Source organism: Nitrospirota bacterium, from assembly GCA_016214855.1.
Taxonomy (GTDB): Bacteria; Nitrospirota; Thermodesulfovibrionia; order Thermodesulfovibrionales; family UBA6898; genus UBA6898.
Genome location: JACRMT010000003.1, coordinates 1 through 115,343, shown reverse-complemented (window position 1 = coordinate 115,343; position 115,343 = coordinate 1). Strand labels below are relative to the sequence as shown.

Below are 115,343 nucleotides of genomic sequence, written 5' to 3'. Positions count from 1 at the left end.
TGTTAAGAACTGTTGTGTTCTTCTTCTGTACACCAAAAGCCTCATGGTAGAAATTGCCCGTTATCAGGTGACCGATGTTGACCGCATAGGTAAGGTTCTTTGCGACCTGATACGTAACAGTTGCATCAAGCTCTGTTCCGATGTTCTTTGAAACGTTGCTTGCTACCTTGTTAGCTCTGAGGAAATATACGTCAAATTTTGTGCCGATTTCCTTGGTTGCCTTGTAGTCAAGACCAAGATCGTACACGGTTGTGTTGGCAATACCCGTGCCTGCACCATTGTTGATGCCGGAAAGAGTCTGACCATTAGCTGCTGTTGCTGCTCTGTAGTCATACACAAAAGTGTAATGCTGGATTCCGCCAACAAGTGTCTGGAAAGCCTCATTCTTCGTGGTATCTGTCTTGTTGCCGCTGCCATAAGCAAACATACCCCTGAGGTTCAGAGCGTTCATTGAGTAGTTACCGCCGAGCATAACGCCAAGGCCACTGAACTTAGACTTTGAAGCTCCGGAAAAAACACTGCCGAACTGGAAGTCAACTTCAGCCTTGTAACCGAAGTTTCCTGCTTTGCCGTTGGCATGAAGGCCAAGGTTCTGGAACTTAAGGTCAGCATCTGACTCGTTGATGTACGTGTAGTTCAGGCCGATAGTGTGGGTAGGAGCAAGTTTGTAGGTCATAAGGCCTACATAAGCATCAAGGTCATTTGTGTTCTGGTTGTTGCCCGTTGTGCTGCCTGCAACACCTGCTTCTGATGCCTTGATGGTGAGAAGACCGATATGGAGTTCCTTTGAAGGGTCCATAAAGAATACTACTGCATCATCACCGTACTGGGTGTTGTCAAAGAATACGCCCTCAGAGAGCTTCAGAGGCATATGACCGATCTTGAGGCCTGAGTTAAAGCCGAAAAGACCTGATCCCGTGTACAGGATCCATGCCTCGGAAAAAGTTGTAACGCCGTTAGGCTTCTGGTTGAGCCTGCCCAATGAATAGATATCAGTGGTGCTGCCATCTGAGCCGCCTGTTTCCAACAGCAACTTGCCCATAACATTCGGGGATACCACTGCATCAACGCTAAGCCTGACCCTCTGGTCCCAGTTAGCTTTTGAATTGGAATCCTGAGGGTTCTTTCCAACAGCTGCGCCGAAATTAGCGCCAAGGTTGTCATAATACCAGCCCCTGATCCTGATCTCTCCGCCAAGAGTGAGCTGTGTGCTGCCCTTTGCTACGATTGCCTGGGTCTCTGCGGGGATCTCAGCATGAATTGCAAACGCTGATGCCGCAAAGCTCAGTACGAACAGTACTGCTGCGATTACTGCAAATGTTTTCTTCACTTCCTACCTCCTTAAGGTAGTTCAGTATTATATCCCGCGAAGCGGGATTTGCTGCGCAAAATCTTACATCACAATAAAATTCAGGCCCCTCAAGTCACCTCCTTTTCAGAAGATTCTGCTTTCTTTCTCTTTATTTACAGAAAGCAGTCATGATGAACTATATTTCATTTTCAATATTGCTTTAGATTAAAGCATTACTCGCTATCATAGGTCAAGTAATAATGCCCTGCAATATAAATTCTTTACGGTTATACATGCAATATATATACCATTCATAATCCTTTGAAAATAAAAAGAATTAGTCATTTCTCGGATCGCTAAAGTGTGTCCATTCTGCAACTACCCGTTGCATTGATGGTATCATACATCGCTAAAAACAGAAATACGGTAGCAACAATGACAATGGCCTGGCCGAGCAGCACAGCGACTTCAGAGTGGCATGGCAGATAAGAATAAAATGATGAATTAATACAAAATAACTGATGCAAAATAGGTGCTTGACAAATAACCGCAACCGCATAATAATTAGTGTCAAAGGAGGGGTATTTATGAAAATCAGGTCTTTCTTCTCAGTGTTGATTTTTTTTATCGTCTCAGGGATATCGTATGCGGATGATTCCGTATACCAAAAACATATTGCTTTAGGAATATCAGCACTTGAAGTAAACAATTACAGGGATTCTGCTGATGAATTCAAGGCCGCGCTGATAGAACATCCGGATGACCATACGGCAACACTCTATCTTGGCATAGCCCAGAGTCGTTCGGGAAACAAGGAAGCGGGACCTTCTCTCAAAAAAGCTCTTTCTCTGAACCCGAAGAACCCCCGCACGAATCTGGAGCTCGGTATCTTCTATTTTAATCAGTCGGCCTTCAGCGAGGCCAAAGAGCATTTTAATGCCACAAAAAAACTTGCGCCTCAAACGGAACTCTCTGATATGGCGGAGAAATATCTGAGGGCCATGGATCAGGGAGGAAGCGGAAAGCCCTGGTCACTGCTTATTTCATTAGGTGGCCAATACGATACCAATGTCGCAATTATACCGGATGACCGCCCCATGCCCCTTGGCGTATCGGACAAGTCCGATTGGAGAGCCGTCGTGTATCTCAAGGGAAAATACACTTTTATCAGCAATAAGAATCTGGAAGGCTCTGCCGGATACAGTCTGTATCAGAGCCTTCACAGCAACCTGTCGGACTTTAATGTGTCCCAGCATCTGTTTGACCTGAAGGGTTCCTATACGGTTACCCCTTCTCTTAAACTCACCGGGACATACACATTCGAATATGTCTATCTGGGTGGCGATGGATATGACTACGCTCATTCTATTTCCCCCTCACTCACGCTGTCGGAAGGAAATGGTTTTTCGACGGTCCTGGAATATCGTTACCAATATAGTCATTTCATGAATACTGAGCTTTTTACCACAAATTCTTTCAGAACCGGATCTAATAATCTGGCAAAAATAACGCAGATAATACCTTTAAGAACTTCAGTAGCTGCAAAAGTCGGGTATGCGCATGACGAAAATGCAGCAAATAAGGAATACTGGGACTATAGCGGAGACAAATTCTTTGCAGGGCTGACCTTCTCCCTGCCCCACCGGATGTTTCTGGATCTCTCCGGAGAATACTACAGCAGAGACTTTGAGGGAATCAGCCCGGCATCCAATTCGGGACGGAAGGATACGAGTCGTACGGTGTCGGCAGCTCTGACAAAGGCATATTCCAATACCTTAAGTATAACCCTGGCCCAGCTTTATACGAGAAATAAATCAAATATAGAAGATTTCGATTATAAACGCGGCATAACAAGTCTCTTTCTGAATGTGAGGTTTTAGATGAAAACAATCAGATTTACATCAATTCTATTAAGTTTCCTTCTTGTGATTGGGGCCACAGGCATTGCTTTCGCAAAGGAGGATACCGGCGGGGTAGTTGCGGTTAAGAACAAAGCAGTTATTAAGAGGGATGGAAGGGAATTCGCGTCTAAGGTTAAAGACGAAATACTGCTGAAAGACACGGTTTCAACTTCAGAATCGTCAAAAATCAAGATACTCTTTTCCGATGAAAGCGTCCTGACGCTCGGCGAAAAATCGACTGTAATCGTTCGGGATTACCTCTACAACAAGGACAAGCGCGGGCAGTCGATATATAACCTTATCGATGGCAAGATGAGGGCAGTCGTCGGAAAAACAAACTTTGAGGTCCATTCGCCAACAGCGGTCGCAGCAGCCCGCGGGACAATAATACTCTTTGAGACGGGCGTTACCCCTGATGGGAAAAAATACACAATTATCATCTGCATTGAGAACGCGGTAGACGTATCGAGTTCGAACCCCAACATTACAGGTTCAGTAACCCTTACTGCAGGTATGATGATTACCATCATTGAGGGAGAGCCTCTCCCTTCTGCTGTTGCAGCACCTCAAGACATAATAGACAGATTAATGCGGGCGACAGATATAAGCGACAACGAAATACGTTTGGAAGGGCCGATTGGTGTACAGGTTGGCGTTGATGGAATAAAAATAATAGAACCTCCGTTCAATCAGGAGAGTCTGGAGCCAAGAAGCGGGACGCCGCCACCGCCACCGCCGCCACCGCCACCGCCGCCACCGCCACCGCCGCCACCGCCACCGCCGCCACCGCCACCGCCGCCACCGCCGCCACCGCCACCGCCGCCAGTGGTTGAACCGGAACCGCAGGGACCTACACCTTCGCCATATCCAGTAGATTCTTGTCCTGATGGATGCGGGATCAACGGGGGCGGGTATAATTTAGATGGCAAAAAGAGGTAGCAGAAACGTATAATTTATAGAATGTTGTATCCATAAAATATCCTCAGAAGAGTGATTGCCTGTTTAAGGGCAATCACTCTTTTTTATTTTGATCCTGTATAATTCCAACAATGAAGAAGACCAGGCTGCTGTCTCTCATCGCTATTGTTTCAACAACAATTTTTATCGCTCTCCAATGGTTGGACCCCGCTGTAATCCACGAAAAAATTGAAAGCAAAACCTATGATCTTAGACTCATAATGCGAAACCATTTCAAGACGCAATCCGCGTTAACAGATATCGTTATTGTTGCAATTGACGACAAGAGCATAAAAGAGATTGGGAGATGGCCCTGGGGAAGAGATGTTCAGGCCGGGCTGGTCAGTAAAATATCAAGAGGCGGCCCAAAGGTCATCGGCATTGATATTATGTATACCGAACCGGACAACAAAGAGGCTGACGGCAAGCTTGCGCAGGCTTTCGAAAAGGCCGGCAATATTGTCCTTGCAACACCCTTCTTTGTTCCCCCTGGCAAAAGATTCAATCTGACTATAGGGGAGACGCCGGATTTCCTCTGGGATACCGCCTTTATGCAGGTCAATAGTCCCAGATGGATAAAATGGAAGCCACTCTCAATACAGGCTGAAAGCGTTAACCCGCCTATTGAGGTGTTAGCCAAATCGGCAACACTCGGCAATGTCTTCACCCAGCCTGATAGGGATGGTGTTATCAGGTGGGAGCCTATGTATTTGCTCTATGGAGATGACTGCTATCCACAGTTCGGCCTGCAGATCGCAAGGATCGCACGTGGTATACAAATGAAAGATATGGTCCTTTATCCTGCAGCTGCGGTAAAACTCGGCGATACGACGATTAAAACCAATATCAATGGCAGGGTGCTTATTAATTACGTCGGCGAAGCCAATAGCTTCCATTACAAATCCGCATCAGATGTCATGAATGACAGAATCCCGTCGGGCTTCTTCAAAGATAAGATCGTTCTTATCGGAACGTCGGCTCTGGCAACCTATGATCAGAAGGTCACGCCGTTGTCTGCTGATCTGCCTGGAGTCGAGAAGAACGCAACAATTGTGCAAAACATACTCCTGAATAATTTTCTTACGCCGAGTCCCAAGATCATAGAGGTCTTTGCCATAATTTTTTCGGGTATCCTTCTTGGTCTGCTGGTCCCCCGTCTTCGTGCGCTGAAAGGCTCTGTACTTGCCGCAGGCCTTATCATTTTCTACCTCTTCCTGAGTTATTTTCTGCTCCTGTATCACGGTCTCTGGATAAACCTTCTTTACCCGGTCACGAATATGTTCGGCATATTCACTCTTCAAACAGTAGTCATGTTCGTATTTGAGGAGAAGAAGGCAAAGGAGATAAGAAGAATGTTCTCCAGTTATGTATCTCCGAAAATTGTCGAAATCCTTATCAATGATCCTGAAAAGGCCGGCATCGGAGGCATGCGGAGGGAAACGACAGTCCTTTTTTCTGATATAAGGGGGTTTACTTCCATATCAGAGAAATATTCACCTGAAGAAGTTGTAGCCATACTCAATGAATATCTTGGAGAAATGACAGAAATTGTCTTTAAATGGGACGGGACCCTCGATAAATTTATCGGGGATGCTATATTGGCCTTCTGGGGCGCTCCGCTTATTCAGGAAAACCATGCAGAACTTGCGGTTAAATGCGCACTGAATATGTCAGCGAGGCTTGACGAGCTTCAAAAAAAATGGAAAGCCGAAGGGAAGCCGAGACTGGATATAGGGATCGGCATTAATACCGGAGAAGTGACCGTAGGGAATATCGGGGCAATAGGCAAAAAGATGGATTATACTGTGATAGGAGACCACGTAAACCTCGGCTCAAGAGTTGAGTCTTTGACCAAGAAATACAATGCCAGAATTTTAATAACAGAATATACCTTAGGCAAAATCAGAAGCTCCTTTGAAGGCGGGGCAATTGGCCATGCATCTGTCTTAGGTAAAGAGAGAGTTATCGTGAAGGGAAAGGAAAAACCTGTCGGGATTTATGAATTGATAACTGCCGACCACAATACCGAGTCTAAAATCGTCGAATGCGAAGACAGGATAGTTGAGCTGAAAGAAAAATAGAGGGAACCAATCGTCACAGCAGATATGTAACGTTAGTGACATCCTGAAGCATGGACGCTAACCCTTCAACAGTATGCCCTTCAGTCTTTCTGCATAGACCCTGCCGGCTTTATCGTCGGTGACGAACTCGATCTCCTGAGGCCTGCTGATGCCAAGACCGATCTCAACCGCCCGCGCTATCTGCTCCTGCTCAAAGATCTTTTTGCCCATGACCGCATCATTGCTGCCGAGATCCTTTAAAACCGCCAGACCTACTGCATCGATTGCTATCCTGTCCGTACCGGCAATGATCAGATCCGCCCTTTTCCGCTTCCCCTCTGCCGGGCCGCCGTCAACAAAAGCCTCGATCGCATCCATCACAATGAGCGATGGATTGTATGCCTGATTGATCTCCGCGATCATCTTGCGCATGGATCTGAATGAAGTATGGAGTTCTGACATGTTCCTCTTGTGCGTCACTCCTACAGACAGTTTCAGTGACATCGTAAATACGCCGCCATATCCGTGCGTTTTGAGGCAGCAGGTGGATACAACACATTCCGAATCAATAACAGGCTTTGCCACATCAAAGCCGTCGTTCCAGTGGCTCTTCACAGGCTTTACTTTCATCCACTGGCTGTCAGGCAGTTCCTCGAAGTTGATGATCCTGACATTCTCTTTTTCACAAATGCCATAGATGCCCTTTTCCTTTAACACCTTTGCTGTCGAGCCAGGCCCGCACCGCTCGCCAAGCGTTATAGCTTTTGCTCCCATGACCTTAAGATGTTTTATCAGGTTCAGAAGGGTATCATTATGCGTTGAACCGGGAAAGGCATCAGCACTGTTAAAATTCGGCTTGAGCAGGACCTCTTTGCCTTTTATCGGATTGATCTCAAGAAGGTCGATAGACCGCTTCACGCCGGCTGCCCTGTCCGTGGTCTTTACGAGCGAAACCTTTGCATTGGGATGAGTCATGGTTTGAGCCGCGTCCTTCTTAAGACCTGTCTGCTGTTTCTCATCGGTCACCAGAGAAAGCATCATGCCTGAAGCGCCAACCATAAACTCCCTTCTGTTTATCATAATGCGTCTCCTTATGTTTCATCCTATCATGGCCAAGTATAATAAGGAAGAGGCTTTCCCGGTTGGAGGTAACACTTTAATTACCGGTGGTAGCCCCTCCTTACCAGGGGTTGGGGAGGTTTTGGCAGATATTCCAATACCCCACCTTACCCTCCCCTTGACTTTCTAAACCCGTAACTGAAGAGATATGGTTGGTGTATAATCAGATACGACCATGCAAAAGATCTCTTCTGAAAAACCGGCGCTCAGCCTCTCACAGCTCAATGGCCTGATAAAATCCGCAATTCTTGATACGCTGCCTGACCAGTATTGGGTGGTCGCGGAAATCGCTGACCTTAAGCTGAACCAGAAGGGCCACTGTTATCTTGATCTTGTTGAAAAAGAGGGCAATGCTGCCATAGCCCAGATCAAGGCGAATATCTGGGCGTATGAATACCGTGCCATCAGCAACAGGTTCCAGAAGGCAACCAATGAGCCGCTGAAACAGGGCATGAAGGTCCTTTTCCTTGCCTCAATATTGTTCCATGAGGTCTATGGCCTGAGCCTGAACATCAAGGATATTGACCCTACGTATACCATGGGCGAGATGGCACGAAAGAAGAAAGAGGTGATCGACCGCCTCAGAAAAGAAGGTCTCATTGACCGGAACAAGGCCCTTGACCTGCCGCTTGTGCCCCAGAGGATAGCAGTTATTTCATCACCTACTGCTGCCGGTTATCAGGACTTTTTCAACCATCTCGACAATAACCCTTACGCATACTGCTTTGTCCATACCCTCTTCCCGGCCCTGATGCAGGGACAGGAGGCAGAAGGCTCGATCATTAAGGCATTGACCGCGATCCGGCAGCAGAAGAGCGCTTTTGACCTCGCGGTGATCATCCGGGGCGGAGGATCGGTCATTGACCTCAACTGCTTTGACGGTTATCCCCTTGCAGCCGAGGTAGCGGGCTTTCCTCTTCCTGTTATTACCGGCATAGGCCATGAAAAAGACGATACGGTTGTTGATATCGCAGCGCATACAAAGATGAAAACACCGACCGCTGTGGCTGAATTTCTGATATCAGGCATGCGGAGCTTCGAGGAAAATGTCCTCGGACTCGAAAACAGGATCGTATCCTCTGCTGAGCAGCTGCTGAGAGATGAAAAGCAGAGGCTGACTTCGTTTGCGCAGAGAATTTCCCTGGTTCCGATCCGGCTGACCACGGTCCACAGGAACAGGCTGCTTATCCTGCAGCGCGACATGAAAGGCGCCCTGCAGCAACGGATGCAAAATGAACAGAACAGGCTCAGCAGTGCAGAGCAGGCCATACGTCATCTTGATCCAGCGCATGTTCTCAGACGGGGATATAGCATAACCACGCTCAGGGGAAAGATCCTCAGGGATGCCGCACTGCTGAAGAACGGCATGTCCATAGAAACACAATTGCAGAACGGGACGGTCACAAGCATGGTGCAGTCCGGAAAGGAGGTAAAGAAGAGTGCCAAAGAGCAAAGAACTGACTTACTCCCAGGCTTTGAAGGAGCTTGAGAAGATCGTCAAGGAAATAGAGTCAGAAGAGGTGGACATTGATATCCTCGCTGAAAAGATAAAACGTGCATCGCAGATCCTTACGTTCTGTAAGGGCAAGCTCAGGACAGCAGAAGATGAGGTGAAAAAAGTTCTCGCCGAAATGGATGGTGAGGCAGAGACCGGCACAGCAGACAAAGAAGAGGAAGTTTTTTAATAAGCACCTGGATTGAGCTGTAAACATTGCGGGTGCATTTAACGAAATAAATGCGGTCACCGGGGCAACCAGTTTTGGGAAAAAACCAAACCAGCGTTATTCACCGACACCTTATATGATACCTATACAAAATCTATGGAGCCCATACAAACCCCTGACGGGCCTTTACGTTCACACAACGCCCTCACATCAGTTTGAAATCAACCCTGCTGTCCCTGATCTTTTCTTTTTTCTCAGGCTGGAGCGTGTTCGGCTCGATCAAAAAGCTGCTTCAGGAGGACTGATTTGATGATCGGCGGCAGGATCAGAAAGCCGATGATCGAGAAAACAACCAGAAAGGCCGCAAACCCTTTCATGGTCTTCTTCAGGTCCACCTTCGAGGCTATTGCACTGATCACTTCCCCGAAGGCCATCATGTGAATCTCCCTACTTCAGTTCAGACGTGCAGTGGCCGCATCTGACCGCTTTAATCGGGATCACCGAAAGACAGAAGGGGCATTCCTTGGTTGTCGGCGCAGCAGGCGGCTCCTCAGACTGCCTCTTCAGCCGATTAATATTCTTTACAAGCAGAAAGACCGCAAAAGAGACGATAAGAAAGCTGATGATCGTGTTGATAAAGAGGCCATAGTTCATGGTTACTGCCCCGGCGGTCTTGGCGTCGGCCATGGAAGCATAGGGAGAAGGAATTTTCCCTTCCTTAAGCACCAGGAAAAAACTCGAAAAATCGACATTTCCCAGAAGCATGCCTATCGGCGGCATGAGGATATCATTCACCAGAGAGGTCACGATCGTTCCAAATGCAGCGCCAATAATAATACCGACTGCCATATCCACCGTATTCCCTTTTACCGCAAATTCCTTGAATTCATTCAACATGCCCGGAACCCTCCTTTTTGTGATATCTTAGCAAAAACAAAACGTTATTTTACATTCAGCTCGATAGTGCGCAGTTTCTGTCTTGCCAAAGCGTGGTCCGGAGCCAGTTCCAGAACTTTCTCATACCCTGTCTTTGCCTCAGCAAAATCGCCCCTGAACATGCTCAGGTCGCTCTTTGCCATATAATATTGAAAATTATACGGTCTTGCCTTGATAAGCAGATCACATGCTTCAAAAAGCATATCAACAAAACGATCTTTCTGGATCGCATGTTCCGCGATCACCTTTTGGTTTTCAGGTGAATTTCTTACAAATACAATGGCTTTTTGCGAGAAAAAGACAGGCAGCCACTCACGGTCCTTCACCAGTTCAAATAAGAGAGGGTATGTCTCACCATATTCGACGAACAGGGGCATAATTATATAGTTAACTCCATAGCTGTTCAGGATGGATTTCCAGTAAGGCGCTCCGGCATAATCGATGGCAACCGCAGCACCTACACTGCGTTCAACTGCATGCGTCCCGGGATACAAAAATCTTCCGTCAATAAAGACCTTTCTTTCCGGTCCCAACCGCCACATCAGATAGCCGCCCCAATCGGAAAAGTTAAACATATTCCCTTTCATGTCATTCTGGAAGATAAAGTCAGCTGCCCTGACCGGCATGCTATAGTTTGATATCCAGTTCCCCCTGGTAATTCTGAAGACATTCAGCCGTTCATTCCAGGCAAAATATGCTGCTGCAAACACCGTCAGGCAGATGAGAAAGAACCTGGTGTATTTCAAAAGCCTTTTCCGGGAAAAGGCGTTTCCGATAAAGGGCAGGGCGGCAATCATAAATAAGGGGATATACCGTATCGCATTAAAGGAGAAATAACCCGCTGACGCAAGAATTGCCATCTGAGTAATATCAGACCTTCTTCGCGTTATAATGACCCCGATCAGACAAAGGAGACAAAAAAGCCAGTACAGCAGGACATCTCTTCCGCCCATCGAAAATCTCTCAATCGATGAGGCAAATTCAAGGTTATTGGCAACGATATCGGCAAAATCCCTGTCTGCATACAAAAGCTGGTTAAGTGCATGATAGGTATTTGGATTCATGAGCGAAAAGACTATGCCACAGGCCCCGGCTGTAACCGCTTTTCTGAAGACTTCGGGGCGCAAAGGCCGCAAAGAGGGGTGCAGGTATTTTATCGATTCCATGAGCACAAACAATACGATAATGAGCTGCCCCAGCACATAGCCCCCATGCATATTTGCCCATACAGCCATCAATAGTGACAGCATAATAACCATCCGCTTCCCGCTGTATTGTGCTTGTTCCCTTCTTATATGCTCCAATAGGTATAACAACACTGAAAAGAAAAGGAACGAAAAGAAGTGAGGTCTTTCAACAGGATACGTCAGGAAACTGATCAGGAATAACATGAGGAGACAGAGATGAACTATCAGGTCCCCCTCTCTTCTCTTTGACATAACATAGGCAAGTATGCCGACAACAATAAACCGCCCAACGACTATCCCGTGGATTCCGCCCGACAGGTAAGCGAAATATACTATGAGCTGACTCAGCCAGTATGAGGTAAGGATGAAGTCCGCCCTCTCACTATACGTTTGCGGTGTTGTATATGAGAAGGGGTCCTCAGTGGGAAGGGTCTGATTCTGCCATATCCATTCGCCGGTCTTTAAGTGCCAGAAAAAATCGTTATCAACCACCGGCCTCAAAAGATAGAGTGAGGAGACAACAATAATCAAAATCACTAAGGTCGCCCGAGCAGCCTTCCATCTTCCGCTATCTGCCATATAATGATCCAGAAAACCAATGTTGCCCGGTATAACGCATGACTACGACACCTCTCTGTCCACCTATCTGTTCATTTCGGGCAAAAACATTGGCAGCAAAAGGCTGACTGCTCAGAACTCCGACTTCAGCGCGCGGTTCATAAGACTGAGCACAGCGGTTTCAGGGTCCTTCCCCCGATAAAGCACCTCATAGACCTGTTCTATGATCGGCATTTCGATACCTTGTTGCTGAGCAAGCTCGAATGCAGACTGTGAGGTTGCAACACCTTCAGCAACACTCTTGGTGGAAGACAGGATGTCTTTGAGCGTCATGCCCTGGCCAAGACTGACGCCTACCGTATAGTTTCTCGAGAGGGGACCTGTGCAGGTAAGCACAAGATCGCCGAGGCCGCTCAGGCCTGAAAAAGTCGTGGGATCAGCTCCCATTGCCTTGCCAAGCCGAGACATCTCCACAAGGCCACGCGTTATGAGAGCTGCCCGCGCGCTGTGGCCGAGGCCGAGGCCGTCACTGATCCCTGATGCTATGGCCACAACATTCTTTAATGCTCCGCCAAGCTCAACGCCGATCACATCAGTATGTGTGTAGACGCGGAAATAGCCGGAGTTGAAGATCTCCTGAAGCAGCAGTCCGGTTTCGATATCTGCTGCAGCGAGGGTAACAGCGGTGGGGAGTTTCCTGATCACCTCTTTCGCAAAGCTCGGGCCCGAAAGTGCCGTAACCTCTCTGCCGGTGACCTCATGCAGGATATCAGACACGGTAAGAAGCGTACCCTGCTCTATGCCCTTGGATGCGCTGATCATGACCACATCGCTGCTCAGATAGTTAACCGCTTCCTTGAAAACAGATCGGGTAAACTGTGTTGGCACTACATTCAGCACATAACGTGACTTTTTGACAGCCTCTTCAATGCTGCTCGTTGCCCTCAGACCAGCCGGCAGGGGCACATCAGGGAGATATGTGCTGTTTCTGCTTTTTTCATTGATCTCATCCGCAACGTCCTTCTCACGCGCCCAGAGAGAAACGTCATAATCCTTCTCCACAAGCAGACTTGCGAGCGTTGTTCCCCAGCTTCCTGCGCCTATGACCGTAATATAACTCATATTCTATGGCACCATGATACACGAAAAGGACGCAATATTGCACGATAGCGAAACAATGAACCTCGTTTTCAGCATACCCTCATTTTTTTCCCTTTTCTATCTTTGCCCATGTATCTTTCAGCGTGACAGTCCTGTTAAATACCAGTTTGTCCGCTGCCGAATCCCGATCAACGCAGAAATAACCCATTCGCTCGAACTGAAACCTGCTTCCGGCGCCCGCGTTGACAAGTCCCGGCTCAACATAGCATGGATCAAGCACTTCAACGGATCGCGGATTGATCTCGGCAATGAAATCACCGCTCTCCGCCCCTGGCTCAGCTGCTGTAAAGAGCGTATCATAAAGCCTGACCTCTGCCTTGACTGCCTGCTCTGCCGATACCCAGTGCAGGGTTGCCTTCACTTTCCGGTTGTCAGGCGCATCTCCGCCGCGTGTTGCCGGGTCATAGGTGCAGTGCAGTTCGATCACTTCGCCGGTCTTTTCGTCCTTTATAGCCTTTTCACAGGTGATAAAATAGGCATACCGCAGCCTCACTTCCCTGCCCGGAGCAAGACGGAAGAACTGCTTTGGAGGGTCCTCACGAAAATCCTCCTTTTCAATATAAAGCACACGGGAGAAAGGAACTTTCCGTGTTCCTGCATCCGGGTCCTCAGGGTTATTGATGGCATCAAGCTCTTCTTCCTGCCCCTCAGGATAGTTCGTAAGAACGACCCTAAGAGGGCGCAGCACTGCCATAACGCGGGGAGCACGTCTATTCAGGTCTTCGCGTATGCAGAACTCGAGAAGCCCAAGATCCACCATACTGTCCCTTTTCGCAACGCCGATTCGCTCACAGAAGTTTCTGATCGACTCCGGCGTATAGCCTCTTCTCCTGATGCCGGAGATGGTCGGCATGCGCGGATCATCCCAGCCCTTCACATGGCCATCCTTGACAAGCTGAATAAGCTTTCTCTTGCTCAGCACGGTATAGCTGAGATTGAGACGTGCAAACTCTATCTGCTGAGGCAGGGGCCGTTTCAAAAGTCCGCCCTCGGCCAGCCGCTCAAGGAGCCAGTCGTAAAAAGGCCGCTGATCCTCAAATTCAAGAGTACAGATCGAGTGCGTTATATGCTCAAGCGCATCTTCGATGGGGTGCGCATAGGTGTACATGGGGTAGATGCACCACGTATTGCCGGTCCGATGATGTTCAGCGCGCTTGATGCGGTAGATCGCAGGGTCGCGCATGTTGATGTTTGGCGAGGCCATATCGATCTTTGCGCGGAGGACCATAGCGCCGTCAGGGTGTTTGCCGTCGCGCATTTCGCGGAACAGACAAAGATTCTCATCAGCAGTGCGCTCGCGGAACGGGGAATTTTTACCCGGCGCAGTCAGCGTCCCCCTGCTCTCGCGCATCGCATCAGCAGACTGGCTGTCCACATAGGCATGATCTGCGGAGATAAGGTATTCTGCCGCTTTATACATGAAGTCAAAGTAGTCGCTGGCATAAAACGGCTCAGGGCCAAAATCAAAACCAAGCCATGTGACCGAATCAATAATCGAATTCACATACTCCTGCTCTTCTTTTTCGGGATTGGTGTCGTCAAAGCGAAGGTTGCATATGCCGCTGAACTCCTGCGCAATGCCGAAGTTAAGGCATATGGATTTAGCATGGCCCATATGCAGGTAACCGTTCGGCTCCGGCGGGAAACGCGTATGGACCCGCTTTTCAAACTTTCCGGTCTTCTGATCCTCCGTGATAATATCGCGGATAAAATCAGATGGTCTTGGGGTTTCGTCAGTCATCTATTATGTCCCTTCGTATGCAACTACTCAGCTAACATTCTACCCTATTCCTTCAGATTGTTGCACCGTGAAATAGTATCAGCGTATTATAAAGAAATGAGATTGTTCAGATTCAGGTCGTTCGCGTTTTCACACATTACCCTGACGGGTTCATCCCTCTTCCTCCCACGGAGGAATCTGCTAAAACCCTTCCTTGCCTTTCTGCTCCTGTTTTCCCTGCTCTGCGGCATCGGGTATGCCAAGGACCCTCAGCAGCCAGCCCAGCATGAGGCCAACAAGGCCAGGCTTCTTGCATACCTTATTCGCAATAATCTTGAAACAAAGCACTTCACGCATAAAAAAATTGATGACAAGGTCTCGGAGGCGGCTTTCGGCCTTTATCTGAAACAGCTTGATTATCAGAAAAGAATCCTGCTGATGGCGGATGTCAACAGCCTGAGGAACTTTTCAAAGCTCATGGACAACGAAATGAACTCGGGAAACCTTGAGCTTCCGGTCAGAGGGTCGGCAATCCTCTCAGCCAGGGCTTCGTCTGTTCACAAGATGGTAAAGGATATCCTTTCAGAGGATTTCGATTTCTCGGCAAAAGAGTCCCTTGAGACCGATTTCGAGAAGATCGAATACTGCAAAGACGATCAGGAATTGCGGGAACGATGGAGAAAGATACTGAAATACGAGATGCTGCACCAGTATCTGAACCAGACCGAAGAGACTGCATTCGCTGCAGCAGAGGCGCAAAAGCTCAAGGACAGGGAGACAGACAAGAAATCATCTGAGGATAAAGACCCCAGAAGAACTGCACGCGACAAGGTCCTGAAGGCCTATGACCTGTTTTTTTCGCGAATAAGCCGCGAAAAAGAAGACGAACACTATGAACGTTTTTTCAATGCTGTCGCTCACACCTTCGATCCGCATACAGACTATATGCCGCCCACGAACAAAGAGGATTTTGATATCAGCATGCGCGGTTCACTCGAAGGAATAGGCGCAACGCTCAAGGAAGAAGAAGGCCAGATAAAAGTGGTGGCAGTAATGGCCGGCAGCCCTGCTTCAAGACAGGGCCAGCTTCAGGCTGAAGACATTATCCTTAAAGTCGGCGAAGGCGCCAATGAGCCTGTCCCTATCAGCGGCATGAGGGTGCAGGATGCGGTCAAGCTGATCAGGGGGAAGAAGGGGACTGAAGTGAGGCTCACGATCAGGAAGCCGGATGATAAGGTATTGACCATATCGATCGTGCGCGATGTTATCCAGATTGAGGACACCTTTGTAAAGAGTGCTGTCATCAAGGACAATGAAACGGGCGACGCGTTCGGCTATCTCAAGATCCCTTCCTTTTACCGGGATTTCGAAGGTACCAGCAACGGCAATAAAGGAAGAAACGTAACAGACGATGTCAGGGCTGCCTTTACCAATGTTCAGGCTCAAGGCGTCAAAGGTCTGATACTCGACCTCAGAAACAACGGCGGCGGAGCGCTGACCGATGCGGTAAGAATAGCCGGATTGTTCATTAAGACAGGGCCCGTTGTCCAGGTAAAGAGCGGTATTGACACCATAACGACATTATCGGATGATCTGCCGGAGATCATGTATGACGGACCGTTAGTGATCCTGGTCAATACGATCAGCGCCTCTGCTTCAGAAATATTGGCCGGCGCGCTTCAGAACTACGGCCGCGCTGTTATCATAGGCGGAGAGCATACTCATGGCAAGGGAACGGTCCAGACTATCCTGAATCTTGACAACAATCTTCCGTTCGAGAACATGGAGGCGTACAAGCCCCTCGGCGCCCTCAAACTCACTATCCAGAAGTTTTACCGAATAAATGGCGACTCCACGCAGTATCGGGGCGTAGTCCCGGATATCGTGCTGCCGGACGTACTGAGCGGGCTGAAGACAGGAGAGCAATATCTCGACTTTGCCTTGCCATGGGACACGGTCAAGCCGGTTGCCTACACTCCCTATTCGAAATGCAAGCCTGCTATGTCCGGCCTGCAGGAGAAAAGTCGTTCACGGGTCAAATCAAGCCAACAATTTATTGATCTGGAAAAACAGGCCGCACGACTGGCAGAAAAAAAGAAAAATACGCTCAGGTCTCTGAATATTGAAGATGTCAGAAGGGAAATAGAAGAATCACGCAGGGACAAGGAAAAGGACCTTAAAGCACCTCATAGTCAACCAAATGCGGACAAAGGCCCTAAAACACCTGATGAAAAAAGAGAAGACTTTCTCAAAGCTGTCTCTGATGATCCCTATGTAAAGGAAGCGATGTCAGTCATGGGAGACATGATTGCCGCTGACCCTTCCTGCCTCACGACCGCGGCAAACTGAACAAAGGCCACTGATATCCTTGCGCTGCACAAAAAAGAGGCCGGCATAAAGATCAAATGCACATTCGTCCATCTTGATTTTTCTTTATGTTCACTCTCCTGCTCTATCGAGATCATGCCTCCGGGGATAGATCAGCGGTCCTTCAAGTAATCCCTCACAACGTTGATACTTTCTGCAGGTCTTTCTCCAAACATTGAATGTCCGCTCTCTTTGATGATCCGAATCTTCGCATTGGAGAAAAACTTCGCCTGTTTCTCCTGGTGTTGTCTGCCGATAAGCTGATTGCATTCGCTAACCAAAAATAATACCGGAGCCTTGAAACGCTCAACACCTTTGATCAGGTCGATATGAAAATCACCCTGATCATTCCTTGCAGAGAGTAAAATTGCGTGCCCGGCCGACGCCCCTGCCCTCCAGTGCAAGGCTCCGCTTTCAGGTACAATGCCATTACAAAAGTATTCAGTATTGGCATAGGGTGCAACCTGCCCGATAAAGTAATCTGATGCTGCATCCTTGTCCGGCCCTTTGATATGCAGTGATTCGAACCACGTTTTTGTCGCTCGAAGCAGAAAACCGAATTCCCATCTTGGCCCCATCTTTACTCCTGCCTTTTTCATCATCTCTGTTGAAAGAAAACCAGGTTCGGCAAGCACCGCATGGCTGACTTTTTCAGGATATCTGCCAAGATAACCAGAAACAAGCATCGCGCCCCAGGAATGACCTATCAGTTTCACGTTATTGCCTTTTCCATAGTGATCAACGATCGCGTTCAGATCTTGCAGTGAGGTTTCCAGTGTGATTTCCCGCGGATCGATCCTCGGCGAAAGGCCACTTCCCTGCTGATCGTAGAAGACCACATAATATTCGTCAGCCAGATTCTGCAGCGGCAATAAACTGCGATAGTCCCAGCCGGGACCGCCGTGTACTACTATGACAACGGGATTAGCGGCACTGCCGAAAGTCTCCGCGTGAAACAGATTGCCGTTTATCGTCGCACGAGGCAGAGCAGGATCATCGGCAACAGTCCCCGGAACAGAATGGCTGCTGGTTAACAGATAAAAAAGAAGAGAAAGTGCTGCAACTGCGGCGCTGATATAAAGAAAGACCTTGAGTATAGAGATGAGGGAGTTTTTCATTTGAGCGCAGCCCCGATCAGGATGCCGGCTGGCGTCGTGTCAAACCCGGCCCGGAGAGACGGATTATTTTGGTACATCATGCCGAAAAGCAGCATCATGAGGGCCGGGAAGACTGCCCAAAAGATCAGACTGCGCCGCTGACGCAGGTACTCGGTCAGGATACGACGCGTGATCGCTGAGATCTGCCTTAATGAGAGACTTACGGCAGCGGGCATCTTTCCTGATTCCATCTTACGTATCCTCCTCTGCAGTCACCGCCCTGAGAGCTGATGCGGTTCTGCAGTCATCTTTGATCTTAGGATAACACGGAGCATATCGTTTCCTATCGCTATGTTACCGTCATCTTCATGCCGCTTATTTCAAGATAGTTCAGCCAGAACAGGATAACGATGTTAAAGCAGTTGATATACTTGATAATACCATCACACAAAAACTAACTATACAAAAACTGTACCACTCAAACAAAAAAGGAGTTAGTCATAAATGGCTAACTCCTTGATTTTAAATGGTGGGCAATGGCAGGATCGAACTGCCGACCCCTCCCGTGTGAAGGGAGTGCTCTCCCGCTGAGCTAATCGCCCCGAAAGACAGTGATGAGAAATAAGTGATGAGTGATCAGTAAAAAACTACAGATAAATAGATGATACCAAAAAACTGTATTGCGGGACAAATGTTGTATCCCATTACTCATTACCCATTACTGATTACCCATCACCGACCTGGATCAGTATAAAACATCAGCCTAATTCCTGCCAATACAGGAATACTTGAACCCCAACTTCCGCATCTTTGCCGGCTCGTAAATATTTCTGAGATCGAAGAAATATGGTGTTTTCAGCAAGACCTTGACCTTCATAAGCTCAAGGCTCCGGAACTCGTTCCATTCAGTCACGATCACAAGAGCATCAGCACCCTTCATACAGTCATAAGGATTCTTTGCATATCGTATCGTACTTCTGAATATTGCCCTTGCATCATTCATGGCAATGGGGTCGTATGCCCTCACCTTTGCCTTTGCCTTGAGCAGCTGATCGATAAGAAATATGGACGGCGCCTCGCGCATGTCATTGGTGTTTGGCTTAAAAGAAAGGCCGAGTATCGCAACGGTCTTGCCTGCCAGCTTGCCGAGCCCATCACGGATCTTTTCGAAAGCAAGCTTCTTCTGATGTTCATTCACGTCTACGGCTGACTTCACAATGCCGAGTTCCATATCATGATTTTTTGCAATGGTAAGCAGGGCCAGCGTGTCCTTGGGGAAACAGGACCCTCCGTAGCCCGGTCCAGGATGGAGAAATTTGGAGCCGATCCGCTGGTCAAGCCCCATGCCTTTAGCGACCATATGCACATCAGCCCCAACCCTGTCACAGAGACCTGCCATCTCATTAATAAAGGATATTTTTACGGCAAGGAATGAGTTTGACGCGTATTTGATCAGTTCTGCAGTCTCTACGTTCGTAATAACAAAGGGAGTCTCGATAAGGTAGAGCGGGCCGTAGAGGTCTTTTATGATCGCAATGGCCTGCGGGCTCGATGCTCCGATAATAACCCGGTTAGGCCGCATAAAATCCTCGATTGCCGAGCCTTCTCTCAGAAACTCGGGATTGGAGACAATATCAAAGTCCACCTGTTCCTTGAGCTTCTTTGAGATGATCTTCCTGAGACGCGCGCCTGTGCCGACCGGGACCGTACTCTTGGTAACGATGACCTTGTATCCCCTGATGCTTTGGGCTATCTCTTCGGCAACGGCTTCCACATAGCGCATGTCCGCAGACCCGTCGCCCCGCGGTGGTGTGCCGACCGCTATGAAAATGACCAGGCAGGGATCAACAGCATCCTGTATGCGCGTAGAGAACTTGAGCCTGCCGTTGCGGATATTCTTCTTAACAAGATCACTCAGGCCCGGCTCATAAAAAGGGATCTCGCCTTTTTTCAGCGCCCTGATCTTCTTTTCGTCCTTGTCTATGCAGGTTACGGCAACACCAAATTCGGCAAAGCACGCGCCGGTCACCAGACCTACATATCCGCTTCCGATCACTCCTATATGCACGTTTCCTCCCGAGGTCCCAACCAGTCAGGACGCAGTATTATACAAAAAACTTTGGATTATGGGTCATAGTTGCATTTTCAAGTCCTTGCGTTTTGAAAGAATATAAGGATTTCCTGATGCACAGATTCACCGAAACAGATATACTTATCGTATGGAGTCAACAACAGACGCAGCCGGCAGATTGCATCATGAATGATAGCCGTGAACTGCACCGTATCCTTGAGAAACAGAACAAGAAACTCTCCATCCTTTATGAAATTGCCCTCACGGTCGGCAAGTCACCTGATCTCAAGACAATCCTCGACGATGTGCTTGAAAAGATCCTGAGCTTCATGGGCGTTGATGCCGGCGTCATCTATGTGATAAACGACGAAACCCTTGATATGATCCCGGTGGCCTTCAGAAACCTCTCCGAAGACGTCGTCAATGACCTTTGCGAGAACAGGGTCAAGGTCGGCGAATGCATGTGCGGCACCATTGCGCAGTGCGACAGGGAGGTTATCATTTTTGAGAAGGCATCGCTGGACCCGAGATTCACAAGGGGCGTGCTTAAGAAAGAGGGCATGGAGTTCTATGCAGGCCTCCCGATAAAGGCAAAAGGAAGGGTAGTCGGCGTCCTCTGTGTGATTACCCATGCGCCCTATGCTCCTGATGAAGAGCTCTTGGACATCTTGCGGGCAGCTACTCGGCCTATTGGGCTTGCGATCGAAAATGGCCTCATCTTCGAACATATAAAAAGAGAAGCCGCTGTCAAAAGCAGATATGTGGACTTCAAGGGCATCATAACCAGTAGCCCCAAAATGCACGAGGTGTTGAGTCTTGTAAGAAAAATTCTTAATGTGCCGACCAGGATCTTCATTTATGGTGAGAGCGGCACCGGAAAGGAGCTCATTGCGCAGGCGATCCACTACAATAGCGTCAGGCAGGACAAGCCTTTTATTCCGATAAACTGCGCTGCGTTTCCTGAAACGCTTCTTGAGTCCGAACTGTTCGGCTATGTAAAAGGCGCATTCACCGGGGCTGAAACGGACAGGGCAGGATTCCTGGAGGCAGCTGATGGAGGAACGCTCTTTCTGGATGAGATCAATTCCATGAGCAGCAGTCTGCAACTCAAGCTCCTGAGGTTCCTCCAGGATGAAACGTTCTACAAAATTGGATCAACGTCCTCCGTACGGGTCGATGTGCGGGTTATTGCGGCGACAAATCAGGTCATTGAGGAAAAGATCAGAGACGGCAGTTTCAGGGAAGACCTCTATTACCGTCTGAATGTGATAAAGATCGATCTTCCTCCGCTCAGAGACAGAAACGAGGACATACCTCTTCTCGTGCGGTATTTCATCCAGAAGTTCAACAAGAAGCTCGGCAAAAATGTCAGGAGCATTTCTGAAAATACCCTTCTCGTTCTCATGAAATATCCCTGGCCGGGCAATGTACGGGAACTGGAAAATGTCATTGAGAGGGCTGTCATTATGGCGGAAGGAAAGGAACTGGTGCCAAGAGATCTGCCGTCTCAGATTTCGTCCTCTCTTGAGAAAGAATCAGACTGGACACTGGAGCACTTTGAGAAAGACCATATAGCAACAGTCCTGAGCATCACAAACGGCGAAATGAAGAAGACTGCCCAGCTCCTCGGCATAAATCAGTCAACGCTCTGGAGAAAGCTGAAGAAATTAAATGTGACACGTGATTGATTGCAAAATGCAAGTTTTCCGTGCCCATGACCGTGCATTTTGCAATTCCGGCGTGCCAGGTCTTATTCTTCCCAAGGCAATATTCCGCAACATCTCATGGATTAAAACATCTTCGATGCAGACTACAGGGCCATTTCCGAGGGCCTTCCGAAACTGACTTCTCCTCCTGATCCGAGATGCGGTCCATCGGTGTTATCGCCTGGCACAGGGATTGCAATTACTTAAGTTCAGCGTGCAAAAAAATAATGGCAAAGGGAGGTAGTTATGTCTCAGGAAACAGTTAAGGCAGCGCTTCAGGCCACCATCGGGGCCATCACAAAAAACCCAAAGGCTTCAAACGTAGTGTTCAGGGCAGAGACAGAGCTGGTCAAGGATGTTCTCTGCAAGGTAAAGATACGGGATTTCGCTCCCTTTGCAATTGACGAGCCGGCCGAACTCGGCGGCGGCAACGAGGCCGTGAACCCTGTCGAACTGGTCCTCGGCGCTCTCGGCACCTGCCAGGAGGTCATGTATGCCGCATATGCCTCGGTCATGGATATTAAGCTCGACAAAGTTAAGGTTGATGTAAAAGGGTATCTGGATCTCAAAGGGCTCTTCGGCATGGATACGGCAGTACCTCCCGGTTTCAGGAAAATATGCTATGAAACCACTATCGAAAGCCCGGCAGACACTGAAACACTTAATAAGCTTGTGGCAATCGTGGAATCCCACTGCCCTGTGTACGATACGCTTATCCGGGCAGTTGAAGTCGCAGGCACGGTCTCGATCAACGGCAGCAAACCCGCTGCAGCCTGCCCGGTAAGTTAATGAAAAGACGTTCCTTACCGGGCTTGCAGATGTTTTTTTGTTATTTTGTGATGATGTCTGGTGGAATTATTGGCATAAGACAGAGATACATCCGCAATTAATCGAGCAGCTGAAAGATTCATGTTGCATCAGCGAAACAGGCCGGTTGGCATAGCTTGTTTTGAGCTTGCAGCAGGGTGATCTGCACCTGCCTCGTTTATCATGCCCTCCCCTGACGCGGGTAACGGCCTTTTGTGCCTGTCCGCGACCGCGCAATGGACAACGACTTTCTCTGAAGGCACACGCCTCCAGCCTCGTCGGCGGACAGTCAAGGTGCCCTGCAAAATCTCATCATCCGCAAGCTTGATTGATAAACTTAAAAATGCGTATTGACATCGATGAATGAATAAGAATAAAATTGCTTTCACATAGAGACCGTCGATAATAGCAAACTATCTGGGAGGATAGGACGCAAAGCCACTGGTCCAGAAAAGGACAGCAGGGTTGCCAAAGCGGTGATTGGATATAGTATCCGAATCCCATTCTCTCAGGAGATTGGGATTTTTTTATGGGAGATCTGAAGTCATATTGTGGGAGCGTCCACGGGGAATACCGATAGTCCTTCGGCGGCATACATAAAGAGAGAGAGGTGTTATATATGAACAGGACTGATATTGAGACAAATGAGCAGAAGCTTAACTGCTGGGAATTCAAGAAATGCGGACGGGAGGTTGGAGGAGAGAATGCTTTTGAACTGGGGGTGTGTCCTGCAAATACCAACCGTCGACTGAATAATGTGCATGATGGCATGAGCGCCGGCCGGGGATGCTGGGCTGTTGCCGGGACTCTTTGCGGTGGCATTGTTCACGGAACATTCGCGCAAAAATACAGAACCTGCGGGCAGTGCGATTTTTATGAATATGTAAAATCGGAAGAAAGGGAAAATCTTATTCCCACGATGACTCTTCTGAAGATGCTGGAGTAGACGTCCAGGGGCCAAAGACCGGCAGTGGTCGTCAAGCTTCTCTGCAGCACGTGAGCGTCACTTCCCTGACCGGGGAAACGATCTCTCTTTCTTCTCATATCCGCGCATGCCGCCCAGCGAAGGGAAACCGTCCGGCTCAGGATCAGGCTTCTTTCTGAGAATAGTGAGGCGCTCCTTCATGGTCTGGATCTCTACGGTCTGACTTGCAATGATCTCTTCTGCGAGCCGGCGGACAAGCGGGTCTTTTCCATGGATGAGAACAAGCCGCGCCATCTCTACTGCGCCCTCATGATGCGGAATCATCATGGCCAGAAAATCCTTGTCAGAGTCTCCGGTCATAGGCGCTGACTCCATGTCCTTCATCATGACCGCCATGCCAGCCTGCATGCCTGAGCCGAATTCACTGCTGCCATGCTTATGCTGTGCATATGCAGTTGCGACTATTGCACCTATCACCAATGCGAGCAGAACAAGCTGTTGCCAGCCTCCTGCTAATCTCTTCATAAGTCCTCCCTGATCCCCTATGCTGTCTGGCCGCGAAAACCGGGCCTGACATAAACGAGGTTTATGCTCTTTTTATTCCTTAATTCCCCTGATGGAAGCATGAGCGAACCGAGAGGTATCCGCGCGATGAATACCGGATTAAGGGGATCTGAAACATCAAAGGCTGTGCAGACTGTCTGGCCTGCATTCGGCGTGCCGGGCAGCTCGTCCTGCTCATGAGAAACGTACAGGATATTCCCTGCAGGGTTGGTCCAGAGTCCATGAGCTTCGCGTCCGCGTGTGAAGAACGTTTTGACAACCTTCCTTTCCTGCGGAGCAACGGAACGGTCAATGATTGCGATCTGGCTTGAGGCAACGTTGCCCGGTCCTGAGTCATCAACACGTGCGAGGCTCACATAGACAGCCTTTCCTTTGGCGTTCTCTACAAACTCAAGATGGTTAGGCCTTGCGAGGTTCCCCATATGTATGGTGCCGAGGACATTGAACGGATCTGCTGTACGTATTGCGGAAACAGAGTCTGCAAGTTTGTGCGAGAGCCATATCTCTGCCCCGTCAGGCGATGTCTTTTCGAAGGGTGTAAACCCGGGCTTATCCTGGGCGCTTATGTCCACAGTCTTCAGCCTCGACGGATGTGAAAAACCATTGTTATCAGGATTGACCATGAAGATATCCATCTTTGAAACTTTCTGGCTGATCACAAATGCGAGCTTCCCGTCCTTTGAAAACCAGACCTGGCTCGGCCCATTAATCGTCGGAAGATATTCCCTCACAGCCTTTGCATCTGTTCCGCCCGACTGCCTTACGGCATTTGCAACGTCAAGGATCGCGATCCTGTCTTCGCCGCGAACAGCAACCCAGAGTTCTTTGCCGTTCCTTGTGAAGGTCGGCTCATGCGGCTCGCGGCCAACAATGATGCCACTGGTCAGCCTTTCGGGATTAGTGTTCGGCCCCACAAAGGCATTTCCATTGTTGCCTATGACTTTTTTCGTCTGCGTGTCTATGAGGTACACATTGCTGCTGCCCCTCCCCGACGTTGCAAGCATGGTCCCGTCCGGGGACGGCACAACGCCATGCGCATCGATGCATCCATGGTAAAGCGGCTTATGGATCATACCTGCATGCGTCGGCGTCACCCCTCCTGTCACGAACCGGAACGGAGGTCTCGGGTCTTCATCGAAACTCGTGAGGTTTATGGTCGTCTCAACCATGTTTGTCCGCGGGTCTATAACGGTAACCGTATTCGAGTCCTCGTTCGCGATAAATACCCTGTCTTCAGGCCCTATGTCCTGGCCCTTATCCCCTGCAAATGAGATGCGCGGACTGACAGTTGCGGCAACTGCAGCCATTGAAGCAAGCTTCAGCAGATCCCTTCTGGTAATTTCCATGATAAGCCTCCCTTAACATGATTAGCAGTCACGGCAATACGGAATGTATCTCCCTTATGCCATTGTACCAGAATGCTGTTCAAAGGCAAGCGGGGCAAGGCCGACCGGAAAAGAGGCTGGAAATCCTTAAGAGACAGCCTGCCCTATACCTTGCTGATTACGATCTCTCCGTTGGCTTCTTGAGACTGTCGAACGGACGCCTGTAAAGAACATCCCTTATTGGCCTCAATATCATTGAAAAAATATATCGATAGTGATATGGTAATACCATATTATATCGATGGAGGTTATGTCATGCAGTCAGTAACCGTATCACCGAAATATCAAGTGGTTATACCGAAAACAGTAAGGGAGTCTCTGAATCTTCATCCTGGTCAAAAAATGCAGGTCGTGGAATATGCAGGCCGTATTGAGCTCATACCCGAACGCGAAATCAAAGAACTCCGGGGCTTTCTCAAGGGCATCAATACGGAATTCAAACGCGAGAAAGACAGAGCATGAATATTGTAGATTCTTCCGCGTGGCTCGCCTACTTCGCAGAGGAGCCTAATGCCAGGCATTTCCTTGCCCCATTGAGTGATTCAGCTTCACTCGTGGTTCCGACGGTAACGATATATGAGGTTTTCAAGGTAATTCTTCGGGAGGCTGGTGAGAATGAAGCGCTGCAGGGTATTGTTGCCATGCAAAAGGGAACGGTTGTGGACCTGACAGCACCATTGGCTTTAGCCGCTTCAAAACTGAGTCTGGAGCACAACCTTCCTATGGCAGACAGTATCATTCTCGCAACAGCGCAGGAGTTTAATGCCATCATTTGGACTCAGGACTCAGATTTCAAGAACATACGCAACGTGAAGTATTTCGCCAAAAAATAAGGAATTATCCAACCTGTTCAATTCTAAGGTGCGGCAGAGCCGGCAGGCGGCCCTGAAACTACCTGTTTATCACGATCTCCCCTGACACAGGGGGCGGCTTTTTCAGACTGTCCACGACAGGGCAATGGGCGATCACCTTCTCTGCAAGCGCCCTCACCCGTGCCTCCTCATCGGGGCTTTCGATGCGGAAGTTGAACTTCACATCCTTGAACTTGGTCCGTTGTCTCATCCACCGCAGCCACCACAACCGCCACCGCAGCCCCCGCCGCCGCAACCGCTGGACCCACAACCACTTGATCCGCATCCGCCAGTATACGAGTTGCCATAAGTTGATGATGCCTTCGGAAAGAGTTCCTTCACAAAGGGGAAGTAATCTCCCGAAAGCGCAGTGAGCCCAAAGACCGCGGCAAGAAATGCTGCATCGTTGGTCATCCCCCCGGGCCGTAAACTGGCCGCCCGAAGCTTAAGCGAGCGAAATCGCTGAGTCATCTGGAGAATGATCTCGTCGCCCGCTCCTGTCCTCTGCATGCGCCACGTCGCCAGAGCCCAGACGGCAAAGACAAGGCTGAGGAGGAGCAAGTAACCAACATTGAACCGGCCGCGCATAAAGGCAACGATGATCTTTACGCCCGACAAGATTGCTCCTGAAGATGTTCCCCACAGGAACCGGCATCCTGCGGCAGGGGCAAACATCACCGTTGGGTAACACCGTAATCAATCTGTCTCCGGCAGAACAGCGGTAGGGACGTTCGTTGGTAACCATGAACTGAAGAGAACGCTGGAGTGTGACAGGCCGCTGTGTCAGCCATCCGCGTCGGGATTCCGCGTGCATCAATCTGAAGAACTCCCGGGTTTCGTCCGGCGTGAGAAGGCTGTCAGCACCGGCGCTGCCCCTGCCGCAGGGCACAAGGCGATCCGCCCATACCCGTGTTACGCCAAGACGATGTCCCAGCCGAGCCACACAGGGAAAATCGCGGAAATTGCTATTATGCGCTGTGAAAGAAATATGTGTCGAGATCCGCTCGTCCGCCAGCAGGCGGAGCCCTTCAACAGCCCGCTCGTAGCTCCCTTGGCCCCGGATGCGATCATGGGTCTCCCGATCACCATCAATGCTCACTTGAACAAAGCCGGGTTTAAGAAGCCTCAATGCACTGACCACTGCCGGGGTGAGCATAGTCCCATTGGTCAGCACGGCGAATGAAAAAAGCCGGCTCTCTGCTGCCAGCTTCTCCAATAAAGCCATGAAGTCCTCCCGCATAAAGGGTTCACCCCCCGTCACCGTTACGTGCGCCCGAAAGCGGCCCTTCCCGCTCTGACGGCGGGAGTTGCGGATAAATAACCTGAACTGCTCCAAGACCGCCATGAGATCTTTCCAACTGGGCTCGGGGGGGGAGATTTCTTCCTGGTAGCAGTGGCTGCAGCGCAGATTACAGCGGTCTGTTATATGCCATTGAAAAAGAATATGCTCCGGCATATAGCGGAAATCCTCACGCATCAAATCTGCCCGTTTATCACAATCTCCCCTGATACAGGGGTCGGCTTTTTCAGGCTGTCCACGACCGGGCAATGGGCGATCACCTTTTCTGCAAGCGCACGTACGCGTGTTTCATCATCAGGGCTTTCGATGCGGAAATTGAACTTTACGTCCTTAAATCCTGCGCTTACGTCGTCGATCATGAAGAGGCCGCGCAGGTCGAGTGTGCCTTCCACGTCCACGGCAAGCGACGTTATGGTCAGACCCTCATGCAATGCGAACTCATAGAAGGCAGCCTCGACACAGGCTCCGAAGGCAGAGAGCAGAAGTTCGATAGGATTAGGCGCCTGATTCTCTCCCCCTGCTGCCTCTGCGTAGTCTGACTTTACAAGGTGCTCCCTAACCTCCGTCTCGGTGTACAGATTCCTGATATGCCTGGAAGAAACCTTCGGCTTGTAGATCGCAGCCTCGGGCTTTCTTTTAAAGAACTCTATCCGTGTAGCGACAATCTCTTTAAGGTCACGCTTTGTGCTCATCTGCATATTCTCCTTTTATCTCATGAATGACACGGCAGCAATACTGTTTCATCATATCATAGATATGGAACAGGACCAGATAAGCGCGAGGCTAAATAATCCCCCGCCTTCGCAGAAGCTTCTCGATCTCGACCGCAACAAAGACGACAGATGACAGAACAAGGGTGAACATTAATTCGCCGAGCGTCAACGGCTCTGTTTTGAATATGGGGTTAAAAAATGGCACATAAACAGTCGCCATCTGCAATGCAAAGGTCAAAGCAAATGCGCCCAGAAGAGGTATATTTGAAAACAATCCCTGTTTAAAGAGAGATTCAGCGTCAGACCTTATAGCAAGCACATGCCCCATCTGGCTCAGACACAAAACAGTAAAGACCATCGTCTGCCAGTGTGCATGGCCAGTCTTAAGCGACCATGCCTGAGTAAACAGGGACACAGCGCCCATCAGAAGTCCAACCCATATAATGTGAATTCCAAGGCCATTGGCAAAGATGCTCTCTTTAGGGTGGCGTGGAGGTCTTTCCATGGCGCCTTTTTCTGCCGGTTCTGCGGCAAGTGCAAGGCCAGGCAGCCCGTCGGTCACGAGATTGATCCAGAGGATATGTATAGGCAGCAGGGGAATGGGGAGCCCAAAAAAAGGCGCAAGGAATATGGTCCAGATCTCGCCCGAGTTGCTCGTCATAGTGTATTTAATGAACTTGCGGATATTATCGAAAATCCGCCTTCCCTCCTTCACAGCCTTCACTATGGTGGCGAAGTTATCGTCCAGAAGGATCATATGGGCTGCTTCTTTTGACACATCCGTTCCGGTTATGCCCATGGCAACGCCGATATCAGCCCTCTTGAGCGCCGGAGCGTCATTTACGCCATCGCCGGTCATGGCAACGAACTGGCCTTTGTCCTGAAGTGCCTTCACGATCTTCAGCTTCTGCTCAGGCGCTACCCTTGCATATACGCGTATATGCTCGACCCGCTCCTCAAACTCCTCCATTGACAACTGATCAAGTTCTCTGCCTGTGATCACGGCACGAGAGTCCTGTTCGAGTATCCCGAGCCTCCTGGCAATGGTCGTCGCAGTCAACGGATGGTCCCCGGTTATCATCACCGGCTTGATTCCAGCACTCTTGCATAAGCGTACCGCTTCCTTGGCTTCATCCCGCGGGGGGTCCATCATGCCGACAAGACCCAACACCGTAAGGCCGGCTTCAACGTGCTCCGGCGACATATCATTCGGCAGCGACTCCCAGGTCCTCATAGCAACACCGAGCACCCGTAATCCGTCAGCAGCCATCCTGTCGTTTATCCTATGCAGCTCTTCCCGATTGATCGGAATCATTCCGGCTGAGGTAAGCATCATCGAGGACTTGTCAATCAGCACATCGATAGCACCTTTGGTGAATGAAATGTGTTTATATTTTCCTGCTGACTGCTGATCGCTGACAACTGATTGCAGATGTATCGTTGTCATGCACTTTCTGTCAGAATCAAAGGGAAGCTCTGCCACTCTCGGGAAGGCCTGCTCCAGGTTTTTTTTGTCAAAGCCTTTGCTTTTCGCTAAAACATACAGTGCAATTTCCGTTGGGTCGCCGACCGCATTGCCAGACACGTCCATCCCTGCGTCATTGCTTAAGGCCAGAGCCAGGAACAGCCGGGATTGGGGATTGGTTGCTGGGGATCGGAAATCAGCAGTTTTTTCACTGACCACTGAACCCAGATCACTACCCCCCTGCAACTGCCCGTCCACATATATCTCCTCCACGGTCATCTTGTTCAGCGTGAGGGTTCCGGTCTTGTCAGAGCAGATGTAGGTGACAGAACCGAGGGTCTCTACTGCAGGGAGCTTTCTTATGAGGGCGTTCTGCTTTATAAGCTTTTTTGCACCAAGCGCAAGTGATATGGTTATAACCGCCGGGAGCGCCTCCGGAATTGCCGCAACTGCGAGAGATATGGCGGTCAGAAGCATCAACAACGGAGGTTCGCCCCTGAAAACCCCAATACCAAAAACTACTGCGCAGATAGCGAGCACTGCAAAGGCAAGATTCTTTCCGAACGTCAGAAGCCTTTTCTGGAGAGGGGTTTTGACCTCTTCCTCTTCCTGAAGCATGGTGGCAATTTTCCCAAGTTCAGTATTCATACCGGTGGCAGTGACAATGCCTGTGCCTCTGCCATACGATACTGCAGTGCCTTTGTAAGCCATGTTCTTTCTATCGCCCATCGGCAGGTGTTCGTCGTGCAGTGCTTTGGTATTTTTCTCCACAGGCACGGATTCACCGGTGAGAGCGGCCTCTTCCACTTTCAACTGGACCGTCTCGGCAAGCCTCATATCAGCCGGCACAACCTTTCCGGCTTCGAGCAATACGATATCACCCGGCACAAGCTCTGATGCAGGGATAGTCGTATGCTCACCGCTTCTCAATACAAGGGCAGTATGCGCAGCCATTTTCTTAAGGGCAGCCAGGGCTTTTTCAGCCCGGTATTCCTGCACAAAGCCGATCACCGCATTCAGCAGCACAATTACTATTATCGCAATCGTATCTTCAGGGTCTCCGACAATCCCTGATATGACTGCAGCAGCAATAAGGATGAGAATCATGAAGTCCTTGAACTGGTCAAGGAACATCAGGAGCGGGGTCTTCTTTGCTTTCTCTGTCAGTTCATTCTGACCGTATTCGAGCAGGCGCTTTTCGGCCTCTTCTGAGGATATACCCTTTAAAGACGAGTTCAGTTCTTCAAAAACATCTTCAACTGTTTTTTGATGCCAGCGCATTGTTTATCTCTCCTTATCTATAACAGTTGGAGGCCGACGACATTGATGTAAGGCAGCTGACTGCTGCCAGTTTAAGATATCTCGCCTGACTTATTTTGTTTCCTTCTTTATTGTATGATGGTTAATATTTAACCGTTATTCCATTCAGGTCTTCCTTTGTCAGTTCCGGAAAACGCTTCAAGGTCCAGTTTCCGACCCAGTCCTTGAACAGCTTCAGGTTTCTATTCCGCTCGGCATCATCTGAGCCCAAATACCGGTACATATTACCTGGCTTACGGTCCTTCGTGTTCGCCCCGTCATCAAGCCTGCGCATCAACGCTCCGGTGTCAGGCCATCCCGTAAAATGGACAAGATTCGCATACCCTGCCATCTTCGGCCCCCTGAACAAGGCGATGAACTTCTCCTTATCTTTCTTGAAATCCCCATATTCGGGCGCATCGCTGCCATGGCATGCCTCGCATTTCTGCTCAAAAAGCTGTTTGATATGCGTCGTGTATTTGACTTCCTCTGCAAATGCTGCGCTGCCCAAAACAATAAGTGCTGAAACTGCAAGCAATACTTTTTTCATGTCCGATATCTCCTTTTGATTATCTCATAAATTCTCTCCCGCTCCCTGCTTTTCAACGGGTCGCGCGACAATCTGCAGTCCGTCTTTGAGCAGGATCGTTCTGTCGGCTCGGGAGGCAAGATCATTGTTATGGGTCACCATCACAATAGTATATCCTCTGAGATTAAGTGATCTCAGCAGCTCAAATATCCTTTCGCTGTTTTCTGTGTCGAGATTGCCGGTCGGCTCGTCAGCAAGGACGATCTCCGGACCATTAGCCAGCGCACGCGCTATGGCAACGCGCTGCATCTCACCACCGCTCAGCTGGTTCGGGAAATGCCTCATTCTGTTCTGGAGACCCACGGTCTCGAGCAGAGCAGCGATCTTTTCCGTATCTATCCTCTCCTTGCTGAATACCTTTGGAAGCGCCACATTATCAAAAACAGAGAGCCCCGGCATAAGATAAAATTGCTGAAACACAAATCCGATCTTTCTTCTGCGGATCTCATCAAGGCCTGTTTCAGACATATGCTCAACGTTCAGGTCATCGAACTTCATGGTGCCCTTTGTCGGCAAATCGAGGCAGCCAAGGATATGCAGGAGCGATGACTTACCCGAGCCCGACGGTCCGACAATCGAGAGAAACTCCCCCTTGCCTATATCCAGATTTATACCTCTGAGCGCATGAAGCTCCTCAGCACCTCTGCGATAAACCTTCTCCACTCCCCTGAGTTCTATCATCCCCTGATCGCCTCTATCGGTTGTATTCTGGATGCCTTCCATGCAGGATACAAGCCTGAGCAGATGCCGACAATCACGGCAAAGATAAGGCTTGCCCCTGCTATACCCGGATCAAAATGGCCCATACTGCCGGCAGGTGCATAAGGCATGATTCTGCGTACAAAGAGCCCGATAAGATCACTGCCTGCAACAGAGACAAGAATGCCGGCAAGGCCGCCGGTCGCGGTCAGAAGCATGCCCTCGATCAGGATGATTCTGAAGATGTCCGATCGGGCAGCTCCTATGGCACGCATCATGCCGATCTCCTGCGTCCGCTCAAATACTGCCATCAGCATCGCATTCATAACGCCGACAGCGCTCACGATGATCGCAATGATCGCAATCGACAGGCCCAGGACTTTCGCAGAGGCAGCAAGCGTGGAAATACTGCTCATTACCTGGTTCATGGTCACGATCTGTATGCCCGGAACCTGCTCCGCAAGTCCATCGGTAATTTTTGTCAACAACGCCGGATCCGTCACCTTTACCCCTACTGCTGTCGCGCCCGAGGGCTTTTTAAATATTGTCTGCGCAGCCTCTATCGGCATATAGATAAAGGCATCATCCTGGGTACCGGTCTTTTTCAGAATGCCTGATACACGGAAGGAGGCGCTCACGTTGGGGTAGTTAATGACGTCACCCACCTTGAGCCCCTGATGGCCTGCCATCTCTGCGCCGAGGATAATTTCATGGTCATCCTTCGGAACAGCGCCTTCTATGTTCCAGTGAGGTTTTATCTGCATAATTTTTGCCATCTCAATGCCATAAACCAGATCAACCCTTTTCTGCTCAGGGTTCGGCAACTGGGCAACCAGAATCGGTGAGGCAAATTCGATTCCCTCAAAGGCCTTGATCTTGTCCATGACTGCGAGGTCAAGGAACTTCGGAATGATTGAGCCGTGAAGCACAAGCGATGCAACTTCATGCGGACAGCCGGACGGAACAACCATGAAATGAATGCCGGTACGTTCCAATTCTTTTGCCAGCCCCTTCTCAAACCCCTTGTTAAAAGAGAGGATCGAAAAGAGCACCGCCACCGAAGTTGCAATCCCAAAAAGTGCCAGGAGGCTCCTCGTCTTATAACGATTCAGGTTCTGAAAAGCGAGTCGCAGAAAAACCACTATCTGACCTCAACTCCCTCGGCAATGACCTGCAGTTCTCCCTGAACAGGGTACACAATACCGGTGACTTTGACGGTCTTGTTCATTCGGGGCGGGAGCGTCATATTGTTTTGCGCAAGATTTATAAAGACCTGCCCGGTATCATCCTGCAGCACAAACCAGCAGCCATTCGAGCCGCACTGGGACGATATCTTGCCGGCAATCGTCACCTTTTTGCCCACAGGATTGCTGTCAAGAAAGATGTCCTTGACCTTGACCGCAGCTATCTTCGTATCCACGCCAGCTCCGTATTTCTCGGCAGAGCAGCCAAGAAGCGATAAAACGATCCCTGCTGCCAGCAAAACTGAAAACACCCTTTTCATTCGTTACCTCGCACTATGGAATATACTACGACTATAGGTATCATGCCTGGTGCATATGAAGAAAATATGAATGAGGCATGAGCATTTTCATTTTTTCTTTCCTGATCGTTTGAGGCACGTCACATCACTTCGCGAATACACTGAATAATTTATCAAGACCTGACTTTTCAAGTTTTGAAACAGCTTCCAACTCGCCTGCGTCAAGCCAAATTCCTGCACACTCAGAACACTTGTCCACCTTTATTTCCTTGTAATCTATCTCTATCAGTTCCATGCCGCACTTGGGACATCGCATATTATGCAGCTTTTTTAGTTGTTCCTTTTCCTCCCCCTTAAGCTTCTTGTGTTTTTCCTCCTCGATTTTTTTTCTTTTCTCGAATTCCATTCTTGAAATATACTCTGCTTCTCTCTCGCTCGGTTTCATTGATATTGCCTCCCTTGTTGATTTTGATGACATGATCTATTTAGTTATGCTCCTGACCTCATCGCTTCCAGACGGGCAATTCTTTCCTCCATCGGCGGATGGGTGCTGAAGAGCTTCAGCAGGCCGCCGCCCGAAAGAGGACTCACAATGAAAAGGTGAGCTGTTGCAGGGCTTGCCTGCATCGGTATCTGCTGCGAGGCCATCTGGAGCTTTCTCAGTGCCCCGGCAAGATGCAGGGGATTGCCGGAAATTGCGGCTCCGCCTGCGTCTGCGCCGTATTCACGCGACCGCGATATCGCCATCTGAACCATCATCGCTGCGATCGGGCCGACGATCATCATGACCAGCGCCGCTATAGGACTGCTTCCCTCGCCTTCATCATTGCTTCTGCCGCCAAATAACGCAGACCATTGGGCCATCTGGGCCAGATAGCTGATGGCTCCGGCGATCGCAGCAGCTACCGTGCTCACAAGAATATCCCTGTGTTTGATATGCGCCAGTTCATGGGCAATAACGCCCTCGATCTCTGCCTGCGACAGCATCCTCATGATACCGGCCGTGACCGCAACAGCACCGTGCTCGGGATTACGTCCCGTTGCAAAGGCATTCGGCTGATCCTGGTCCATGATAAATACCTTCGGCATCGGAAGTTCTGCCCTCTGCGCAAGCCTCCTGACCGTGCCGTAAAGTTCAGGCGCGTCCCTTTCAGAAACTTCCTGCGCCCCATACATCTTCAGCACAATCTTATCACTGAACCAGTAGGATACAAAGTTCATTCCAAAGGCCATGACCAGGGCAAAGGTCATGCCTGTTTTACCGCCAAGCAAACCTCCCACAAACACCAGCATCAGGGTCAGGGTTACCATAAGAACCATTGTCTTCAATCCATTCATCGCTTACCTCCCGGGGATTACCCCAAAATAAAAAAGACCTTTACCGCCACGAAATTCGTGCGATAAAGGTCTTGCTTGTTAGTGTTATCTAACCGATGGTGCCGGGTCTGTTCAGACCGTGCTGACGACAGCCGCCGATTCAGCTACTCCCCTTTACTGTTTTTATTCTATTTGTTCACCCCAGCTGCTGTCAATACAAAATTAAGCAGCCGGAAAGGTTTTCTTCAGCGTGACCGCCTGACAGGGTTATCCTTCAGTTCATTTTGTGAAACTTTCAGATCCTTTATAAGACCATTAGAGATCGAATAGATCCAGCCGTGGATATGAAGTTCTCTTCCCTGCTTCCAGGCCTTCTGAACGATCGTGTTATTTGACAAATTCCTGACCTGCGCAGTCACATTCAGCTCGCACATCCGGTCGTCGGTTATGGCCCTGTGTTTCGACATCTGCGTCTTAACGTTGTCAAGCCAATGCTCCAGGAGACCGCTGACCTTATTTTTCATAATGGCCTCTATGCCGCCGCATCCGTAATGACCACAGACGATGATATGCTTTACGCGCAGTATTTCGATCGCATACTGCAGGACGCACATCAGATTCATGTCCGTATTGACCACCTGGTTCGAGATATTGCGATGCACAAATACCTCACCGGGGAGCAATCCGGTTATCTGGTTTGCAGGAACCCTGCTGTCAGAGCAGCCGATCCATAAGTATTTTGGACTTTGCTGCTTTTCAAGCTTTCTGAAAAAGTTCGGATTCTCAGCCTTTACCCGGCTTGCCCATTCCCTGTTATTGTTCAAAAGCTTAATAATATCTTTCATTGCTTATCACACATCCGTCTTTTCGATAACAAAAAGAAGCTGTCCCTCCTGCACTGTGTCATTCAATTTCACACAGACCTCAGATATCTGCCCTTCAAACGGCGATATGATCGCATTTACCATCTTCATTGCCTCAAGGTTCGCTATCTCTTCGCCCTTATGCACGATATCTCCAGCCTTGATCATACCGCGCTCAGGATTGCCAATCCTCCATATATTGCCATTGATCAGCGCGCCAATGTCAGCAGGTCCTTTTGCCATACGTATCTCGACCTTCTTCGCACGGGGAGTATCAACGGAATAGACTCTCGTCTTGTTGTTAACGCGCATCACAACATGAACTACGCCTTCGTACTCGGCCCCGACCGACACCAGTTCAATAGTATAAGGCTTGCCCCTCAGCTCGAAATCAACGCGGTCGCCTGCCTTTCTCAGTCCGTTCCTCCAGACATCCGTTGGCAGAACAAGCGGCGCTTCGCCGAACTTATCCCTGAACTCGATCATGCCGAGCGCATCCTTTGGATGCATGAGATAAAGGATGAACTCCTCCTGCGTAGGAATCCTGCCTATATGTTCCGCAAGCTCTTTCCTCGGAGTCTCAATATCCTCATTATCAAGCGAATCAAGAGGAGACAGTTCTTTGCGTTCCGACATCTTCTTTTCCCACTCGTCGCCAAACGTGCTTCGGTATACCCATGCATCGGGCCACCCCATCGGCAGCCTGCCGTAATTGCCGAGGAGCATGTTCTTAAAGTCACCGGGAGCATTTCTGAAAAGCATGAGCAGTTCCTGCTGCTCAGCTTCGTTCATGGCCCCAAGATCCTGAGCCTTTTCGACCACAAAACGTTCAAGCAGGTCTATGATATGCCTTACGCCGGCGTCGCCTCTCTCTTTGGCATAGCGATTTACAATACCGCTGCAGGTGACCCAGGTTATCTGCGAACCGGGCGTAACGTCAAAATATTTCACAATCCTGTTATATATCGACATAGCCTTCAGTATAGACGGCATGAGATGCAGGAACTCGCCCTTTTCCGCCTGCTCAAATGAGCTTGGGAAGGCTCCGCCAGGCATCCTGTGGCGAGTGACCGTGTGATCAAATCCCTTGAAAGGTGACTCAGCCCAATCATAATGTCCGATCCATTCGCGCACCTTCTGAACTGCCCCTTCCGCTTCGTCCCTGTTGAGATGAACCGGAATGCCGGATTCTTCAAAATAGGCCTGCACGCTGAGGATTGGCGAATGTCCGTAAAAGCGGACAAGGGAGTCTTCCTGCACGTCGAATATTCTTGCGCCTGCCTTGGCTGCAGCAAGGAGTGCGGGCATTGCGAGTCCGTCCGTAATGTGACGATGATACTGCAGCACAAGGTCAGGATATTTCTGCTTGATGGCATCAACAAGGCTGCCTATCCGCCTGATGTCACCCACACCGGCCATATCCTTAATACAGAGAACAATTTCGTCGGTGCCTGAGCAGAGGTCCACAATGGCTCTGACAACGGAAAGATAGTAGTCGTTCGTTGTCCAGTCCGCAGAGGTGAAGGATATTGTCGGCTCGAAAAGTCGTCCTCTCTTCATTACGACTTCTGCGACCGAGCGCATATTCCGCACATCGTTCAGGAATGAAAAGCACCTCCAGACGTCAATATCTACATTTGCCACGACATATTCGATGATATTCTTCGGATACGGGCGGTATCCAAAGAGATTTGTTTCCCGAATAAGTGTCTGGAGCAGCACATTGGGCATCAGCTCCCTGAGGATCGCTATCTCTTCAACAGGGCTCTCCCGTCTGTTCATTATGCCGACGTGCCAGCGGGCGCCGCCGTGACATTCAGCGCTGAAAAGACCCATATTATTGTAATACGGTGCAAGGGTCTTGAGGTCGTGAATCCGATGGCGGTTCTTGAAATCAGACTGTCCGGCATCCCGCATGCCGACATTCGTAAAACATACGCCTTCAAGAGAACGCACTGCAGCAACAATCTCTCTTGGCATCATCCCCGGCCTTGCAAAGATCGTATTTCCCATTTCCTTTTTCCTGTTTTCCATTGTCTTTACCCTCACATCCAGGCCTGAGAGCCGAGGGCGGATATCTCCGCGACATACCTGGCAACCTTCAGGGCCTCATCTTCCCCGCTTTGGTCCCTGAACATGGATATCAGTTCGTCCATATGCTCTTCGATAAAGCGGGTCGAAAATTCGCCCGAGATAAAGGAAGGATGTCTGATAATGCTCAACAGCAAAGGCGCAAGGGTCTTCACTCCTTCGATTCTGAGGTTTCTCGAAAGTGAGCGGTCCATAGCACGTATAGCATCTTCCCGGTCAGCCCCTGCAGTCATAAGCAGCATGAAGAGCGAGTCATAATAAGGCGGTATATCAGCGCCTTCGTATACACCTGCAGCAACCCTCACACCCGGGCCCATCGGCACCTGCAGACGGGTGATCTTGCCGAAGGATGGACTGAAGTTCTTCGGGTCTTCAGCATTCAGCCTCACCTCAAGCGCCCACCGGTTAGGATGGATATCGGACTGTTTAAACGGCAGCGGCTTGCCCATTGCAACGTCAAGCATGATGCCTACAATATCGAGTCCGGTAATAAGTTCGGTAATGCCGTGCTCGACCTGAAGCCGGGTATTGACCTCAAGGAAGTAAAACTTCTTTGTTGGTGCGTCGAAGATGAACTCAACTGTCCCGGCTGTGGTGTATCCGATCTCGCGCATAAGACGGGTCGCAGTATAGCAGATCTCCTGCCTTAATCCATCATCAAGGGACGGTGACGGGGCCTCCTCAATGATCTTCTGGTTGCGTCTCTGCAGCGTACATTCCCTTTCATAAAGATGGACAACATTGCCCTGAGAATCAGCAACGATCTGCACCTCAATATGCCTTCCGCGCTCTATATATTTTTCGACAAGTACCGTCTCGTCGCCGAAAGCTTTCTTTGACTCTGACCTGACCTGACTCAGCGCCTGACTGAGCTGGTCGTCACTCTCCACTTTCAGCATGCCTTTTCCGCCGCCTCCGGCTGACGCCTTGATCATGATCGGGAAACTCACCTTTTCATCCCTCATCCATGTTCTGATCTGGTCAACGTCTGTCACATTGCTGAGGCCCGGGATTGTGGGCACATGAGCTTTGCGGGCGATCTCCTTGGCCTCTATCTTGTCTCCCATCATCTTTATGACTTCCGGAGAAGGACCTATCCAGATAAGGCCTGCATCAACCACCTTTTGGGCAAAGATATGGTTTTCGGCAAGGAATCCCCAGCCTGAGTGCACAGCGTCTGAACTGCTCTTCAGAGCAGCATCAATGATCCGGTCCATATTAAGGTAGGACTCCGCAGGAGGGGCCTCGCCAATATGGACTGCGGTATCGGCCATGAACACATGATGTGCCAGCCGGTCAGGTGTACTATACACAGCGGTCGTGCCGATCTTCCTGTCCCTGCAGGTATGCATGATACGCACTGCCGGAACTCCCCTGTTCGCGATCAATACCTTCTTAATTCTTCTCGCATCCATTAATAAAACTCCTTTGCAGACTTGTGCTGCACTCAATAAAGTAGTTTACTTGCATGGCGGGATATAAAGCACGGAACTTATTGCTCTATAGTCAAATTTAATAGCTCATGCTATTCTATTGCCATGGACATCAAGCTCAAACTTTTTTGTGCTGTGGCCGAGACACGAAGTTTCTCGAAGACCTCCAAGATTGCTCATCTCAGCCAGCCCGCGGTAAGCCTCCAAATACAGGCGCTTGAAGAATTTTTTGAAACAAAGCTGTTTGACAGATCGGGCGGAGAAATTAATTTAACCGCAGCCGGGGAACTTCTTTATCATCAGGCAAAACATATTCTGGAACACTATAACGACATTGAAAAAGATATGCGGAAGATATCGGGCGCTATCAAGGGGGGATTTACGATCGGCGCCAGCACATCCCTCGGCAACCATGTCCTCCCCCGGGTTATCATCGCTTTCAAGAAAGCACATCCTAAAGTGAAGATCAGCATGATGGTCGGCAACACGAAAAGAATTGAGGAGCTTCTGAAGTCAGGCTTTATTGATTTTGGTCTGGTGGCGGGAGAATGCATGGGTGGAAAAATGAAGAGAGAAACAATAATGTCAGATGAGCTGGTGCTTATTGTTTCCCGGGAACATCCCTGGGCAAAGAAAAAAAATGTCTCGATCCTGGATATTTTAAAGGAACCCTTCATCCTCAGGGAAGAAGGATCTGGAACCCGACAGCAGATCGAAGAGTATTTTTCAGCGCATGGCATCAGTATTCATGATATGCATATTGCTTTGGTATTAGGCAGTACGGCCTCGATCAAAGAAGCGGTTGAAGCCGGCATCGGCGTCTCGATTGTCTCAAAATGGGCTGTCCTGAGGGAGGCTGCAGATGGGCGCTTGAAGCTTCTTACATTCAAGGAGGGGAGCATCCAGCGAGATCTCTCCCTGCTTATTCCATCGAAAAAGTATCTTACCCATGTCATGGACGAGTTTCTTATTTATGTAAGAAAGTATCCCTATGACACCTTTTTCAAGAAAATCTGATTATTGATACGGGTGTACAACAGTGAAGACGGCCTTATGTATTTGGCGTGCAGGATTCAGGAACGCTCTTCTTCATCGGGTTCAGGGAACCATATTCCTCATGGCCCCCTCTGACAAGGTTTGTCTGACGGTGTATTTCGGATGACGCTGCTTCAGAAATTTTCCCTTATCTGCATAATGGCCTTTTGCGTATTTGGCGTGTCACTCGGTCTTATCATCACGAACAGCCTCGAGCATTTTATGGTTGAGGAATCGAAACAGACAACTGCGGCACTTGTCATGGAAGAGGCCCGCCATGAATTCATGCCGGAAGACTTTCGTTCAGCAAAGGTCGGGGATGCCTATGACCCTTTTTCCAGACGTGTGGAGCATCTGACATTGGGCAGGAATGTTGAACGGATCAAGATCTGGGGGACTGACGGGACAGTATTGTGGGCCGACAGCAGGGACGTTGTTGGACTTAAATTCCCTGACAACAGGCCCCTTCAGGAGGCTATTTCCGGCAGGATAGTATCTGAGATAAGCTCGTTATCAAAGCTGGAGCATGCTTCGGAGAAGAATCATGGCAGACTTCTTGAACTCTATGTTCCCGTGTCTTTACAGGATGAAAAAGGAGTTGCCGCGGTTTTCGAGATCTATCAGAACGTAAGGAACCTGTCACTCGCCGTTGACCAGAGAAAACGCCTCGTTTGGAGATCGATCTTCGGCGGCTTCAGTCTCCTGTATATAACCCTTTTCAGTATCGTTTGGCGGGCATCGAAGCGTATCGATCTGCAGCACCGGGAGATTGCGAGGTCTCATGCCAAATACCGCAGCCTGGTCAGCTCTGCCCACGACGGGATTATCTCTGTGGACAAAGACGGCGGCATTGTCCTGTTCAACGATGCTGCAGAGCGGCTGTTCGGCAGACCGGGTGAGAGCATTTTGGGAAGATCGGTTCTGGAGCTTATTCAGGAAGAAGATCAGGCCTCATATCGGGCAGCGCAGGAATCGTGCATGCTGTGCAGAAACAGGGGATGCGGGGACCCTTTTGAGGTACAAGGATTGCGCAGGGACGGAACCGGTTTTCCGATGGAGGTTACGCTCTCTGTTTCAGGGTCCGGCAGTGACATGCTGGTAACCGGTTTTGTCCGGGACATCTCGGAGCGTAAGGCCATTCAGATACAGTTGGTGCAGTCCGAGAAAATGGCGACCGTATCGGTCATCGCCGGGAGCATCGGCCATGAGATCAAGAACATTCTGAGCAGTTTGCTCGGATATTCAGAGATGCTTCTCATGAGAGAAGACAATGACGAGCTTACAACAAAGTGTGCCGAGGTCTTCAGTTCACAGACCCAGCGCCTGAACCTCCATGCGAATAATCTTCTGGCCATTGGCAAGCCTCAGACGCCTGAGATGAAGGAGATCCGTCTCCACCGATTTCTTGACAGAGTTACGGAACTGCTTGAGGTCAGCGGCATACTTAAACTTTGTACCGTAGTCAGAAGATATACGGGTGAAGAAATAATCATAACCGGTGATGAAATGCTGCTTGAGCAGGTAGTCAGAAATCTTCAGATCAACGCCCTCCATGCCATGGAAAAACAGGGCATTCTGACAATGACAACAAACATTTCAGGGGACAGGAGGTTCGCAGAAGTCTCTTTTTCCGATACCGGTCACGGGGTCAAGGACAGCATCAGACACCAGATATTTCTGCCGTTCTATACGACCAAAGAAAAGGGAAAGGGCACAGGGCTTGGTCTCTATATCGTCAAGCAGATCATTGAGCAGCATGGCGGATATATCAGACTCGACAGTGAGGAAGGGCGAGGAACCACGGTGCTGATAGGCTTGCCGCTTCGCTCAGAGACAGAGAAACATTGATAACGCAGATTGTGCAGTACCCCGACCATTGGGTATAGTAAAACCATGAGAACAACCATTGTGTGCGGCATGCTCGGATCAGGGAAGACGACCTTTATCCAACAGTTTGTCACGAACATTTCAGGCAAGGCGGTCGTGCTGGTGAACGATTTCGGCAAGGCAGGCATTGACGGCGAGATCTTCTCGGCAAACGGCATTGAGTCGATCGAACTGCCAAGCGGATGTGTCTGCTGCACCCTGAAGTTCGACCTCATCTCCTCCATCGAAAAGATACGCGAGACCTTTGCGCCGGAGCATCTCCTGATCGAACCGAGCGGCATAGCCTCTCCCTCGGGAGTTCTTGAGGCACTTGAGACCATGAAGATCAGCATAGTCACTGTTGTAGGCATCGTAGACGCCACCGAATTTCTTGAACTCAATCACGAAGATGCGTTCGGCCGGTTCTTTGAGGACCAAGTCACGAACTCTGACATAGTCCTCGTGAACAAGACAGACCTTGTCGAAAAAGATATAACGGAAAGAACAGTCCAGACCATTGAACAGATGAACCCCAAGGCCATTGTCTTCAGCACAGTCAACTGCGTCACCGGCAGTACCCTGCCCGGCAATATCGGTACAGAGCGAACGATACGCGGACATGCTGATCATCTTCACTTTGATACGGTATCCCTCAGACTGGCAGACAGCCTTGACCATGAATGGCTCAGCGACTTTTTTCAGGATATGTCCATCGGCAAATACGGCGACATTGTGAGGGCAAAGGCGCTCGTGAATACCCTGCAGGGGCCCCACCAGTTCGATCTGTCATTCACGAACATCAAAAGCATACCTTTCGGGAAAAATGTCAGCGGCAGCAGGCTGGTGATCATCGGCAGGGATATTCGAAGGGATGCCATTCTGAAAATATTCCCCTCGCCCTTAACCTTCCTGTAGCTGCTGCGCTGCTTAGTTCTTTACAGCCTTACATCAAACGATCCTGCCCTTTTCGAGAAAGAGTAATCTGTCGGCAAGCCGTTCAGCCTGGGCGCGGTCATGGGTCGTCATGATGACCGTAGTCCTCCCGCGCTGCTTCAGTTGAAGAATGATATTCTCAATGATCTCGGTATTTTTTTCGTCAATGGATGCAGTCGGCTCATCAAGGAAAAGCACCTCCGGTTCAATAACCAATGCCCTTGCAATTGCAATCCTCTGGGACTCGCCGCTTGAGAGGGTAAGCGCGTTCTGATCCTTTTTATGGCTGAGCCCTGCGAATTCAAGAACGCTGTCAGTCCTGTCGTTAGATTCCCTGCCGGATATGCCCCGAATGCGCAGACCATAAGAAACATTCCGGCAGACTGACATATTGAAGAGTCCGGCCTTCGGTAAAACAAGGGTTATCCTGCGCCTCAGTGCGATGTTGTCCTGCGCCTCATGCGCTCCATCGAGATACCTGACTGTTCCCCTATCCGGCTGCTCCAGCAGGGCGCATATACGCAGAAATGTAGACTTGCCGCAGCCGTTCGCGCCGGTAAGCACGTATATTCCGTTTTCCCTAAAAAACCAGGAACTGCCCTGCAGCACAGGATTGTTGTTATAGCTCTTGTCTATGCCGACTGCCTGCAGACTGAGACTCATCTGCTGGCTCCTGGCATGCTTTTTTTCTGAAAAATATGAAGCAGCACATTGACCATAAGAGAGATCAACAACAGTATGACGCCCAGGGCCAGCGCAAGTTCGAAATTCCCCTTGTCTGTTTCGAGCGCTATGGTCGTGGTCATGACACGCGTAAACCCTGCGATATTGCCGCCGACGATCAGGATCGCTCCGACCTCTGCCATGACCCTGCCGAAGCCTGCGATCACTGCTGCCATGATCCCGTAGCGTGCCTCATTGATAACAGTCAGTGATACCTGAAAAGGGGTTGCGCCCAGCGTTGTCGCCGCCTGCCGTATGACAGGATCGACCCCCATGATCGCTGCGTGGCTTAAAGAAGCCACGATCGGAAAGGCAAGTATGGTTTGGGCTGCGATCATTGCCGACGGAGTATACAACAAAGCCATGAACCCAAGAGGCCCGCTTCTGGACAGAAGCAGATACACAAAAAGCCCGACAACCACCGGGGGGAGTCCCATGAAGGTGTTGAGCAGACTTATAACGATCCCGCGGAACGGGAATTTTCTTAAACCGAGTACTGCACTGAGCGGAAGAGCCAGTGCAGTCGCAACAACAAGCGCTGATCCGGAGACCTTGAGGGAAAGCAGGATAATACCCGTCAACTCCCGGTCAAGGCCGAAGATCAGAGAGACAGCCTTTCCCAATGCCTGGCTCAGTGCGTCCATGTTAAGGGGCCTGGATGCGTAAATGCGTCCATGCGGCAAAAACCATGAGACAACCAAACTGTTTTAGCGCATCTGCCCATTCACGCCTTCCCGCGTTTACGCCTCATTATTTTGCATTCGGGTAGAAGAGCTGATTGCCTAAGCTGTCCTTAAACGCAGCAATCGCCTGCTGCCCCTCTTTTGATATGAGCCAGTTCACGAACTCCATCGCTTCTTTGTATTTCACGTGCTTGTGCTTTTCGGGATTCACGGCCATAACACCATACTGGTTGAAGAGCGTTGTATCACCTTCGTGGACAATGAGCATATCGAGTTTGTCCTTGTCCTTTGTGGCAAGCCAGGTGCCGCGGTCAGTGAGCGCATAGGCTCTTTTCTCGTTTGCGATCCTCTGGGTCTTTTCCATGCCCTGCCCGACCTCGAGATACCACTTCTGCCCTTTTGGCTCAATACCAGCCTTCTTCCAGATCGATAACTCCTTGGTGTGAGTGCCTGAGTTGTCACCGCGGGAGACGAACTGGGACACCTCGCTTATCTTCTTGAATGCATCAACGGTTGATTTTATTCCCTTGATCTTACCAGGATCATCATTTGGACCGATAATAACAAAATCGTTGTACATAACATCAGAGCGGTTGACAAAGAAACCTTCCTCAACAGCCTTCAGTTCCTGCTCCTTTGCATGCACAAAAGCAACGTCAGCATCACCCCTCTTGCCCATCTCGATGGCAGCACCAGTGCCGCGCGCAACAACCTTCACCTTGATCCCGGTCTTCTTCTCGAAGAGCGGCAGGATATGGGTAAACAATCCGGAGTTCTCAGTGCTCGTTGTCGAAGAACAGATGATCTCCGTCGCCGCTGTTGCGTTCACTGATACGAATACGGACACGCACACTATTAATGCGATAAATAATCTGCTCTTTCTTCCCATTACTCCTCCTCAGGTGACTTTTTTTTATAGCCTGACTTCTTTTCTTCATGTTCAAGGAATTTTTGAAAATCGGCATGGAACTTCCAGAATATTTTTATGGCTTTTTCTCCTTCTTCCGTGACCAGCGTACCGCCGCCGCCCTTGCCGCCCGCAGCGGTCACGACAAAGGGTTTTGGAGCCTGCCGGTTCATCGAATCGATCAGCACCCAGGCCCGGCGGTAAGACAGCTCCATGGATCTTGCAGCCTTTGTTATCGAGCCAAGCTCACGGATCCGTTCAAGGAGAACAACCCGGCCATACCCCAGAAACGTGCCCTCATTGCCGTCAAGCCAAATATGCCCCCTGAAACGGACAAAGGGCTTACTGCTCCTTACAACAGGCTTTTTCTTCTTCTGCATGGGCGTAATATACAAAAATGAATAACGAAAAGGCAAGAGCGGAATAACCTGCATGCTGGGAGAAAAACTACTTCTTCAGATAATCGCTGAGGCCGTATTTCTTAAGTTTAAGATACAGGGTCTTGCGGTCAATGCCGAGGACCTGACTTGTCTTCGACTGATTGCCATGGAACTCCCTGAGCACTCTGAGGATGTAGTCACGTTCCATCTCCTCAAGTGATCCGCCTGCTGCCTTATCGCCGGCCGCATGCGCAACAGGGATCGAAAGATCCTTGCCGGCTATTGTCTCAGAATCGCAGAGGATAACCGCACGCTCGATCACGTTCTCGAGTTCGCGCACATTTCCCGGCCAGTTGTACCCGCAGAGCGCTCCAAGGGCATCAGGCGTAAAGCCCCGTAAGGTCTTGGCAAGTTTCTGGCTGTATTTCCGGGCAAAGAACCCTGCAAGTTCTTCGACATCTTCTGCCCGTTCCCTTAGCGGCGGGATCGTGATGTTGATTACATTAAGCCGGTAGTACAGGTCCTCCCTGAATCTTCCCTGCCTGATCAGATCCCGGAGATCCCGGTTCGTCGCAGCGATCAGTCTGACATCAACATTCATGATCTTATTGCCGCCGACGCGTCTGAATTCGCCCGTATCCAGAAATCTCAGAAGTTTTGCCTGGAGTCCGATCGGCATCTCGGCGATCTCATCAAGAAAGAGCGTTCCCTTATCGGCAACTTCAACGATGCCGTGCTTTGTCTCATACGCATTGGTGAAAGCGCCCTTTTCATGACCAAAGACCTCTGACTCGATCAGGTTCTCTGAAAATGTAGCGCAGTTCAGGGCGATGATCGGCACTGAGTTGCGCCTGCTGTAGTGCCAGATCGTATTGGCCACCAATTCCTTGCCTGTACCGCTTTCTCCCTGAATAAATACCGGAGAATCCGTGGGAGCGATCTTCTGTATCAGGTCATGGATCTCTTTCATCTGACGTGAACGGCTGATGAATCTGAACGGAGTTTCCTTTCTCACGAGCTCCTGCTCAAGGAGCTGTGTCTTGATGCTCAATCTGCCGAATTCATAGGCCCTGTTGATGATGATCACCAGTTCGTCGAGCTTATAGGGCTTGGTGAGATAGTCGTAAGCCCCGTATTTCATTGCCTCTACTGCTGTTTCGACCGTTGCCTTTCCGGTAAGGACGATGATCGCAGGCGCCGACGGATCTGTCTTCAGCTTCTTCATGACCGTGATGCCGTCCACGCCGGGCATCATGATATCCAGCAGGACAACATCATAGGTATTCTGCCTTGCAAGGCTGAGAGCGGTCTTGCCGTCAGGAGCAACATCCGCAGTAAAGCCTTTCCGCGCAAGTTCCTTCTTCAGGAGCCTTCTGAGCGGCTCTTCATCATCAACAACAAGGACCTTAATCATGGACCGCCTTTAAGGGGATCCATATGACAAATGTCGTGCCTCCGGGCTCGCTCACCGCATCGATGCTGCCGCCGTGCTCCTCAATGATCTTGTGGCATATCGAAAGACCGAGGCCAGTGCCTTCTCCTACCGGTTTGGTGGTGAAAAAAGGATCGAATATTTTTCCCAGTATGGCAGGATCGATCCCTGCGCCCGTGTCCGAGATCGTGACCCCGACGCCCGGATCATGCTGCAGGAGCCCGCCTTCTGCATCCCGCTCGGTTGCGATCGTAATGCTGCCGCCCTCAGGAGTGAAATACATGGAATTGATGATGATGTTCATGAATACCTGCCTCAGGTTGCCGGGGTCTGCGAATACCTTCGGGATATCCCTGTCAAGGCTGAGCACAATGTCATGGTTCAGCCTCTTGGCCCTGTGGTTCACCAGAAGTATGACCTCCTTGATCAGCTCATTCATATCTATCTCGCGGAACGTGCCGCCTGTCGGCCGCGCAAAATCAAGCAGGCTTCTGAGTATGCCCTTGCACCGGAAGATCTCGTTATGGATCGTCTGGAGATATTCGGGAAAATCTTCGAACTCGGGAACGCCCTGCAGGGTCTCATCTTTCGCACGGTCAAGGAGCGCCTCGGAATACCCTGCAATAATGCCGAGGGGGTTGTTGATCTCATGCGCTATGCCCGCAACGAGCGTGCCGAGGGATGCGAGCTTGTCTGAGCGTATCAGTTGCTGCTCCAGCCGCTTCTGACTGGTCACATCCTTAAGATAGTGGACAAGGGAATAGAGCCGTCCCTCGTCATCGATAAGAGGGTAGGTCCAGAAATGAAAGATATTGCCGCTCATGCCCTTCATCTCCCGAAAACAGGGCCTCTTGCCTGCCATGGTCTCCGGGCAGATGCAATCCTCCTCGAGCGCGCCGACCCGCTCGAGCAGTTCCCCGCAGCTTTTTCCGGCTGCCTCTGCTGACGTGAGACCTGCCCGCGCAAGTACGGTCCTGTTTGCGCGGATGACACGCTGGTTCATGTCCTCTATCCAGACCATGTCCGTGATGGCATCAAAGGTCTTTTCCCATTCTTTCTTGTCGCGTGATATCTCCTGAAAAAGGAGCGCATTCTCCAGCGCGATCGATATATGCTTGGCAACCGGCAGAAGGATATCAAGGTCCCGCTCGGAATAGTTCGCAGGCTTGCTGCTGTCAAAGTTGAAGACACCGAGTATCTTGTCGTGAAAGAGCGGAATGCTTATGGTTGAGCTGATGCCCTCTCTCAGCAGTTTTTTGTCGAGAGCAAATTTCGTATCATGCAGATCGCGGCTGATCCAGGGTCTGTTATTCCTCACGACCCATCCGGCGCTCGTCCCTTCGATCGGGGCCCTCACCCCCTTGCCCATGATCGTATGCATGTCGGTATCAAGAGCAAAGATAAGCAGGTTATCCTCCTTCTCATCATAGAGCAGAAGACTGGCCCTGTCATAATCTATGAGCTTCCTGATCTCCGACACCATCATTCTGAAGATCGTACCTATGCTGAGGCTTGAGTTAACAATGCCGCTCAGCTCATTGATCAGCTCGATCTGTTTCATGTTCCAGTGGAGCTGCTCGATCAGGCGTATATTTTCGATGGCAACTCCCAGCATGTTTCCGATCGGCACCAGGAGCTGCGTATCCATGGAGGTGAAGAACGCCTGTCTTCTGCTTGCAAGCCCCAGCACGCCAAGGAACATACCTTTTGAGCGAATCGGGATAGCAACCACGCTCTCAATGCCTTCCGGGCCGGTCTGCAGGGATGTTACCCTCGGGTCGCGCGACGCCCTCTCCACGAGGAGCGGCATGCCTGAGGCAAAGACCTTCCCAAAAAGGCATTCGCCCTGCTTCAGATTCTGCGCAGAATAAGCGCCTTTGATCTGACTCTTCTCGACCTGAAGATGGAGCAGCTCTGCATCAGCGTCAAGGAGATAGATCCATCCCTGCTCTGTTTCCATGATATCCAGCAGCATAGCAATGCTCTCCTGCATGATCGCCTCGATCGCCTCGTGGCGCGCAAGGATGTCGGCAAAGGTCTTGAATATGGAAAGCTCTTTGGTCCTCTGAAAAGCCTTTCTTTGAAGCTTCCGCTGCTCCGATATATCCTGCACAACAACGAGTCTGAGGGATGAACCGTTCTCCTGAGAGGGAATAATCGATACCTTTGCATCAAACAGGTCTCCGTTCTTTTTGATACAGGAGGAAAGAAACCGGGTATCCGGATAGGAGCTGCTGATATCAGACGGCATGCCCTGGTGAAGAGCAGCCATCTTGAGGATATTCCTTCTGTCCGGAAGCACAACTGCATTCAAGGGCTTGCCGGTCATTTCCTCACCGGCATACAGAAAGACCGCAGCAGAACTTTCATTGCAGGAAACGATGACAAAGGACTCGTCGATAAGAAAGACAGGCATATTCAGAAGGTCAAAGGTCTTAAGGGTTGCTGCCGCCTCTTTCCGGACAAGCGTTTTCATGCAATACTATAACACGTTGCCCTATGGTGGGGAGGAGGGACTGCGGCAGGATCTGCCCATTATGGCAGCAAACTTTATACAATTTTCTTGACAGTACTCCTTCCCTCAAGTATTTTTTTAAAGGGGACGGCCCAGTATTCACCAACTCAATAGCATCTTCAGCAAGAGCGTCAGCGGGTATAAGCATGCCATCAGACAGTATTTTGACGGTGTCGTATCAGAAGGAGGGAACGGGGACCACAGGACGACAGACTAAGCGCTGCAATGCAGGAAATCAAGCCTATTCCAACTATATAAACAAGGAGGATTTACCATGAAGACATTACGTATTATTTTATTAAGTCTTATGTTGGGGCTGCTTCCGGCACTCGCTTTCTCAGCAACTTACGAAGTGACGGTTGATGAAAACGGCCCACATCCTGCTGAATTAACCATTCTTAAGGGAGATACGGTCAGGTGGATAAACAGGGGGGCGGCCCCTCTTTCTGTAGGCAACGATACACAAGAATACTATCGTGTAGTTGAATTTAATGCTGATCGGCTTGCCCTCGGGGGTTCTTTTGAATATACATTTCAACTGCCGGGCGAGTTTCCCTACAGATCGTTGATAGATCATGACCAATATGGCCGAATTATCGTTGAAGGAGTCACCATCTCACCTGCCAATGCGTATTTCTTGGCTCGCAAACCCTTGATCTGATGATTTATGAAAAACATATCCCTCAGGCCGGAGACAGGATGAGAATATTGCTTAACGGACGGGTCATATATAATGGCAGCGACTTTCTCACCATAGAGAGTATCTCGACACCGACGCTCCAGATTGGCATCACGCCCGGGCTCTACGCCCGATATATCCGGATACCAGTTTCAGCTGATTACAACGGGTCGGGTCGTCATACCTTAACGGTAGAAATATATAGCTCCTCCGGTCGTGTATTAAGAGATACTGCTGTTTATGGTGTATTTGGATCTACAACTCCACCTGCGTAAGGACTGAGAGACCTGACCTGGAGAGTCAGCGTTAGAGCCCGCCGCAAGGTGTGGCGGATAAAGCGCAGGACGTGAGTCTGGATAAATACCCATCAGGGCGGATGCGTCAAGAGTAGCTGGGTGATAGTGAACTGATGAAATAGCCATAAAGCAAAAAATATTCGTTATGTGGGGAAAAATGAGCAACAGTATCTATTTAACAAGAAGTTTTCGGAGAGTATTTGTTATCTGGCTGCCTGTTATAATATTTGGCATTCTTGTCGGCATATGCTCTGAGAGCTATGGAAAAAGCAAACAGCGTCCCATCGAGCTTGATGAACTTATCAAGCGGCAAGCCCCAAAGAAACCTGCGCATAGTAGAATTCCTGTCGATAATTTCGAGAATGCTATTATAGTCAAGTTTGTTGAGGGCTCCGCAGTGAGGTTGCGCAATGGCAATGTGATAAGCCTTAGAGGACATGATCTCGGAGCATTTCATGCAGCTCTTGCCGGTTTATGGCAGAGTATTAATATCAGCCGAATAAATCAGAATGTGTGCCGGTGCGCTCAAAGATGATCTCCCTTGCCTTAAGATCCACCTTATAAATAAGCAGCCAGTCCTGTTCGATATGACATTCCCGACGGCCTTTGTAATTGCCTGTAAGTGCATGGTCACGGTGACGCGCCGGGAGGGAGTCTTCATTGGCAAGTGATCTCATAAGCCCCCGCAGCCTTTCAACGTCCTTGCCGCGTTTCTGAGCCTTCTTAAAGTCTTTTTTGAATAGGGTTGTTGTACGAAATATAAGCATTAAAGGCCCATTTCCGTAAAAAATTCGTCAACATCCTTGTAAGTGGTTAATTCTTTCCCCTCATCGGTCTTTTTGAATGTTGCTCGCGTCAAGGCATTGGGGATCTTCTCCTTTGCCTGCAGATACCCCATAAAATCAATAACCACCTTCAACTTGTCTTCAGGTAGATTGTCTATAGCTTTCTTTGCCTGCTTCTGTAATGTTGCCTGCATGGTATTACCTCCTGATGTCCTATTTTATCAGACTATACAGGAAAATTCCGTCAAGGAAACAGTATGTAGTTTTTATGTAGTTCACCTGATAGTCAATTTCTCGCAACCCCGCATAAATAGACGCTGTGTGATATCAGATGATACGGTGTGAAATGCCGTCAACGTGCAGGCGAAGTGCCCGATGGAAGAAAAGCAGCAGGGATCTGCTACAGGGTCTGCACAAGCCTTTTTCCAGCCTCATATGCATCCTTCAGGGCAGTGGGGTGATCGGAAATTGCTCCCTTCGCATCGACGCCGAGAAAACCGAGCACTTCATGGCTCGGGACACTGATCGTCCTGAAGAATGCCTTTGCAGCAGCATCGCCGCACTGGATGCCGATATCCTTTTTCATGCCGCCGACAAGAATAAGAAGCCCTTTTCTGCCATGCAGACCCTCAGGTATCGTCTTTTTCAGGAGGTACTTCTCACACCAGAATGACTGACAGCGGTCTATCATAGCCTTTGCCTGGGCGCTCATGCCGAAGAAAAAGATCGGGGAGGCAAGGATGATCCTGTCTGCCTCCCTGATATCCTGATAGATTTCGGTCATGTCGTCATTAATGATACAGACACCGTTCTTGTCACATCCGCCGCAGTCCTGACAGGGTTTGATGCGCAGGTAGTTAAGCTTGCAGATCTTCACCTCATGCCCCTGCTCCTGAACGGCCCTTATCGCCTCATTGAGCAGAAGCTCAGTATTGCCGTCAACTCTCGGGCTGCCTAAAAAAGCGAGCACCTTCATGGTTCAGTCGATCTTTCTGAACGCCTGTTTCTTCGCCTTGCAGATCGGGCATTCATCAGGCGCATGGTCCTCTACCGTGTTGCCGCAGACCTGACATACATAGTAATCCGTCTCGGCATTCCTGCCCAGGGTCTCAAGCGCCTTCTTATACAGGTCAGCATGGATCTTCTCCACCTCGTTCGCATATACAAAGGTCCTTTCTGCAAGGGCATTGCCTTCAGCCTTTGCCTCGGCGATCATCTTCGGGTATATGCTCTCGAATTCGAAGGTCTCGCCGCCGATGGCAGCCTCAAGGTTCTCTTTTGTCGATCTGATGCCGCCGAATTCCCTCAGATGGTTATGCGCATGCACGGTCTCTGCCTCGGCTGCTGCCCTGAAAAGCTTTGCTGCCTGCTTGTAACCTTCTGTTTCTGCCTTTTTGGCAAAGGCAAGGTATTTCCTGTTTGCCTGCGATTCCCCGGCAAACGCCTCTTTAAGATTCTTCTCTGATTTTGATGCCATGCTGACTCCTCCTTATGTAATGGTTATCTTGATATGCGGTGTTCCACGGTATTCAGAACTCATTATACTATAGTTGCATTTCTGCCGGACCTGATATCAGCCGATCTTTTCCATCGGCTTCCCGCAGCAAAAAAGGGTGCCGCCACCGCCGGTTGTAACCGCAACTTCATTGCCGCATACTGCACACTTGTAGTTCTCGCCTTTTTTTGTCATAAGCTTTTCCCCTGATTATTTTTTTTGGTATGAGTGTTCTTTCCTGAAACGTTTCCTATCCAATCTTCTCAAAGGCATTCTTGCCGACTTTGCAGGTGGGGCATTTCCAGTCGTCCGGCAGATCTTCGAACTTCGCAACCTGATCCTTCTCTTTGTACAGCCATTTGCAGGTGGCACAACGCCAGAGGCCGAAATCCTCCCGCTCGCCTGTTCTTGAAACAACTTCCCAACCCTTCTCTATCCATTCCTCAATACGGGGCGGATAGTATCCCGAGAATATTATTTTGTCACGAGTGTCCTCCATCGACACTTCGACGGTCAGATCGCCTTTTCTTACGCTATAGCCCCAGTCGAACAGTTCAACAGACTCCGGCCCTGTTGCCTTGCCTGAAAAGCTGACTGTGTTCCCGCTCCTCTTCACTTTTGTCCAGCTGTAACAGCAGGGCAGCACTGATGTGCAGCCGCATTTGCCGTTCTTCAGATCAAGGCCGTCCACTCTCAGGCCTCCGGGTATCTTTTCAAGAGATATTTCCATGCTTTGCTCCAGTGGTCAAGGGTCCTGTTTCGAATGAAACAGTCAGTGAATTATTGATTCCTTCTTGAAGATCTTATGGCCGCAGGTGTGACAGATCGTTTCATCCTCATCCGTCCATATCTCTATCTCATTGCCGCATTTGATGCAGGCAATGAATTCCGGCACCGGAATATTCCTGGTGCTGCAGGGGCTCTTCTTCTGGCTGATATCACTGCCCTGCATGAGCCTTCCTCCAACCCTCGCGCGCAAGTCTGTCCATCCGGTCAATACCCCATCTCCTGATCTCCTCGATGTACTTTTTCGGGTTGATCCTGGAGAGTTTGACCAGTTCTTCCCGCTCTTTCACCGAGTCGATATGGTCCATCGGATAAACTCCGCGCCAGGTGCAGTACCCCTGATCAAAGAGATACTCCGGTGTTATCTCTGCGCCGCAGAGCTTGTGACCGGAGAACCGTGCTATGTCCATATCAAAGTCTATTATCCAGTCATTGTCTCTGATCATGGTCCGGTCATCGAAGGCAACAGAAGAACTGCACTGGGGGCAGTAGAGCCTGTCAACGAGCTCCGCAGGCATCACCTCGTCGCGAAAATTAAAGCTTGCTGTCTGCGCACCGCAGACGCAGGTCTTTTTATGATCCATGCACATACATACTCCTCCTTTTAATGGGTCTTCGTCCTGCAGACAGGGCAGATCCCGTAGAATTCGATATGGTTTCCGGTGATCCTGAATTTGCCTTTCATCGCTTCCGGCAGGTCAAGGTTGAACGTCATATGGATATCCTGGACCCTCTTGCATGACAAACAGATAAGATGATGGTGGGGGTCTGTGCAGGGATCGAATCTTTTTTTGTCCGGATCGATCGTCAGCTCAAGGATATGACCTTTTTCCCTCAACGTGTCCAGGGTGTTATAGACCGTTGCAAAGGACATGGTCGGATGCTGAACAGAAACCGCCTTATAGATATCATCCGCTGACGGATGATCAGTATTGCCATCGAGGAAATCGAGTATGGCAAGCCGCTGCGGCGTGAGCTTCAGACCTATGTCTCTAAATTTGTGCATATTGTATTGATACTCATTATTGTCTGATAATTTTTATCATACAATAATTATTCTTGTCAAGAAAAAAATCACGGCCAGCAGCCCTCAGAGGGAAGGGAGACTGAAAACTGCATATCAGAACGCAGATCACCTTTTCAAAAACAGACAGGGAAAACATTAGAAACCGGAAGCAGATGTATTAAGAAGATGATAGCAAAAACATCACGATAACATGCTACAATATGTTTTGGAACGTATGAAAAAGATATTTGTTATCGAAAGGTCTGCAGACGTCTTCAACACGGTGAAGCATTACCTCAAAGAGGACAATCTTCTTTACATTTCTTTTGAGAACGTGCGCGAGGCTCTTCTGTCCCCGGACATGCCGGCTCTTATCGTACTGTTCGGCAGCGACAGTTTTCAGGAGATCCGGGCTGATATTGCCGACCTGAAAGACAACCCTTCGTTTGTGAAGGTCCCGAAAATCCTGATACTGCCCTTCAACGCAACCATTACCCAGGGAGAGTGCAGAAGCCTCGATGTGCAGGAGACCTTTTTCATTCCTGTGGAAAAGCTCAAGTTCCAGACGGCGATCTCCAAGTTCCTGTTGCGGTCACCTCGTCGCGTTTTCCGCATCCTGGTGAACGTTCAGCAGGACGGGAGCAATCTCCGCTACTCAGGCATATCCATGGACTTCAGTGAAAGCGGTATGGCCTTTGAATGCGTTTCCGATTTCCCGGTCGGAGAAAAGCTTCAGGTCAGCTTTGTAAACCCGAAGAATCGCAGCAGGTTCTCGCTTAAGTCAGAGGTTGTGAGAAAGACATCAACACCGACCGGCAGTTCGGTATTCTATGGCGTAACCTTCAGACAGTTATCGGAAAAGGAAGCCCAGGACCTTACGCAGTTCATCTCCGGCGGGGCATAACCGCACGATAAACAATCAGCGAAGTCAACGAGGATTTAGTAATTACGGCATAGCCATTTCACTGTTCTACGGCTGTAGAGAAACGACAACCAATCCTGACCACGCGCTTGTCGTCCCTGTCCAGGCCACTGCAGTGGAACTTGTGTAGCTTCCGGCAGCAGTGTGTTTTGCAGTCGTAAAAGTCCTGCTGGTCTGCGCGTCAGTCAATAGTCAATCCTGCCCCCATGATCCCTTCTTCCTCATTTCAACCCTTCCTCAATAAGTTAACTGCTTCAACAACGGCCCCAATATGTTTCCCCGATAAAGTTGTCTCTGTCTTTGTCATCTGCGACTATGTCCCTTTTCTCTATCCCTCTGCATATTACGTGGTGTAATGTGCCGGGAAAATCTAGTCTCGCCTGCCTTGGCATGAACTATTATTTCAACCCTCACCAACAAGTTAACTAATTCAACAACGTCCCCAAAAGGCTTTCTCAAAAGGCTTTCTTCATAATTTCAAATCATTATCAGTCTTCGGGCAAACCTGCTGCTCCGCTCAGCTGCCTGTCTTGCCGCTCCTCTGCTTCTGCAACGATTCTTATCTTCTTATGAATGCCGCGCTACTCAAACATCATGCCGCCTTGGCTTGTAACCTGGAGCAGTTTCTTTATGAAATTGTTTTTGACCACAGCGTCACCAGGCTCCGGAATGACCCGATTCTCCCGATAGCTATTTCGTTTCCATTCCAGGAATTCACTGCCTACACCGAATTTTTTGACCAGTGCTTCCAATTCCTGCTTGCTCGCTGTCAGAGTTAATAACCCCTTCGGTATATTGACCTTCTCTTTGCCAATGTCCTCGTAGATAGACCAGAGGCCTTTCAAATCGTCGATTTCATCGGCACTGAGATTGTCATGCCTGCTGCGAGGGTCGAGCCTGACCATACGCAACGCAATTTCATCAGCTTCAGTCTGACTCAGGAATACATCTTTGCGAAGTGAATAGGCTGCCTTCAAGGCATCCAGATATTGCAGGTCGATTTCTGCAGCAGTGCGGAAGTGACGGTAAGCTTCGTCCTTGCGTCCCTGGCTCTCGCGAAGCTGCCCAAGTAAATAATGAACCTGTGGTTTACGGGGCGCTGTCTTAGCCAGCCCGGTCAACACCTCTTCAGCAATGCTGACGCTCTGCTGGTGTGTGAATACCCCCTCGCAGCCGAAACAAAACCTGGCAACCTGACCAAACTGCTCCGGCATCCGTTCGAAAGCTATTTCGTAGTGCTTTCTGGCCGCCTCCATATCCCCCATTGAGGAGAGGCGCTCGGCAAGACGCCATTGAACACAATAGGCATCTGCAAAACTTTTCGATGCTTCTTCATACATGGCCAGACTTTTCCGTATAAGACCCGCCTCGGTGAACTTATCCCCCCTCTCGGCGGTTCTGATGGAAGTAACGACCCGCTCGAAGAAAGCTGAATCTTCCGTCTTTCCTTTGGCCTTGAGTATCTCGACAAGTTCTACATAGGCCCGCCCCCGATCTCCGGCCTTTTGCTCACCATCAGTGGGGTCGATCTTCAGTGCCTGCCGAATGGTTGCTTCGGCCTCATCCAACTTACCATTCTTCTTCAGGAGATGTGCCTTCCAGATGAGAGGGCGCTCCTCAAATCTGTCGCGGAGATATAATGTATCGAGCCAGGGGATTGCGGCAGCACCGAGGATTTCGGTCAGGATGATATAAGCTGAATCATCCCCCGGATTCCCCAATAGATGACTCTTGAGCATTTCGACCGCTTCGGTGTCGCGTCCTGCCAAATGAAGAGCCTTTGCCGTTATCGCGATCAGTGCTATATTTTCATCAGCTATATCGATGAGATCGACACCTCCCCACCATGCCGCTTTTTCCAAAAGCGTCAATACGTCTTCATGACGGCCGGCCCGGTCATAGATTTCGGCCAGTCTGAGCAGGTGTCCGGCAAGAACGCCACTGCTGAGCGCCCAATCGCGTGCGGCTGGCTGCGCATTCAACTCAGGAGCCTTAAGAAATGCCTGTATCACCGCCACGACCATCCTTTCCGCACCTGCCAAATCACCATTTTCCCAATACGCATCAATCATCATCCCTATTGGCGATTCTGAACCTCGCACATTCCAACTCGACATATCCGTAATGCTGATCCGCTGTCCCGCATCCTTGAGAGCTGAAAGAAATACTTCTTCACCTTCCCGTATCAGCTCCTTGCGCTCCAACAGCCTTCCTACGATGAACATGCGCGAGGCCAGTTTAAGCTTACTCCGCGTAACTGCAAGTTGGACCTGGGGCGTCTCCCGTCCGGCATCGACCATAAGCGTTTCGTGCAGCAGGGAAACGGCATCATCCACACGATCCATAGCAAGCAGAAGCTCAATCTGCCGCTCTCGAATCCCGAGCCGCGATTCCAGACCGATATTGGGCTTTTGGGCAGCTGCATCTATCATGGTAATAAGGACTTCTGAATCTTTGCCACTACCGGCAATTAAGCCGCACTCTTTCCAAAGCTGTAACTCAGGACGATTGGTCAGCAGATCTTTACAAAATTGGTTCAATTCAGTTGCAAATCGTAATTTATCAAAGGAGTGCCAGCTCTTTTCAAAGTCCTTGTTTTGGAAATCCGCAGACTCCATCCCCTTCGCCTTTTCCGTGGCTTCCGTTATCCGATTTTGAGCGATAAGCCCCATGATGTAAAATATCTTGGCTCTTCGACGGCTACTGTCATCCATAGTGGAGCGATACCCATATTTATTGACTGACTGGAAGATATCGGGTGACGACTCTTTTTTCCCTGCTTTGTCGGGGAATCGTTTGTCCAATGCCTCGTATAGGGTAACGTCATAGATACCAGTAACCAGTTCCCATTGGGGCTCTGTGATCTTCTCAATATTTTTCAGCAACAATCGCTTGGTAAGTTCCAGTGTAGCGCCGCCCGAAGGGACGTTGAGGGAAAGACCGGATATAGCGGTGGCGTTAAGAATCAGTTCCTCTGCGCGTTTTTCGCCAGCAAGCGTCACAAGGTCAGGGACCTGAACCGTTATACGTCCCTCTGGCCGCTCTCCCTTGAGCGATTGCAGATATGCATCGAAAGTGTCCACAATGGCATCAGTCCGTTTTGCATTTTTCTGCAATTGCATATCGACACGAAACTCCCGAAGCGGATATGACGAAGCGCGGTTCCCGCCCAGAGCAGCATTTGTTTTAAATTCAGCAACTGCCTTTTCCAGATTTGCTTTGTCCTGAGTCAAAAAATATACCAGCATTCGAAGCACGACTTCCTGATTACCGCCGTCTGTCGTTTGTCGCACGAGAACATGAGCCTTCAGTTCGTCCCACGCTGCAGGCGACGGGATGGCGGAGATAAGGGCTCTCATCGACAATTCATCAGCGCTTGGCGGTGCATAAGGGTTTATACGCTGTGACTTCAAGGCGTCCGGCGGCAACATCCGAAAGCGGTCGTAAAATTTCAACCAGCGTTCAACTGCTTCCGCTACCGGAAGCTTGGCCCGGGCCATCTTGAAACTCTCAAGATCACGCATTATCCGTTTTGCTTCTTCCTTGCCGGGATCAGCTGCTTGCTTATCGGCAGATCCGGTTGCCTTCTTGACAAGTGATATTACTCCATCTGCCCCGAGGAAATCGCCAGCCCTTGCTGACGATAAACCTAAGAATAAACTTGCCAGGAATATTAGCGCCACAATAAAGCGTAATCTTGTTCGTAATAGATGTTTTGTCGGGTAACTCATCCTGTTCCTCCTTATAGCAAAAAATATCATTATTCGCTCAATACGTCGGGCAAATGGAGAACGCTTCACTTGAGGGCGCGATTTTCAACGAACCTCTAAATGACTCGTTGGGTAAGGAATGTGATTGAAGATTGAAGCAAAAATGGAAAAGAACCAGCTTTTGATACATTGCGGCATCCGCATTGCGGTTTATGTCTCATCGTCCCCTCCCAAGGAATTGGAGCTTTGGTATTTTCATCAGCGTAGCGGAAGACAAAGGAGTTGTCAAGAAACATTTCATTTTGCATTGAAGCTTCCCTTGCAGATAGTCTTCAATACGCAACAAGATAATCTTAGCTGAGCGCCTTCAATATCCCGTTTAATAAGGCTGTTGGTGTCGGCGGGCAACCGGGGATATAGGCATCCACAGGGAGGACCTTGTCAACACCTCCCAGCGAAGCATAGCTCTGGCCGAAAACACCGCCGTTGCATCCGCAATCGCCCACTGCCACGACCAGCTTGGGTGCAGGTGTTGCATCATAGGTCCTCCGGAGCGCGATCGCCATGTTATGCGTTACCGGGCCGGTTACCAGCAGAAGGTCAGCAAAACGCGGAGATGCGGTGAAGTGCATGCCGAACCGTTCACAGTTGTAGACCGGGTTATTCATGGCATGGATCTCCAGTTCGCAGCCATTACAGGAGCCCGCATCCACCTGTCTGATCGTAAGACTCCGCCTGAACCTCTTCCTGATCGCCTCCTCAAGGCGCGTCCCGACCTCCCGGATCTCTGCCTCAATATCCGGCTGGAGCGGCTCGGTTACCATGCCGGTCCGAAATATCTGCCGCAGTATCCGTATCATGACAACCTCGTATAACGTCGAAAATGAGTGCAACAGGAGACGGGTTTGTAAAAAACTCCGGAGGCAAGGCGCGCAAGAAATAATGAGGAAAGAGGCGTATCTAACGATACGTCGCAGTGACGAGTTTTGAAGCGCAACGCAGTATACGGACTTTTTACGAAGCCGTTTATCATTACAGATCGTGTCCTGAATACGACTGGTTGAAACTCTTATTGCAGAGCGGAAAATCAGGCACGATGTTTCCTAATACTGCCAGCTCAAGGGCAAGCCAGTTGACGCTGGACGGGTCCCTTACCATACAGCGGTTCACCTCGCTATGCGGCCCTGACTGAAGCCAGTAGATGATCTCGCCCCGCCAGCCCTCCACCGCGGCAAAACCCGATATGTCAGGCCTCGGCAATGCGACCGGAACTGCTATCTCTCCTCCAGGCGTATCTTCGAGGAATTTCCTGATGATCCTGATCGACTCCCTGACCTCCTGTATCCTGACCCAGGCCCGTGCATGAACATCCCCCGATATCAGCACCGGCACATCAAGCTCAAGGTAGTCGTGTTTATCATAGGGAGGAAAAGGATTGAATATGCGGCAGTCAAGATTCATGCCGCTCGCCCTCGCAACGATTCCGACAACGCAAAGCTCCCTTGCCCTTTCCGGAGTGAGCACACCGGTATCCCTCACCCGGTCTTCAAGAGACGAATGCTCATCGTAGATGACAACAAGTCTTTCAAAATCTTTAGAAAGGACATCCATTTCAGCCAGGATCGCTTCCCTGCCGGCAAGATCGATATCCACCGATACGCCCCCGGGAATTACGCGGTCCATGATGAACCGATGGCCGAAGAGCTTTAAGTTCGTACTGACCATCATTTCCCGCAGACGTGCAAGCTGATAAAGCATAAATGCAAAAGCAGCATCATTGCAGATAGCACCGATATCGCCAAGATGGTTTGCGATCCTCTCCCGCTCAAGAAACAGCGCTCTAAGCCAATGCGCACGCTCAGGCACCCGGCATCCGGTCATGGATTCCAGCGCCATGCAGTATGCAATGCTGTGAGCCACCGTTGTGTCGCCTGAAACCCTTCCCGCAAGCTGAGCACCGTCTTTCCAGGAAAGTGACTCGAATTTCTTCTCGATGCCTTTATGCACATAACCGAGCCGCTCTTCGAGGTTGATCACATCTTCCCCCAGTGCCTGAAAACGGAAATGGCCCGGCTCTATAATACCTGCATGTACCGGACCGACCGGTATCTCATAGACACCTTCACCCTCTGCCCTGACCCATGCGTATTCCCCCGCCACTCTGGCCAGGGGTTTTGATGCATCAAAGGTTTTCCGCAACGGCCAGGCATCAGCAGGCCAGTCCTCGAACTTGATCCAGGGCCGTGCATCAGGATTGCCTGCCGGCGTAATGCCCATAAAGCTCTGTATCTGCCGCTCGAAACGGAATGCAGGGACAAACTTCTTCGTCAGGCTCGGGAACCTGAGATCGTCTGACGGCAGTTCGGTTTTAACGATCAGATACTCTGCCCCCCACCGATAACAGGCATAAACACCAAACCCCCTGCCAAAGGCAGTCTCGTCAGTCGCCCATTCTGCTGCCAGAAGCGCATAAGCCTTCTTCATCACCTTTGCAGCCTCTGCAAATCTGCCCCGCTGCACAATACAGGTGGTCACAGCTGCAGGATGCTGGCTGCTTTCAAAGCGTGCTTCGTCACCAAAAACTGATATGATGGCCTCTTTCAGCATGACACCCTCATTTCAATAACTCCACTGCCGTATGAAACCACGTGTTCAGAAAAGCAGGCATATAAATGCCGATGATCAGCACCAGGGCCAGATGGAGCAGCACCGGCAGATGCGCGGCCTTGACCGGTTTTTGATAGGACGGAATATCTCCGGCGACCATGGGCTGAACTTTTCTGAACAGCGCGGCAAAGGTGACGCCAAGACCGAGAAGAAGAAAGGGCGTCAAATAAGGCGCGTCCTTCATGGTAGCAGTAAGTATCAGAAATTCGCTCGCAAAGATCCCGAAGGGCGGCATGCCGACAATTGCCATTACGCCTATCATAAGGCCCCAGCCGACAAGAGGATTGCCCTTGAAAAGCCCCCTGATCCTGTCCATCTCCTGGGTCCGGTGCATCTGTGAGGCATGACCGACCGTAAAGAAGATGGCTGACTTCGCCAGACTGTGAACAAGCATATGAAGAAGCGCCCCAAAGGTGGCGATAGGACCGCCGAGGCCAAAGGCAAAGGTCGCTATGCCCATATGTTCTATGGATGAATAGGAGAACATGCGCTTGATATCCTTCTGTCTGAGCAGAGAAAATGCCGCAACGAGAATAGAAAGAAGCCCGAAGCCCATCATGATATTGCCTGCCTGATGCGTATGGGTTGATCCGTCAACCAGCACCTTGCACCGCACAAGAGCATACAGCGCAATATTGAGCAGGAGACCAGAGAGCACCGCAGATATGGGCGTAGGTCCTTCGCTGTGTGCATCCGGCAGCCAGTTGTGCAGCGGCACAAGCCCGACCTTGGTCCCATACCCCACCATCAGAAAGACAAAGGCAAGGGAAAGCACGGTCGGTTCAAGGCTCCCGCTCACCCTGCTCAGGTTCGTCCAGAGAAGGGCTTCTCCCCCTTCGCCTAACACCTTCTCTGCCGCAAAGTAGAGCAGCACGGTCCCGAACAGGGCCTGCGCTATGCCTACGCCGCAGAGGATGAAGTATTTCCATGCAGCTTCGATCGCTGTGGGCGTGCGATACAGAGAGACAAGCAGGACTGTCGAAAGGGTTGCCAGTTCCATGGCTATCCAGAGCACGCCGACGTTATTCGTCAGAAGACAGAGCAGCATGGCAAAGATAAAAAGCTGGAACATGGCATGGTAAAACCGCATACCAACATGGCCGACACGGCCATGCTCCCGCTCTCTCCTCATGTATCCTCTGCTGAACATGGCAGTGGTCATCGAGACAAAAGAAGTGAGCACCGAGAGATAAATATTAAAGGCATCAACAAAAAAGAACTTCCCTCCTGCAAGCATGGGACCCTGCAGATATACCTCAAGCGCAAGCCCGGCACCGGCTGCAAGCGTTGCAGCAGAACCGAAGATGTTGATCTCTGGAGCAAATTTCCTGTCTCCCACAAACGCCAATATTGCAGCCGCACAAAGAGGAACGCCCAACAGGATCAGAAGCATTGTACTGCTATTCATACCCACCCCTCGTAAGATGAAGGACCGGGCAGGATGGCTCAAAAGCCTTTCGCAGCGATTCCTTAGCGCATCGCAAGCACCGACACCAAATCCTCCAAGAGAGCGAATATGCAAAAATCGCCTTATTCCACATACCGCTAATGCCCAGAGAAATTATATCGCCTTGAAAGGCTTTGAAGCCGCTTGTCCGGTCTGAAGCCTTCACGCTCTAATCCCCCTCCTTCAGACGTGCCATCTGTTCAACATCCAGACTGTCAAAGGTCTTGTGGATATGGAAGAAGAAGATGCCGAAGATAAAGGCTGCAATGAGCACATCAAGGGCAACGCCGAGTTCAACAACAAGAGGCATGCCGTATGTCGCGCTCGTCGCCGCGAAGAAGAGCCCGTTTTCGAGCGCGAGAAACCCTATGATCTGGGTGACCGCATGTTTCCTGGTGATCATCATCAGAAGCCCGAGCATGACCGTAGCCAGCGCTACCGCAAGGGTCGAGCGTGTTATGAGATTCGAGAGCTCCCTGACAGGAGCGGTAAGATGATAGGAAAATATTACCAGCGCAATGCCGATCATCATGGTCATCGGAATATTCACGATCGTTTCGACCTCTTTGCGGATCTTGAGGCGATTGATAAGCACATGGAGGATGTAGGGAAGCAGAAAGACCTTCAGAGAAAGGGTCAGCACGGACGATATGTACAAATGATGCTTGTCTGCAACAAAGCCGACAATGGCGGTATTCAGAGAAAGAAAGAAGCCCTGCCAGGCAAAGAGATGGATAAGGCCGTACACCCTCTTCTGCACCAGCATGCCGAATGCGGTAAGAAGGACCAGGGCCGCAAGAAAGCTGTTTATCTGAGCCGCAATATGCAGGTTCATGTCTTATTTGGGGACTGGGGTTTAGGGTTTTGGGGTTGGTTCTTTACCAATCCCTGACCCCTCATCTCTAATCCCTTCTTCTCCCTCTCACTCCAGAATAAAAAATGACAACATACCAAGGGTTGCCATTAAAAAAGCTGATCCCAGAAATTCGGTCAAACGGAAAAGCCGCATCTTTGCCAGGCCGGTCTCTATCAGGACCAGCACCACTCCCGATGCAGCGAGCTTAAGCAGCAGAAATATAAATGCCATGCCTGAAGCAACCGGACTCCCTGTCGCGTCAATGCCCCAGGGAAAGAAGAGTACTGCACCGAGCGCCATAAAAAGGGTAAGCTTCATCATGCCTGCCCATTCGAGAAGTGCCAGATGCCGCCCTGAATATTCAAGGATCATCGCCTCATGGATCATGGTCAGTTCCAGATGCGTAGATGGGTTATCAACCGGTATCCGGCCGGTCTCTGCGAGACTTACCTGTACAAAGGCCAGGAATGCAAAGGCAAGTGACGGCCGCAGCAGAGACTGGCCGTTGTACACGACCTCCACGATCTGAGAAAGCGATGTTGACCTTGCAGCCAGGGAGACCGTAAATATGGCCATGAGCATGGCAGGCTCAGCCAAGGAAGCTATGGTCATCTCTCTGCTCGATCCCATGCCGCCGAATGCGGTGCCGATGTCCATGCCTGCCAGGGCAGTAAAAAATCGTGCAATAGCAAAGAGGGCCACCAGTACAATGACATCAGCAGACGCTGCAAGAGGCAGGTCAATTGACAGCATCGGGATGATCCCTCCCGCAAGGGTTGCAGTGCCAAAGACAATATACGGGGTGAACCTGAATATCCAGGAAGCATTCCCGGCCAGGATCACGTCTTTGGCAAAGAGCTTTATGAGGTCGCGGTAGGGCTGTAACAGTCCGGCCGTGGTCCGGCCCTGGAGCCAGCACTTCAGCGTCCTGACCCACCCGACATAAGCCGGAGCAATGACCAGGATGATCAGGATCTGCAGTATCTCTGTTATAAAGGGATAAAGGTTCATCGTGTAAATATCAGCAGGATAATAATGGTCACAAAAGAATAGATGAGATAGGTCTGTATGCGGCCCTGCTGCAGCATGCCTACCCTGCGTGAGACCCAGAAACTGGCATCAATAAGCGGTTTATAGAACCAGCCCCAGAAGCGGTCGCGTATGCGGAGATAATAATGCATCCTCACGGGAAATGCCCTGTGCGCTGCATGGCCATCAAGTTTCACCCGCTCCCTGATGCTGAAGAAAAAACCGAAGATCCGCCGTATGGGCATCGCAAAAGACGTAGACGTATACTGCATACGCTGTGTCACTTTCTCAAAACCGCAGTCCCAGAGAGGAACCCGTTTGATCGAGCCTGATCTGACATGCAGCAGAAGATAGGCAATGATAATGACCGCGAGGATCACGAAAAATACCATCGGCCCGGAGTATGAGGCCCTCTCGCGCGCAACCGGTGTCAGCCACATCCAGCCAAACGCACCTGCCGAGGTGCTGATCTTCGAACCGACAAGCAGCTCAGGCACGGCATCCATCCAGTCGATGACCAGGGTCGGCAGAATGCCGAGGAAAAGGCAGCAGACCGCGGCCATGATCATGCCCAGCTTCATGGGCCAGTTCACCTCCTGGATATGAGGGGCATGCTGGCCGCGCCACTGGCCGAGGAAGGTAACGCCAAAGGCCTTCACAAAACAGGCAGCAGACAGCGCAGCAGTAAGTGCAAGGAGCGCAGCTCCCATCGGGATCAGCAGTTTCATCAGCGGGCTCGGCAGAGAAGGAGAGAGCAGAAATGCCTGAAAAGTAAGCCACTCAGACACAAAACCATTGAAGGGCGGCAGCCCTGATATGGAGACGCAGCCGACGAGGAAAAGCGCAGAGGTCCAGGGGAGCAGATGAATGAGACCGCCCATCTTCTCCATATTTCTTTCATGTGCAGCATGGAGTACACCTCCGGCGCCCATGAAAAGAAGCCCTTTGAACATGGCATGGTTCAGCGCGTGATAAAGGCCTGCGGTAAGAGCAAGAGCAGCAAGCAGGGGCAGCTGAAATGAGGTAAATATCATGGCAAGCCCGATGCCGATAAGCACGATCCCTATATTCTCAACCGAAGAATAGGCAAGGAGTCTCTTCAGATCATTCTGCATCAGCGCAAACAGCACGCCGATCACGGCAGATACCAGGCCCAGCACCAGCACCAGCGCTCCCCACCACCAGGGGAAAATACGGATAAGATCAAAGGTCACCCGGACGATCCCGTAAATGGCGGTCTTGAGCATAACACCGCTCATCAGGGCAGAGACATTTGACGGAGCAACAGGGTGAGCCTCAGGAAGCCAGACATGCAGGGGGATCATTCCTGCCTTTGCAGCAAAACCGAAAAAGGCCAGCAAAAACGCAGCAGTCGCCCATGCCGGTGTGAACTGAGCCTGCCGCATGGCGTCAAAGGTGTATCCATGAAACCCTTCAAATCCTGTCACCAGGCCGGCCATGACCCCAAAAGAAAGGAGTATGGCAATGGCACCGACATGTGCAACAACTATATAGAGGAATGCTGCCCGCCGATTTTCTATGCGTTCGTCCTCAAAAAGCACAAGGAAGTATGAAGCTGCAGCCATCACCTCCCAGGCGATGAGGAAGAACAGGGCATCATCAGCAAGAATGACCATGAACATGCCGGCAAGGAAGAGCGCATAAAAGACAACAAGCCTTGTGACCGGCCTCTGAACGATAATGCCTTTAACATACCCAAGCGAATAGATCGAAACAATGAACGAAAGAGCGCTGACGATCGTGAGAAAAAATCCTGCAAGCGGGTCGAGCCTGAGATGAAACGGCAGATCAGGCAGGCCCATGGCCATCATAGCCTGACTAATGCTGTTGCTGTTTACTGCCCATACTCCGGCAGCAAGGGCAAGCAGAGAGGCTGCAGAGGCAAGGGTAAAACTGACCGCAACAAGCAGGCGCTGGAATCTGCCAAGGAACATTGCCAAAACTGCCGATCCGAGAAGCAGGAGAACCGCTGAACCGGCAAGCTGCATGGGATCAATATGCATTACGCTGCACCTGTCTTAATATCTCCTCGCCTTAAGTACGCTATCTTGCAATCCATTGTCCTCAGAAAAATATTCATGAATTATAACACCAATGAGCAATAATAGTGCATTGCAGCTGCCGGAAGCAGGTTTACACTCCGGAGTGTTTACGCTCTGAAGTGCGAGCCTATGACTCCTGTGGCCGGCTTATGAGCAAAACCAGACAGCTGGCTGTTTATCTTTATGAGGTTCCGACAAGACAGGGCAATGCTATAATATCACCACCTATATCACCGGAGGCAGAGCTATTTCTTCGATAATCATAGACGGGTATAATCTCATCGGCATACAGCACCGGGATCTGCAGAAAGAGCGGGAACAGCTTATTCAGCAGCTTATTGCATACCGAAAACTGAAAGGTCATGACATCACCGTTGTATTTGATGGCTGGAAATCGGGAGGCAGTCGCCAGGAGGAGGCCGTTACCGCAGGTGTCCGCGTTATCTACTCGCGTCTGGGTGACAAGGCAGACGAGGTGATCAAGACCATGATAGAGCAGGACCGGAAAGAGTGGGTCGTGATCAGTTCGGACAGGGAGATCATGGACCATGCCTGGAACAACAGTTCAGTGCCGGTTCCTTCTGCCCAGTTCTTAAGCAGGCTTGAGCAGAGCATTCATCTCAACCGCCCCCAGCTCCGCCTTGGTAAGAATGGGAACATGCTCACTGATGGCGACAACGAACAGCCAGCTGATGATGAGGATGATGATATGAGGCAGAAAGGCAGTTCGCGACAACGATCAAAAAGAGAGAAGGCTCTCATGCGAGTGCTCAGAAAACTATGACCAGAAACTTCCTTGCACTGCTCAGACCCGCTGATGCCCTGAATTTCCTCTCGCTGACGGCGCTTACGGTCATCGCCGTCATATTCAGCCGCGTGATCGACCATGCATCCCTTCTTATTCTTCTCTATAGTGCTATGTTCCTTGTTCAGGCGCTCCTGCTCCTGTTCAGGGATAAAGGCCGGTTTATGCACTGGGTCTATCATCTGATCTTTCCGACCATATCGATTCTCGCCATCTTCGACAGTCTGGAATATATTGTTCATGCTGTCAATCCCCAGGACATAGACCCGATTCTGATAAAGCTCGATTTCGTTTTTTTTGGCGGTCATCCTACTGTCATGATGGAAAAGATCATGCACCCCCTGCTTACGGATGCGCTCCAGGTCGCCTATTCCAGCTACTATCTTCTGCCGTTCACGATCGGCATCGTGCTTCTTGCACAAAAACGTGAGCGGGAGTTCGACTATGCCCTTTTTATGATCATGCTCTGCTTCTATCTTTCCTACGCCGGGTATCTGCTCTTCCCTGCGCTCGGCCCGCGCTTCACCATGATGCATCTGCAGACTACTGACCTCCAGGGCTTTGTTCTGACTGCGCCGATACAGGAACTGCTGAACCGTCTTGAAGGCATAAAGCGTGACGCCTTTCCGAGCGGTCACACCGGCATCGCCCTTACCGTCCTCTTCCTTGCATTCAAGTTCGAGAAAAAGCTCTTTTGGATATTTCTGCCCTTTGTCGCAGCACTCATCTTTTCTACGGTTTACCTCAGGTATCATTATGTGGTAGATGTATTGGCAGGGTTCAGCCTGACAGCCCTGACCTTCTTTTTCGGAGGCGCCTATTATGGATACTGGCAGAAAAGAATTCATTCTGATCGTTGAGGATGAAAAAAAGATCTCTGATATCGTCAAGGCCTATCTTGACAAAGAAGGGTTCAGGATACGGGTTGCTGAAAACGGATCAGCTGCGCTCAAACTGCTGAAGGAAGCTCCTGACCTGATCATTCTGGACCTGATGCTCCCTGATATGGCAGGGGAAGAGCTTTGCGCCACGATCAGGCAGACCTCTGATGTCCCGATCATCATGCTTACGGCAAAGAGCGGTGAGGAAGACAGGGTCAGGGGACTCGGCATCGGTGCAGACGATTATGTGGTCAAACCCTTCAGTCCGAAAGAACTTGTTGCCCGTGTAAAAGCGCATTTAAGACGGTCAGGCAAAACAAAGAGACATCATCTCAGATACAACAAGGGCAGACTTTCGGTTGACCTGGACCGTCACGAGGTTTTTCTGGACGGCAAGTCCCTGCAGCTTACGCTCACCGAGTTCAAGATCCTCACATCCCTGGCCGAAAACCACGGCAGGATACTCTCACGCAACCAGATCGTGAATATTGTCCAGGGATTCGATTTTGAAGGATACGACAGGACCATTGATGCACATGTAAAAAATCTGCGCCACAAAGTAGAGAAAGACTCGAAGTCGCCCGAGTTCATACAGACCGTGTATGGCGTAGGGTACAAATTCATCGGAATACCTGATGAGGAATAAGCTTTTTCTTTCTTTTCTCGCTGTTGTCCTCCTTGCACTTATCTCAGGGCTTATCTATGAACGTCTTATCACAAGAGATTTTGAAGAATATGTGAGCGGCGCCAGAGAAGACCGGCTGTACTGGATCATGGCAGCCGTTGAAGGCAGTTATAGCGACGGCAGATGGGACCATGCTGCGCTGCACGAGGCCCTGCACTGGGCCATAATGCTGGGATTCGATGCGAGGATAGATGATTCTGAAAACCGTGAGGTGATGAGTTCAACAGCCGCCATTGCCATGCTCACACCCTCCATGAAGAAGCGGATGCTTGCGATCACCGACCTCAACTCTGCAAAGGGGGAATATGAACCCTATCCCCTCTATCAGGAAGGAAGGGAGATCGGCACCATGCAGGTGAGACGGCTGAACAGGCCTGGCATTGAAGAGAAAGAAACCGTCTTCAGAAAAAGAGGGATCTATTTTCTGATCGTTGCCTTTGCCATTGCGGGCGGCGGGGCAGTTCTTCTCTCCCTGTTCTTCAGTCTCTTCTTTTCGCGGCCGATGAAAAAGATGAAAGAGGCTGTAGAAACCCTTGCAGCAAGCGATTTCAGCGTGCGCGTCCCGGTATATTCGGGAGACGAACTCGGCCAGCTAAGCCGCAGCTTTAACTACATGGCAGAGGCGCTGGAGCGCGAAGAGGCCCTGCGCAGACATCTGACGTCCAATATTGCCCATGAACTTCGCACGCCGCTTGCTGTCATGAAGGCAACAATAGAGGCAATGAGCGACGGCGTCATCGCTGATCAGACCATAGGTCTTGAAAATATCCGGGCTGAGACCGAAAATCTGATAAAACTCGTGCAGGGCATCGAAGATGTTACCAAGGCCGAGGCCAGTTTTTTTACAAAAAAGAACATTGTGCAGTTTGACCTCAGGGAGCTGCTCGTGCGCATCAGGGAGAGGATGCTGCCCCTTGCCACGGAAAAGGGACTGGCGATAACGCTTTCAGGCAGAGGGGAACTGCCCGTATCTTCTGATCCTGAAAAACTGGAACGGATTGTGCAAAACATCCTCTCCAATGCGCTGAAATATACAGATAACGGTTCGATATCCATTGATGTCGGCAAAGACAGCAGCGGTTTTTTCATCGAGATCACTGACACGGGAAAGGGTATAGCCCAGGACAGGGTACAGGACATCTTCAAAAGGTTTTACCGGGGTGAGGAATCAAATGGCATTGGACTTGGCCTCGCCATTGTCAAGGAACTGGTCGATGCCATGGCAGGAACAATAGAGGTAAAGAGCGTAGACGGAAAAGGCTCAGCGTTCAGAATATGGATACCTAACCTCCCCTAACCCCTCCTTGGTAAGGAGGGGGAAAAGTGGCAAGACTCAAAAAGGGTTACTTCCTCCCCTTACCAAGGGGAGGTCAGGTGGGGTTTTAAAGTAATTAATGTCACGGCAAACGAGGTTATGCAAAAGAATTGAAAATACTTATGAACATCCCTTATAAGAGGACAAAGAACGGTATAACGATCGAGGTGAAGGTCGAGCCCAGGTCTTCGCAAAAAGGCATTGCCGGTGTGATGGACAACAATGTCCTGAAAGTAAAGCTCACATCACCGCCTGTTGAGGGGGCGGCGAACGAACAGCTGATCGAGGTGCTTGCAGAGGAACTGCAGGTGAAAAGATCACAGGTAAGGGTTATCAGGGGTCAGTCATCAAAAAGAAAAGTGGTTGAGATCAGCGGCATTGAGGAGATCGCTTGAAGGCAATCCTTCATAATTTCTTCATCACTGTGGCGTAGGATAACAGCAGGAGATTATGAAAACTCTGCATATTGTCACCAGATCAGCACTATCAGCATTCCTGCTGCTCTCTGCAGCCTCTTTCTCTTTTGGAGGCGAAGGGCCGGTGACGCCCTATGGCGGATACTGCAAAGACTGCGCAGTGTACGGCGCATGCAAGGAGGCAATCCCCCCCGGGGTGGCGATACAGTCACTCAGAAAATATTATGAAGAGCGGGGATATCGTCTCGGCAATGTTGCGCATAAGGGAAGATTCATCGAGGCAGAGGTGCTGCAGAACAGTAAACGGGTGGATAAGGTGATCTTCGACAGAAAGACCGGCAGGCTTCGGTCTATATACTGAACATCAGATCCAGGAGGGGGTAACCCTTCAGATATAAGAAGGGTATGACCAAGTTTTGGTCATGCCCTTTTCCATTTGATAAAGATCGGCGCTACTTCTTTGCCGTTTCCTCGACCTTCTTCCAGGTCTTATCAGGATCATATCTGGTTATTTTCGATGCCCTGACAGTCTTCTTACCGAGGTCCTTCTGATAGATCACTCCTTCCTGATTCACCATAAAGGTCATGATCCCCGATGACCCGTATTTGGCAGGATAGGCAAGAAGCCCGAATCCGAGGACCATATTGCCTCTGACCACATAATCAAAGGCCCCGCCCCTTGCATTTGAACCCTGAGCCTTTATAATTCTGAAATAATATCCATGGAAAGGCTCCATCTTGGTCCGATCCTTATATCCCTCTTCTGCAGCCTTTGCGATAAGCGGCCCAAAGGGACTTTCCTCTTCCCCCTCTTTCACCTCCCAATAAAGCCCATCTTTCTTCCCCTTTGCACTGATCAGACCCTGGGCAAATTCAAGAACACCATCATTGTCCCGATCTTTGGAGGCGTACTCACGCTGAGCGTCAGTGTAAGCCTGGAGCACATCCATGACATTCAGCTCGTTCCTGCCGACCCTCCTGCAGAGCAGTTCTTCCTTGCCGGCCTTTGTATCAAAGGACCACCGGTCTGCCTTCCTGACAACAGGGATAGGGAAAACCCGGTCCTGACCGCCAATATGCAGTAATGCCTTGTTATCTCCCTTCAATTCTATACTGTTCTTTTCTTCGTATGCCTTCAGAAACCGCCCTTTTCCGGCCCTGTCATCAACCTCGTCGCCGGATGAGACCAGGTCTCCTGATCGCGGACCGAGGATAGCAGCCAATTCCTTATTATTATCGTTTCTGACCGCTGCAGTCAGGGCTTTGACTGCCTCTTCGGGCGATGCAAAGGTCCTCTGCTTTGCCACGGCTCCGGTCTTCGCAAAGGCAGAGCCTGCAAAAAAAGCCACCCATAGGATCAGCAGAACAACTGCCCATGCAGATAACCGCCCCTTCCTCTTCAGCATTACTGTGGTTAGCGTACCTGCACTCTGTATATGTTCATAACGTATCGTCATCTTCCCACCCTCCCTCGGTCTCCGGGTCTGTCTTGCCCGGAGCTCTGACCCTTGCTACTGCCTTTACTGGTGCCCTGGCTGCCGACCTGCCCTCTTCTGCCGTCAGACCCCCTGCTGATACCCGGGCTCTGACCAACGCCTTCACGGCTGCCCCTGTTGATATTTTCACGACTGCTCCGGCCGCGTTCACTTTCCATACGTTCTCTCCCGGCATCTCCGCCGCCGCCAAAGATACTTTCTCTCCGCGGCATTGCCGGCCGCTCCCTCCGGTCAATTTGTTCCCGCATCCTGCCCCTTTCCGGGCGGACTGTCTCGCCGCCCCTCAGAGGAGCCCTTTCAAAATCCCGCTGTATAGTTTCCCTTGTCTGTCTGTCCATTGTGCGGCGCTCCGGGAACCCGCGAAGTTCACGTCTCGACTCCCGGGACCGCTCAGCAGCCTGACCGAACTTCCTGGCCGTCTCCCTGTCCCTGTACGCAACACCTCTCCTGTGGTCTGCATCGTGACGCCACCTATCCCTGTCCCTGCCATCCCTGTCGCCACGGTGACGATGAAACTTATGTGTCCTGCTCCAATCAATAATGATAACGTGGTTATACCAGTCAAAGAAGCTCCAGTAACCTGCGGAAACACCGACAACTATCCCTGGCCAGAAAACCAGGCCGGAACCTATGATCGTTGGTCTTGGCCACCAGTAATAGGGAGGATAGGCCGGATACCACCACGGTCCATATACATAATAAGGATCGTATGACGGCACATAAACCACTTCAGGGTTTGCCGATTCGATGATGATCGTCTCTTTTTCGACGATCACGTTCTGCTCTTTTGTAGGTTTAAGGCTGCCCGCCTCGCGGGCCTTCGCCCTGAGTTCCTGAACCATGGCCATTACATCGTCCTGTTGGGCGAGAAAGGCATCACCAAGTCTGGTTGTCTGGGCGATCTTATCGCTCATGGAACTGAGAATGGAAGGGAAATGACAGAGGGACTTAACGCTCGGATCCCACTCTTTATCCACGAGAGCTTCGTCCAGCGCATCGCCGCCGAGTCCGGCATTCTTCTTCACCCATCGGTCTGCCTCAACCACTTCGAGCGGATACGTGGAGGCCATCAGAACCTGGGAAAGAAGGGCATCGGGGAACAGGGCAACAGGCGCCAGCATCTGGGCAAGCTCCTCTTTGCTAAACGCCGCAGATTGGGTGCCGCCCCCCTCAACCTGAGCCAGCGCCTGCAGCGGCAGGGCAAGGACTAACATGACAAGGAAACTGACTGCCTGATTAACCACTTTCAGTATCTTCATAATTCCTCCTCAGCATCTCAAATGCCACTCTGTAACATTACGGAAGAAACATCTTCACTGACCAATTAAACACATTCTACCACGCATTGTTTCAAGAGCAAGCAATAACGGCTCATGCGCGGAGAAAGGTAATACGCTTGCACCGTATGAACCTGACACGTACCAGAAGCAGGCGCTTTAAGCGGCAGAGGAATACCGGACATGTTGGCTTTGACACTGAGCCGCCATCAGCATATAATGAGAACAAGTGACTCGCCGATAGTCACCCCGACTTAATTTTCTCATAATGAGGTGGACAATGAAAAAAATCATCATGTCAAGTATGGCTTTCTTATTAATTCTTTTTCTTTCATCATCATACGCCGGTTGGGATCCGCGGGACAGGGAGGACGAGGAGCGGGCCGTGAAAGATACGATAAGCCGCCTCCTGTCGATCGATCCAAGCCTGCAGATATATTTTGACAAGGCATACGCATATGCCGTGCTGCCGACCGTCGGCAAGGGCGCTTTCATAGGAGGCGTAGGATATGGAAGAGGATGGTTCTTTGAAAACGGAAAACCGATAGGAAAAGTGAGCATTACACAGTTGAGCGCCGGAGCTCAAATCGGCGGGCAGGCTTACCGGGAGGTCGTTTTTTTTCGCGACAAAGACCGGGCTGAGGACTTCAAAAACGGCCGTTTTGAGGCAGGGGCTCAGCTATCAGCCATTGTAGTGACCGAAGGCGTAGGCAAGGCTGGAACCTATACGGATGGAGTGGCTGTCTTTATCCTGCCGACCGCTGGATTCATGGCCGAGGCAAGCATAAGCGGCCAGCGGTTTGGTTTTGAACCTTTTTGATGGTAATTGGACATCAGATCTAACAGCCAAGGGACAAGAACTATTGCATGCAGAACATTGGGCAGGATAGAACACCATGAACGGACTCCGCGTTTTCCCCTAAAGAACATTTATGCGCGGAAGAGTGATATACTGCCTTTCTGTCGTAATTATCATTTCCCTTCTCCTGTCTGGCTGTGCACATTATCCTATAAATCAGCCCCTTAAAGAATATAACCCGGCAGCCGGGTACCGGGCGAAGAGCATGAGAGCGCCGGGGAAATCCGATGACATGCTCATTTTTCTTACGTTATCGGGGGGCGGAACCAGGGCTGCAGCCTTTTCCTATGGCGTTCTTGAACTGCTCGCCAATACTGTGATCGTGGCAGAGGGGAAAGGGCGAAGGCTCCTGGATGAAGTAGACACCATATCGAGCGTTTCCGGCGGAAGCTTCACCGCGGGCTATTACGGACTTTTTGGCGACCGCATCTTCCAGGACTTTGAAAGCAGGTTCCTGAAAAAAAATATTCAGGGAGAACTTTTTGCAAAGGTCTTTAACCCGGTTAACGTGGCCCGCCTTCTCTCCCCCTATTTCGACCGCAGCGATTTGGCTGCCGAGTATTATGATCGGTACATCTTTGATGGCGGCACTATTGGTGACATCGCAGCCCGGAAGGGTCCGATGATCATTATTAATGCTACGGACATGACCTACGGTGTAAGGGTCGGGTTTACCCAGGACATGTTCGATATGATCTGTTCTGACCTTACGAATTTCCCCGTAGGGCGGGCTGTGGCAGCATCTTCCGCAGTACCTGTTATACTGAGTCCCCTGACCGTCCGGAACTATGCCGGAAGCTGTAATTACAGAATGCCGGAACCTATCGAGCAGGTCCTCAAAGAAGATGATATAACAGACCGGCGGTTCCATCTCGTCAATAACATCAGGCCCTTTCTTGACGCTGAAAAAAAACCTTATCTCCATCTGATCGACGGCGGGGTTGCGGACAACCTTGGCCTCAGGGCAATTGTGGACAGGATAATCTTCAGAGGGGATTTCTGGAAAACGATCAGGAATACCCATCATGAAAATGTCCACAAAGTTGTCTTCATTGTGGTTAACGCCGAAACCCAGCCTGATTCCAAATTGGACGGTATGGAGAGTCCCCCGGCGCTTGCTGCCATGCTTGAATCCTATTCGACTATTGCTATAGAGCGGTATAATGTCGAGACCGTCGCGCTCCTGAAGGAGAACCTGAAGGAATGGGCTGAGCAGGTCCGGGCTCAGCGCTGCACCGGGAAAACATTGTCAACAGATCCCGGTTCCTGTGGAGACATACAGTTCTATATGGTAGAGGTCAAGTTTGATGCGCTGAAAGACGAGATGGAGCGCTGGTATTATAAGCGACTATCGACTTCTTTCGCCCTTCCCCCCGAGGATGTAGACAATCTCCGTGCTGCAGCCGGCAGAATACTTACAGAGTCCAGGGAGTTCCAGCAGCTGCTGCGCGACTTGAAGCAATAAGTTCAGCTGAGAAAAAACAAAAGGGATTTCAAGGCTCTGTAACCCCTTGCAACCCCTTGATATAAATGGTGAACCGTGCAAGATTCGAACTTGCGACCCGCTGATTAAGAGTCAGCTGCTCTACCAACTGAGCTAACGGTCCATTGAATAACTGGTATCAGTGAAACGATATATTAATCAAAATAATTTTCAGAGTCAACCAAAACTGCCATCTTCAATAAAACTTTCGTGTGTCACCGGAACGATCAAGAGTTGGCGCGCCTGAGAGGATTCGAACCTCCGGCCCTCAGCTCCGGAGGCTGATGCTCTATCCACTGAGCTACAGGCGCAAAGAGAAACGGATATCAAGGTTAATCATCCCGTAACATCTCCGGGCAATGGTTAAATGGGGTGAGTGAGGGGGCTCGAACCCCCGACCACCAGGGCCACAACCTGGTGCTCTAACCAACTGAGCTACACCCACCATAAAAAAACTCTTTACCGGCAAAGCCTCGATTACGCAATAGTATAAACGAAAAAACCGGGAAAATCATAGCATCTCTGCCGCTCATCACCAATAAGCGGTCGCAACGTAAGGCTTTTTAAATATAATTGGTACGCCTGACAGGATTCGAACCTGTGGCCTACTGCTTAGAAGGCAGTTGCTCTATCCAACTGAGCTACAGGCGCATGAATAACTTACCGATTTACTCAATTCTTTCTGGTGGATTAATTGGATAGATTGGATTGAGAGAGGGCTTTTTTTCCATTTTCACCACCACTACCCACCACCGATGAAACTGACTGAATATAATACCACAGGAAGAAAATTAAATGAAATATTCAGACCTTATAACCCCGTTGACACAATAAAAGCTCTCTCTTTGCCTACACAATCTGTCAGGGGAAACAGATCAGGACGTTCCGGTTATCAAGCTCGACTCCTCCAGGATCAACCTGAAGTCTTCAAAAAGAAAAGGCGTCAAGGCTGGAGGATACATCTAAAGACTATAAAAAAGAATGGCTGGGATTGCATATAGGAAATATCAGGAAGTTTTTTAAATAGTATCTGATCGCCAGCGGTTATTCCTAACAATCAGGCTGGACATTTATGCAAAGCAACTGCATAATATCCACATGTGGATAAAGAGAAATGCGGAAGGCCTGATTAGGGAGCTCGGGAAGCAGTTCCCGGTAGTCTTTGTCACCGGTGCCCGTCAGGTTGGTAAAACAAGTATTTTAAATCACCTGTTCCCGGGTTTATCTTATGTAACGTTGGATGACCCGGCACGGGCAGCAGAGGCAGCAAATGCGCCACAGGATTTCATAGATGCACTGAAATTTCCTGCCATTATAGATGAGGCGCAGTATGCGCCTGACCTCTTCAGGTATATCAAGCTAACCGTTGACAAGGCAAAACAAAAGGGACAGTTTTTCATAACAGGCTCACAGAGTTTTCCGCTTATGCAGAATCTTTCAGAAAGCCTGGCCGGACGCTGTGGCATAGTCAATCTCCAGCCACTGTCTGCTCACGAATTGGAACGAGGGAACAGACTTACTTCTGTTGAGGACTACATAAGCACCGGAGGCTTCCCCGCTCTATATGCAGATAAGGATATTAACCGGCAGCATTGGTACCCTTCATATATAGCAACCTACCTTGAGAGGGATGTCCGAAATATCATGCATGTTGGCAGTTTGCGGGACTTTAATCGATTCCTTCGGGCTGCAGCAATCCGGACAGCACAAACCCTGTCGTTTGCGGATCTTGCAAGGGATGTTGGAGTTGCGCCCAATACCGTAAAGGCATGGATCTCGGTGCTTGAGGCATCGCATATGATCCATTTACTTGAACCCTACCACAGAAGTATTGGTAAAAGGCTTGTGAAGTCGCCCAAACTCTATTTTCTTGATACCGGACTTGCCGCTAACCTGATGGGACTTTATTCCTGGCAGGATATAGCCAATTCTCCCATGGCAGGGGCACTTTGGGAGACCTACGCATTCAGTCAGATACAACGCCATCTGCTTTCCCAGGGGATCAACAATCCGCCGCTTTACTACTGGCGGACCAAGGACGGCAGAGAGGTCGATTTTATTATTGAAAAGGGCGGTCAGTTCATGGCGATTGAGGCTAAATTGACCGGTGCCCCAACCCTTGATGAAGCAAAGGGCTTTAATTATTTCAGGAACTACTACGGAGAAGATTCCGTGTTGAAGAAGTATGTCGTCTGCCGGGTCAAAAAAGATCATGCAATCGGTAAAGACGTGAAGGCTATTAATGGAATACAACTTGAATTATGATTTGCCAGTTGAGCAGGATCAACCTGAAGGCTTTTTAAAAAAAGTCGTCAAAGCTGAAGGATGGATATAAAGCCTAAAAAATGGCTGGGATTGCACATAGGAAATATCAGGCAGTTTCTTAAACAAACACGTGAATACATAAGCAAAGATGATATCAAGTTTTCGGTGCTGGATAAGCTGACCCATGATCCTTGCTTATGTCGGCAAAATGCCTCCAGCCCTTTCGAAGAGTCGATTTATCTTTCGGAAAACGTATGTTCCGGAGAGTGCGGAAGAGTCTGCTTTTGCTTTGGAGGAGTCCTGCCGGGACCTAAGAAACCCTTTTCGAAAGCCTGTCGCGCTGGCAGACGACCAGTTCTCCGCTGCTGCCCTTTTTGGAAAAGCTGATGCGCTCCACAAGGCCGTCCTTGCGTTCGAAATACATATCGCTGTCATTGTCCAGCTTCGGGAAATATCTCCCGCCGATATCCTCGTACAGGTCAACGCGGAACAGCGTCTTACCCTTGCCGCAAGCCCCGGACAGCGACAGCAGGCCTTCCTGCTCACAGACACTGAAAGCACCTTCAGGATTTTTGTACCCCACATAATAGCGTCCGGCCTCTTTATGATAAACATCGGCATTCAGCGGGTAGAGCTGTTCCCCTACCACTTCAAAAAAATCGTCGCCAAGCACTCTGAACAGCTTGTCGGTCCTGCTGAGTACCCATTCCGACGTCATCAGGTCAGGGCTATGGGTAAGGATAGTCCTGCTCTTCATCAGAGCCGTATGTGCAAGCCGGCTGTAGTCCGTATGCACCACACTCTTTTTTGAGGCGATATCATGGATAACCACGCCTGAATCAAAAGTGCGCCGTGCCTGTTCATATCTCTCATGGCTCCAGGCACGCTCAATAAAATCATTAATGTCGCCCCAAAGTACTGAGGCTGCCTCAAATTCCTTCTCCGGCAGGTTATGCCTCATAGCTCTTTTTTCGAACGCGAGCTCCTTCCAAAGGTCAATATCATGCACCGTGTCAGAACTAAAGAGCAGCGATTCCTTCCCATTGCTGAACTTCAGCCCGATGCTCGGAAGGCCGTGCCAGACAGGCGCATTAAAGGCTTCTATGGCACATCCCTCAGGGTCAATGAAAAGATTCCTCTCCTGTTCATAAAACGTATCAGAGGAAAAAGAATAGAACGATTCGGGCTCGACCCACTCCTGAGACTCGGGGTCCTTAAAGAGCATGCGGGCAAGCCCTGTGACAGTGCTGATAACGATCTTCGCACGCTCAGGTCCGACCGGCCTCTTGTCAGGGCCTTCGACAACAAGGCCTCTCTCACCATTGCCCATCTCCGTTCCTGCAATCCTGTACTTCGACCTGGGGCCAAGCAGCTTGTGCTCTATGTAGGTCTCATAGGAGATATCTACCACCCTCCTGCCGTCAAGGGAAAGACTTCTCTCAAGGGCAGGGCCGGAAGCGCGTTTAAGATCTTTGTTGACCTGTTCACTGGTCAGAAGAAAAAGCTTTGTTGCAAAGTCCGGAGCGTACATATTGAACAACGCGAGATCGGAAAACCATCTCTTGTGATCATCGTGACAATGGGTAATGATCAGACCCTTGATATTCTTGAGGCCATGGCCCCCGATCTGTTGAAAAAGCGGCGTGCCGCAATCGAGCAGATACTGCGAATTGCCCAGCGTGACCAGATACCCGATGCTCTTGCCCATTCTGGAGAATGGGCCATAGTCACCCAGCACCCGGACGGTGATACCCTCAGTCATTACGCTCCCCCTATTGACATGTGACAAGTTCAAAGGCTGTCTGCATTGTATCACAGGCTTTTCAGGATAAGTCAATGTTAAATCAGCTGACTTTCCCTAGCGCTATTGACAGTTACGTCTGACGCTTTCCCGCTATGCTGTCCCGGGCGTTCTCCATCACATCAAGCAGCGATGATCCCGTATTCCTCGCGATCCTTTTGCAGTCTTCGTATTCCGGCGTGACTCTCAGCGAGCTGCCACGTGCCGACTGTTTAACCCTGATCTTGCCGAATCTTGTCTGGCTCTGTTTTATCTCACGCTTCATCGTAACTCTGCCGGCTTCATAAAAACGGATACCGATCGTGGTGGTCTCTTTCAGGATGATATTGACAAGATCGTTCTTCTTTTCAGCGCTGCAGAGCGCCGTAAGCAAGACGCCCGGCCGTGATTTCTTCATGATCACCTGTGTCAGAAAAATATCAAGCGCTCCGGCATCAAAGAGGCGCTCCATCACATATTCATAGACCTGCGGGTTCATGTCATCGATGTTCGTCTCGATAACCGTTATGGTTTCATCCTGAACGGTTTTATCTGTTTCGCCGACCATGATCCTGAGGATATTCGGACGTTCTTCCGGGTCCTTGTTCCCTGCACCAATGCCGATCATTTCTGAGGAGAATGAGGGCATTGATCCAAACCCGGATGAGAGTGTTTTCAGGAGAACAGCACCTGTCGGCGTTGTCATCTCAAATGCAGGCCCGGACGAATAACAGGAAACGCCTTTCAGCAATTCTGCCGTTGCAGGTGCAGGCACAGGCATCATACCGTGAGCGGTTCTTGTTGAGCCGCTGCCGAGATTGACTGGAGATGCGAAGACGTTATCTATGCTGAGATAAGACAGACCGATCAGCGTGCCGAAGATATCTACAAGACAGTCAACACATCCCAGTTCGTGAAGGTGCGTTGTGTTGATCGTGCTTCCATGCACCTTTGCCTCTGCCTCAAAAAGATTCTTGAATACCTGCAGTCCCTGCCTCTTTATATTGTCCGGCAGAGTCGAATCTTTGATGATCTTTTGAATATCCTTCCACTTTCTGAGTGCTGACTGCTGACCGCTGACCGCTTTCTTCAGTTCAACATCAACCTTTGTCGCAGCGATCCCTGCACGCAGGACCTTCTGCTCCCTCAGAGTGTATCCCTTGAGCTTGAGCTTCTTCAGGCCCTTTTCGATCTCTTTGAGCGGCACGCCTGCGTCAACAAACGCGCCAAGGCACATGTCCCCGCTGATCCCGGAAAAACAGTCAAAATATACTATCTTCAATTTCAATGCCTCGTGACAAAATCACTTCACATCCAGAAAGGGCTTCACATCTTTATTAAAGTCCAGTTTCGTGAAATAAGCACCGATCGCTGAGCGGTAATCGCCGATGGACTTCATTGCCTGAGTTGCGAGATTGAACCTCTGCTCAAGGCTGATCCTTCCGCCGTTGTTCCTCAAGACTGCGAGAAAATCTGCATACTGGGACGAAGACGTAAGCGCTGCAATGCTGTGCCAGTTCTTTGCTGATGCCATGGTCATGGCAGGCCCGCCGATGTCGATATTCACCCGTGCTGTCTCAGAGGTGGTGCCCTCTTTTTCTATGACAGAGGTGAAGGGATAAAGGTTGCCGACGAAAATATCGAAATATACGCCGGCATAGTTGCTGCCTGCTGCAAGTGTTTTATACAAATATTCCTCATGCGCCGGATTGCCCCGCTCTGCAAGCAGGCCTGCATGGATCTTGGGATGGAGCGTCTTGACCAGTCCGCCCTCCATCTCAGGCGCGCCGGTAAACTCTTCAACCGAAATATAATTTTTTGATGCTCCTGCACCAAGGATCTCGGCGATCTTCTTGCCTGTGCCGCCGGTGGAGTAGAATCTGGCCTTCGGATTCGCCGCAAGAATGCCATTAATCAGCTCTTCAAGTCCGGCCTTGTCAAAGACGCTCACAAGGATATGCTGCGGGTTAATAAGATCAATGACCTGATGGATATTTTCTCTGATGCTCATATTCCCCCTGTAATCTTTTTGACATTATGATACAACAAAAATCATGGCACTCATCGCAACAATTCAGTTATGGCTATAATGATCCTCCCCTTTCCAAGGGGAGGCTATGGAGGGGTATAGATAATATTACCAAAACCTCCCCAACCCCTCCTCGGTAAGGAGGGGATTCAACCCGTCGCATCAACTCAATTGCTTTGACTTAAATACGCTCTACTTCGCCAGCAGTTTTTCAATATCCGTTATCATCTCCGCAATGGTCATGTTTATCCGATGGCCGAAGCCGAGTTTCTGTCGTAATTCAATCTCAATGCCTGACAGTTCCCGATAGAGGTCTGTCCGGTCAAGCATGCGGTCACTGCTCTTTTCAGAAGACATGTCCCAGTCGACCCTGTGGCAGCCGCTGCCCTGCGTTTCAGTTCCGTCAGGCCTCCGCATGTTGTAAGGCACGCCGTGGAGCCTGCAGATCATGAGCCGGTGATCATAAAAACTGCAGTGGCCGTCCTTATTGAGCGGGCACATGATGCGCCTTGCCTGCCCCTCCATATCATGCATCCTGTACAACTCTGCCACCTCTCTGGCGCGGGCGAATATCTCTTTTCTCGTCCCCTCGTCCAGAGTCTGCAGCCCTCGAAGCAGGTAAAGGAACTCGGAAAGGGTATGATGATAAAAACGCTCTTCGCAGCAGCTCTCTGCACAGCCATTGCAGGAAAAATTATAGCCCAACGCAGCGCTTTCATAGGCCTTGCCCATACGGCCATACAGGTCCCGCATCTTGCCTGTTGCCCTTTCTATGCTATCCTTGTCAGCAGTGAGAAGAAGAGAGAAGATGCTCATGCCCTATTGCAGGACCGCGATGAGATGATGTCCCAGGTTTCCTGGTCAAGTTCTTCAGCATAGTCTGCTATGCCGTATCTTTTGCCGCAGTCCATGCAGCGCAGAGTAATTGCCCTTCAACCAAACTGCAGCTTGATCGGACCATTGCAGGCCCGGCATGTGAGGTTCGTATCTTTCACGGTTTTATTGTATCCAATAGCGCAGGCTTTTTGAAACCTCCTGCTTTGCGTATAATTAAGCATGCAGATCGAAACCATCATCGTGGGCCGGCTTGAGACGAACTATTATGAAGAAAGCAGGGAAAATCCGCTCAAATCCTTTTCTGCGTTTTCGGTGAGCAGTTTTGATCGGCACTGACAAGATCCCGCTGATCTTCTCAAAGCACGGGACAGAACTCCAAAGCACAAGACACGCTGCAGAGAAGGCAGAAGAGACCATCGAGGCAATCAGCCTGATCATCGAATCCCACACAGCAAGGGTCTGTCCTGACTGCAGATCAGTCTGCTGCGTCAACAGGCACTCGCGTTTTGACTACAGCGATGTCATATTCATGTCATCCCTCGGAAGGGAAATACCGGCAGATGACCCTGCGGTCGAATTCACTGACCCTTGCCGGTTCCTGGGCGCAAGGGGATGCCTCCGTAAACGCTCGGAAAGACCTTACCGCTGCACCTGGTTTTTCTGTTCGCCGCTGATCGAAGTGATCGAGGAACAGATGCCCCTTGCCGAACACAGAAAATTCATGAAAATGCTCAGAAGGATCACTGAATTACGCACCGAAATGATTATGAGTTTCGAAACTGTCCTAATGAATATTCCACCTTCCCAAAAACACCACAAATAGCAAATAACTTGTTGTTTTCATTGACACTTTTAATTTGCGTGCGATAATATTAGAGTTACCTACATGTTAGATAAAGCTGCAATATTAAAAGATGCCCAGAAGTATTTAGCCAAAGGTGCGCTCGACAAAGCCATTTCCGAATTGGAGAGGCTTGTCAAAGAAAGCCCGGATGGCAACACCTATAACATGATAGGTGATATTTACCTCAGAAAAGGCACACAGAAGTCCGCCATAGAGCATTATCAGAAAGCGGCCATGTTTTTCAGACAGGAAGGATTCTCCCAGAAGGCACAGGCACTGTACAAAAAGGTATTGAACATCAACCCTGCTGACACTGACGCTCTCATTGCCTTTGGCGAGATCTGCGAAGAAAAGGGCATGCTGGCAGAGGCCATCAAGTATTATCTTGTGGTAGCGGACCTCCTTGCAAAGGAAGGCAAAAAAGAGAAGATACTCGATGTCTATGCAAAGATCCTTTCCCTTTCGCCGGCAAACATTCCGCTCAGGATAAAAGTCGCCGATATCTATATCAAGGAAGGCCTCAAATCGGATGCAGCGAGCGAGTTTGTGCATATAGCACGGATCCATGATGAAAAAGGAGATATGCAGAAGGCCAGGGAATTCTTCCAAAAGACGATCGATCTGCAGCCTTTGAACAAGGAAGCCACCTTGGGCCTCAACAGTGTTTTTGAGAAGACTGGGGAGCTCCGGCAGGCCATGGAACAGATGAAAGAGGCTATGGTGCTTTTTCCTGAGGACCTGGGCATTCTCTTCCGCTGCGCTGAGCTTGCAGTCATCACCGACAATACCGACCTTGCGGTAAAATGCCTTCTCCGAATATCGGAAAAAGAACCGAAGAACATCAAGGCACGCAGGATGTTAGGCGAACTGTATCTCAAGGCATCTGAAACCGGAATGGCCTGGGCACAATACCTGCCGATCCTTGATGAGGTCCTCCTGGATCAGAAGTTTGAAGATGCCATCAGTTTCCTCACCACCTTCAGAAGCATTGAACCCATAGAAACTGGTAAGAGGCTGGTTTCTCTTTACAAACAGTTGAATGAAGATGACCGTGCCGTGACAGAGCTGATCTCAATGGGGGATCTGTATGCTGAAAAAGGGATGGAAGATGATGCACGGTCCTGCTATGCCGAAGCTGAACAGATCAACCCTCTCCATGCAGATGTGAGAAAGAGACTTGCACCGTCCGATCTTGAGTTTGAGCCGGTCATGCCTGAACCGACGATCCCGGAAATAGAGATCCCGGATACCTTGATACAGGAACCGGTCATTGAACGTGAAGCTCCTTCCATACCTGAGATCAATATATTTGATGAGCCGATCGATCTGCCGGAGACGATCATATCTGACGAACCCCTATCCGCTGAACCGGCAGAGCCGATCCTGGAACAGTTCGAATTCCCTGCTGTGGGGAAGAAGGCTGAGCCGGAGAGCATAACGATCAGAGCAGAAAAAGCGTTTGACGAGGTGATCACCGAGGCTGATATCTTTTCCCGGTACGGCCTTCTCAGTGAAGCTCAGCGTCTGCTCGAGGGATTAAAGCAGAGGTTCCCGGACAGCATCGATATTCATATGCGGCTAAAATCCGTGTACACCGACACGCACAACAAGGAAGCTGCTGTTGCCGAGTGCATTATCCTGAATGAACTATACAGGCATCAGGGCGATGACACAAATGCCGAACAGGTCATGAAAGACGCCCTCAATATCAGCCCTGAAGATCCGCGTCTTGCTGAACAGGGCTTTGCCCATCTTATTGAGCAGACCTCATTTTCTTCCCGTCAGCCGGCAAATTTTGCTGAAACGGTTTCGTCGCGAGAACTTGATATCGAAGACTACGAGGAGGAGATAGCCGAGGCTGATTTTTATTCCCGCCAGGGGCTTGCTACAGAGGCTATCAAGATCCTTGAAAAACTGCAGAAGCTTTTCCCGGAGAACAAGAATATCAATGAGCGTCTGAACGCCCTGGGGCAGACCGGCCATGGACTCGAAACTGACGAACTTGCAGGCCTGGAAATGCATGATGCCTTTGATATGCCTGAAACCGTTGAAGGCCCGTCAACGTTCGAAATACCCGGGATCTTCGGATCGGACGAAGAGCCTGAGACATCCCGCGAAGGTGAATATCATGAGGCTTTTGAGCTTCCGGACAAACATGAGATGTTCGATATCTTTGAAGAGCCTGAAAAAGCAGCAGCACCGGCAGGCGAAGTTGTTATTGAAGAACAGGGCATTGAAGAGCCGGTTACCGCTTCGATCGAAGAAGTGAAGGTTATAGAAACAGCGCCGGTCATTGAAGCCACATTTCAGGAAGAGTTTGCACCAGTGCAGGAGACCGCGCCAAAAGCCGCTGAACCGCCGAAGGAAACAGAATTCGAAAACTTCTCCTTTTCTGACGACGATCTCATGGATGCCCAGGAAATGCCCGAGCCGGCGCTCGATAATGACGTGCTCGAGATATTTCAGGAATTCAAAAAGGGTATCGAGAAAGAACTTGGTGACGCAGATTCCGAAACCCACTACAACCTCGGTATCGCTTACAAGGAGATGGGCCTTGTTGATGATGCCATCAAGGAGTTCCAGACATCGCGGAGTGATCCTGCACGGTTCATTCAGTCATCTACCATGCTGGGCGTCTGTTACATGGAGAAAGGCCTTTACCCCCTTGCTATCGATGTCTTGAACAAGGCCTCGCTTGAGATGAAGGAGAAGGATGATTCCTACTGGGCTCTGATCTATGAACTTGCAGAGGCCCACGAAAAGAACAAGAATCTGAAAGAGGCCCTTGACCTGTACACCGGCGTGTACGGATGGAGTGCGAAATTCCGGGATGTTTCTGATAAAATGAGTCAGTTGAGGGCACAAGCCCCGCCAACTGCTGAAAAAGAAAGGGAACAGGCAAAAGAAAAGCCTAAAGAAAGGAAAGATAGGGTATCCTACCTCTAATATATGGACTATCTCGAATATTTTAAACTTGCAGAACATCCGTTTTCGAATGTCGTTGACAGCAGGTTCTACTATAACAGTCCTGAACAGGTGCAGGCACTGGTCAAACTGAAATACGCCATTGATACGAAAAAGGGTCTCGCTGTCGTGATCGGCAACATAGGCGCAGGCAAGACCACCCTCGCACGCAAGATGCTTGAGGAGCTCGATGAGGACCACTATGAAGCAGCTCTTCTCGTGATCATTCACTCCTCCGTAAGTTCGGAGTGGCTCTTTAAGAAGTTTGCGATCCAGTTAGGGGTCAAGAACGTCCCTGACAGTAAAATTGAAATACTGAGCGAGATCTACCGCAGGCTCCACGAGATCAATGAGCAGGGCAAAAGAGCGGTCGTTCTGATGGATGAAGTACAGATGCTGAACTCGGCCGAGATCATGGAGGAGTTCAGGGGCCTCTTGAATATGGAGACCTCTGAAGGCAAGATGGTCAACTTTGTTTTCTTCGGCCTGCCTGATCTCGATCAGGTACTCTCTCTCGATGAACCGCTCAAGCAGAGGGTAGCGATCAGGATAAGACTGAACGCATACTCGGAAGCGGATACCAAGGACTATATCCGGCACCGGTTAAAAGTAGCAGGCGCTGTCGACCAGATCTTCACCGACAAAGCCATATCCATGATCTACAAATATTCGAACGGCGTACCGCGGTTGATCAATACGATCTGCGACAATGCGCTCCTCGAAGGGTTCCTGTTCAAAAATACGGCAGTAGACGATTCGATCATCAAGACCGTGGCGATCGACCTTGGCCTTGAGAGCTAACCCTTCACGCTAAAAGTAATCTCCCGCACAGTCAGCGTTACCGTATAGCGGGAAAGCTCTATCCGCATTTTTGACGGGTACCACACACCCTGTGCCTGAGCAGGATTGTCATAGGAAATCTTCAGCTGCTTCCCGTCATCAAAAGAGATCACCTGTTTTTGGGGAAGCATTGTCTTCCGGTCGATCACAACCTGCCGGGTCGCATTCTGCAGAATAAGCTGATCCTTCTCCTCCCGGACCGTAAAATCTTTAAGATCCCACCAGAAGAGACTGTCCCGTAACCCCTGGGTAAGGATCGCGGTCTTGTTCTTGTCCAGCTTCGGCGTGCTCTTTACCAGACCGTTCTTTGAGGTAAGATCCATCGCAAGGATGCCGAGCGTGTAGACCTTCATATGCAGATTTCCGTCCTGCCCAATGTCGAGGACCGCATCACCATACATCTCGGAGTCGGTCTTCTCAAAGACCACGGACATGGCAGCATCTATTCTCTCAATAGATCTCCGCTCTGCAAGCACAACATCAATGCTGCGTTGCTCAACAGCAGGCATCTCGACCCTTTTAGGCGCACATGCTGCTGCCAGCACGAAAATGCTAACGAAGAACAGCTTTAAGAAATTCGTCACAGTTCCTGACTCCTATGATCTCGATGTCCTGTTTTCCCTTCATCTTTTCAGCATTACCTGCCGGAATAACAGCCCGCTCAAACCCGATCTTTGCGGCCTCTTTCAAGCGCATTTCTGCCTGTGCGACCGCCCTGATCTCTCCTGAGAGCCCAACCTCGCCAAAAACGCAGGTCCTCGGCTCGACAGGTTTTTCCCGGCCTGATGATGCTATGGTTGCGATAATGCCCAGATCGACTGCCGGCTCTATGATCTTCAGCCCGCCGACAATATTGATAAAGATGTCCATGCCGCCAAGATGCAGGCCGGCACGCTTCTCAAGGACGGCGATCAGGAGGTTCACCCTGTTGAAGTCAACACCAATCGAGGTCCTCCTCGGCATGCCGAAGTTTGTCTGGGACACCAACGCCTGTATCTCGACCATAAGCGGCCGCGTGCCTTCGAGGCAGGCAACAACGGTCGAGCCCGATACATTCTGCGGCCTTTCTGAAAGGAAAAGCTCTGAAGGGTTGCTCACTTCCCTGAGGCCTGCATCCGACATCTCGAAAATGCCGATCTCATTGGTCGAGCCGAAGCGGTTCTTCATGGTCCTCAGGACACGATACGAATGACCGCGATCTCCTTCGAAATAAAGGACCGTGTCCACAATATGTTCAAGCACGCGCGGCCCGGCAATAGAGCCATCTTTCGTCACATGACCGACGAGGAAGACCGGCAGATCAGATCTTTTTGCATGGAGCATGAGCCGTGCAGCGCACTCCCGCACCTGTCCCACAGAACCGGGGGCTGACAGAAGCTCCTGCGTGTACACGGTCTGGATCGAATCCACCACCATGGCATCAGGCTTTATCTTTATCGCTGCATCAAGAATGCCTTCAAGTGATGTTTCAGGCAGCAGGATGATCTTCTCGGAATCGATCGAAAGCCTCTCTGCCCGCATCTTTATCTGCTGGGGCGACTCCTCGCCCGAGACATAAAGCAGCTTTCCGGTCTTTTTCGAGAGGCCTGAGAATGCCTGAAGCAGGAGCGTTGACTTGCCGATGCCAGGGTCGCCGCCGACAAGGATCACCGACCCTGCAACAACGCCGCCGCCCAATACCCTGTCGAACTCCTGTATGCCTGTAGAGATCCTTTTTTCGGAAATACCCTCTATTGCCTGGAGCAGAACCGGCGCAGTCTTTGTCGAAGGCTGGAGCGACGACCCCTTTCGGCCTGATGGAATTTCCCGCTCCTCCACAAAGCTGTTCCATGCATTGCAGTCAGGGCATTTGCCAAGCCACTTGGGACTGCCATATCCGCAGGATTGGCATTGGAAGAAGGTCTTTGTTTTTGCCATACGTTAGTTGCCTTTTACCATGAAATGGACTGAATCAATGATCGCATCGCCAGTATCAACCAGTGATATTGTATATGTTCCGGGGACAGGTTGCCAGGATATTATCTCTGATGCCCGGCCTATCTCCCTGCTATTCAGTCTCCAGCGGAGGTGATCACCCGCTCTGTTCGCCTCAAAGAAGACCCTCTGCTGGTCTTCCGGGATATCAGGGTCCAGGGCAATGATCATACCCTCTGCCGGATAGGTGATCCTCTGCATGAACGAAGACGACTCTGTCTGAGCAGTCGTTTCCCGCTGCAGGGAAGCAGGCTCAGTGCCTTTGATGGCGAGTTCCTTATTCCGGGCATCAGACGTTCTTTCATTCTTTGCCTGTATGATCATATCTTTCGGCATCTTCGGGGACCTGCTCGTCTCCTTTGCATGAAGATAACTCATCACCTCATGCCAGATTGGCGCAGCACCGGTCACGCCCGAGACATTCCACATGGGCTCGCCATTAAAATTGCCGACCCAAACGCCAACCGTGTATCTTTCCGAGTATCCGATGCACCAGTTGTCCCGCATGTCTTTGGATGTTCCGGTCTTCACTGCTGTCCAGAATTTTGTGGCAAGGGGATTCTCAAGACTGAAGGTCAGGCTCCGCGCCTCCCTGTCCGACAATATATCAGAAACAAGAAAAGCAGCCTCCTCAGAATAGACCCTCCGCTTTTTAGCTTTCATCTTTACGGGCGTTATTTTCAGTTCTGACCATACGCCGCGATTTGCCAGGGTCCTGTAAGCATTCACCAGTTCATACAGAGTGACATCGGCTGTGCCGAGTGCGATCGAAAAACCGTAATGCTCGTCAGATTCGAGCTGACTGAATCCGACCTCGCCCAGTTTGCTCACAAAGGCCCCAACCCCAACAAGCGTGAGAGTCTTGACCGCAGGCACGTTTAATGATGAAGCGAGTGCATCACGTGCCTGCACAGGCCCCTTAAAGTCATTGTCATAGTTTTCAGGTCTGTACACGCCGAAGACCGTGGGAACATCGAGCGGGCTGTCAACGAGCACTGATGTGGGCCTCAGCAGCTGCCGGTCAAAGGCAAGTCCGTACAAAAAAGGCTTGAGCGTTGAACCTGCCTGCCTGCGGGCAATGATTCCGTCCAGATGGCGCGCAGTCGAAAGGTCCCCGCTGTTGGCAACATAGGCAAGTATCTCTCCTGTCCTGTTATCAACAACGAGCACTGCCCCGTCATGGACATTCTGCTTTCTCACTGCAGCAAGATGATAGGTGAGCGTATCAGATGCGAAACGCTGAAGACCACCATCAAGCGTTGATGCGGCTGATGTCATGTTGTTCTTCAGGAGTTTCTGCGCAACCTGCGGGGCAAGGCCGGTCCTCTGCTTCACGCCATAGGGACCGACAAGGGCCTTGGCTGCAAGGGCCTTCAGATTATCGCATGTTGACGTATTGCGCATGGCCTCTGCAAGAAGGCATGCACGTTTGGCAACCGCATCCGGGGAAGCATTGGGTCCCCTGATCAGTGAGGCAAGGATCACTGATTCCTGATCATCAAGACCGCTTGCATCCTTTTCGAAAAGCCCTCTCGAAGCAGAGGTGATGCCCTGGAGCTCTCCCCTGAAGGTGACGAGATTCAGGTACGCATCAAGGATCTCGTCCTTTTTCCATGAACCCTCAAGCTGACGTGCAGCCTGCATCTGGTCCCATTTCTGTGCCATGCTCCGCTTCTTTGTCTTTGGCCTGAGCTCTTTATCGAGCATTGCAGCTACCTGCATGGTGATCGTGCTCGCACCGCGCTTCTCGGCTGAGAAGACGTTCTTTATTGCCGCGGCGCCTGCAGCCTTCCAGTCAACGCCACTATGTTCATAGAACCGCTTGTCCTCTGTATGGAGAACAACTTTGATCAATGCAGGGGAAATCTCTTTCAGTGCCTTCCAGTCGAGCCTTCTTCCCTTTGCATCCACCCTGAGCTCGTGGATCACCGCGCCGTGCCTGTCCAGCAGAACAGCATCCGATTTCTTGTACGACTTCTTTACCTCCTCAAACGTCGGCAGGGCAGAACTGTTTGATGGGCACGCCACAAGAATGAGCCAAACCAGAAGCCATCTCAAAAAAACATTCGATAAGATAAGGACTCGTGAAAGTGAGTGGGTTATTTTACCTCTTTCCCCTCTTTGGCAAAGAGGGGCGAGGGGAGATTTATTGATCATATTTTACTCCAAATCATTTTCAAAACCGCTTCAATATTCCCTAACACCTCAGTGTTTGAAAATCTCAGAACAGTTATTCCTGCCTTCACCATGTAGTCATCTCTTCCCCTGTCTTGCTCTCGTCCCTCCAAGTCAAAATGCTGCGCTCCATCAACCTCAATAACCAGCCTTGCTTTCGGACAATAAAAATCAGCAATGTAGTTGCCTATAATCTTCTGTCTGTAAAACTGCAGGCCCTTTAACTGCTTTCCTCTGAGTCTTGACCACAGCAACATCTCGGTATCTGTCATGTTACTTCTGAGGTTTCTCGATAGCTGTTTAATCTTCTTATTATACGAAAGCATTGTCAGGCCCCGGCATTAGCAAATCCCCCCTCACCCCCCTTTGCTAAAGTGGGGACTTACTTGCAAATATCGTTTTCTGAAATATCATTTCTTCTCAAGATCACGGATCGTTTCCTTCAGGTGTTCGATAGGAAAGCCTGCATACTGTTTGCGTTCCATAACGGCAAGGAGTTCTTTCAGATCGGAGACTGTCGGCGTCTTAAGAGAAATCATCGACATAAGGAGCAGCTCTTCAGGATATCGAGATGATTCTTTGTTCCTGTATGCCTTCTCCATCTCCTGATATATCTTTTGCACGTCACGTACAGGCTGGACGCTGGCAACAGTCTTTCTGACCTCATCTTTAAAAGAGTCTCTCACGCTAAAAAAAGTTAAAGAGTGCTTTTGGCCGTCCAACGCGAAAACGAAATCGATCAATGATCCACGGGGCTTGTTCTGCACCTCAACAAGCAGACCCTTCATATAAGGTGTCTCCAGATCATAGATCCTATAGCTGCCGGAAATACTTCCATAATCATCATGAATCATAGACTTTGTCCTTAGCAGGAGGCTCAGCCTTAGATTATGAATGAGATTCCACCAGCTAAGATCTTCTAATCTTGCATAGAGACTTGTGTGCTCAAGGTCGGTAAATGAATCGTATTTAACAAGGCTTGCATAATTGATACTGGCGAGTACAGAGTCGGTGAATATATAGCGCAGAACACTAAAAAAAGCTTTTGCTTTTTCTACTAATGAGCCTGCACCGGATCGCAGGTCATCTGAAAAATAGCTCATAAAGATAAGTGGCAGCTTATCTTTGTTCGTGACTCTAATCGTAATGCGATCCAACCTATTATCTGAAAACATCGGCGTTATTTTGCCTATCTCATCCTTATCTATGGGCAGTTGAAGGGAAACACCCATCAGGGGGAGCAACTCAACTGCATTATCTTCTGATGCAAGTCTTAATTTTTCCGGAACTGAATTGTAGTCAATTCCCTTCTTGTGAGCTGCGTCAAACGTAGTCTTAAAGAAAAGATATATCCCCAAATTGCTCAGAAACCAAAGAACAACCAGGACTATGGATATAATAACGGCGATCTTCTTTAACCGTTTCTTCCACATCAGTCTATTCCACCACCTCGATCTTCTTGTTCGGCAGTTCGCCGAACATCTCAGGAGCATACAGCGCTTCAGCACGTGTTGTGGGTAGGGAGAATGTGCCGCTGTTGTTCAGCCTTACCGTGTATTCAACGGTCCATGATCCTTTCGGGACAAATTCATAATATGCCCTGAAAGCCTCGAACGAGCGTTCCTCAAATGCAGGCCATACCCAGCCCTCACGCTTCTCACCCGACGTCATGATCTGCGAATCCCTGCCGAGCCCGGTGCCGAGGATATTCGCTCCTGACGGTATCGGGTCCTGAACAACAACCCAGGTCATGTCTGACTGGGCCTCTATCTCGAGCCTCACCCTCATCACATCGCCCTTTGACCATTTCCCTTTGTTCTTCTGCTCGATCGGGAGAAGCGTTTTCTTGATCTTATACCCGCTCGACAGCGCCTCCTTGAGCGGTATCGCGGCAAGGCTCTGGAGCATGACCCAGGGCTTGCCCCTGCCGTCATGATGTATGCTCAACAGCTCCTTGCCTTTTGGCCAGCTGAACCTGAGGCTCAGACCTTCGTCAGTTCCGGTCCAGTCCATCTTCCTCGTGATCTGATCCAGCGTAGCTGACGTTGTACCGGTAAGCGGCACTGCCTCGAACTTTTTCGAGAACTTCTCCATCGCAAGCACGCCCCAGGCATTTGCCGTGGTCAGACCCCAGTGGCCTTTATACTGCCTGCTCAGAGCGCCGCGCACCAGCCGCGGCATATCCTCTTTCCAGGCATCCCTGTTCAGGAAGGTAAGCACACTCCTGACCGCATTGACATCAGCAGAGAGCATGAGCCACCAGAGGTTGTCCGTGCTCTCTGTCGAAAAGCCCATGGTCGTGCCCTGAAAGTTCAGGCGTGCACGTACGATCTGCTCAGCCTCTTTCAGCCTCTTATCACGGTCTCCAATATCCTTCATGCGGACGAGGAGCTTCGTCCAGTCCAGGACTGCAGAGGTCGGCCAGAGGTTCGGCTCCAGCATGATCGAACCGAGCATCTTCGGTTCAGCATTGCCGGTCCTGGAGAGGGCCTCGATCGCTGAAAGCTTGCGTATCGAGAGGTCAGCCGTGGGCAGTGATGAATACCGGATGACGCGGCCTTCGACAAAACCCTTAAGCCCATCTTCCATTCTCGCTTTTATGTCCTGCGGTATGGGCCATCCTGCCTCATCAGATATGGCGAGCATATATGCCGTAAGGCTGTCGCTTCCGCTTCGCATGATCGGGAAGTATTTCACCAAGCCGTCGCCGTCAAGATGAGCAGGAAGTTCTGCAATGACCTTCTTCCAGAGCTCTTCATCCCTGAGCGCCACTGCCTTTGACGTCTTCTGCTCCATGCAGGTGTATGGGTACTGCTTCATGTACCAGGTGACCCCGCCAAGACCAGTCGCTATTTTGGGTTTGAGCGCGATCGTGATCCCGCCCTTGCCCGGCACTGAATCCTTTGGCCGCTGCACGTCCATATCTAGGAAGGTTTCGACCTGCGCAAGCGTTGACTGGAATATCCTCACAGGGACCGCCTCAACAACCTTCTGTTTAACTTTCAGGCTGTCTTCCGCAGTGCCGCCCTTCTCCTTTGCTGATACCTCATAGTTCAGCCCGGATATGCCCATCGGCACCTTGATCTCCCATGCCACGTCTTTTGCCTCGCCAGCTCCAAGGGTCTCGACTAAAGGCTCAAGAACCTTGTCTTCATAGCCCTTCATTACACCGCTGACCTCAATATCCATCTTCCGGTCAGAGGCGTTCCGGATCGTGAAACCTGCCTTATACAGATCCCCTTCCCTCACGACCTGCGGAATACCGGCAAGCAGCATGATATCCTGCGTAGTGCGTATGCCTGCCCGGCCTGTCCCGAAGAGCCCGGTCCCGCTGTGTGCAACAGCAACGATCCTGAATCCAGTGAGCGAGTCATTGAGCGGTATCTCCACATTGGCCTCGCCCTTTTCATTGAGCTTCACTCTTCCCTTCCAGAGCAGCAGGGTGTCAAAGAGTTCTCTTGTTGCCTGTTTTCCTCCGCCGCCGCCCTGCGGCAGGGCCTTGAGGCCATAATGCCTCTTGCCGACAACCTGCATCTGCGCAGTAGCTGTATGTATTTCATAACCCCGTCTGCCCATCATGGCATCGAGCAGTTTCCAGCTCTGGTTCGGCATCAGCTCCAGAAGACCTTCATCGACAGCAGCGATTGCCACCTCGCTGTTTTTGGGAAGCGCCTTTCCATCAGCCCGCTTCACCCTGATCTGGACCCTCGCTTTTTCCCTGACCTTATAGACCTCTCTCTCAGGTGTGACCGAAACGTTCAGCTCATGTGCCTTCCAGCCCACGTTGATCTCTGCTATGCCGAGTTTAAATGCCGGCTTGCCGAGATCTACCATTGCCGTTGGCTGAATATCAGAGACCCTGCCTCTGACGATCAATGCAGAGACGAAAACATTCGGCGCATAGTTATCTTTGATCGGCACCTCGATCATCGGGGCAGCGCCGGAAAGCTTCTTCACATACGTATCGATAATGCCTTCGCGCTCAACAGAGACCAGTGCGGTCGCATCCCTGAACGGCATACGCACCTGGAACTTTGCCGTGTCGCCTGGCTCATACCGTTTCTTCTCCGGCAGCAGGTCGATCCTGTCATGGTCAGAAACATCAAACCACCACTGCCCTTTTCCTGCGATCCAGACTTCCCTGTGAGCAACCGAGGCGTTGCCAAGGTCATCTGCAGTCTTTGCCTGGAGGATGACATTGCCTGTTACCGGCGACCGCACCTCGCAGATCAGAAGTCCCTTTGCATCTGTCTTGCCTTCGCAGATCTGCTTGATCTTCTTTGTCTCGGAAACATGCTCGTATGAATAAAACCCTCCCACGAGCCTCTTCCTGTGGGAGAAGAACTTCTTCTGAAAGAGATCGACCTTCACATCGCGCTCAGCAGCAGGCTTGCCTGCAATATCCAGGACAACAACATGGAACTTGAAGGCCTCCTTTGCTGCTGCCCATGAATCGGGCTTGATACCGATATTCACGTTTGACGGCCAGAGCGGTATCTTCTGTGAAACGGTCTGTATCTCGCCATTCGGGTCCCGAAACTCAAGCTCTGTCTGTATGTCGTGGGGCTGTCTTACTGCCGGCAGATCCGGGATCGTTGTCCTCAGGCTCCCGGTCTTCTCCAGAACAAGCTCTCTCGTCTGTATCTTCGGTTTGGTACGCTGTGCCTCGTCCTCAGCATCGTATCGTCCCCTCCTCAGGATCTCCTCCTTCACCTCGCCGTTTGCGAAGATGAAATCCTCGTGATCAGGGTAGCTCAGAAATTTACGCAGCACCTGACTCCGCATTTTGACAGCAATCGCTCCTGATCCTCCGCCGGAAAGATAGGACACGTAGAGATCGAATTCAGCCTGCTTCGCCCTGATAAGCGGTTCTTTCGGCGGCTGTATGATCGCCTTCATCACCGGCACTCTGAATTCCTCAACCCTGAAAGAGCCTGAGACCCAGCCGTCAGGAACGTAATAGGATTCGTCCCCTGCTTCGTAACCGCCGATCGCGGTCTTCTCACGCTTCTTTTCAGAAAGCTTCTTCAGGAAATAGACCTCATACATGCCGAGCTTCGCATCTCTCGGGATCTCCCAATCGGTTTCAGCAATGCCCTGATTGTCCCACTTCAGCGGGAATTCATACCGCTGTGAGCTTCCGTCGTGCTGGATCAGAAGAGCCTTGGGCAGTTCGTCGACCTGGGAAAACCCTGACATGACATGCTTGCGGATGAGATGCTTCATATGAACGGTCTCACCGGCCCTGAGCAGGCTGCGGTCAAATATCGTATGCGCTTTTATTGGTCCCCGGTAATCTGCACCCGGTAGGCTGAATCGCCAGTGTTCAATGCCCTCATCCCAGTTCGAGTGGACAAAGGTCATGTCGTTTTTTGTCTTTGCGAAGACGAATAGTCCGCTGTTGATCCCCTGCAGGGCGGATGCAGCCTCACCGTGGTTGATATTCCCCTGGCAGAATGGCAGTTCGCTTTCAGAGGGCAGCTGCTTTTTCACTGAGGCAATACCGTTCAGATCGGTCTTGCCCTTCCAGATTTCCCTGCCATTGCAGTCGCGTATCGAAATATCAGCGTCCTTGACCGGCCCTGCCTTGTCCAGAGTTGAGACCCATACCAGCGAAGATTCCCTGCCCCATTTGAAGTGTGCAGACAGATTCGTCACAAGCGCTGCTGTCGGCACAAAGAGCGGCGATTGGTAACCAAGCAGCGATGCGCCGAGAATCTGACTCTCCATCTCAACAACATAGAAACCCGGGTCCTTAAGAGGAATGCCGACAACTTCAAAGGCCTTTGCGCCTTCAGGCTTGGGCAGGGAAAATTCCCGGGCTTCTGACTCTGCTTTCAGGATCGATGCGTCCCTGCGGCCTGATGCAACCTTCCTGAGCCATTCGATGATCTTCTCTTCTTTTCCCATCCTGATCTTCTTCAGCTTACCCTTCAGTCCGGAAACAACTTCCACGCCTTTAGCCTTCATGGGATCGGGAAGAATTGAATTTACTGCATCTCCTGCCTTGATTGACGTATCAAGCATCCCTTCTTTGGCATTCTCAACAACACCTTCTTTTCTTTCATCAACCTTGCTGAGCCTCGTCCTGATTTGAGGCTCAAGGTTCCTGAGTGTTACCGGTAATGTCGCATCTCCCTTGAGTTCGATGATGCCGAACCGCGCAGAGAACTTTGCCAGCGGCGGAAAAGCATCGGTCTTCACAACAAGGGGAAAGCGGTCTTTTTTCTCAAGGCTCCTGCCTGCATCGTCTTTCAGACCCTTCGGCAGTTCGATAGAAAAGGAGCTGTTCTCAGGGAAAGGTCCTCTGAATGTCACACCATACACCGTGTTCTCATCTGTCTCCGCAGGCGCCGGGCCCTCGGTTCCCCCTTCGGATTCTTCTTCACCATATCCGTAAGAAACCACTTTTTCCGGCTTGTACGTCTTGCCCTGTGCTTTCAGCACAATCCTTTTCGCGCTCTCCCACAAAACAGGGGCCGAGAAATTGAGTTGCATCGGCAGGATCGGCATGCAGTTGGCCTTTGCGTTCTCTCTCTCGCACCTGAATGAGGCCTTAAAGGGATCTCGCGTCCTATAGGTCAATATCTGGTCTGTCGATCTTTTCACACCGCTAACGGAAGTTATTCCCTTGCCCCAGATCAGCTTTACCATGGCATGATTCGGAAAGTTCTGGCTGCACTGCACCAGCAGATGAGGGACGTCCTTGAGACGGTATTGCTCTTTTATTATCTTCTCTTTTTCCTCGCCCCTGATAAGCCTTACCGGCACTCGCTCCTGTATGCCTTCTATTGAACAGAAGACATTCGCAAGGATGGATCCTTCGGTTGCCTCTGCATCAAGCTTCAGGATGAAGATCTGATCTTCGCTGATAGATTCGCTTCCTTCGCCAGGAATAGCTTCTCTGATCGCAGGCCCCCCGGTGGTGAAGGCAAATTTCTGTTGGCCTGACATGGCCGTATTCGAAAGGCTTTTGAGATCGGGCTTCAGAAAGAACTCACAGACAACACCAGCCGGCAGGTCCTTATCAAAATCATAGACCCAATTTTTCCCATCTGCCCAGCGGCCTCTTCCTTTTTCAGGACATTGGATATCAAAGGGTTCTGTAATACGCGGGTCTCCGAAGGGCACCATCTGCTCTGAGAAGCGCGCCGAGACCTGCCTGACACTCTTCACCTCTCCCTGCGGAGAAAATATCTCGATTGATGCTGTCGGTGCCGGTGGAGGTACTGGCGTTTCAGTCTGCTTCATCTCTTCAGCATGCGAAACAGACAGGATTACAAATACGAACATGAGAGACAGAAATAATATTCGGCACAGCGTCCCCTTCATAATTCCCTCCAAGTAAGATTCAGATCGTAAAAAGCTTCATTCCGCTGCCGGTTCCAAGCGTCCTCTGAAAAACCTTTGTCATAAATGTTTTGGCTTTTTTTGCAGCATCGAGGCTGGAGCATCCCTGCGCGAGAAAGGCCGTGAGCGCTGCAGAGAAGGTACAGCCTGTCCCGTGATATTCTCCCTGCCTTTTCTTTGCTCTCAGGTAATGGAATGAACCGTCGTACATGACATCCATGGCAGATCCTTCAAGATGGCCTCCGGTTATGATGACCATATCCGGGCCGGCTGCCTTAAGAATAACTGCTGCCTTCTCCATATCTTTCCGGGAACTGATCTTCAGGCCGCTCAGCACAGAGGCTTCAGAGATGTTCGGTGTAATTATTGAGCAGAGAGGCAATATCTTTTCCCTGAGCACTTTCGGCACATTTCTCTGCGCAAGTTTCTTTCCGGAAGTTGAAATCATGACCGGATCAAGCACCAGATTCTTCAATGAATATTCCCGGGCAATGCGTTCAACAATCCTGACATTATCTTCGGTCAGAAGCATACCCATCTTGGTTGCGTCCGGAACAAGGTCAAACAGAAGCACACTGAGCTGTTTTTTCAAAAATCGCCCGCTAACCGGCTCCACACTGTCAACACCCCGGGTATTCTGGGCCGTGAGCGCAGCCACAGCAGATAGGCCGTACACACCGAGTGCCTGAAATACCTTCAGGTCAGCCTGAAGACCGGCGCCTCCGGAAGGGTCAAACCCGGCGATAGTAAGGGCTTTTTTCATAAAATGGATTATATACCGTAACGGCCTTATTCTCAAGAAAGGCTGCGGCATCTCACGGATCAAGGAAAATAATCAACTCTTCTGTATATAAATAGCCAATTTTATATTGACAGAAGTCAAGCGAACATATAAAATTTGCGGTAGTAAAAAATATCCTGATTATGGCTATTTTGAACAACATTCTGTAACGAAAGGAGGTGTTTTACATTATGAAGAAGATCTTTGCACTTGCACTTTCAGTTCTCATGGTTCTTGCTCTTGCTCTCACCGTTGGTTGCGAGCAGAAGAAGCCTGAGGCTCCGAAGGAGGCCCCGAAGGCTGAGGCTCCGGCTCCTGCACCTGCCCCGGCTCCTGCAGCAGCTCCGGCTGAGGCTCCTAAGCCTGCTGAGGCTCCTAAGAAGTAAGAAAACCAGTACATCATTACCTTAAAAAAGGGCCCTTTACCGGGCCCTTTTTTATGCCCATTTCCCCTGTATTATTCAGGCACCAAAGACTTTTTGATAAGGTATAATAGCAGACAGAACAACGGGGGAACTATTCATGATCAGAAAATCGCTTCTTTTAAAGCTTTTTGATGCGGCATACATCCAGCGATGGAACGACCGTGTGCGGCCGGTCGAGTTCGTCGAGCTTGACAAACAGGCGCAGAAGATGGTCATCGCTTATTTTTTGGGCAAGTTTGAGGAAGACAACCCCAGGTTCAGCTGGATCGAGATCATTGAAGGCGGCATCTTCGAACTCCTGCAGCGCATCGTCCTGACCGATCTTAAGCCCCCGATCTTCTACAGGATCAAAGAGGACAAGGCCAAATACCGTAAGCTGAACGAGTGGGTCTATCAGGAGCTTGAACCGGTGCTCTCCCCGCTCGGCAAGGATTTCTGCTCGCTCTTCCAGGATTACTTCTCTGACGAGACCGAAAATATCAATCGACGGATCCTGAATGCTGCGCACTTTTACGCAACCAAATGGGAGTTCGACATCATCGAGAAGATCCATCCCCAGAGCTTTGAGATGGGCGCGATCAGGAAGCGCCTTCAGGACAAACAGAACGAATACAGCGACCTCAAAGGCATGGAGCAGCTTTCCCGGAGTGAGCGGTACAGGCACTTCCTCGACATGTGTGGACAGTTGCGCTTCCAGATACGCTGGGCAAACCTTCACCGAGTACCAAAAACCTCGGTTATGGGCCACTCGCTCTTTGTCGCTATCCTCTCGTATTTCTTCTCGCTCGAGAACCTGGCCTGCTCAAAGCGCTGCGTGAACAATTATTTCACCGGCCTGTTCCATGACCTGCCCGAAGTGCTTACACGGGACATCATCTCTCCGGTAAAACGGTCCATCGAAGGGCTTTCCGAGCTGATCAAAGTGTATGAGAAAGAGGAGATGGAGCGTGAGGTGTACAGCCTTATCCCCAGGGCGTGGCATGCAGATATCAAAAGCTTTACTGAAGATGAATTCAATAGCATCGTGACCGTAAACGGTCAGACAATGAAGGTCACCAGCGACGAGATCAATGATTGCTATAATGACAATCAGTTCAACCCGCGCGACGGGGAACTGGTAAAGGCTGCCGACTCCCTGGCAGCGTTCATTGAAGCGTCAGTAGCCATACACAACGGCAGCCCAAGTCAGGGACTTGTAGAGGCAAAGCTCTCGATCCGGAACAGGTTCGAGAAATCGACCATAGCAGGCATCAACTTTGGCGAGATCTACGCTGATTTTGAGTAAGCACGGCTTGACGTATGGCCGGGATAGGCTTTCACCCGACGGCTCTTATGATGGCATCTTATTAAAGGAGATCATACGATGAAGGAATTCAGTTGCAGCAGCTGCGGCGCTGTCTGGCAGAAGAACGGCAAGACGAACTGCTGGAGCGCTAACCCTGATGAAAAGCCGCCGAAGCCCGGGTACTGTCCCTCGCAGGAACATATGAACGTTATTCAGGAAAGCTTCGACTGTTACAAAGGAGACAGCGCAGACGCAAAGATGGCTCAGGTCGCCACACGCGTAGAAGGTCTCTGCTACGAACATCAGCAGGGAAGCACAGCGATCCGTGCCCGCTGGACAAGGGTCGAAGATACGATCGCCTTTGCCAAACTTATGGGCTACAGCAGGATCGGCATCGCCACCTGTATCGGCCTGCTCGATGAGACTGAGCGCCTCAGTCGCATCCTCTCTGCCCAGGGGTTCACACCGCTTTCGGTCTGCTGCAAAAGCGGGAGCATCGACAAGCTCGAACTCGGCGTCACGGAAGAGGACAAGGTGAGACCGTCGACCTTCGAACCTGCCTGTAACCCTATTGCCCAGGCGCGACTCCTGAACGATGCCGGCACAGATATGAACATCATCGTGGGCCTCTGTGTAGGCCACGACATGCTCTTCACCAAACACTCCGTTGCCCCGGTCACTACCCTGATCACGAAAGACCGCGTCACCGGTCATAACCCTGTCAGCGTACTGTATGGACAGAACTTCTACTACCGGCGGCTCTTGACCGAACAGGTGGATGTGGAACGCTAATCGTAAGGCTTCAGTTAAAAGGGGATAGCCTACTATTAATAAATCCCTCCTAGCCTCCCTTTGCCAAAGGGAGAAACAATTCCCCTCTTTGGCAAAGAGGGGCGAGGGGAGATTTAATGATAATTCCCCTGTTCATTGGAGGGGTTAAGCTGATCTTGATCTTTACGGCAGGTCAGGCAGTGCATATAATAAAAGCATGGAGAAGAAACCGATCCTGCTGCTGCAGAAGAAGAACCCCTGTCCTGACTGCGATTTCTGCCAGGGATGCAGCGAAACCCGGTGCAGCCTCTGCAAGTCCTTGGACTGTCCCTCCTCAAAAAAAGCAAAGAAAAAAAAAGAGCACGTTCCGCTTTTCCGAAAGTTCTGAACTCTGCGTTTTTTCTAAGACTTCCGGCAGGCCTTTGGACAGGATCCCGGTGAATACGGCAAATAATCGTATTGTAATTTTAAATAACTTACCGCCCAGCGCCGCAGGTATAATAATCGCATAGTTCAAACCTCATTTCTGCCGCGGGAGGGCGGGAATTCCAACACGATCATGATCATGGACCATAAGCTAAAAGCTGTTCTCGACACTCATATGAAGTCGAAAGGGACTCTTATCACCCTGCTTCAGCAGACGCAGGCGGCATTTGGGTATCTTCCCGAAGAAGCGGTTGTCTGGTTTTCGAAAAGACTGGACATCCCGGAGAGCAGGTTCTTCGGCATTGCAACATTCTATTCCCAGTTCCATCTCAAACCGACAGGCAAGAACACCATAACCGTATGCTGCGGCGCTGCATGCCACATTAAAGGCGCTGACCAGATCCTCTCTGAGGTCAGGTCAGCTCTCGGTCTCGGCAAAGGTGAGGACACCACACAGGACCTCTCCTTTACGGTCCAGAACGCAACCTGCATCGGGGCCTGCAGCATTGCGCCTGTGGCGATCCTGAACAATCAGGTATATGGCAACGTGGACTCAGAGCAGGTGGTTAAGCTGGTCAAGGGCTTCGAAAAAGAAGGGGAGTACACAGGCTTTGAATATGACTGAGCAGCAGACAGTGAGCATAAAGGTCTGTCTCGGCACCTCGGGAAAGGCATCCGGAGGTGCAGATGTCATGAGCATTTTTCAGAAGCTCATTCAGCTGAACGGGATCGAAGCGCAGATCGGCAAGAGGTGCAGTTATACGAAGGTCGGCTGCAGAGGCTTCTGTTCCAAGGACGTGCTGGTGGATGTGATCATCAACGATCAGAAAGTCACCTATCAGTCGGTCAAGCCGACCATGGTCGAGAAGATCGTAGCAGAACATATCCTTAAGGGTGAACCGGTTGCCGAGTGGCTCACCAAAGAGGATTACGAATCCTTTCAGAGCAGACAACACAAGATCGTGCTCGGTCCCTGCGGTGAGATAGACCCGGAAAGCATTGACGACTACCTTGCCATAAAGGGATACCGGGCTGCGAAAAAGGCGATCTCAAAAATGAGGCGTGATGACGTCATAAAAAACGTTATACGGTCAGGACTCAGGGGCAGGGGCGGAAGCGGGTTCCCCGCAGGCACGAAATGGGAACTCTGCAAGAACCAGCCTGATGAAACAAAATATATCATCTGCAATGTGGGTGAAGTGAACCGACCCCTGGCCGAAGGAAACCCCCACGCTATTATTGAAGGCCTGCTGATCGGCGGATATGCAATCGGTGCTGAAAAAGGATTCATCTATATACGGGAGAGATATCATCTGTCTGTTGAAAGACTTCGCGCCGCCATAGACCAGGCAAAGGATAAAGGGTTCATCGGCAGAAATATCTTCGGCACTGACTTCTGCTTTGCTATTGAGTTCAGTTTCGGGACAGAGGCCTTCATCTGCGGCGAAGAGACCGCACTAATGGAATCGATCGAAGGCAAGAGGGCCATGCCAAGGGTCAGGCCGCCCTTCCCTGTGCAGAAAGGCCTTTGGGGAAAACCGACGGTGATCAATAATGCAGAAACCTTTTCGAATATCCCGCTTATCATCGGCAAAGGCCCGGACTGGTTCTCGTCCATCGGAACAAAAGAGAGCACAGGCACGAAGGTGTTCACGCTTTCAGGCAAGGTGAAAAATGTCGGACTTGTCGAGATCCCTATGGGCATGCCGTTCCGGGATATTGTGTACGGCATCGGCGGCGGCATGGAAGGCGGCCGGGCCTTAAAGGCAGTACAGGTCGGCGGACCTTCAGGCGGCCTTATCCCTGCCTCAATGCTCGATATGGGACTTGATTACGAAAACCTTTCGAAGATCGGCAGCATTGTCGGTTCGGGCGGTATGGTCGTCTTCAATGAAGACGACTGCATCGTATCGATCACAAAGTTCTTTATGGAGTTCCTGCAGCGGGAATCCTGCGGCAAGTGTCCGCCCTGCAGGATCGGCACGAAAAGGATGCTGGAACTGCTGACAAAGATAACAGAAGGCACTGCTGAATATAAGGACCTTGCAACGCTTGAGCGGCTGAGCGGACTGATGAAGACCTCGTCTCTCTGCGGCCTCGGCAGGAGCGCTTCGAACCCGTTCATCACCGGCCTGAACCATTTCCGCGACGAGTATTTGGCGCATATTAAAGAGAAGAGATGTCCTGCCGGCGTCTGCACGGCGCTGATAACTTTTTCCATTATTGAAGAGCAATGCAAGGGCTGCACCCTCTGCAAAAAGGTCTGCCCTGCAGGGGCTGTCTCGGGAGAGGTGAAGAAACCGCACCGGATCGATGCTGCTGCCTGCATAAAGTGCGGGGCCTGCTATAAGGCCTGCAAGTTCAAGGCGATCAAAAAACAATGAGCACTAAGAAAGAGATAAATAAGACGGTCAGGCTCAGGATCAACAGCCAGGTCATTGATGTTGTTGAAGGCAGGACGATCCTCGAAGCAGCAAAGGAGATCGGCATCTATATCCCGGCGCTCTGCAATCACCCGATGATCAGCCAGTCAGGCGCATGCAGGGTCTGCATTGTTGAGGTAAATGGGACCCCGGTAACATCCTGCACTACACCGGTCGAAAAGGATATGGAGGTCATCACGAACTCTCCGTATATTGAAGACCTCAGAAGGGACACCATTGACCTGATCCTGAGCGATCATCCTTACGACTGCATGGTCTGCCAGAAGACAGGCGAGTGCGAACTGCAGGAACTTGCCTATATGTATAACATCAGGAAACCCCTCTTCAGCGGTGAGCGGAGAATATACGACAAAAAAGATGCCAACCGTTTTATTGAGCGCGACATGGAAAAGTGCATCCTCTGCGGACGGTGTGTAAAGATCTGCGATGAGGTCCAGGGCGTAGGAGCGATCGATTTCGCGTACAAGGGGTTCGGCACCAAGGTCTGCCCTCCGTTTGAACGAGACCTCGACTGCGAGTTCTGCGGCCAGTGCGTCATGGCATGCCCTACCGGCGCCCTTGTCGGCCGGGACTGGATCGGCAAAGGACGATACTGGAAGATACGGGAGGTCGACACCACCTGCTCGTATTGCGGCGTTGGCTGCAGCATTACACTTCATGTAAAGAACAATGAGATCATCAGGGTCTCTTCACGGCCGGACAGTGTTGTGAACAAAGGGCTGCTCTGCGTAAAAGGCAGGTTCGGTTACAGTTTTGTATCAAGCCCTGACAGACTTAAGCAACCCCTCATCAGAAAAGATGGCAGGCTCCAGGCTGCCTCATGGGAAGAGGCCCTGGATTTTGCGGCAAATAAATTAAACAAAATAAAAGAAGCGCATGGTCCTGATGCCATTGCCGGGCTTTCTTCTGCGCGCTGCACTACTGAGGAGAATTACCTCTTTCAGAAGTTCATGCGGGCAGCAGTCGGCACGAACAATGTTGACCACTGCGCCCGGCTTTGACACGCCGCCACTGTGGCCAGTCTGGCCACTGTATTCGGTTCAGGAGCAATGACCAATTCGGTCCGTGAGATCGAGGGCAATGAAGTAATCTTCATCGTCGGGTCAAACACCAAGGAAGCCCATCCGGTCATAGCAAACGCCATGATCAGGGCGCATCAGAAGGGAGCGAAGATCATTGTCGCTGATCCGCGGAAGCTGGCCATGTGCCGCTTTGCCGAGACATGGCTCAGGCAGAGGCCGGGGACGGACATAGCTCTTCTGAACAGCATCAGTCATGTTATTCTTGCAGAAGGGCTGCAGAACAGCGAATTCATCGAAGCCCAGACCCGCCAGTTTGACGACTGGAAAAAGAGCATTGAAGAGTTCACGCCAGAGGTCGGAGAAAAACTGACCGGCGTGCCCAGGGAAAAGATCATACACGCAGCAAGGCTCTATGGCGGATCAAGAAAAGCGGCCATCTATTACGGGATGGGTATTACCCAGCATGTGAACGGAACAGCCAATGTGAACGCAATCGCAAATCTCGCACTCCTGACCGGTAATATCGGAAGGGAGTTCACGGGTATCAATGCGCTGCGAGGTCAGAACAACGTGCAGGGCGCGTGCGATGCTGGGTGCCTGCCGAACATATTCCCCGGGTACCAGCGGGTCGATATTCCCGAGATACAGGAGAAGTTTGAGGCAGCATGGGGAAGGTCGCTTTCTGCCCGGCCGGGCATAGCCGCTTCCGAGCTTGCACAGAAGGCCCTGGACGGCAGCATCAGGGCCGCGTACGTGATGGGCGAAAATCCCGTTCTGGGCGATGCCAACGTCAGCCATACGAAAAAGGGGTTTGAAACGCTCGAACTGCTTATCGTTCAGGACATCTTTCTGACAGAGACAGGTAAACTCGCAGACGTGGTCTTCCCCTCTTCCTGCTTTGCCGAAAAAAACGGCACCTTCATCAATACTGAACGAAGGGTCCAGCGGGTAAGAAAGGCCGTCGCAGCACCGGGCATGGCAAGAGACGACTCCTGGGTGATCACGGAACTATCCCGTAGAATGGGATATGAGATGAGCTGCAGTTCTCCGGAGGGCGTATTCGAAGAATTCGGCAGCCTCTGGTCTGCAGTTGAAGGGATAAGTTATACACGGATCGAATCCCGGGGCGTACAGTGGCCCTGCCCGACCAAGAACCATCCGGGGACCGAGCATTTATACAAGGGCGGATTTCCCCGGGGAAGGGCAGCCTTTACCCCTGTACCCTTTGAGCGGTCTGCCGGGAGCACTGATACAGAGTATCCCTTCATTCTCAACTCTGGCAGAAACCTTTTCCAGTATCACTTCGGATCCATGACGCGAAGGGTGCCTCTGCTTGAGAAGCACGCAGGAGAGGCGTATATCGAGATGCATCCTGATGATATAGCCCGGGCCAACATGCAGGACGGTGACCCCGCAAAGGTCTCCTCATCGCAGGGCAGCATCGTCCTCCGGGTCAGGAGTACAGACCGTGTCAGCCCCGGCACGGTATTCATACCCATGCATTATGCAGAAGCAGCAGTGAACGTTCTTACGAGCGATACCAATATCGACTCGATCTCAAAAACACCCGGCTTCAAGATCACCGCAGTCAGGGTAGAACCCTTCAGGGAGGGAGACTAATATGCTGACAGTTCAGGAATTAACGTCACAGACATTGCTTGAGGGTCTCGATAATGCAGAGCTCGAAAAACTCCTGCCTATGGTGTCTATGGTCAGGCTGCTCAGGGATGAACATGTTTTCCGGGAGAAAGGCATATGCAAAGGCATCCATATGGTCAAGAGCGGCAGGATAGAGATATCCAAGACCACAACAGACGGATGGAAACAGCCCCTCGTGATCGTAACCCCCGGGAGCTTCATCGGCGAGATAGCGACCCTTGAAAAGACCGACCATGCAACCGACGCTCGGGCGCTCGAAAACACGGAACTGGTCCTCTTCTCCAAAGAGGCCTTTACGGAGCTCGAAAAGAAGGAGCCGCACTGCATGCTCAAGATCATAAAGAATATAGCCATTGTCTCGGCCCTCAACGTGAGGCGCATGAATGAGAAGTTCCTGAAGGCACTGGTTAATTATTAGGGCAGGAGATCTGCAAAGTCCCTGGGGCTGTCCCAGGCAATAGCATTAAACCAAAAGGAGGATAGAAGATGAAAGTTCAGGAGCTGCTTGAGACAAAGGGGAAAGAGGTTTTTTCGATGGACGCATCAGGCTCGGTTGAGGATGCGATCCGGTTCATGGACAGCAAAAAGATCAGCGCGATCATCATTGAGGAGAATGACCGCACTGCAGGGATCTTTACGGAACGCGATGTTGTCCGCTGCTATATCAACAAGGATGGGAGGAGGTTCCACGACATTCCGGTCAGCGAGTCCATGACAAAGAACCTTATGGTTGCAGAACTCGGCGATGACCTCAACAGCGTCATGGCTGTCATGGTCGAAAAGAACATCCGCCATCTGCCGGTTGTTGACATGGGAAAGGTCATAGGCATGCTCTCGATCCGGGATATCGTTCTGTCCCAGGTCCACAAGATGACTACTGAGATCCATTATCTCAAGGACTATATAGCAGGATATTAAAAAGCCCTTCTGCAGTAATCCGCAATTTTCAGTTTTGAATTGAACTGCCCAGGAATCCCCTCCTTACCAAGGAGGGGGATGGGGAGGTTGATCTGTTTTGTTATTACCCCACCTTATTCCTCCCCTGGAAAGGGGACGAGAATTACCCCTCGCAAATGCATAGCTGCCCAAAAAAATTCGCATGGAAAAAATAAGGGACTTTATGATAAGTTATCATAGCTTCATAAAATAACCTTATGATTGAAACATTTGAAACCATAGTCAGTCAATACCGGCAGAACGGGGGAAATATTATCTCTCTTCTGCAGGACACCCAGGACGCCTTCGGCTACATACCGAGGGAGGCGATAGACTACTTCTCCCAGACCCTCGGTATCGCACCAAGCCGGTTCTTCGGGGTTGTAACGTTCTATGCCCAGTTCCGCATGAGGCCGACCGGCAGACACAAGATAACCGTCTGCTGCGGAACCGCCTGCCATGTCCGCGGCTCAGATCGCATCCTTAATAGCCTCCAGATCGAGTTGAAACTTGAGCCGGAAGCAGACACCACAAAAGACGGAGAGTTAACCCTTGAACAGGTGAACTGCGTCGGAGCCTGCAGCATTGCGCCGGTTCTCATTCTGGACAAGAAGGTCTATGGCAAGGCAACAACGGACAAGATCATGAAAGAACTCCGCGCCCTGAAAGGCCCATCTGATGACAAAGAATAAGACCGTTATTAATGTCTGCATGGGTACGGGCGGCATGGCCTCAGGTGGTGCCGAGGTCTTGCAGGCATTTCGTGCAGAGCTGGAGGCGGCAGATTTTCCGGCAATCGTCAAAGAGCATTGTTTGGCCCATCGTGTCGGCTGCCGGGGACTCTGTGCCAAGGATGTGCTTGTCGACGTTCTCACCGACGGGGCAGTAACCACCTATCAGTTCATTAAGCCTGACATGGTGCCGAGGATCGTCACGGAACATATTCTCGGAAGAACTCCCATAGCTGAATGGCAGGTCGGCGAAGACTACAAGAATTTTCATCACAAACAGGTCAAGATCGTGCTCTCGGACTGCGGGAAGATAGATCCTGAGGACCCTGATGACTATCATGCGGTCGGAGGATACGGGACTGCGCGGGACGTGCTGACAGAGTGGCTGCCGGATGAGGTTATCGCAGAGATCAAGGCATCAGGACTGAGAGGTCGCGGCGGCGCCGGGTTTCCTACCGGACTCAAGTGGGAACTGGGGCGCAAGGCCCGAGGCGACATAAAATATATCGTCTGCAATGCGGATGAGGGGGACCCCGGTGCATTTATGGACCGCGCGGTCATTGAAGGAAATCCTCATGCGGTCATCGAAGGCATGATCATTGCCGCCTATGCCATCGGCGCCCATCACGGGTACGTTTATATCCGCGCAGAATATCCTCTTGCGGTGGAGCGGCTAAGGCTCGCCATAGACAGGGCAAGACGACGCCACTTTCTCGGTAACAATATCTTTGGAACAATCTTCGACTTTGACATACAGGTCAAACTGGGTGCCGGCGCATTTGTCTGCGGCGAAGAGACAGCACTCATAGCTTCTATCGAAGGCCAGCGCGGCATGCCGAGACCGAAGCCGCCGTTCCCGGTGAACAAGGGGCTGTGGCAGAGGCCAACGGTCATCAATAACGTTGAAACCCTTGCCAACGTCCCTTACATCATGAGAAGAGGCTATCGGTGGTATGCGTCACATGGAACAGAGCGCTCGAAGGGAACAAAGGTCTTTGCCCTGACCGGTAAGATCAAGAACCCGGGCCTGATCGAAGTGCCCATGGGGATCACGCTGCGGGAGATCATCGAGGACATCGGTGGAGGCATCGAAGGCGGGAAAAAGCTGAAGGCAGTCCAGACCGGCGGGCCGTCAGGCGGCTGTATCCCGGCCAATATGCTTGATATTAACGTGGATTATGAGTCGCTCGCAAAGGTCGGATCGATCGTCGGCTCCGGCGGGATGATCGTCCTTGACGAGGACAACTGCATGGTGAACATGGCAAAGTACTTTATCCAGTTCACCCAGGAAGAGTCCTGCGGCAAATGCGTGCCCTGCAGGATAGGCACCAAGAGACTCTTAGAGATCATGCAGCGGATAACCAAAGGGCAAGGCAAGGAGAGTGACCTTGAGCTTCTTGAAACCCTGAGCAACAGCATCAAGGCCACCTCGCTCTGCGGCCTCGGCCAGACCGCTCCCAATCCCGTGCTGAGCACGCTGAAATATTTCAGGGAAGAGTTCGAAGCACATGTCAGGGAAAAAAAGTGCCCTGCCAAGGTCTGCAAGGACCTGATAACCTATTCTGTTATTGAGGATGCCTGCAAAGGGTGCGGCGCCTGTCTCAGGGCATGCCCTGCAGGAGCGATCACCGGCGAAAAGAAGAAACCCCACAAAATAGACCCGGAGCTCTGCGTCAAATGCGGCGCCTGCTTCGAGGTCTGCAAGTTCAAGTCCGTAGGAAGGGATTAAGATGGCAAAGATCACGATTGACGGCAAGACGATCGAAGTGGCTGATACTGCCACGATCCTTCAGGCTGCAAAGCTGCTCAAAATTCCGATACCTACGCTCTGCCATCATCCCAAGCTTACCCCCTTTGGCGGCTGCAGACTCTGCATTGTCGAGGTAAAGGGTATGCCGAAGCCGGTCACGTCATGCACCACCACCGTAAGCAATGGCATGGAAATCACAACATCGAGCCCATACCTTCAGGAATTAAGGAAGACCGTGCTTGAGCTGATCCTCTCTGACCATCCGAATGACTGCATGATCTGCGAAAAAGCCGGCAGCTGCGACCTGCAGAACCTTGCCTATGACTACGGCATCAGAGAGAACAGATTTAAGGGAGAGAGAAGGACATATTCTAAACGTGACAACAACCCGTTCATAGAAAGGGACCTCGAAAAATGCATCCTCTGCGGCAGGTGCGTAAAGGCCTGCGATGAGATACAGGGCGTCGAGGCGATCGACTTCGGATACCGCGGCTTTAATTCCAAGATCTGCACCAGCTATGAGGAGGACCTGGACTGCGAGTTCTGCGGACAGTGTGTCAGTGTCTGCCCTACCGGGGCGCTCACCGGCAAGCTCTGGAGTAAAAAAGGCAGGAAAGATCATCAGACAGAAGTGGATACGATCTGTACGTATTGCGGCACCGGCTGCACTATCACCGCCCATGTAAAGGACAACGAGATCCTCAAGATAACATCAAAGGAACAGACCCTGAATGAGGGCTGGCTTTGCGTAAAGGGAAGGTTCGGGTACCGCTTTGTGAACAGCCAGGAGCGACTGACCCATCCGCTGATTAAGCGAAACGGCGAGTTCGAAAAGGCGTCATGGACCGAGGCCCTCGATCACGTGGCGAAGCGGCTTGCGGAGATAAAAGCCGGATACGGCGCTGATTCCATCGGCGGACTTTCTTCTGCTCGCTGCACCAATGAAGAGAACTATGCGTTCCAAAAACTTATCAGGGCAGGCATCGGCACCAACAACGTAGATCACTGCGCCCGACTTTGACACTCCCCCACCGTGGCCGGTCTGGCCAAAATATTCGGTTCAGGAGCAATGACGAACTCCATATGGGAGATCGAGGGCATGGAAGTGATCTTTATCATCGGATCCAACACCAAGGAGACGCACCCGGTCATCGCAAACCGCATGATCAAGGCCCGCCGCAAGGGCGCAAAGATCATCATTGCAGACCCGAGAAAGATTCCGATGGTGAAATTCGCGGATATCCACCTGCAGATCCGTCCGGGGTCTGATATCGCGCTCCTGAACAGCATGGCCTGTATTATCCTGCGCGAAGGGCTTCAGAACGAAGAGTTCATAGGAGAAAAGACCGAGGGATTCGATGCATGGAAAGCGTCTATCGAGTCGTTTACCCCTGAGTATGCGGAAAAGATCACGGGCGTTCCGAAAGATGAGATCATCAGGGCTGCGCGTATGTACGGCTCATCGCGCAAGGCAGGGGTCTTTTACACCATGGGGATAACCCAGCATGCATGCGGCACCGACAATGTTACAGCTCTTGCTAACCTTGTATCCCTTACCGGCAATATCGGCAGGGAATCCACCGGCATCAATCCGCTTAGGGGCCAGAACAATGTCCAGGGTGCCTCTGACGCCGCCTGTCTTCCGAATGTCTATCCGGGGTATCAAAAGGTTGACGATCCTGAGATCAGAAATAAATTCGAAAAGGCCTGGGGACGTCCTCTGTCTCCGAAGGTCGGCATGATGTCTACGGTGATGATAAACGAGGCTGCTGAAGGAAACCTCAAGGCCATGTACATTATGGGGGAGAACCCGATCATCACTGATCCGAACATGCATCACACGATCAAAGCTCTCGAACATCTTGATCTTCTGGTCGTGCAGGACATCTTTCTGACCGATACGGCAAAGCTTGCAGATGTTGTGCTACCGGCTGCCTGCTCGTTCGAGAAGAATGGCACGTTCACCAATACGGAGCGGAGAATTCAAAGGGTGCGCAAGGCAGTTAACCCTCCTGGAGAGGCAAAGGATGATCTCTGGATCATCGCGGAGATCTCGAAACGTATCGGCCTTGATATGGCACATTCACCCGAGAAGATATTTGAAGAATACCGGCAGCTCTGGCCGGCAATATCAGGGGTGTCCTATACGCGGCTTGAGAAGCGCGGGCTCTGCTGGCCCTGCCCTGCAGCAGACCATCCCGGCACGCCCTATCTATATAAGGACGGCTTTCCAAAGGGCAAAGTCTCATTTCTGCCGGTTGCATACCAGCCGCCTGCTGAAGTGTGCGACAGTGAATATCCCTTTGTTCTGACAACCGGGCGCAATCTGTTCCAGTATCACTCCGGCTCCATGACACGGCGCGTTGAGCCAATAGAATCGCATGCGGGTGAGCCCTATGTTGAGATAAATCCTTTTGACAGCAGGAACCTCGGGATCAGCAACGGCGATCTTATCAAGGTGAGGTCGCGCAGGGGCGAGATTGCCATTAAGGCGCGAATAACGCATAGGGTGCAGGAGGGCACGGTCTTCATACCCATGCACTACCGTGAGGCTGCTGCCAATGTGCTCACCATTGATGCGCTCGATCCCCAGGTGAAGATACCGGAGCTGAAGGTCTGCGCAGTAGCGATAACTACTGCAGGCGTATCTGCAGCATAAGAAAGAAAAAAACAGCATAGCTCGGCAACCAAAAAAAGGCCCCGAATATAATTCGGGGCCTTTCATGTATAATCCGGCAGCTACCTACTTTCCCAGGACCTTGCAGTCCAAGTATCATCGGCCATGGAGGGCTTAACTTCCGTGTTCGGGATGGGAACGGGTGTGACCCCTCCGGCAATACCACCGGAAACCTTAATTTCCAGAGACGCTATTATAACATCAAAGAACGGTTGTTTGTCAACCTGTTTTTTGACAACAGGAGGGAAGAGAAATAAGGGTCAAGCCACACGGTCAATTAGTACTGGTCAGCTGAACATATTACTACGCTTACACCTCCAGCCTATCGAAGTGGTAGTCTACCACCGACCTTTAGGGGGCATACACC

General features: G+C 50.6%; 101 protein-coding genes, 5 tRNA genes, 2 rRNA genes and 1 riboswitch (1 of these 109 running past the window's edge). Of the genes, 40 read left to right on the top strand and 68 right to left on the bottom strand.

All coding sequences use genetic code 11. From position 1 onward, the window contains the following. Window positions 1-1,330: the 5' portion of an alginate export family protein gene (locus HZB62_01675; protein MBI5073869.1), read on the bottom strand. The gene continues 23 nt to the left of window position 1, outside the view; the window shows 1,330 of its 1,353 coding nt (coding positions 1-1,330); its start codon is at window positions 1,328-1,330; the stop codon falls past the left edge of the window. Between the two features lie 548 nt (window positions 1,331-1,878). Here HZB62_01675 and HZB62_01670 point away from each other — a divergent pair. The 3 genes from HZB62_01670 to HZB62_01660 all read left to right on the top strand — a co-directional run bounded on the left by HZB62_01670 (window position 1,879) and on the right by HZB62_01660 (window position 6,230). After that, complete coding sequence (locus HZB62_01670) at window positions 1,879-3,171, top strand: tetratricopeptide repeat protein (GenBank protein ID MBI5073868.1); 1,293 nt, start codon at window positions 1,879-1,881, stop codon at window positions 3,169-3,171. Further along, window positions 3,172-4,131, top strand: a complete 960-nt coding sequence (locus HZB62_01665) for a FecR domain-containing protein (protein ID MBI5073867.1) — start codon at window positions 3,172-3,174, stop codon at window positions 4,129-4,131. Window positions 4,132-4,241: 110 nt separating this feature from the next. After that, window positions 4,242-6,230 carry an adenylate/guanylate cyclase domain-containing protein gene (locus HZB62_01660; GenBank protein ID MBI5073866.1) on the top strand — a complete coding sequence of 663 codons (1,989 nt, stop codon included), beginning with the start codon at window positions 4,242-4,244 and terminating at the stop codon, window positions 6,228-6,230. 57 nt (window positions 6,231-6,287) lie between these two features. Here the strand turns inward: HZB62_01660 and HZB62_01655 are convergent, their stop codons facing one another. Continuing rightward, entirely contained in the window at window positions 6,288-7,289 is a 1,002-nt protein-coding gene (locus tag HZB62_01655) for a DUF362 domain-containing protein (protein MBI5073865.1), read from the bottom strand. Between the two features lie 214 nt (window positions 7,290-7,503). Between HZB62_01655 and xseA the strand changes: the two genes are divergently transcribed. Both xseA and xseB read left to right on the top strand, forming a co-directional pair. Next, window positions 7,504-8,817 carry an exodeoxyribonuclease VII large subunit gene (gene xseA, locus HZB62_01650; protein ID MBI5073864.1) on the top strand — a complete coding sequence of 438 codons (1,314 nt, stop codon included), beginning with the start codon at window positions 7,504-7,506 and terminating at the stop codon, window positions 8,815-8,817. Further along, window positions 8,768-9,013, top strand: coding sequence for an exodeoxyribonuclease VII small subunit (gene xseB / locus HZB62_01645; protein ID MBI5073863.1), 246 nt, complete (start codon window positions 8,768-8,770; stop codon window positions 9,011-9,013). The genes xseA and xseB overlap by 50 nt, the downstream gene beginning before the upstream one ends. A 233-nt stretch (window positions 9,014-9,246) precedes the next feature. Here the strand turns inward: xseB and HZB62_01640 are convergent, their stop codons facing one another. The 5 genes from HZB62_01640 to HZB62_01620 form a co-directional block, all read right to left on the bottom strand. Then, window positions 9,247-9,429, bottom strand: a complete 183-nt coding sequence (locus HZB62_01640; protein MBI5073862.1) for a hypothetical protein — start codon at window positions 9,427-9,429, stop codon at window positions 9,247-9,249. A gap of 10 nt (window positions 9,430-9,439) precedes the next feature. After that, on the bottom strand, window positions 9,440-9,889 hold the full coding sequence (mscL, locus tag HZB62_01635; protein MBI5073861.1) for a large conductance mechanosensitive channel protein MscL: 450 nt from the start codon (window positions 9,887-9,889) through the stop codon (window positions 9,440-9,442). A gap of 44 nt (window positions 9,890-9,933) precedes the next feature. Continuing rightward, window positions 9,934-11,178: a hypothetical protein gene (locus tag HZB62_01630; protein ID MBI5073860.1), complete on the bottom strand. Its 1,245-nt coding sequence runs from the start codon at window positions 11,176-11,178 to the stop codon at window positions 9,934-9,936. 627 nt (window positions 11,179-11,805) lie between these two features. Then, on the bottom strand, window positions 11,806-12,795 hold the full coding sequence (locus HZB62_01625; GenBank protein MBI5073859.1) for an NAD(P)-dependent glycerol-3-phosphate dehydrogenase: 990 nt from the start codon (window positions 12,793-12,795) through the stop codon (window positions 11,806-11,808). Between the two features lie 79 nt (window positions 12,796-12,874). Next, window positions 12,875-14,575, bottom strand: coding sequence for a glutamine--tRNA ligase/YqeY domain fusion protein (locus HZB62_01620; protein ID MBI5073858.1), 1,701 nt, complete (start codon window positions 14,573-14,575; stop codon window positions 12,875-12,877). A 96-nt stretch (window positions 14,576-14,671) separates the two neighbouring features. On the opposite strand from HZB62_01620, the gene HZB62_01615 reads away from it, so the two are divergent. After that, window positions 14,672-16,903, top strand: coding sequence for a carboxy terminal-processing peptidase (locus tag HZB62_01615; GenBank protein MBI5073857.1), 2,232 nt, complete (start codon window positions 14,672-14,674; stop codon window positions 16,901-16,903). Window positions 16,904-17,034: 131 nt separating this feature from the next. Here HZB62_01615 and HZB62_01610 read toward each other — a convergent pair whose 3' ends face one another. The 4 genes from HZB62_01610 to HZB62_01595 all read right to left on the bottom strand — a co-directional run bounded on the left by HZB62_01610 (window position 17,035) and on the right by HZB62_01595 (window position 20,086). Then, window positions 17,035-18,039, bottom strand: a complete 1,005-nt coding sequence (locus HZB62_01610; GenBank protein ID MBI5073856.1) for an alpha/beta hydrolase — start codon at window positions 18,037-18,039, stop codon at window positions 17,035-17,037. Continuing rightward, a complete protein-coding gene (locus tag HZB62_01605; protein ID MBI5073855.1) occupies window positions 18,036-18,269 on the bottom strand; it encodes a hypothetical protein in 234 nt (77 codons plus the stop codon). Before HZB62_01605 ends, HZB62_01610 begins: the two co-directional genes overlap by 4 nt. Before the next feature lie 276 nt (window positions 18,270-18,545). Further along, window positions 18,546-18,620: transfer RNA gene (locus HZB62_01600), tRNA-Val, on the bottom strand. 161 nt (window positions 18,621-18,781) lie between these two features. Then, window positions 18,782-20,086 (bottom strand): UDP-glucose/GDP-mannose dehydrogenase family protein, encoded by a 1,305-nt coding sequence (locus HZB62_01595; protein ID MBI5073854.1) that lies wholly within the window; start codon window positions 20,084-20,086, stop codon window positions 18,782-18,784. Between the two features lie 188 nt (window positions 20,087-20,274). Between HZB62_01595 and HZB62_01590 the strand changes: the two genes are divergently transcribed. From HZB62_01590 to HZB62_01580, 3 genes are all read left to right on the top strand, one after another. Further along, window positions 20,275-21,777, top strand: a complete 1,503-nt coding sequence (locus HZB62_01590) for a sigma-54-dependent Fis family transcriptional regulator (protein ID MBI5073853.1) — start codon at window positions 20,275-20,277, stop codon at window positions 21,775-21,777. Window positions 21,778-22,041: 264 nt separating this feature from the next. Continuing rightward, window positions 22,042-22,584: an OsmC family protein gene (locus HZB62_01585; protein MBI5073852.1), complete on the top strand. Its 543-nt coding sequence runs from the start codon at window positions 22,042-22,044 to the stop codon at window positions 22,582-22,584. A 415-nt stretch (window positions 22,585-22,999) separates the two neighbouring features. Beyond that, window positions 23,000-23,075, top strand: a riboswitch (cyclic di-GMP riboswitch). Between the two features lie 146 nt (window positions 23,076-23,221). Then, entirely contained in the window at window positions 23,222-23,548 is a 327-nt protein-coding gene (locus HZB62_01580; GenBank protein ID MBI5073851.1) for a hypothetical protein, read from the top strand. 57 nt (window positions 23,549-23,605) lie between these two features. Here the strand turns inward: HZB62_01580 and HZB62_01575 are convergent, their stop codons facing one another. Together HZB62_01575 and HZB62_01570 are read right to left on the bottom strand one after the other, a co-directional pair. Beyond that, window positions 23,606-24,052 carry a DUF305 domain-containing protein gene (locus HZB62_01575; GenBank protein MBI5073850.1) on the bottom strand — a complete coding sequence of 149 codons (447 nt, stop codon included), beginning with the start codon at window positions 24,050-24,052 and terminating at the stop codon, window positions 23,606-23,608. A 17-nt stretch (window positions 24,053-24,069) separates the two neighbouring features. After that, window positions 24,070-25,437 carry a YncE family protein gene (locus HZB62_01570; protein MBI5073849.1) on the bottom strand — a complete coding sequence of 456 codons (1,368 nt, stop codon included), beginning with the start codon at window positions 25,435-25,437 and terminating at the stop codon, window positions 24,070-24,072. Between the two features lie 294 nt (window positions 25,438-25,731). Here HZB62_01570 and HZB62_01565 point away from each other — a divergent pair, with 294 nt between their 5' ends. Both HZB62_01565 and HZB62_01560 read left to right on the top strand, forming a co-directional pair. After that, on the top strand, window positions 25,732-25,938 hold the full coding sequence (locus HZB62_01565) for an AbrB/MazE/SpoVT family DNA-binding domain-containing protein (GenBank protein MBI5073848.1): 207 nt from the start codon (window positions 25,732-25,734) through the stop codon (window positions 25,936-25,938). Further along, window positions 25,935-26,309: a type II toxin-antitoxin system VapC family toxin gene (locus HZB62_01560; GenBank protein ID MBI5073847.1), complete on the top strand. Its 375-nt coding sequence runs from the start codon at window positions 25,935-25,937 to the stop codon at window positions 26,307-26,309. Before HZB62_01565 ends, HZB62_01560 begins: the two co-directional genes overlap by 4 nt. 58 nt (window positions 26,310-26,367) lie before the next feature. Here the strand turns inward: HZB62_01560 and HZB62_01555 are convergent, their stop codons facing one another. The 14 genes from HZB62_01555 to HZB62_01490 all read right to left on the bottom strand — a co-directional run bounded on the left by HZB62_01555 (window position 26,368) and on the right by HZB62_01490 (window position 39,561). After that, the gene (locus HZB62_01555; protein MBI5073846.1) at window positions 26,368-26,538 is read right to left on the bottom strand and encodes an OsmC family protein; all 171 of its coding nucleotides are present in this window, start codon (window positions 26,536-26,538) and stop codon (window positions 26,368-26,370) included. Next, window positions 26,535-26,741, bottom strand: a complete 207-nt coding sequence (locus tag HZB62_01550; GenBank protein ID MBI5073845.1) for a hypothetical protein — start codon at window positions 26,739-26,741, stop codon at window positions 26,535-26,537. Before HZB62_01550 ends, HZB62_01555 begins: the two co-directional genes overlap by 4 nt. A 31-nt stretch (window positions 26,742-26,772) precedes the next feature. After that, a complete protein-coding gene (locus HZB62_01545; protein ID MBI5073844.1) occupies window positions 26,773-27,804 on the bottom strand; it encodes a radical SAM protein in 1,032 nt (343 codons plus the stop codon). Then, window positions 27,804-28,319, bottom strand: a complete 516-nt coding sequence (locus HZB62_01540) for an OsmC family protein (protein MBI5073843.1) — start codon at window positions 28,317-28,319, stop codon at window positions 27,804-27,806. The genes HZB62_01545 and HZB62_01540 overlap by 1 nt, the downstream gene beginning before the upstream one ends. A gap of 91 nt (window positions 28,320-28,410) precedes the next feature. Then, complete coding sequence (locus tag HZB62_01535) at window positions 28,411-31,086, bottom strand: cation-translocating P-type ATPase (protein MBI5073842.1); 2,676 nt, start codon at window positions 31,084-31,086, stop codon at window positions 28,411-28,413. A 121-nt stretch (window positions 31,087-31,207) separates the two neighbouring features. After that, a complete protein-coding gene (locus tag HZB62_01530) occupies window positions 31,208-31,654 on the bottom strand; it encodes a cytochrome C (GenBank protein MBI5073841.1) in 447 nt (148 codons plus the stop codon). A 24-nt stretch (window positions 31,655-31,678) separates the two neighbouring features. Next, window positions 31,679-32,374, bottom strand: a complete 696-nt coding sequence (locus HZB62_01525; GenBank protein ID MBI5073840.1) for an ABC transporter ATP-binding protein — start codon at window positions 32,372-32,374, stop codon at window positions 31,679-31,681. Then, a complete protein-coding gene (locus HZB62_01520) occupies window positions 32,371-33,537 on the bottom strand; it encodes an ABC transporter permease (protein MBI5073839.1) in 1,167 nt (388 codons plus the stop codon). The genes HZB62_01525 and HZB62_01520 overlap by 4 nt, the downstream gene beginning before the upstream one ends. Next, on the bottom strand, window positions 33,534-33,896 hold the full coding sequence (locus tag HZB62_01515) for an OB-fold nucleic acid binding domain-containing protein (protein ID MBI5073838.1): 363 nt from the start codon (window positions 33,894-33,896) through the stop codon (window positions 33,534-33,536). Before HZB62_01515 ends, HZB62_01520 begins: the two co-directional genes overlap by 4 nt. Before the next feature lie 124 nt (window positions 33,897-34,020). After that, window positions 34,021-34,320 carry a zf-TFIIB domain-containing protein gene (locus HZB62_01510; GenBank protein MBI5073837.1) on the bottom strand — a complete coding sequence of 100 codons (300 nt, stop codon included), beginning with the start codon at window positions 34,318-34,320 and terminating at the stop codon, window positions 34,021-34,023. A 44-nt stretch (window positions 34,321-34,364) separates the two neighbouring features. Continuing rightward, on the bottom strand, window positions 34,365-35,213 hold the full coding sequence (gene htpX, locus HZB62_01505) for a zinc metalloprotease HtpX (GenBank protein MBI5073836.1): 849 nt from the start codon (window positions 35,211-35,213) through the stop codon (window positions 34,365-34,367). A gap of 224 nt (window positions 35,214-35,437) precedes the next feature. Next, window positions 35,438-36,037, bottom strand: a complete 600-nt coding sequence (locus tag HZB62_01500) for a carbonic anhydrase (GenBank protein ID MBI5073835.1) — start codon at window positions 36,035-36,037, stop codon at window positions 35,438-35,440. Between the two features lie 6 nt (window positions 36,038-36,043). Further along, complete coding sequence (locus tag HZB62_01495) at window positions 36,044-38,068, bottom strand: biotin attachment protein (protein MBI5073834.1); 2,025 nt, start codon at window positions 38,066-38,068, stop codon at window positions 36,044-36,046. A gap of 32 nt (window positions 38,069-38,100) precedes the next feature. Then, window positions 38,101-39,561 carry an ATP-grasp domain-containing protein gene (locus tag HZB62_01490; protein ID MBI5073833.1) on the bottom strand — a complete coding sequence of 487 codons (1,461 nt, stop codon included), beginning with the start codon at window positions 39,559-39,561 and terminating at the stop codon, window positions 38,101-38,103. 123 nt (window positions 39,562-39,684) lie between these two features. Between HZB62_01490 and HZB62_01485 the strand changes: the two genes are divergently transcribed. The 3 genes from HZB62_01485 to HZB62_01475 all read left to right on the top strand — a co-directional run bounded on the left by HZB62_01485 (window position 39,685) and on the right by HZB62_01475 (window position 43,395). After that, entirely contained in the window at window positions 39,685-40,596 is a 912-nt protein-coding gene (locus HZB62_01485; protein ID MBI5073832.1) for a LysR family transcriptional regulator, read from the top strand. 141 nt (window positions 40,597-40,737) lie between these two features. Then, window positions 40,738-42,462, top strand: a complete 1,725-nt coding sequence (locus tag HZB62_01480) for a PAS domain S-box protein (GenBank protein MBI5073831.1) — start codon at window positions 40,738-40,740, stop codon at window positions 42,460-42,462. A gap of 45 nt (window positions 42,463-42,507) precedes the next feature. Then, complete coding sequence (locus HZB62_01475) at window positions 42,508-43,395, top strand: GTP-binding protein (protein MBI5073830.1); 888 nt, start codon at window positions 42,508-42,510, stop codon at window positions 43,393-43,395. 33 nt (window positions 43,396-43,428) lie between these two features. On the opposite strand, the gene HZB62_01470 is transcribed toward HZB62_01475, so the two are convergent. The 6 genes from HZB62_01470 to HZB62_01445 all read right to left on the bottom strand — a co-directional run bounded on the left by HZB62_01470 (window position 43,429) and on the right by HZB62_01445 (window position 50,014). After that, window positions 43,429-44,076, bottom strand: a complete 648-nt coding sequence (locus tag HZB62_01470; protein ID MBI5073829.1) for an ATP-binding cassette domain-containing protein — start codon at window positions 44,074-44,076, stop codon at window positions 43,429-43,431. Beyond that, on the bottom strand, window positions 44,073-44,780 hold the full coding sequence (locus HZB62_01465; protein MBI5073828.1) for an ABC transporter permease: 708 nt from the start codon (window positions 44,778-44,780) through the stop codon (window positions 44,073-44,075). The genes HZB62_01470 and HZB62_01465 overlap by 4 nt, the downstream gene beginning before the upstream one ends. Window positions 44,781-44,886: 106 nt before the next feature. Then, the gene (locus HZB62_01460; protein ID MBI5073827.1) at window positions 44,887-45,708 is read right to left on the bottom strand and encodes an extracellular solute-binding protein; all 822 of its coding nucleotides are present in this window, start codon (window positions 45,706-45,708) and stop codon (window positions 44,887-44,889) included. Further along, complete coding sequence (locus HZB62_01455) at window positions 45,708-46,106, bottom strand: LysR family transcriptional regulator (protein MBI5073826.1); 399 nt, start codon at window positions 46,104-46,106, stop codon at window positions 45,708-45,710. The genes HZB62_01460 and HZB62_01455 overlap by 1 nt, the downstream gene beginning before the upstream one ends. Before the next feature lie 67 nt (window positions 46,107-46,173). Continuing rightward, window positions 46,174-47,520 carry a sigma-54-dependent Fis family transcriptional regulator gene (locus HZB62_01450; GenBank protein MBI5073825.1) on the bottom strand — a complete coding sequence of 449 codons (1,347 nt, stop codon included), beginning with the start codon at window positions 47,518-47,520 and terminating at the stop codon, window positions 46,174-46,176. After that, window positions 47,513-50,014, bottom strand: coding sequence for a GAF domain-containing protein (locus tag HZB62_01445; GenBank protein ID MBI5073824.1), 2,502 nt, complete (start codon window positions 50,012-50,014; stop codon window positions 47,513-47,515). Before HZB62_01445 ends, HZB62_01450 begins: the two co-directional genes overlap by 8 nt. 313 nt (window positions 50,015-50,327) lie before the next feature. On the opposite strand from HZB62_01445, the gene HZB62_01440 reads away from it, so the two are divergent. Continuing rightward, a complete protein-coding gene (locus HZB62_01440; protein ID MBI5073823.1) occupies window positions 50,328-50,714 on the top strand; it encodes a hypothetical protein in 387 nt (128 codons plus the stop codon). 805 nt (window positions 50,715-51,519) lie between these two features. Here the strand turns inward: HZB62_01440 and HZB62_01435 are convergent. From HZB62_01435 to HZB62_01395, 9 genes are all read right to left on the bottom strand, one after another. After that, on the bottom strand, window positions 51,520-51,795 hold the full coding sequence (locus HZB62_01435) for a type II toxin-antitoxin system YafQ family toxin (protein ID MBI5073822.1): 276 nt from the start codon (window positions 51,793-51,795) through the stop codon (window positions 51,520-51,522). After that, on the bottom strand, window positions 51,795-52,007 hold the full coding sequence (locus tag HZB62_01430) for a hypothetical protein (GenBank protein MBI5073821.1): 213 nt from the start codon (window positions 52,005-52,007) through the stop codon (window positions 51,795-51,797). Before HZB62_01430 ends, HZB62_01435 begins: the two co-directional genes overlap by 1 nt. Before the next feature lie 206 nt (window positions 52,008-52,213). Continuing rightward, window positions 52,214-52,789 carry a flavodoxin family protein gene (locus HZB62_01425; protein MBI5073820.1) on the bottom strand — a complete coding sequence of 192 codons (576 nt, stop codon included), beginning with the start codon at window positions 52,787-52,789 and terminating at the stop codon, window positions 52,214-52,216. A gap of 3 nt (window positions 52,790-52,792) precedes the next feature. After that, window positions 52,793-53,290 (bottom strand): rubrerythrin family protein, encoded by a 498-nt coding sequence (locus HZB62_01420; protein MBI5073819.1) that lies wholly within the window; start codon window positions 53,288-53,290, stop codon window positions 52,793-52,795. Window positions 53,291-53,386: 96 nt separating this feature from the next. Beyond that, window positions 53,387-53,503: a desulfoferrodoxin FeS4 iron-binding domain-containing protein gene (locus tag HZB62_01415; GenBank protein ID MBI5073818.1), complete on the bottom strand. Its 117-nt coding sequence runs from the start codon at window positions 53,501-53,503 to the stop codon at window positions 53,387-53,389. A 55-nt stretch (window positions 53,504-53,558) separates the two neighbouring features. Then, on the bottom strand, window positions 53,559-54,038 hold the full coding sequence (locus HZB62_01410; protein MBI5073817.1) for a rubredoxin: 480 nt from the start codon (window positions 54,036-54,038) through the stop codon (window positions 53,559-53,561). 42 nt (window positions 54,039-54,080) lie between these two features. Beyond that, a complete protein-coding gene (locus HZB62_01405; protein MBI5073816.1) occupies window positions 54,081-54,260 on the bottom strand; it encodes a hypothetical protein in 180 nt (59 codons plus the stop codon). Further along, window positions 54,247-54,678, bottom strand: a complete 432-nt coding sequence (locus HZB62_01400; protein MBI5073815.1) for a hypothetical protein — start codon at window positions 54,676-54,678, stop codon at window positions 54,247-54,249. The genes HZB62_01405 and HZB62_01400 overlap by 14 nt, the downstream gene beginning before the upstream one ends. A 20-nt stretch (window positions 54,679-54,698) precedes the next feature. After that, window positions 54,699-55,100, bottom strand: coding sequence for a transcriptional repressor (locus tag HZB62_01395; protein MBI5073814.1), 402 nt, complete (start codon window positions 55,098-55,100; stop codon window positions 54,699-54,701). A 235-nt stretch (window positions 55,101-55,335) separates the two neighbouring features. Between HZB62_01395 and HZB62_01390 the strand changes: the two genes are divergently transcribed. Further along, complete coding sequence (locus tag HZB62_01390) at window positions 55,336-56,004, top strand: PilZ domain-containing protein (GenBank protein ID MBI5073813.1); 669 nt, start codon at window positions 55,336-55,338, stop codon at window positions 56,002-56,004. A 599-nt stretch (window positions 56,005-56,603) separates the two neighbouring features. Here HZB62_01390 and HZB62_01385 read toward each other — a convergent pair. The 7 genes from HZB62_01385 to hyfB form a co-directional block, all read right to left on the bottom strand. Next, a complete protein-coding gene (locus tag HZB62_01385) occupies window positions 56,604-59,753 on the bottom strand; it encodes a tetratricopeptide repeat protein (GenBank protein ID MBI5073812.1) in 3,150 nt (1,049 codons plus the stop codon). A 332-nt stretch (window positions 59,754-60,085) separates the two neighbouring features. Beyond that, window positions 60,086-60,592, bottom strand: coding sequence for an NADH-quinone oxidoreductase subunit B family protein (locus HZB62_01380; GenBank protein ID MBI5073811.1), 507 nt, complete (start codon window positions 60,590-60,592; stop codon window positions 60,086-60,088). 172 nt (window positions 60,593-60,764) lie between these two features. Beyond that, window positions 60,765-62,339, bottom strand: a complete 1,575-nt coding sequence (locus HZB62_01375) for an NADH-quinone oxidoreductase subunit C (GenBank protein MBI5073810.1) — start codon at window positions 62,337-62,339, stop codon at window positions 60,765-60,767. Between the two features lie 7 nt (window positions 62,340-62,346). Then, a complete protein-coding gene (locus HZB62_01370; GenBank protein ID MBI5073809.1) occupies window positions 62,347-63,807 on the bottom strand; it encodes a hydrogenase 4 subunit F in 1,461 nt (486 codons plus the stop codon). A gap of 208 nt (window positions 63,808-64,015) precedes the next feature. Further along, entirely contained in the window at window positions 64,016-64,681 is a 666-nt protein-coding gene (locus HZB62_01365) for a formate hydrogenlyase (protein ID MBI5073808.1), read from the bottom strand. An 87-nt stretch (window positions 64,682-64,768) separates the two neighbouring features. Next, window positions 64,769-65,713, bottom strand: a complete 945-nt coding sequence (locus tag HZB62_01360; protein MBI5073807.1) for an NADH-quinone oxidoreductase subunit H — start codon at window positions 65,711-65,713, stop codon at window positions 64,769-64,771. After that, on the bottom strand, window positions 65,710-67,755 hold the full coding sequence (gene hyfB, locus HZB62_01355; protein MBI5073806.1) for a hydrogenase 4 subunit B: 2,046 nt from the start codon (window positions 67,753-67,755) through the stop codon (window positions 65,710-65,712). Before hyfB ends, HZB62_01360 begins: the two co-directional genes overlap by 4 nt. Before the next feature lie 256 nt (window positions 67,756-68,011). On the opposite strand from hyfB, the gene HZB62_01350 reads away from it, so the two are divergent. From HZB62_01350 to HZB62_01325, 6 genes are all read left to right on the top strand, one after another. Beyond that, a complete protein-coding gene (locus tag HZB62_01350; protein MBI5073805.1) occupies window positions 68,012-68,578 on the top strand; it encodes an NYN domain-containing protein in 567 nt (188 codons plus the stop codon). Then, window positions 68,575-69,459 carry a phosphatase PAP2 family protein gene (locus HZB62_01345; protein ID MBI5073804.1) on the top strand — a complete coding sequence of 295 codons (885 nt, stop codon included), beginning with the start codon at window positions 68,575-68,577 and terminating at the stop codon, window positions 69,457-69,459. The genes HZB62_01350 and HZB62_01345 overlap by 4 nt, the downstream gene beginning before the upstream one ends. Further along, entirely contained in the window at window positions 69,422-70,126 is a 705-nt protein-coding gene (locus tag HZB62_01340; GenBank protein ID MBI5073803.1) for a response regulator transcription factor, read from the top strand. Before HZB62_01345 ends, HZB62_01340 begins: the two co-directional genes overlap by 38 nt. Then, window positions 70,116-71,462, top strand: coding sequence for a HAMP domain-containing histidine kinase (locus HZB62_01335; protein ID MBI5073802.1), 1,347 nt, complete (start codon window positions 70,116-70,118; stop codon window positions 71,460-71,462). The genes HZB62_01340 and HZB62_01335 overlap by 11 nt, the downstream gene beginning before the upstream one ends. Before the next feature lie 140 nt (window positions 71,463-71,602). Next, window positions 71,603-71,875: a YggU family protein gene (locus HZB62_01330; protein ID MBI5073801.1), complete on the top strand. Its 273-nt coding sequence runs from the start codon at window positions 71,603-71,605 to the stop codon at window positions 71,873-71,875. Window positions 71,876-71,930: 55 nt separating this feature from the next. Continuing rightward, a complete protein-coding gene (locus HZB62_01325; GenBank protein MBI5073800.1) occupies window positions 71,931-72,257 on the top strand; it encodes a hypothetical protein in 327 nt (108 codons plus the stop codon). 91 nt (window positions 72,258-72,348) lie between these two features. Here HZB62_01325 and HZB62_01320 read toward each other — a convergent pair whose 3' ends face one another. Beyond that, the gene (locus HZB62_01320) at window positions 72,349-73,302 is read right to left on the bottom strand and encodes a DUF2950 domain-containing protein (protein MBI5073799.1); all 954 of its coding nucleotides are present in this window, start codon (window positions 73,300-73,302) and stop codon (window positions 72,349-72,351) included. A 47-nt stretch (window positions 73,303-73,349) separates the two neighbouring features. Further along, the gene (locus HZB62_01315; GenBank protein ID MBI5073798.1) at window positions 73,350-74,651 is read right to left on the bottom strand and encodes a DUF3300 domain-containing protein; all 1,302 of its coding nucleotides are present in this window, start codon (window positions 74,649-74,651) and stop codon (window positions 73,350-73,352) included. Window positions 74,652-74,949: 298 nt separating this feature from the next. On the opposite strand from HZB62_01315, the gene HZB62_01310 reads away from it, so the two are divergent. After that, a complete protein-coding gene (locus tag HZB62_01310; protein ID MBI5073797.1) occupies window positions 74,950-75,489 on the top strand; it encodes a lipid-binding SYLF domain-containing protein in 540 nt (179 codons plus the stop codon). A 112-nt stretch (window positions 75,490-75,601) separates the two neighbouring features. Continuing rightward, window positions 75,602-76,993 (top strand): patatin-like phospholipase family protein, encoded by a 1,392-nt coding sequence (locus tag HZB62_01305; GenBank protein ID MBI5073796.1) that lies wholly within the window; start codon window positions 75,602-75,604, stop codon window positions 76,991-76,993. A gap of 66 nt (window positions 76,994-77,059) precedes the next feature. Here HZB62_01305 and HZB62_01300 read toward each other — a convergent pair. The 4 genes from HZB62_01300 to HZB62_01285 form a co-directional block, all read right to left on the bottom strand. Continuing rightward, window positions 77,060-77,135, bottom strand: a tRNA-Lys gene (locus HZB62_01300). A gap of 111 nt (window positions 77,136-77,246) precedes the next feature. Further along, window positions 77,247-77,322, bottom strand: a tRNA-Arg gene (locus tag HZB62_01295). Between the two features lie 57 nt (window positions 77,323-77,379). Continuing rightward, window positions 77,380-77,456 (bottom strand) — tRNA-His (locus HZB62_01290). Window positions 77,457-77,585: 129 nt separating this feature from the next. Continuing rightward, window positions 77,586-77,662 (bottom strand) — tRNA-Arg (locus tag HZB62_01285). Between the two features lie 447 nt (window positions 77,663-78,109). On the opposite strand from HZB62_01285, the gene HZB62_01280 reads away from it, so the two are divergent. Then, the gene (locus tag HZB62_01280; GenBank protein ID MBI5073795.1) at window positions 78,110-79,276 is read left to right on the top strand and encodes an ATP-binding protein; all 1,167 of its coding nucleotides are present in this window, start codon (window positions 78,110-78,112) and stop codon (window positions 79,274-79,276) included. Window positions 79,277-79,586: 310 nt separating this feature from the next. Here HZB62_01280 and HZB62_01275 read toward each other — a convergent pair whose 3' ends face one another. The 4 genes from HZB62_01275 to HZB62_01260 all read right to left on the bottom strand — a co-directional run bounded on the left by HZB62_01275 (window position 79,587) and on the right by HZB62_01260 (window position 83,901). Further along, the gene (locus HZB62_01275; GenBank protein MBI5073794.1) at window positions 79,587-81,038 is read right to left on the bottom strand and encodes a hypothetical protein; all 1,452 of its coding nucleotides are present in this window, start codon (window positions 81,036-81,038) and stop codon (window positions 79,587-79,589) included. A 112-nt stretch (window positions 81,039-81,150) separates the two neighbouring features. After that, window positions 81,151-82,338 (bottom strand): nickel pincer cofactor biosynthesis protein LarC, encoded by a 1,188-nt coding sequence (larC, locus tag HZB62_01270; protein MBI5073793.1) that lies wholly within the window; start codon window positions 82,336-82,338, stop codon window positions 81,151-81,153. Between the two features lie 21 nt (window positions 82,339-82,359). After that, window positions 82,360-83,067: a hypothetical protein gene (locus HZB62_01265; GenBank protein ID MBI5073792.1), complete on the bottom strand. Its 708-nt coding sequence runs from the start codon at window positions 83,065-83,067 to the stop codon at window positions 82,360-82,362. Between the two features lie 210 nt (window positions 83,068-83,277). Next, entirely contained in the window at window positions 83,278-83,901 is a 624-nt protein-coding gene (locus HZB62_01260) for a hypothetical protein (GenBank protein ID MBI5073791.1), read from the bottom strand. A 343-nt stretch (window positions 83,902-84,244) separates the two neighbouring features. On the opposite strand from HZB62_01260, the gene HZB62_01255 reads away from it, so the two are divergent. The 3 genes from HZB62_01255 (at window position 84,245) to HZB62_01245 (ending at window position 88,531) form a co-directional block, all read left to right on the top strand. Then, window positions 84,245-84,745, top strand: coding sequence for a hypothetical protein (locus tag HZB62_01255; protein MBI5073790.1), 501 nt, complete (start codon window positions 84,245-84,247; stop codon window positions 84,743-84,745). 63 nt (window positions 84,746-84,808) lie between these two features. Continuing rightward, window positions 84,809-87,712 carry a tetratricopeptide repeat protein gene (locus HZB62_01250; GenBank protein ID MBI5073789.1) on the top strand — a complete coding sequence of 968 codons (2,904 nt, stop codon included), beginning with the start codon at window positions 84,809-84,811 and terminating at the stop codon, window positions 87,710-87,712. Between the two features lie 3 nt (window positions 87,713-87,715). Then, entirely contained in the window at window positions 87,716-88,531 is an 816-nt protein-coding gene (locus tag HZB62_01245; GenBank protein ID MBI5073788.1) for an AAA family ATPase, read from the top strand. Here HZB62_01245 and HZB62_01240 read toward each other — a convergent pair. The 7 genes from HZB62_01240 to thiD form a co-directional block, all read right to left on the bottom strand. Further along, the gene (locus HZB62_01240; GenBank protein ID MBI5073787.1) at window positions 88,528-89,154 is read right to left on the bottom strand and encodes a hypothetical protein; all 627 of its coding nucleotides are present in this window, start codon (window positions 89,152-89,154) and stop codon (window positions 88,528-88,530) included. The genes HZB62_01245 and HZB62_01240 overlap by 4 nt on opposite strands. Further along, window positions 89,123-90,487: a DNA repair protein RadA gene (gene radA / locus HZB62_01235; protein MBI5073786.1), complete on the bottom strand. Its 1,365-nt coding sequence runs from the start codon at window positions 90,485-90,487 to the stop codon at window positions 89,123-89,125. Before radA ends, HZB62_01240 begins: the two co-directional genes overlap by 32 nt. Before the next feature lie 3 nt (window positions 90,488-90,490). Beyond that, window positions 90,491-92,701: a penicillin-binding protein 1C gene (pbpC, locus tag HZB62_01230; GenBank protein ID MBI5073785.1), complete on the bottom strand. Its 2,211-nt coding sequence runs from the start codon at window positions 92,699-92,701 to the stop codon at window positions 90,491-90,493. Further along, window positions 92,698-93,045, bottom strand: a complete 348-nt coding sequence (locus tag HZB62_01225; protein ID MBI5073784.1) for an endonuclease domain-containing protein — start codon at window positions 93,043-93,045, stop codon at window positions 92,698-92,700. Before HZB62_01225 ends, pbpC begins: the two co-directional genes overlap by 4 nt. An 84-nt stretch (window positions 93,046-93,129) precedes the next feature. Further along, window positions 93,130-94,212, bottom strand: coding sequence for a hypothetical protein (locus tag HZB62_01220; protein ID MBI5073783.1), 1,083 nt, complete (start codon window positions 94,210-94,212; stop codon window positions 93,130-93,132). Beyond that, complete coding sequence (locus HZB62_01215) at window positions 94,157-99,970, bottom strand: alpha-2-macroglobulin (GenBank protein ID MBI5073782.1); 5,814 nt, start codon at window positions 99,968-99,970, stop codon at window positions 94,157-94,159. The genes HZB62_01220 and HZB62_01215 overlap by 56 nt, the downstream gene beginning before the upstream one ends. Window positions 99,971-100,070: 100 nt before the next feature. Further along, the gene (gene thiD, locus HZB62_01210; protein ID MBI5073781.1) at window positions 100,071-100,832 is read right to left on the bottom strand and encodes a bifunctional hydroxymethylpyrimidine kinase/phosphomethylpyrimidine kinase; all 762 of its coding nucleotides are present in this window, start codon (window positions 100,830-100,832) and stop codon (window positions 100,071-100,073) included. 209 nt (window positions 100,833-101,041) lie between these two features. On the opposite strand from thiD, the gene HZB62_01205 reads away from it, so the two are divergent. From HZB62_01205 to fdhF (HZB62_01150), 12 genes are all read left to right on the top strand, one after another. Beyond that, a complete protein-coding gene (locus HZB62_01205; GenBank protein MBI5073780.1) occupies window positions 101,042-101,236 on the top strand; it encodes a hypothetical protein in 195 nt (64 codons plus the stop codon). 136 nt (window positions 101,237-101,372) lie between these two features. After that, the gene (locus HZB62_01200) at window positions 101,373-102,560 is read left to right on the top strand and encodes an HD domain-containing protein (protein MBI5073779.1); all 1,188 of its coding nucleotides are present in this window, start codon (window positions 101,373-101,375) and stop codon (window positions 102,558-102,560) included. Between the two features lie 78 nt (window positions 102,561-102,638). Next, the gene (locus tag HZB62_01195) at window positions 102,639-103,352 is read left to right on the top strand and encodes a DUF1847 domain-containing protein (protein MBI5073778.1); all 714 of its coding nucleotides are present in this window, start codon (window positions 102,639-102,641) and stop codon (window positions 103,350-103,352) included. Window positions 103,353-103,468: 116 nt separating this feature from the next. Beyond that, window positions 103,469-103,843: a hypothetical protein gene (locus HZB62_01190; protein MBI5073777.1), complete on the top strand. Its 375-nt coding sequence runs from the start codon at window positions 103,469-103,471 to the stop codon at window positions 103,841-103,843. Window positions 103,844-103,896: 53 nt separating this feature from the next. Continuing rightward, a complete protein-coding gene (locus HZB62_01185) occupies window positions 103,897-104,382 on the top strand; it encodes an NAD(P)H-dependent oxidoreductase subunit E (protein ID MBI5073776.1) in 486 nt (161 codons plus the stop codon). After that, entirely contained in the window at window positions 104,375-106,141 is a 1,767-nt protein-coding gene (locus HZB62_01180) for an SLBB domain-containing protein (GenBank protein MBI5073775.1), read from the top strand. The genes HZB62_01185 and HZB62_01180 overlap by 8 nt, the downstream gene beginning before the upstream one ends. Next, window positions 106,138-108,843: a formate dehydrogenase subunit alpha gene (fdhF, locus tag HZB62_01175; GenBank protein MBI5073774.1), complete on the top strand. Its 2,706-nt coding sequence runs from the start codon at window positions 106,138-106,140 to the stop codon at window positions 108,841-108,843. Before HZB62_01180 ends, fdhF (HZB62_01175) begins: the two co-directional genes overlap by 4 nt. 1 nt (window position 108,844) lies before the next feature. Next, complete coding sequence (locus HZB62_01170) at window positions 108,845-109,300, top strand: cyclic nucleotide-binding domain-containing protein (GenBank protein ID MBI5073773.1); 456 nt, start codon at window positions 108,845-108,847, stop codon at window positions 109,298-109,300. A 68-nt stretch (window positions 109,301-109,368) separates the two neighbouring features. Beyond that, window positions 109,369-109,800, top strand: coding sequence for a CBS domain-containing protein (locus tag HZB62_01165; GenBank protein ID MBI5073772.1), 432 nt, complete (start codon window positions 109,369-109,371; stop codon window positions 109,798-109,800). Window positions 109,801-110,036: 236 nt separating this feature from the next. Continuing rightward, complete coding sequence (locus tag HZB62_01160) at window positions 110,037-110,510, top strand: NAD(P)H-dependent oxidoreductase subunit E (GenBank protein ID MBI5073771.1); 474 nt, start codon at window positions 110,037-110,039, stop codon at window positions 110,508-110,510. Then, the gene (gene nuoF / locus HZB62_01155) at window positions 110,497-112,278 is read left to right on the top strand and encodes an NADH-quinone oxidoreductase subunit NuoF (protein ID MBI5073770.1); all 1,782 of its coding nucleotides are present in this window, start codon (window positions 110,497-110,499) and stop codon (window positions 112,276-112,278) included. Before HZB62_01160 ends, nuoF begins: the two co-directional genes overlap by 14 nt. A 1-nt stretch (window position 112,279) precedes the next feature. Then, on the top strand, window positions 112,280-114,958 hold the full coding sequence (gene fdhF, locus HZB62_01150) for a formate dehydrogenase subunit alpha (GenBank protein MBI5073769.1): 2,679 nt from the start codon (window positions 112,280-112,282) through the stop codon (window positions 114,956-114,958). A 71-nt stretch (window positions 114,959-115,029) separates the two neighbouring features. Here the strand turns inward: fdhF (HZB62_01150) and rrf are convergent. Beyond that, window positions 115,030-115,146, bottom strand: a 5S ribosomal RNA gene (gene rrf / locus HZB62_01145). 86 nt (window positions 115,147-115,232) lie between these two features. Further along, window positions 115,233-115,343, bottom strand: a 23S ribosomal RNA gene (locus tag HZB62_01140); the annotation flags it as partial.

Excerpts from the sequence above, each read along its gene's own strand:
- HZB62_01670 (MBI5073868.1), top strand. The coding sequence starts at position 1,879 with ATGAAAATCAGGTCTTTCTTCTCAGTGTTGATTTTTTTTATCGTCTCA.
- HZB62_01665 (MBI5073867.1), top strand. The coding sequence starts at position 3,172 with ATGAAAACAATCAGATTTACATCAATTCTATTAAGTTTCCTTCTTGTG.
- HZB62_01660 (MBI5073866.1), top strand. The coding sequence starts at position 4,242 with ATGAAGAAGACCAGGCTGCTGTCTCTCATCGCTATTGTTTCAACAACA.
- HZB62_01655 (MBI5073865.1), bottom strand. The coding sequence starts at position 7,289 with ATGATAAACAGAAGGGAGTTTATGGTTGGCGCTTCAGGCATGATGCTT.
- xseA (MBI5073864.1), top strand. The coding sequence starts at position 7,504 with ATGCAAAAGATCTCTTCTGAAAAACCGGCGCTCAGCCTCTCACAGCTC.
- HZB62_01640 (MBI5073862.1), bottom strand. The coding sequence starts at position 9,429 with ATGATGGCCTTCGGGGAAGTGATCAGTGCAATAGCCTCGAAGGTGGAC.
- mscL (MBI5073861.1), bottom strand. The coding sequence starts at position 9,889 with ATGTTGAATGAATTCAAGGAATTTGCGGTAAAAGGGAATACGGTGGAT.
- HZB62_01630 (MBI5073860.1), bottom strand. The coding sequence starts at position 11,178 with ATGCTGTCACTATTGATGGCTGTATGGGCAAATATGCATGGGGGCTAT.
- HZB62_01625 (MBI5073859.1), bottom strand. The coding sequence starts at position 12,795 with ATGAGTTATATTACGGTCATAGGCGCAGGAAGCTGGGGAACAACGCTC.
- HZB62_01620 (MBI5073858.1), bottom strand. The coding sequence starts at position 14,575 with ATGACTGACGAAACCCCAAGACCATCTGATTTTATCCGCGATATTATC.
- HZB62_01615 (MBI5073857.1), top strand. The coding sequence starts at position 14,672 with ATGAGATTGTTCAGATTCAGGTCGTTCGCGTTTTCACACATTACCCTG.
- HZB62_01610 (MBI5073856.1), bottom strand. The coding sequence starts at position 18,039 with ATGAAAAACTCCCTCATCTCTATACTCAAGGTCTTTCTTTATATCAGC.
- HZB62_01605 (MBI5073855.1), bottom strand. The coding sequence starts at position 18,269 with ATGGAATCAGGAAAGATGCCCGCTGCCGTAAGTCTCTCATTAAGGCAG.
- HZB62_01590 (MBI5073853.1), top strand. The coding sequence starts at position 20,275 with ATGAATGATAGCCGTGAACTGCACCGTATCCTTGAGAAACAGAACAAG.
- HZB62_01585 (MBI5073852.1), top strand. The coding sequence starts at position 22,042 with ATGTCTCAGGAAACAGTTAAGGCAGCGCTTCAGGCCACCATCGGGGCC.
- HZB62_01580 (MBI5073851.1), top strand. The coding sequence starts at position 23,222 with ATGAACAGGACTGATATTGAGACAAATGAGCAGAAGCTTAACTGCTGG.
- HZB62_01575 (MBI5073850.1), bottom strand. The coding sequence starts at position 24,052 with ATGAAGAGATTAGCAGGAGGCTGGCAACAGCTTGTTCTGCTCGCATTG.
- HZB62_01570 (MBI5073849.1), bottom strand. The coding sequence starts at position 25,437 with ATGGAAATTACCAGAAGGGATCTGCTGAAGCTTGCTTCAATGGCTGCA.
- HZB62_01565 (MBI5073848.1), top strand. The coding sequence starts at position 25,732 with ATGCAGTCAGTAACCGTATCACCGAAATATCAAGTGGTTATACCGAAA.
- HZB62_01560 (MBI5073847.1), top strand. The coding sequence starts at position 25,935 with ATGAATATTGTAGATTCTTCCGCGTGGCTCGCCTACTTCGCAGAGGAG.
- HZB62_01555 (MBI5073846.1), bottom strand. The coding sequence starts at position 26,538 with ATGAGACAACGGACCAAGTTCAAGGATGTGAAGTTCAACTTCCGCATC.
- HZB62_01550 (MBI5073845.1), bottom strand. The coding sequence starts at position 26,741 with ATGACCAACGATGCAGCATTTCTTGCCGCGGTCTTTGGGCTCACTGCG.
- HZB62_01545 (MBI5073844.1), bottom strand. The coding sequence starts at position 27,804 with ATGCGTGAGGATTTCCGCTATATGCCGGAGCATATTCTTTTTCAATGG.
- HZB62_01540 (MBI5073843.1), bottom strand. The coding sequence starts at position 28,319 with ATGAGCACAAAGCGTGACCTTAAAGAGATTGTCGCTACACGGATAGAG.
- HZB62_01535 (MBI5073842.1), bottom strand. The coding sequence starts at position 31,086 with ATGCGCTGGCATCAAAAAACAGTTGAAGATGTTTTTGAAGAACTGAAC.
- HZB62_01530 (MBI5073841.1), bottom strand. The coding sequence starts at position 31,654 with ATGAAAAAAGTATTGCTTGCAGTTTCAGCACTTATTGTTTTGGGCAGC.
- HZB62_01525 (MBI5073840.1), bottom strand. The coding sequence starts at position 32,374 with ATGATAGAACTCAGGGGAGTGGAGAAGGTTTATCGCAGAGGTGCTGAG.
- HZB62_01515 (MBI5073838.1), bottom strand. The coding sequence starts at position 33,896 with ATGAAAAGGGTGTTTTCAGTTTTGCTGGCAGCAGGGATCGTTTTATCG.
- HZB62_01510 (MBI5073837.1), bottom strand. The coding sequence starts at position 34,320 with ATGAAACCGAGCGAGAGAGAAGCAGAGTATATTTCAAGAATGGAATTC.
- htpX (MBI5073836.1), bottom strand. The coding sequence starts at position 35,213 with ATGAATGGATTGAAGACAATGGTTCTTATGGTAACCCTGACCCTGATG.
- HZB62_01500 (MBI5073835.1), bottom strand. The coding sequence starts at position 36,037 with ATGAAAGATATTATTAAGCTTTTGAACAATAACAGGGAATGGGCAAGC.
- HZB62_01495 (MBI5073834.1), bottom strand. The coding sequence starts at position 38,068 with ATGGGAAATACGATCTTTGCAAGGCCGGGGATGATGCCAAGAGAGATT.
- HZB62_01490 (MBI5073833.1), bottom strand. The coding sequence starts at position 39,561 with ATGGATGCGAGAAGAATTAAGAAGGTATTGATCGCGAACAGGGGAGTT.
- HZB62_01485 (MBI5073832.1), top strand. The coding sequence starts at position 39,685 with ATGGACATCAAGCTCAAACTTTTTTGTGCTGTGGCCGAGACACGAAGT.
- HZB62_01480 (MBI5073831.1), top strand. The coding sequence starts at position 40,738 with ATGACGCTGCTTCAGAAATTTTCCCTTATCTGCATAATGGCCTTTTGC.
- HZB62_01475 (MBI5073830.1), top strand. The coding sequence starts at position 42,508 with ATGAGAACAACCATTGTGTGCGGCATGCTCGGATCAGGGAAGACGACC.
- HZB62_01470 (MBI5073829.1), bottom strand. The coding sequence starts at position 44,076 with ATGAGTCTCAGTCTGCAGGCAGTCGGCATAGACAAGAGCTATAACAAC.
- HZB62_01465 (MBI5073828.1), bottom strand. The coding sequence starts at position 44,780 with ATGGACGCACTGAGCCAGGCATTGGGAAAGGCTGTCTCTCTGATCTTC.
- HZB62_01460 (MBI5073827.1), bottom strand. The coding sequence starts at position 45,708 with ATGGGAAGAAAGAGCAGATTATTTATCGCATTAATAGTGTGCGTGTCC.
- HZB62_01455 (MBI5073826.1), bottom strand. The coding sequence starts at position 46,106 with ATGCAGAAGAAGAAAAAGCCTGTTGTAAGGAGCAGTAAGCCCTTTGTC.
- HZB62_01450 (MBI5073825.1), bottom strand. The coding sequence starts at position 47,520 with ATGATTAAGGTCCTTGTTGTTGATGATGAAGAGCCGCTCAGAAGGCTC.
- HZB62_01445 (MBI5073824.1), bottom strand. The coding sequence starts at position 50,014 with ATGAAAACGCTTGTCCGGAAAGAGGCGGCAGCAACCCTTAAGACCTTT.
- HZB62_01440 (MBI5073823.1), top strand. The coding sequence starts at position 50,328 with ATGAAGACATTACGTATTATTTTATTAAGTCTTATGTTGGGGCTGCTT.
- HZB62_01435 (MBI5073822.1), bottom strand. The coding sequence starts at position 51,795 with ATGCTTATATTTCGTACAACAACCCTATTCAAAAAAGACTTTAAGAAG.
- HZB62_01430 (MBI5073821.1), bottom strand. The coding sequence starts at position 52,007 with ATGCAGGCAACATTACAGAAGCAGGCAAAGAAAGCTATAGACAATCTA.
- HZB62_01425 (MBI5073820.1), bottom strand. The coding sequence starts at position 52,789 with ATGAAGGTGCTCGCTTTTTTAGGCAGCCCGAGAGTTGACGGCAATACT.
- HZB62_01420 (MBI5073819.1), bottom strand. The coding sequence starts at position 53,290 with ATGGCATCAAAATCAGAGAAGAATCTTAAAGAGGCGTTTGCCGGGGAA.
- HZB62_01415 (MBI5073818.1), bottom strand. The coding sequence starts at position 53,503 with ATGACAAAAAAAGGCGAGAACTACAAGTGTGCAGTATGCGGCAATGAA.
- HZB62_01410 (MBI5073817.1), bottom strand. The coding sequence starts at position 54,038 with ATGGAAATATCTCTTGAAAAGATACCCGGAGGCCTGAGAGTGGACGGC.
- HZB62_01405 (MBI5073816.1), bottom strand. The coding sequence starts at position 54,260 with ATGCAGGGCAGTGATATCAGCCAGAAGAAGAGCCCCTGCAGCACCAGG.
- HZB62_01400 (MBI5073815.1), bottom strand. The coding sequence starts at position 54,678 with ATGGATCATAAAAAGACCTGCGTCTGCGGTGCGCAGACAGCAAGCTTT.
- HZB62_01395 (MBI5073814.1), bottom strand. The coding sequence starts at position 55,100 with ATGCACAAATTTAGAGACATAGGTCTGAAGCTCACGCCGCAGCGGCTT.
- HZB62_01390 (MBI5073813.1), top strand. The coding sequence starts at position 55,336 with ATGAAAAAGATATTTGTTATCGAAAGGTCTGCAGACGTCTTCAACACG.
- HZB62_01385 (MBI5073812.1), bottom strand. The coding sequence starts at position 59,753 with ATGAGTTACCCGACAAAACATCTATTACGAACAAGATTACGCTTTATT.
- HZB62_01380 (MBI5073811.1), bottom strand. The coding sequence starts at position 60,592 with ATGATACGGATACTGCGGCAGATATTTCGGACCGGCATGGTAACCGAG.
- HZB62_01375 (MBI5073810.1), bottom strand. The coding sequence starts at position 62,339 with ATGCTGAAAGAGGCCATCATATCAGTTTTTGGTGACGAAGCACGCTTT.
- HZB62_01370 (MBI5073809.1), bottom strand. The coding sequence starts at position 63,807 with ATGAATAGCAGTACAATGCTTCTGATCCTGTTGGGCGTTCCTCTTTGT.
- HZB62_01365 (MBI5073808.1), bottom strand. The coding sequence starts at position 64,681 with ATGAACCTGCATATTGCGGCTCAGATAAACAGCTTTCTTGCGGCCCTG.
- HZB62_01360 (MBI5073807.1), bottom strand. The coding sequence starts at position 65,713 with ATGAACCTTTATCCCTTTATAACAGAGATACTGCAGATCCTGATCATC.
- hyfB (MBI5073806.1), bottom strand. The coding sequence starts at position 67,755 with ATGCATATTGATCCCATGCAGCTTGCCGGTTCAGCGGTTCTCCTGCTT.
- HZB62_01345 (MBI5073804.1), top strand. The coding sequence starts at position 68,575 with ATGACCAGAAACTTCCTTGCACTGCTCAGACCCGCTGATGCCCTGAAT.
- HZB62_01340 (MBI5073803.1), top strand. The coding sequence starts at position 69,422 with ATGGATACTGGCAGAAAAGAATTCATTCTGATCGTTGAGGATGAAAAA.
- HZB62_01335 (MBI5073802.1), top strand. The coding sequence starts at position 70,116 with ATGAGGAATAAGCTTTTTCTTTCTTTTCTCGCTGTTGTCCTCCTTGCA.
- HZB62_01330 (MBI5073801.1), top strand. The coding sequence starts at position 71,603 with ATGAACATCCCTTATAAGAGGACAAAGAACGGTATAACGATCGAGGTG.
- HZB62_01325 (MBI5073800.1), top strand. The coding sequence starts at position 71,931 with ATGAAAACTCTGCATATTGTCACCAGATCAGCACTATCAGCATTCCTG.
- HZB62_01320 (MBI5073799.1), bottom strand. The coding sequence starts at position 73,302 with ATGCTGAAGAGGAAGGGGCGGTTATCTGCATGGGCAGTTGTTCTGCTG.
- HZB62_01315 (MBI5073798.1), bottom strand. The coding sequence starts at position 74,651 with ATGAAGATACTGAAAGTGGTTAATCAGGCAGTCAGTTTCCTTGTCATG.
- HZB62_01310 (MBI5073797.1), top strand. The coding sequence starts at position 74,950 with ATGAAAAAAATCATCATGTCAAGTATGGCTTTCTTATTAATTCTTTTT.
- HZB62_01305 (MBI5073796.1), top strand. The coding sequence starts at position 75,602 with ATGCGCGGAAGAGTGATATACTGCCTTTCTGTCGTAATTATCATTTCC.
- HZB62_01280 (MBI5073795.1), top strand. The coding sequence starts at position 78,110 with ATGTGGATAAAGAGAAATGCGGAAGGCCTGATTAGGGAGCTCGGGAAG.
- HZB62_01275 (MBI5073794.1), bottom strand. The coding sequence starts at position 81,038 with ATGACTGAGGGTATCACCGTCCGGGTGCTGGGTGACTATGGCCCATTC.
- HZB62_01265 (MBI5073792.1), bottom strand. The coding sequence starts at position 83,067 with ATGAGCATCAGAGAAAATATCCATCAGGTCATTGATCTTATTAACCCG.
- HZB62_01260 (MBI5073791.1), bottom strand. The coding sequence starts at position 83,901 with ATGAGCATCTTCTCTCTTCTTCTCACTGCTGACAAGGATAGCATAGAA.
- HZB62_01250 (MBI5073789.1), top strand. The coding sequence starts at position 84,809 with ATGTTAGATAAAGCTGCAATATTAAAAGATGCCCAGAAGTATTTAGCC.
- HZB62_01245 (MBI5073788.1), top strand. The coding sequence starts at position 87,716 with ATGGACTATCTCGAATATTTTAAACTTGCAGAACATCCGTTTTCGAAT.
- radA (MBI5073786.1), bottom strand. The coding sequence starts at position 90,487 with ATGGCAAAAACAAAGACCTTCTTCCAATGCCAATCCTGCGGATATGGC.
- pbpC (MBI5073785.1), bottom strand. The coding sequence starts at position 92,701 with ATGATCAATAAATCTCCCCTCGCCCCTCTTTGCCAAAGAGGGGAAAGA.
- HZB62_01225 (MBI5073784.1), bottom strand. The coding sequence starts at position 93,045 with ATGCTTTCGTATAATAAGAAGATTAAACAGCTATCGAGAAACCTCAGA.
- HZB62_01220 (MBI5073783.1), bottom strand. The coding sequence starts at position 94,212 with ATGCTCCTGAGATGTTCGGCGAACTGCCGAACAAGAAGATCGAGGTGG.
- HZB62_01215 (MBI5073782.1), bottom strand. The coding sequence starts at position 99,970 with ATGAAGCAGACTGAAACGCCAGTACCTCCACCGGCACCGACAGCATCA.
- thiD (MBI5073781.1), bottom strand. The coding sequence starts at position 100,832 with ATGAAAAAAGCCCTTACTATCGCCGGGTTTGACCCTTCCGGAGGCGCC.
- HZB62_01205 (MBI5073780.1), top strand. The coding sequence starts at position 101,042 with ATGAAGAAGATCTTTGCACTTGCACTTTCAGTTCTCATGGTTCTTGCT.
- HZB62_01200 (MBI5073779.1), top strand. The coding sequence starts at position 101,373 with ATGATCAGAAAATCGCTTCTTTTAAAGCTTTTTGATGCGGCATACATC.
- HZB62_01195 (MBI5073778.1), top strand. The coding sequence starts at position 102,639 with ATGAAGGAATTCAGTTGCAGCAGCTGCGGCGCTGTCTGGCAGAAGAAC.
- HZB62_01190 (MBI5073777.1), top strand. The coding sequence starts at position 103,469 with ATGATAATTCCCCTGTTCATTGGAGGGGTTAAGCTGATCTTGATCTTT.
- HZB62_01185 (MBI5073776.1), top strand. The coding sequence starts at position 103,897 with ATGGACCATAAGCTAAAAGCTGTTCTCGACACTCATATGAAGTCGAAA.
- HZB62_01180 (MBI5073775.1), top strand. The coding sequence starts at position 104,375 with ATGACTGAGCAGCAGACAGTGAGCATAAAGGTCTGTCTCGGCACCTCG.
- HZB62_01170 (MBI5073773.1), top strand. The coding sequence starts at position 108,845 with ATGCTGACAGTTCAGGAATTAACGTCACAGACATTGCTTGAGGGTCTC.
- HZB62_01165 (MBI5073772.1), top strand. The coding sequence starts at position 109,369 with ATGAAAGTTCAGGAGCTGCTTGAGACAAAGGGGAAAGAGGTTTTTTCG.
- HZB62_01160 (MBI5073771.1), top strand. The coding sequence starts at position 110,037 with ATGATTGAAACATTTGAAACCATAGTCAGTCAATACCGGCAGAACGGG.
- nuoF (MBI5073770.1), top strand. The coding sequence starts at position 110,497 with ATGACAAAGAATAAGACCGTTATTAATGTCTGCATGGGTACGGGCGGC.